The sequence below is a fragment of the Mycobacterium sp. genome (genome assembly GCF_036273375.1).
Classification (GTDB): Bacteria; Actinomycetota; Actinomycetes; order Mycobacteriales; family Mycobacteriaceae; genus Mycobacterium.
Genome location: NZ_DASUHS010000011.1, coordinates 1 through 88,517 on the forward strand (window position 1 = coordinate 1; position 88,517 = coordinate 88,517).

Sequence of the window (88,517 nt, forward strand, 5' to 3'; positions counted from 1 at the left end):
GGCTGGGAGCGCGCCGACGGCGCCCTGCGCCGCTCGATCAAATTTCCGAGCTTTCTCGCCGGCATCGATGCCGTGCGCCGGGTGGGCGAGCACGCGGAGAGCAAGGACCATCACCCGGACATTGATATTCGTTGGCGGACAGTAACATTCGCTCTCGTCACGCACTCCGAGGGCGGCATCACCAAAAACGATATCGACATGGCCCGCGACATCAACGGCATCGTCGACAACTAGACCGCGGCCGCGCCCTTCTCCTCGGTCTCTCGGGTGCCGCTCGCGGCGATCCAGATCAACGTCGCCACCGCCGCCACGATGTAGATCAACCCGGCCCAGGCCAGGTACCACGGCCGGCCGATCTGCCAGATGGTTGGTTGGGCGAAGCTCAGCAACCACGGCACGCCGATCAGGGTGAGGGCCAGCCAGCCCCAGCCGACGATCCGCGCTCCACGCAGCTCGCGCACCGGGCCGTGGATCGCCCAGATCATCAGCGGTACCAGCCACACCCAGTGATGGGTCCAGGAAATCGGTGAGAGCAACAGCCCGAACAACTCCACCACCACCAGCCTGCCCAGCCGATCCGAGGAGTCCAGGGCGCGCCAGGCCAGCACGGCCAGCACCGCGCTGACGGCGACGGCGGCCACCAGCGGCGGACCGAATCCGACGTCGTGGCCCAGGATCCGCGAAATGCCACCGCGCCAAGACTGATTGAACGAGGTGGCGATGGGTCCCACCCGGTGGGCGTCGCCCAGCAGGTCGGTGAAGTAGTAGCGCGTCTGATCGCCGACGACCAACACCGAAATCCCAATCGTGGCAACGAATACGACCGCCGAAGACACCGCCGCGCCCCACCGGCGGGCGCCGAGCAGATAGACGCCGGCGATCGCGGGGGTCAACTTGATTCCCGCCGCCACACCGACCAGCAGCCCCGCCAGCCACCACCGCGTGGTGTACACCGCCCACAGCACCGCGGTCATCAGCAACACGTTGACCTGGCCGTAGTCGAATGTGCTGCGCAGCGGCTCGATCCAGATGGCGACCGCCGTCCACAACATCGCGGCGCGCCGGCCGGCCGGGCCGGCTGCGACGTCCATCAGGCGCTGGCTGATGCGGATCGCGCCGTACAGCGCCGCCATCGTCGCGACCTGCCAGAGGAAGGCGACGAGGCCGAAGGGCAGTAGGTGCAGTGGGTAGAAGACGACGGCCGCGAACGGCGGGTAGGTGAACGGCAGCGGGAAGTCCGGCGTCTGGTCGGCGTAGACGTAGCTGTACAACGTGCCGGGGTGGTCGATCGCGGCGGATCCGCCGAGGTACACGTGCAAGTCGACGAAGTTCGCGCCGTTGGGAGCCAGATACGTCCAGGCCAACCGCGCGGCGATGCTCGCGATGAGCAGCATCGGCGCGGCCACCTGAAGGACGCTCGCCAACCGCTGGGGCGTGGATGCCGCCGGAGCGGCCGAGGTGGTATCTATCCGCCCGACTTTAGCGAGCGAGGTACGCGCCGCAGCGCGGTCCTCACATCACGTCTTGGTGCCTCTTTTCACGCGTTCGGTCACCGATCTCACTCGTATCAGTAACGAGTTTATAAATGCCACACGTGTCACTTGAGTCCCATCAGCATCAAAGTAACTTCAGCGCCGAACCTGTAATCGATCAATCAGGGAGAGTCATGCCAACCATCTGGACTTACATGCGTGCAGCCGCCGTCGTGGTCGGTTCGTCCGCAGCGCTATTGACGGGCGGGATCGCCCATGCCGACCCCGTGCCGGCCCCGGCCGTGCCGAACATTCCGCAGCAGCTGATCAGTTCGGCGGCCAACGCGCCGCAAATCCTGCAGAACCTCGCGACCGCACTCGGCGCCACGCCGCCGGCGGCTCCGGCCACTCCGGGCATCAGCTTCCCGGGTGTTCCGGCGGCCACCTCCCCGGCAACCGCGGCGGCTCCGGCGGCGGGTCTTCCGTCGATTCCCGGACTGACCGCGCCGACAAGCCCCGCCGCCCCGGCGTCGTCTCCGGCAACCAGCTCCCTCCTTCCCGGGCTGGCGCAGTCGGCGACGCCCGCCGCGCCGTCGACGGCGACCGGCGGCATTCCGGGGATGATCCAAGGCCTGACGGGTGCGCAGCCGGCGGCTGCGGGTCCCGCCGCTCCGGCCGCTCCGTCGATCCCGGGCCTCCCGACGATCCCGGGGTTGTCGGCACCCGCGGCGCCGGCCACTCCGCCTGCTCCGCAGCTTCCGCAGGCGCAGGTCAACATGCCGGCGATGCCGGCCGGCCTGCCGGTCAGTGTGCCTCCGAAAGTGACGCTCCCGCAGGATCTGCCGGCGCTCGCTTCGGGTCAGGCTCCGGCCGCGCCCGCGGCACCCGCGGCACCCGCGCCGGCGGTCAGCCCCGCCGGACCGGCAGCGCCGCTGCTGGCGGCCCTGCCCTGATCAGTTCGTAAACGGCTAATCACTACTGACAACCGGAGGACACCGTGGCAACCACTTGGAATCTGTCCAAAGGTTTGGCCGCTGTCGTCACGGCATCGGCTGTCGCGTTCGGGCTCTGCCCGAGCGCGGCAGCCGATCCGGCGGCGCCGCAGCCGATACCGCAACCGAATGCGGCCCAAGGGCTGCCGGGTCTGCCTGCCTTATCGCAGCTGAGCCCGCTCATCCAGCAGGCGGCCACCGACCCCCAGCAAGCGACACAGCTGCTGATGGCCGCAGCGCAAGCCTTCGCCCACAACCCGAGCACGCCCAATGAATCTAAAAACGTTGCGGCGGCGGTCAATCAATTCGTCGCCGAGCCCGGCGTGCCGACGCAGCACGTGCCCGCGACAGGGGTAGAACCCGGTTTGCAGGCCCACCTGCCGGCCGGCATCGACCCGGCCCACGCAGCCGGTCCCGCACCCGCTGCGGCACCCGCCGTACCGGGTCCCGCTGCCGCTCCGGCGCCCGCTGCCGCTCCAGCACCTGCTGCGGCTCCGGCGCCTGCTGCGACTCCGGCGCCCGAGGCACACCTGCCGGCCGGCATCGACCCGGCCCACGCAGCCGGTCCCGCACCCGCTGCGGCACCCGCCGTACCGGGTCCCGCCCAACCGGCCAACGCGCCAGTCCCGGGCCCCCCGGCACCGGCCGCAGCAGCACCAGTGGCCCCTCCCGCACCGGAAGCCGCACCGGCGCCGGCTCCCGCACCTGCGCCGGACGCCGTTCCCGCGGCGGCGGCTCCGGGGTTCGGCGCTGACACGCCGCCCACCCAGGACTTCATGTACCCCTCGATCGGCACCAACTGCCTGGCGGACGGCACCAACGCCATCGCCACAGCGCTGTCGGTCGCGGGGCCGGCCAAGATTCCGCTCCCCGGCCCGGGCCCCGGCCAGACCGCCTACGTGTTCACGGCGGTTGGCACGCCCGGACCTGCCGAGGTGCAGAAGCTGCCGCTGAATGTCACCTGGGTGAACCTGACCACCGGCAAGTCCGGGACCGTCGCGCTCAAGCCCCGCGCGGACATCAACCCGGAGGGGCCGACGACACTGAGCGCGATCGCCGACACCGGCTCGGGCAGTGTCATGTCGACGATCTTCGGTCAGGTCACCACCAAGGAAAAGCAGTGCCAATTCCTGCCCACCATTGGCTCGACGGTGGTGCCGTAGCGAGCCGGCGCCGCCATCGCCGGCGAATGCGCGTGTCCCCGAGCGGGGGGCACGCGCATTCACGTCGGGCAGTACAGCTAGTACGCCATGAACAGGATGGCGTCGCGGTCGTACTCGAGGCCAGGATGGACGCTGGCGAGGTGAGCTTGGGTCAACTCGACCAGTTCGTCCTCATCCTTGCCGACGATGGCTTCGCCGCACGGACACGTTATGTGTGTCTTCACGTTGTCGCCCTTCCCTTCTGTGGACCTTCTACTTCGCCGCTTTGGCTGCCGCTTTCATCTGCTTCTTGAAGGCGCGCACCTTCCCCATCGATTGGGCGTCGACGATGTCGGCGACGGATATGTGCGCACCGGCCTTGCCGAAGTCCCCCGCAGCCGCGCGCCAGCCTTTCGGCGTCACGCCGTACTGCTTGCCCAGCAGTGCCAAAAAGATCCGCGCCTTCACGTCCCCGAATCCAGGCAATCCCTTGATCCGCCGCAGCAGCTCGGTTCCGTCGGGGTCACCGGCAGTCCACAATCCGGCCGCGTCGCCGTCGTAGCGGTCCACGATGATCTGCGCCAGCGTTTGGATGCGCTTGGCCATTGACCCCGGAAAGCGGTGTATCGCAGGCCTTTGCGAGCACAATGCGGCGAACTTGTCCGGGTCGTAGTCCGCAATTTCGGCGGCATCGAAGCTGCCCATCCGGTCCGCGATCTTCTTCGGTCCAGCGAACGCCGTCTCGAAGGGGACCTGCTGATCCAGAACCATCCCGATGAGCAACGCCAACGGACTCTGGTCCAGCAGCTTGTCGGCCTCAGGATCTTGAGCGAGGCAAAGTTTCACCGTCAACGATCTTCCTTCCGCTGCACACCCTGGGACCGGGGACCCATTGGTCGCAAGACTACTCACCAGCAATGACCGCGTTATCGTGGCGTGGTGGTGGATGAGAGCAAGCTGGCGCTGATGCTGGCTCGCGACGAGTTGCATCAGCTCGTCACCGCCTATTGCCGGGCCGTCGACCGCGCCGACTACGACACGCTGCGCAGCCTGTACCACCCCGAGGCGACCGATTCGCACGGCTCGTTCTCGACCGGCGGCGTCGAACAGTTCATCGCGCAACTAGTGGCCGCGGAACCGTATGTGCGTGTCTCCCAACACAACATCACCACAACGAACTTCGCGGTCGAAGGCGACACGGCCCGCGGAGAAATCTACTGCCTGGTGTTCCACACCTTCGCCGGCCCCGAGCACGACATCGACGTCATCATCGGCGGGCGATATTTGGACACATACAGCAGACACGACGGCCGCTGGAAGTTCCGCCAACGCACCATCGTGGCGGACTGGGCATACCAAAACGACCCGTCCCGAGTGAACTTCGAACATCCCAGCACCCGGGGGAGTTTGCGCGGCAAACCCGGCCAAGCGGACCCTTCGATCGGCCTATTCACAGCGCCGGAAGGCTGAGGTCGCCACCCCGCAAACGGTTAGAACTTCGCTTCAAGCGCTGCGCAGCCGGTGTACGTCGCCCCTTACGGCACAGCCACGAAAACATTGAGAATCAACATGATTCGCTCCCGACGACACGCGACTGTCAGCCGCTCTTGCGGCGGAATTCGCGGCGGTTCCCTACCGCGCCGTGCGCCCGCGATTGCTTGCCGGCGCCGTCCTTGTGGTCGGATCCGCTCGATGATTTCGCCATCTTGCGGTCCAGGGCTTCGCGGAATTTGCGCTTGGTGTCGTCGTCCGACCCGGGCGATCCAGCGCCCGAAGACTCCGACGACTTGGAAACCTGCGGGGCATTAGATTCAGCCATAGGGGGCAGCCTAGCCCGGGTTTTTCGAAACGGTTCGGTAGGCCGCGCGGCTACCGCTTGCCCGGCGGCATGCCGTACAGGTGCGAGATCGGCAGCGTCAGCAGCACCCGCCGGTCGGTGACCATGGCCTGCCGGTATTCGTCCCAGTCCGGGTGTTCACCGGCGATGTTGCGATACAACGCAATCAGCGCCTCCACGGTGTCGTCGTTGGGCGCGGCCGCGGGGGGCGTCAGCTCGGCGGTGCCCTCCGCGACGGCGTAGGACCAGCCGTCGTCGGCGTCGACCAGGATCGAGGCTCGCGGGTCTCGTCGCAGGTTGCGGGTCTTGGCGCGCGGCTCGGTGATCGACACCTGGATCACCACGCTGCGCGGGTCGAAGTGGTAGCTCACGTTCGAGAGCTGCGGCCGCCCGTCGCGCTTGATGGTGGCCAGCACCCCGAGGGAATGTCCACTGATCAAGGCCAGCAATTTGTCGTCGAAGACTTGGCGTCCCATGACGAAAGCCTACGTCGCGGGTGGCCGGGGTGGCCCGGCAAATTTGTTGCGTGGCCGACCTGGTGGAATCGGGGCATGACCAAGTACGCGGCCTTCCTGCGTGGCGTCAACGTCGGGGGTGTCAATCTGAAGATGGCCGAGGTGGCGGCCGCGCTCACCGCGGCGGGGTTCACCGAGGTCCGGACCATCCTGGCGACCGGGAACGTGCTGCTGGAGTCGACCGCCGGCGTGGCGTCGGTGCGCAAAAAGGCCGAAGCCGCGTTGCGGGACCGGTTCGGCTACGACGCGTGGGTGCTGGCCTACGACATCGACACGGTGCGCGGCGTGGTCGATGCCTACCCGTTCGAGCGTGAGCGCGACGGCCATCAGTCCTATGTCACGTTCGTCGCTGACCCGGCCGTCCTGGACGAGCTCGCCGCGCTGGGCAAGGATGCGGGTCCCGACGAGAAGATCCGCCGCGGTGACGGCGTGGTCTATTGGCAGGTCCCCAAGGGCGGCACGCTGGACAGCAGCATCGGCAAGACGATGGGCAAGCCGCGGTACAAGTCGTCTACCACGACCCGCAACCTCCGCACGCTGGACAAGGTGCTGCGCTGAGCCGCGGCTACCAAACAGCCTGTGCACCAAGGATTTTCGATGCCGATCGGGCACCCGTCACTCGTCGGGCACCGCTTCGACGTAGCGCACCGCGTCGTCCTTGTCCAACCCGAGTCCGCGCGCAACCCGCACGTACTCGCGGGCCGCGGCAGCCATGGCCGCGTCGGTCGGGTCGTAGCGGGCGATGAAAGTGCCGAAACGCCCGCGGGTTTCGATGATGGCGGAGGTCTCCAGCTCGCGGTAGGCGCGTGCGACGGTGTTGACGGCGACGCCGAGCTGGCCGGCCAGATCCCGAACGGTAGGCAGGCGGGTGCCGGGCGGCAACGCGCCCTCCCGGACTCCGTCGATGACCTGCGTCCTGAGCTGGTCGAACAACGGCTTTCCCGCCTTCATGTCGACCTTCAACCAGTCACCCAGCTCCACCCGTCCAGTATCCCCCACCCCCGGCTATCTTGGTGGGATGCGAGTAGCGGTGCTCAGCGGCGCGGGGATCTCCGCGGAAAGCGGGGTGCCGACCTTCCGCGATGACAAGAACGGATTGTGGGCACGCTTCGACCCTTACGAGCTGTCCAGCACCCAGGGCTGGCGCGACAACCCGCAGCGGGTTTGGGGCTGGTATCTGTGGCGCCACTATCTGGTCGCCGACGTCCAACCGAATGCGGGCCATCGCGCCATCGCCGCCTGGCAGGACGACGCTCAGGTCAGCGTCATCACCCAGAACGTCGACGACCTGCACGAGCGCGCGGGCAGCCGTTCGGTTCATCACCTGCACGGCAGCCTGTTCGAATTCCGTTGTGCGCGTTGCGATAAGCACTACTCCGGCGCGCTGCCCACGATGCCCGAACCGGCGCTGGAGGTGGAGCCCCCGGTGTGTCGCTGCGGGGGCCTCATCCGGCCCGACATCGTGTGGTTCGGTGAACAGCTGCCCGACGAACCGTGGCAGCGCGCCGTCGAGGCGACCGAGGCCGCCGACGTCATGGTGGTGGTCGGGACCTCTGCGATCGTCTATCCGGCGGCCGGTCTGGCCGAGCTGGCGCTGTCCCGCGGCACCGCAGTCATCGAGGTCAATCCCGAGGTGACGCCGTTGTCGGGCAGCGTGACGATCAGCATGCGTGAGACGGCCGGCCAGGCGCTGCCCGGCCTGCTGCAGCGGCTACCGGCCCTGCTGAACTGACGGGACGGCCGGTCAGGGCCGGCGCGCGCGGCCGAGTAGTAGCTCCGAGACCGGCATCGGCGCCCAGGCCGGCAATGTGAACTCCCGCCGAGACGTCTCGACTTCGAATCCCGCCTCGACGATCGAGCGCTCGGTATCCCGATGGGTGTGGCAATTGCCAAAGAGCCGCGGCCACAACGTCGTCGCATCGACAAAACGCTGAAAGCGGCCTCGCGCACCGGCACTGGCGATGTGCTCGAGATAACGCAGCTCCCCGCCCGGCCGCAGCAACGAGTACAGGCGCCGCAACACATCGCCCGGGTCGCGCACCGAGCACAACACCAGCGAGCACACCACCGCGTCGAAGGGCTCCGCGCCGCTGAACCCTTCGGCCGTCTCGCCGGTCACGACAACGCGGGTGGGCACCGCCTCGGCGGTGGCACGGGCCCGGGCCGCCAGCCGCGGTTCAGGCTCCACCGCCATCACCTCGTCCACGGAGTCCGGGTAGTGGGCAAAGTTCGTGCCGATTCCGGCGCCGACTTCCAGCACCCGGCCGTACAGGCCGGCCAGATTCTCCCGGCGCATGGCCCGGATCGCCTCGACTTCATGGCTGGCGACGACTGGCCAGACCCGCGCGAAGAAGGGGTTGTCAACCGCCGTTGTCATATGAACCTTCCGACTCGGATGAGCCCCACACTATGGTCTCGGCAACGAGTCGATCGGCGTTAACCGATATTGGGCACCGGCTCGGCGACCACCGGCTCGGGGAGCTCGACGGGTCCTCCAGTCGACTCAAGGTGTTCGACGGTGTCTTCGGCTGCAATCTCGCTGATGCCGAACCGGTCGTGCAGCCACGCCAGGGGTTTGGGCGCCCACCAATTCCATCGGCCCATCACATGCATGAAGGCCGGGACGACCACCATCCGCACCAGGGTGGCGTCGGCGAACACGGCCAGCGTCAGCCCGAGGCCGAACATTCTCATAAACGAGACGTGCGCCGCGATCAGCGCGGCGAACGACATCGACATCACCAATGCGGCCGCGGTGATCACCCGGCCGGTGCGGGCGACGCCGAGCGCCACGCTCTCGTCGTTGGCGGTGTTGGCCTGCTTCGCCGTCGGCCTCGCCGGTCGGGCGGCGCCGGACGCCAGCCAATACTCGCGAATCCGGGAGAGTAGGAACACCTCATAGTCCATGGACAGCCCGAAGGCGATGCAGAACAGCAGCACCGGCATGTTCGCCACCAGCGTTCCGCTCGGCGTCGTTCCGAGCGCACCCAGATGGCGGTCCTGGAAGATCCACACCAACGCGCCGAACGCCGCCGTCAACGACAAGACGTTGCAGGCCAGCGCCTTGACCGGGAGCAGCACGCTGCCGGTGAGCAGAAACAGCAACACGAAGGTGATCGCCGCCATCAACCCGAGGACCAGCGGAAGCCGGTCCGTCACGGCATCGACGCTGTCGCGGTTGACCTGCGCCAGCCCGCCCATCTCGACGGATCGGCCCGCCGGTCCGGGCACCTCGTGCAACCGCGTGAGCTGGGTGTCGTTCACCGTCGAAAACAGCGGCGCCGTGCTGCTGACGGTCAGAAACGCGCTGCCGTCGGCCAGCCCGGCGGCCCCGGCCGGCGGTCCCACCCGGTTGCCGGCCGTGAAGGTGCCGCCAGGGCCTGACACCGCCGAGACGTCGGCGACCCGCGACAGACCGGCGGCGTAGTTGTCGACGTCCGACGGGGTCAGCCCGATGGCGTCGGGGATGACGACGGGCACCGACGTCGCCGAGTCGTGCGCGAAATCGTTGCGCAGCCGGTCGCCGACCTGATGCGCCGACGCCGACCGCGGCAGCACCCGATCGTCGGGGAAGCCCCACGTCACGCTGAGGAACGGATACCCGAGCAGCAACAGCAAGGCGACGACGGTCAGGCCGATCGGCGCCCAGCGGCGCATCACGAACTTGGTGGACCGATACCAGAACAACTGCTCGACGCGTTTGTGCCCCGGTTCGGGGCGCCGCAATATCCGCCGCGCCAGGCGGCGCACGTCCAGGGCGTCCAGCCGGGGGCCCAGCAGGACGATCGCGGCCGGGGTGATCACGATCGAGGCGGCCGCAACGAAGGCAACGGTGGCCACGCCGGCGTAGGCGAAGGACTTGAGGAAATACATCGGGAACGCCACGGTCGCCGACATCGACAAGGCCACGGTGACCGCGGAGAACAGCACGGTGCGACCGGAGGTGGCCATGGTCCGGATGAGCGCTTCGTCGCGGTCGTGGCCCTCGGCCAATTCGTCGCGATAGCGGCTGACGATCAACAGGGTGTAGTCGATGGCCAGGGCCAGGCCGAGAGCGGTGCTCAGGTTCAGGGCGAAGATCGAGACTTCGGTGGTGAAGGTGATGAGGCGCAACACCGACATCGAACCGACGACGGCCAGCGCACCCAACGCCATCGGCAACGCCGCTGCCAGCAGCCCGCCGAACACCCAGATCAGCACCAGGAAGCTCAGCGGCAGAGCGATCAACTCCATCATCAGCAGGTCGGCCTGGTTCTGCGTGTTGATCTGCGCGTACTGCATCGCCGGGCCGCCGGCCCGCACGGTGACGCCGTCACGGTCGTGGATGAACTGGTCCGCCAACGTCTGGGCGTTGCTCTGCGCGTGGTCCTCGCCGCCTTTGAGGTTGACCACGATGAGTCCGGACTTGCCGTCGCGGCTCACGAGGTCGGCCGAAGCTTGTGAAGCAGCGGTCCACGGCGAGGAGACGTTGTAGACGAGCGGGGACTTTTGCAGCCCGTCTATCAGATCGGTGCCCACCTTGCGGGCCGGTTCACTGTTGGTGCCACCCGGCGCGGTCACCAGAATCAGCACCTGCTGGCCGCTCTGGCCGAACTTGTCGCTCAACACGCTGATGGCGCGGCCCGACTCGGAGTTCGGGTCTTGAAAACCGCCCGGCGACAGGCTCTTGGCGACGGGGACCCCGAAGACGGCGGCGGCGATGAAAACCAGGACACCGATCGCGATGAGGCGGCGGGGCGCCCTGATCGCGATGCGGGCGGTTTTCTGCAGCATTTCGAGCCCTTCCGCTGCCGGTGCCCCATTGCGCTTGCCGCTCGCTTCTCCGCGACAACGTCACAAACGCTAATTTGCACACGTCAAACAGTGCACTCCCTCTAACACGCAGAGGCCGCCTAAACCGTTCAACGCCGCTTTTTAAACCGCATGGACATTAAGAGTCCGGCCAGAAAATGTGTCACAAGTAGCAGCTCACGGCCCAAATCCGCGCGGTGGACGACGGTCAACCTACTCGCCGGTAAATTGCCAACGTTTTCCGAATCGTGACTCAAAGAATCCTTAATGGCGGCCCATACGCTCAGTGTCATGTGGATCGACGACACAAGTGCCGACGTCATCAAAGTTGACTTCGATGCCCTCTACCACGGCGACGTGCTGGTGGAAGGCGAGACCTCGGAGCAGTTCGACGAACTGCAAGCGGCGAGCTGAGGCTGGCCATGAGCATGCTCGCCCGGCTGTTGATGGCCGAACCCAACGTGAGTCGATGGTTCCGCAAGTAATCATTGAGCCTGATCACGAAAGCCCCCCGCCGGTGCGGGGGGCTTTCGTTTGTCCGGCGGCGGTGCGGCTCAGCGAGGCGCCATGCGAATGGCGCCGTCTAGGCGGATGACCTCGCCGTTGAGCATCGGGTTCTCGACGATGTGGACGGCCAGGGCGCCGTACTCGTCGGGATCACCCAGCCGGGCCGGGTGCGGCACCTGCTTGCCCAGCGACGCCTGCGCCTCCTCGGGCAGCGATCCCAGCAGCGGGGTCTTGAAAAGGCCCGGCGCGATGGTCACCACACGGATGAGCTCGCGCGACAGGTCGCGCGCGATCGGCAGGGTCATGCCGACGACGCCGCCCTTGGACGCCGAGTAGGCGGCCTGGCCGATCTGACCCTCGAACGCGGCGACCGATGCCGTGTTGATGATGACGCCCCGCTCCTCACCGACCGGCTCGGTCTTGGCGATGCGCTCGGCAGCCAGTCGCAGCACGTTGAAGGTGCCGATCAGGTTGACCCCGACCACCTTCTTGAAGCCGTCGAGCGGAAACGGGCCGTCCTTGGACAGCGTCTTGATGGCGTTGCCGATGCCCGCGCAATTGACGTTGATGCGCAGCGTGCCCATCGACTCCGCGGCATCCAGCGCCTTGCCGACGGCGGCCTCGTCGGTGACGTCGGCCTCGACGAAGCGAGCGCGATCGCCCAGCTCACTGACCGCTTCTTCGCCACGCAGGTCGATCACCACCACCTGGGCGCCGCGGTCGAGCAGTCGCTTGGTGGTTGCCAGGCCCAGCCCTGACGCTCCCCCGGTGACGACGGCAACAGCGTCTTTGATCTCCATCCGAGTCCTTCCTGATTCGCTCGAGTCCAGCCAACTGGTTGGTTGGGACTATACCCAGTCCTTGAGTACCGCTTCGGCATCAGTCGCCTGCGCCGCGGGACGCGGTGTCTCCGGCGCCGTGCGGGAGAACCGCGGCGCCGGCAGCGGCTGCAGGCCGCCGTTGACTTCGTAGAACGTGTTGCGCTCGGTGATGTGCGGCTCGGTCTGCACCTCGCCGAAGGCCAGCACGGGGGTCACGCATGCGTCGGAGTCGGCGAACACCTTGGCCCAGTGGTCGCGGTCCTGACTACCGAACTTCTCGGTCAGCACGGCCCGCAGTTCGGGCCAGCGGCTGACGTCGTTCTGCCCGGGAATGTCGGCGCCGTCCAAGCCCAGGCCCGTGAGCATCGCGGCATAGAACTGCGGCTCGATGGCACCGACCGCGACGTAGCGGCCGTCGGCGCATTCATAGGTGTCGTAGTAGGGGGCGCCGCCGTCGAGCAGGTTGGTGCCGCGCGCGTCGGTCCACATCCCGGAGGCACGCATCTGCCACATCATCTGGATCAGCACGCTCGAGCCGTCCACCATCGCGGCGTCGACGACCTGCCCCTTGCCGGAGGTCTGCCGCTCCCACAGGGCGGACAGAATGCCGAGCAGCAGGAACATCGAGCCGCCGCCGAAGTCACCGACCAGGTTCAGCGGCGGGACCGGCCGCTCGTTCGCCCGGCCGATGGAGTGCAGGATGCCGTTCAGCGAGATGTAGTTGATGTCGTGGCCCGCCTGCTGGCTGCGTGGGCCGGTCTGGCCCCAGCCGGTCATCCGGGCGTAGACCAGCCCGTCGTTGACCTTGGCGCAGTCCTCGGGGCCCAGGCCGAGCCGCTCGGTGACGCCCGGGCGGTAGCCCTCGATCAGCACGTCGGCTTTCGCGATCAGTCTCAGGACGAGGCCGCGCCCTTCGTCGGACTTCAGATCGGCGGTCACCACCCGCCGGTTGCGCATCATGGCGTCCTTGGCAACTCCCCCAGGACCCGAAGACGGGCGATCGATGCGCACGACGTCGGCGCCCAGATCCCCCAGGATCATCGCGGCGTGTGGCCCGGGGCCGATGCCCGCCAACTCGACAACACGCAGTCCCTGCAACGGTCCAGCCACGATCCACCGACCTTTCGTCTGCTCTGACGCTTTGACCGTTCGCAACCAAACAACCGGTCGTTCGACATCTTCGCAGCCGTGCCGGAAGGCCGCGCACCCCGGTCACTTATGGTGAGCCCATGACTTCATCCGCGCTCGCCACCCTGACACCCGTCGCAGGCCTCGACGTCACGCTGTCGGACGGCGTGCTGTCGGTGACCATCAACCGGCCTGACAGCCTGAATTCGCTGACCGTTCCGGTGATCACCGGCATCGCGGATGCAATGGAGTATGCGGCCACCGACCCCGCGGTCAAGGTGGTGCGGCTGGGCGGCGCCGGACGCGGCTTCAGCTCCGGCGCGGGCATCAGCGCCGACGACGTCTCCGACGGCGGCGGCGTCCCGCCGGACGAGATCATCCTCGAGATCAACCGTCTGGTGCGCGGGATCGCCGCGCTGCCGCGTCCGGTGGTCGCCGTGGTCCAGGGACCCGCGGCCGGCGTCGGCGTCTCCATCGCCCTGGCGTGTGACATCGTATTGGCTTCGGAGAGCGCGTTTTTCATGCTCGCCTTCACCAAGATCGGGTTGATGCCCGACGGCGGCGCGTCGGCGTTGGTGGCGGCCGCGATCGGCCGGATCAGGGCCATGCAGATGGCGCTGCTTCCGGAGCGGCTGACCGCCGCCGAGGCCTTGTCGTGGGGCCTGGTCACCGCGGTCTATCCGGCCGGCGACTTCGATGCCGAGGTGGACAAGGTGATCGCCCGGTTGTTGGGCGGCCCGGCGGTGGCCTTCGCCAAGACCAAGCTGGCGATCAACGCCGCCACGCTGACCGAGTTGGACCCCGCCCTGCAGCGTGAGTTCGACGGACAGTCGGTGCTGCTGAAATCCCCCGACTTCGTCGAGGGTGCAACGGCCTTCCAGCAACGGCGCGCCGCCAACTTCACCGACCGCTGAAAGTTGTTGCGGTGATCGGCCGCAACGCTTAAGCACCGTTCAATGAGGTAATCCTCCTCGTCAGACCCCATTGACTGACCAACGGCGGAGGATCGATGCCCGAACAGGTGCGGTGCCTGGTGACCGGAGCGACCGGCTACATCGGCGGGCGCCTGGTGCCCCGACTGCTGGACGAGGGCCATCACGTTCGAGCTTTGGCGCGCGATCCCGACAAGCTGGCGCAGGTGCCCTGGCGGCAACAGGCCGAGGTGGCATGCGGTGACCTCGGCGACGTCGATTCGCTGATTGCCGCGTTCAAGGGCATCGACGTCGTCTATTACCTCGTCCATTCGATGGGTACTTCGAAGGATTTCGTCGCCGAGGAAACCCGCGCCGCCCGCAACGTCGCGACGGCCGCCCGGCGTGCCGGGGTGCGGCGGGTCGTGTATCTGAGTGGGCTGCATCCCGAAAACAGCGATCTCTCACCGCATCTCACGTCACGCAAGGCCGTCGGGGACGCGCTGATCGATTCCGGCATCGAGACGGTGGTGTTGCAGGCCGGGGTGGTCGTCGGCTCGGGGTCGGCGTCGTTCGAAATGATCAGGCACCTCACCGACCGGTTGCCGGTGATGACCACCCCGAAATGGGTGCACAACAAAATCCAGCCGATCGCGGTGCGCGACGTGCTGTACTACCTGGCCGCGGCGGCAACGGCCCCGGTCCCGAAATCACGCACCTGGGACGTCGGCGGGCCGGACGTGTTGGAATACGGCGACATGATGCGGGTCTACGCGGACGTGGCGGGCCTGGGCAAGCGCTACCTCATCGTGCTGCCGTTTTTGACCCCGACGATCGCCAGCCTCTGGGTCGGGACCGTGACGCCGATTCCGCCCGGCCTGGCGCGGCCGCTGATCGAATCGCTGGAGTGCGACGCTGTGACGCGCGATCACGACATCGACGGCATCATCGCGCCACCGCCCGGCGGCCTGACCGGCTACCGGCGGGCCGTCGAACTCGCGCTTGCCCGCGCCGCGCGGGGCGTCCCCGAACCCACGTGGTCCTCGTTGCGGTCCGAACCGGCCGAGGCGCTGCCCACTGACCCGGCCTGGGCGGGCGAGATCTTCTACACCGATGTGCGCACCGCGACGACCACCGCCGAACCCGCGAACGTGTGGAAGGCGGCCGAGGACATCGTGAACTCACGGGCAGGCGACTGGAAGGTCGATGAGCGCACAGCGGGAACCCTGTTGCGGCTGCGCTCAACCAAGCGAGCACCGGGACGAGAGTGGCTCGAGATCGCGGTGACCCGGCAAGACGGCCGCAGCACCCGGTATACCCAGCGGTCCACCGTTCTGCCGAGAGGCATTCCCGGGCGGGTCTACTGGTTCCTCGTGCGACCAATGCGCGCCGCCGCAATGCGCGCGCTGGCCCGCCAGGTCGTCGATTCGGTCCGATAGCCGGCGTCAGACACCGAACATCGGGGGCAGCGCAAGAACCATGATCAGGCCCCACACCAAGTGGGTGAGCACCGGCGCCAGGATACCGCCGGTGGCCCGGCGCTCGAACGCGCACACCGTCCCCAAAATGATCGCGGCGAAGCCGAGCATCGGGTTGCCGCTGGCCAGCGTCGCGCACGTATAGAGCACGGTCGAGATCACAACAGGGTGATATCGGCCCAGGGCGGTGTAGAGCGCGCCGCGAAAGAAAACTTCCTCGGCGACGCCGTTGATCAGCGTGATCGCCACGATCACCGGATACCACCCGTGGTGGGCGTAGAGCAGCACCCGGGTTATCAACTCCGACACGGGTGTGATCTGCCGGACGATCAGCCCGCCTACCACGAAAGCCCCACCGAGCAGGAGGCCGATCGTCGTCCCGGTGATGACCGGCCGCTGGTTTCGGCCCCGCCAACAGATGCCACCCAGGTGCAGCGGACCGGAGACCAGGGCTCCTGCGGTCCACACCGCCGCCAGCACCAGCGTCAGCCAGTAGAAGCTTGCATCCCCGGGATGGCGCCGCAACGAGAACCCGAGCACCGCGGCCCCGAGGACCACCGTGATGGCCACGATGACCCGCCGGCGCCGCACGACGCCGGGTGATTCATTGTGGGGCACAGCTACATTAGTGACCGCACGGCGTAGCTCCGTGAAGGCGCCGGTGTGATACTGACTCGTCGACTGGGTCATGCGGGACGCACCTTCGGGGTCAGGGCGATCAGGATGTCGAGGCCGGTGCGCACCGCTCCGGCCACCGGACCGGGGACCAAGTTCACCAGCCCCAGGGTCGGCCGCACGACCGACGGGGTGACCCGCCGGGCGAGTCGGCGGATGCGCAGCGCGTCACCGCCGGCCCAGGCGGGATCGGTGTCGGCGAGGTGGTGCGGATCGGCCAGCGCGTTGACGGGACGCGGTCGGTGCGTGGACTGGCCGGCCAGGGCCAGGGCAATGGACTCGTCGACGCCGAGCAGGCCGCCGGGCGGGTCCGGAACGCGATCGCGCAGCCCGCTGGCGGATGCCACCATCGGGTGGTCCAGCGATCCGACCAGATCGCCGGCCAGCCCCGGCGGCACCGGTAGTGCGACGCCCGTGATCAGCGATGCCAGCGTGGTGTCGATCCTGCCGACCGGCAGTCCGGTATGCCAGCGGCCGGAGACGCGCGCGTACGCCTTGAGCAGGTGCCGGTAGGACGTGGTGTCCGGGCCGGCGATGTCGTACGCCCCGGCGGGCACTAGGTCACGATCGGCCGCGGCGACGAGATAGTGCAGGACGTCGCGGATGGATATCGGGTCGATCGGGTTGTCCATCCAGCTCGGGATCGGGATCAGCGGGAAACGGTCGCCGACGTAGCGCATCATTTCGAACGAGGTCGAGCCGGCGCCGATGATGATCGCCGCGCCCAGCCATACCAGCTCCGGGCCGTCCGGGATGGTGAGCGCCTCGGCCACCTCGGCCCGGCTGGTCAAGTGCTCGGATAAGTCTTCATCGGCGGGCACGAAGCCACCCAGGTAGACGATGCGTTGCACCCCGGCCTCGCGAGCCGCCGCCGCGAAGTTCGCCGCCGCGGTCTTGTCGGTGTCGCGAAATCCGGGCTGCCCGATCGCGTGCACCAGGTAATACGCCACGTCAACGGGCCCGCAACCGGCGAACGCGGAGGCCAGTGTCTCGGGGTCGGCGGCGTCCAATTTCACCGTCGCGACGTCGTCGAACCAGCCGAAACGCTTGAGGCGCTCCGGGTTTCGCGTCGCCGCCACCACCTTGTGCTGATCGTCCAGCAGCGCGGTGACCAGGCGCGATCCCACATAACCGGTGGCACCGGTGACCAGAGCACGCATACCCCGACCCTAGCCCGACGACGATGCAGGCCGCTCGCGGCGTGCGAAGGGGTCGGGCAATAGCGCCGAGCGGCCCGGTAGCGCGGCGGGCATTTGAACCGACGGCGCGGCGGCGCCGTCACCCCGACATGGGCCATCGGCGAAGCGATGATTTCGCCGGCTCGCCGGGCGTTGCGCTGAAAAGTCCGTCCATTGCCGGCGTTGCGTTGAAGTTTCCACCCAACCGCTATACCCAAAGTGACGCCATCCGCGCGCCGACCGACATCGCATCCCGCCGACGGGGTCGATCGGCCTATGGGCCGGCGTTCCGAGCTGGTGCTGCCGACCTGGTAGAGCTGGTGAAGACTGTAGCCATGTATTACCTGCTGGTGCTGGTGGTCGGACTCGAGCGCGTCGCAGAGCTGGTGGTCTCCACCCGCAACGCGCGCTGGTCGTTCACCCAGGGCGCCAAGGAGTTTGGCCGATCCCACTATCCGGTCATGGTGATCATCCACACCGGGTTGCTGGTCGGCTGCCTGGTCGAACCGTGGGCGCTGCACCGGCCGTTCATCGCATGGCTGGGCTGGCCGATGCTGGCGGTGGTGGTGGCCAGCCAGGCATTGCGCTGGTGGTGCATCACGACGCTGGGGCGGCGGTGGAACACCCGGGTGATCGTTTTGCCGCGGGCTCCGCTGGTGCGCCAGGGTCCCTACCGCTGGCTGCACCATCCGAACTACGTTGCAGTGGTGGCTGAGGGGTTGGCGTTGCCGTTGGTGCATACGGCGTGGCTGACCGCCGCCGTTTTCACGCTGGCCAACGCCGCGCTGCTCAGGGTGCGCCTGCAGGTGGAGAACTCCGCGTTGGGTTACACGTGACGGATTACGACGCGGACCTGTTGATCGTCGGCGGCGGCCCCGGCGGGCTGGCCACTGCGTTACACGCTCGACGTCTTGGACTTTCGGTGATCGTGGCCGAGCCGCGGGACAGCCCGATCGACAAGGCGTGTGGCGAGGGGTTGATGCCCGGCGGACTGGCCGAACTGACCTCGCTGGGTGTGGATCCTGTCGGCATGCCTTTTCAGGGAATCGCCTACGTGAGTGAACGACGGCGCGCCCAGGCGCGCTTTCACAACGGGCCGGGGCGCGGCGTGCGTCGCACCACATTGCATGCGGCGCTGGCCGCGCGCGCGAAAGAGGAAGACACCGACTGGATCCGCACGCGGGTGACGAGTGTGGCGCAAGACGCCCACGGCGTCTCGGCCGCCGGTGTGCGCGCGAAATGGCTGGTGGCGGCGGACGGGCTGCATTCACAAGTTCGGCGCGCCGCTGGAATCACCGTGACGCCGGGGACGCCGCGGCGCTACGGGGTGCGGTGGCACTACCGGGTGCCGACATGGTCGGAATTCGTCGAGGTCTATTGGTCGCGCTGGGGTGAGGCGTACGTGACCCCGGTCGAGCCCGATCTGGTCGGTGTGGCGATCCTGTCGCGTGGCCGGCCCGACCTGGCTTGGTTCCCGCGGCTGGCCCGCCAGCTGCGCGGCGCCGGCTCGGGACACCCCCGCGGCTGCGGCCCGTTGCGACAGGTGGTCTCCCGCCGGGTCGCGGGGCGGGTACTGCTGGTCGGGGACGCGGCCGGCTACGAGGACGCGCTCACCGGCGAGGGCATCAGCCTGGCGCTCAAGCAGTCCGCCGCGGCCGTCGATGCCATCGTCAACGAGACGCCGGCGTCCTACGAGCGGGCGTGGCACCGGATCACCCGCGATTACCGGCTGCTCACCCGCGGGCTGGTGCTGGCCGGCAGGCAGCGGGCGGTGCGACGCGCCGTCGTGCCGACGTGCACGCTGCTACCCGCGGCGTTCGGCCGCGGCGTCAACATCCTGGCGGGCTAGCGGATCGTCACTAGTCCTGATGGTGGGCGACCCGCTGCGCCCGGCTGCGCCGCGCTTGCGATCGTCACCGCTAGCGCGCCTTCCAGGCCGGCTCCCGCTTCTCGGCGAACGCCAGCGGTCCCTCTTTGGCGTCTTCGGACTTGAGCAGGGCCTTCATCTCGCGGATGGTGCGCTCCCACCCCGGTTCGTCACCCACCACGACCCCGTCATCGACGCCGTAGGCGACCCGCTTGCTGGCCTGCACCGACAGCGGCGCGTTGACCGTGATCCGCTCGGCCAGCACCAGCGCGGCATCCAGCACGGTGCCCTGCGCGACGACCTCGTTGATCAGGCCCCATTCGCAGGCGGCGGCCGCGGTGAGCGGTTCGCCGGTCAGCAGCAGCCGCATCGCCACCTTGCGCGGCAGCTGCTCGGCGATGCGAAACATGCCACCGGCGGCGGCGATCAATCCCCGCTTGACCTCGGGGAGGCCGAACTGCGCTCGTTCGTCGGCCACCACCAGGTCGCTGGCCAGCGCCAGCTCGGTGCCACCGCCCAGTGCGGTCCCGTTCACCGCCGCGATCGTGGGCTTGTCGATGAAGTGGTGCACGTATCCGGCGAAGCCCCACTCGGGATGATCCGGGTGATAGAGGTTCTCCCGCCGGGCGATCGCCTTGAGATCGGCCCCGGCACAGAACGACTTGTCGCCCGCGCCGGTGACCACCACCGCCCGCACCTCGGGGTCGTGCTGCGCCTCTTCGAGCGCATCCCCGAGGCCGATGCTGACGGCGGCGTTCACCGCGTTGCGGGCTTCCGGCCGGTTGATGGTTATCACCATCACGTTGCCCCGGCGCTCGGCCAGGGCCCCCGGCGCCTGGATCACAACAGTTCCACAAGGGTGGCGTTGGCTTGGCCGCCACCCTCGCACATGGTCTGCAGACCGTACTGAATTCCCTTGTCCCGCATGTGGTACAGCAGGGTGGTCATGATCCGGGCACCGGATCCGCCGAGCGGGTGGCCCAGTGCGATGGCGCCGCCGTTGGGGTTGAGCTTCTTCTCGTCGGCGCCGATGTCCTTGAGCCAGGCCAGCGGAACCGGCGCGAACGCCTCGTTGACCTCGTAGGCGCCGATGTCGCCGATGGACAGCCCGGAGCGCTTGAGCAATTTCTGCGTCGCCGGGATGGGCGCCGTCAGCATGATCACCGGGTCCGCGCCGGCCAGGGCCGCGGTGTGCACTTTGGCGATCGGCTTGAGCCCCAATTCCTTGGCCTTCTCGGCGGACATGAACAGGATCGCCGCCGAGCCGTCGGAGATCTGCGACGAGTTGCCGGCGTGAATCACGCCGTCTTCCTTGAAAGCCGGCTTCAGCGAGGCCATCTTCTCCATCGGCGTGCCGCGGCGGATGCCTTCGTCCTTGAGCACCACGTTGCCGTCCTGATCCTTGATACCGACGATCTGGTCATCGAAGACGCCGGCATCCTGTGCGGCAGCGGCCTTTTCGTGGGAATCGAGGGAGAACTGGTCGAGCGCGGTGCGGTCGAGCCCCCACTGCTCGGCGATCATCTCCGCGCCGATGCCCTGGTTGGGGATCTGGCCTTCGTAGCGATCCAGGAAGGCCTGGGGATACGGCCGCCCACCGTTGGCCAGCGATGCGCCCATCGGGGTACGCGACATCGACTCGACACCACCGGCGACGACGACGTCGTAGTGCCCGGCGATGACGCCGGCGGCCGCGAAGTGGATGGACTGCTGGCTGGAGCCGCACTGGCGGTCCACGGTCACGCCGGGGACGGTCTCGGGCCAGCCGGCGGTCAGCAGTGCGGTGCGGCCGATGTCGAGGGCCTGCTCACCGGCCTGCATGACGCAACCCCAGATGACGTCGTCGACCAGGCCCGGGTCGACGCCGGCCTTGTCGACCAGGCCGTTGAGCACCTGTGCGGACAAGTCCGCCGGGTGCACCCCGGACAATCCGCCGTTGCGCTTGCCGATCGGTGAACGCACTGCCTCGACGATGACGGCTTCAGCCATGGTCTTGTCTCCTTTGACACGTGGACTTGGAAAAGAGTGGAGTCTTGCGTTGATTGTCAACCAAGGGGTTGGGCGGGTGAAGCCCGGGGTGCTTCTCGCCCGCTAGCCGGAGGTCGCCAAGGTCGCGTCCCAGCGGTCACAATGGCCGCATGAGTATCGAGTCGAGGTAGCCAAATGCTTCGTCGAGTGCGCTATCGCATGTGCTAGCGGATTCGAAAGCCACGTAATGGTCGCTGACACAGCCGCTTTGGGCGGTGCGCCTAAGTCGCGCCCATCTCAGCCGGCGGGGTACGCTACCGACTTGATCTCGGTGTACTGGTCGAATCCGGCAATACCGTTCTGGCGTCCCACACCGCTTTCCTTATAGCCACCGAACGGTGTGTCGGCACCGTACGGAGCTCCGCCGTTGACGCCCATGAAGCCGGCCTTGATCCGGCGGGTCACCGACAGCGCACGCTCGAGAGAACCGGCAAACACGTTGCCGGCCAACCCGTATACGCTGTCGTTGGCGATCCGGATCGCGTCTTCCTCGTCGTCGAACGGAATGACCGACAGCACCGGCCCGAAGATCTCCTCCTGCGCGATGGTCATCTTGTTGTCGACGTTGGTGAAAAGCGTTGGGCGGACGTAATATCCCTTGTCGAAACCGGTCGGGGCGTCGGGACCGCCGACCAGCGCGGTGGCACCTTCCTCGACGCCCTTCTTGATGTAGCCCGTCACCCGCTCGTACTGCCGTTGCGAGATCACCGGGCCGCACAGCGTTCCGGGATCCTGCGGGTCGCCACACGTGACGTTCTCGTAGATGTTCTTGAGGATCTCCACGCCTTCGTCATAACGGGACCGCGGCAGCAGCAACCGGGTCGGGTTGGCGCAACCCTGCCCGGCGTGCATGCACGGCGCGATGCCGACCATGCACGCCGTCCCGAAGTCGGCGTCCTCCAGCACGATGGTGGCCGATTTGCCGCCGAGTTCGAGGAACAGCCGCTTCATGGTGGCGGCGCCCTTTTCCATGATCCGCTTGCCGACCACCGTGGAGCCGGTGAACGAAATCAGGTCGACCTTGGGCGACAGCGTGAGCTCCTCGCCCACGAAGTGATCCGACGCGGTGACGACGTTGACGACGCCGGCGGGGATGTCGGTCTTTTCGGCGATCAGTCGCCCGAGCCGGTTCGCATTGAACGGCGTGTTGGGCGCCGGCTTGAGTACAACGGTGTTGCCGGTGCCCAGCGCCTGGCCGAGCTTGTTGAGAGTGACCTCGAACGGGAAGTTCCACGGCACGATCGCGCCGACCACGCCCACCGGTTCGCGCCAGACCTTGCGGGTCGTGAGCGTGCCGGTGAGGCTGATGACCTTGTCGCCGAGGTCGGTCTCCCAGGCGTACTCGTCGATCAGGCGCGCGGGGTACTTCAGCCCGTCTTCCAGTGGCGCGTCGAGCTGGGGGCCGAACGTGATGGCCCGGGGCGAGCCGACCTCGAGGATGAGCTCCTCGCGCAGCTCGTCGATCTCGGACTCGATCGCCTCGTGCAGCTGCAGCAGGCAACGCTTGCGCAGCGCCTTGTCGGTCGACCAGTCGGTCTCGTCGAAGGCGCGCCGGGCGGCGTCGATGGCCCGGTGCATATCCTCCTTCGAGGCGTCGGCGACCTCGCCGAGCGGCTCCTCGGTCGCCGGGTTGATGTTGGTGAAGGTGCCGGCTTGCCCGTCGACGAGCTTGCCGTCGATCATCATCTTCGGCTCGAAGCGGACCTTTACAGCCTCAGTCATATCTGTCACTCTCTTCTGACTCGGTAGAGGGGCGGCTCGCAGAGCGGTGGTTACCCTACGGGGAGCCTTACTGGAAACTAGCCGATTGGCAAGTGGAGCCTCGGCCGGGGCCGGTTATTGGGGGTCGAACAGCACCGGAACCGACGTCGGTGACCGGAAGACCTGGCCGCGGATATGGGGGTCGCCCGCGTCGGGGTCCAGCCGTAGGTTCGGCAGCCGGTCGAGCAGAAGGTTGATGGCGGTGCGCATCTCGAGCCGTGCCAGGTGCATGCCGAGGCACACGTGCACGCCGTGTCCCCAGCCCAGATGCGCCCGGGCCTCTCGGTGGATGTCGAACGTATTCGGATCGGGATAGCGATCCTCTTGCCGGTTCGCCGAACCGAGCATCGGCATCACCGTCGCCCCGGCCGGGATCGCCACGCCGCCGAGTTCGGTGTCGCGAGTCGCCACCCGGGTGATGGTCAACAGCGGTGATTCCCAGCGCACACCCTCCTCGATCGCCTGTGGCAGCAATGACCGATCCGCGCGGATGGCATCCAGCTGCGCCGGATCCGACAGCAGCGCCAAAAGCAGGCTGCCGAGTGATCGGTAGGTCGTCTCGACGCCGGCTGGGAGTAGCAGCCGAAGGAACGAGAAGATCTCCTCGTCGGCGAGCTTCTCCCCGTCGATCTCGGCCGCACCGAGGGCGCTGATCAGGTCGTCCTTCGGCTCGGCCCGGCGCGCCTCGAGTATCGGCGCGAAGTAGTCGCACAGGGCGGCTGAGGCCGCAAGCCCGCGTTCGGGGTTCATCAGCCAGCTCAGCAGCGAAATCGACCACCGCTGGAACTGTGGGTAATCCTTTTCCGGCAAGCCCAGCAATCCCGCGATGATCTGGCTCGGGTAGTCGAAGGTGAATTCCTTGACCAGATCGGCCTTGCCATTGGGCGCGAACTTGTCGATCAGGCCGTTCGCCACGCGGCCGACCAACTCGTCCTGCCAGCGCGCCAATGACTTCTGCGAGAACGCTTTCGATACCAATGAACGCAACCGGCCGTGGATCGGCTCGTCCATGCCGAGCATCACGCCGTCACCCAGCACGGGGCCGAATGCGGCGATGACCGCGGCCGAGGAGAACGTCTCGTTGTCGCGCAGCATCTGCTGGATGTCCTCGTGGCGATACACGATGAACATCGGCAGCGATTCCTCGTGCGGAAGCGCTCCCGACGTGTCGAGCCGCTGCACCGGTTCCTCGTGGCGCAGCCGCGCCAATTCGGTGTACGGGTCACGCACGTCACCGGATATCGCGTCGTCGAAGGCGCCGAAATCCGCTAGGTCGTCGAATAGTTGTTCCATGATTGCCCCTTTAATCCCCTTGCGGTGCCGCATTCTTTTGCGACGAGAACCGCCCCGCTACCGCGGCCAAGCGCTGCAGTACCGGCTGCGGAAGAACACGGGCGACGAAGACCATCGCCCTTTGACTTGTCGTCAACGGCCACGCCCCGCCCCGCATCGAGCCCTGCTTGGGTATGCCCAGCACGAGCCGCGACATATGGTGCATGCCCGACGCCGGCAGGATCCTGTTGGCCACCAACAGCATCGAGGCGTCCGGGCCAATACCTCGGCGGCGGAATGCACCCCGATCGTCGATCGCCTTGAGGAGACCGTCGGTGAACCGCTCCGGTGGCCGTGCCATTTTCATCGCGAAGCGCCCGCGGCTGTTCATGGTGTTGTGCAGGCGGGCGTACGGGCCGTTGAAGTTTCGGTCATCGGTGGTGCCGGCGTCGGTGATGATCTCGGTGTCATAAGTGCCGGCCACCAGGACGGTGACGCCGAGACCGAACGGCGCGATCTCGCACGCCATCGATTCCCCCCACCGCTCCAGCGCCCCCTTGGCCGCCGAGTACGGTGCGGTGGCGGGCTGGCCCCGCACCCCGGCCGCGCTGGAAACCAGGACGATGCGCCCTTGGCCCGCCGCCCGCATCAACGGCAGCAGAGCCTGGGTGAGCGTGACCGGGCCCAGGACGCTGGTGGCGAGCATTCGCTGCCACAGCGCCATGTCGGTCTCCTCCACCATTCCGGCGGCCGAGATTCCCGCGTTGTGCACCAGTGCGTACGGCGCACCCACGGCTTCTTCGATTGTTTTGGCCGCCGCGGCGATGGACGCGCTGTCGGTCAGGTCGAGCTGGACGCCGATCAACCGGTCGTCGTCAGGAGCGGCCGGCCCCTGTTCCCCAATTGCCTCGCGCAGCAGAGGCATTCCTTGGTCGGGAGTGCGCATGGCCGCTACCACGCGCCACCCCTCCCGGTACATCCGCACCGCCGAGGCGAAGCCCAGCCCGCGTGACGCGCCGGTGATGACGACCGTGCGCGGCTCAGCCATTCTTGCCCTGGGTTGCACAGGCGCCTTGACCGGGCGGCGGGGGTTGGACTTGCGGCCGGCCATTGGGCTCCCCACTCGCCCAGGTCGACCAGATGCCTACCGAGTACGGGCCCTGCGCGCCCGCCTTCTCGTAATAGCCTTGCGGATCATAGACTTTGGCTTCGGGATAGGGCCAGGGGCAGGCGACCGAAGTGGCGGCATGACTGACCTTGATCGCCCAGAACCAGCCACCGTAGGCGAAGTAGGACACGTTGATGATGACGAACATCACCAGGAAGGTGCCCAGCACCGGGCGCGTCGGGAACAGCTTCGCTTTCGCGGCAAGCTTTTCGGCCACCGACTTGCCGGTGTCGTCGCGGTAGCAGAGGATTGCGGCCGGCACCATCACGAAGCACACCGAGAACGATTCCCAGATCAGCGGGAACTGGAATGTGGTGCCGGTGAACACCGATCCCCACGGGATCACCTGCGAGTAGATGTACATGCCCCAGTGGATCAGGATGTTTTCCAGGAAGGCATCGAAAACGAAACCGATTACGAGGGTGATCAGACCCAGGCTGACCAAGGGATGCCGCGACAGGTAGCTCGTGGGCCCGTACTTTGCCTGCAGTCTGCGCAGGAGCCAGACCGCTGGGAAGTAGGGCCCGAAGTAGAACATCACGTAACCGAAGACCACGAACGGTTCGACCGTCGGTGACAACGACACCAGCGGCCAGGATTCCGGCCAGTGAACGAGATCGGGGTTGTAGACCGCGAACGGTGACCAGTTCATGATCGGGTCCTGCCACACGATCAGCGTGGTGCACAAGAACATCAACATCACCGGGCCGCCGGGATTGCGGCGCCAGCCCCTGATGAAGACGATCAATAGCACGATCAGCGCCACGACCGTGGCCCAGTCCAAGAAGGCGATGTAGTCCAGCCCAAACGTGAACTTCACCGGCCGCGGCCGGCCCTGCACATTGGGGTTCGCGACCCGAGGGTCAAGGGCCACACGGCAATTGGCGATGAAGAACAGCGCGAAGGCGGCCAGTGCTGCGCCGGCGATCCAACCGCCCCAGCTGCGCTTGCCGTTTCGCTGCGGGCCGGCCGGTTCCTCCTGCGCGGCAGGCGGGGTGGTTTGTTCGGTGGACGGGTTCGTGCTCAAGAGTCAGCCTTCCTCTCCGAAGCGATCGACCAGATGCGAGTTGACACCGTCGGCATCGAGGGTGCGTGCCACCAGATACCCGGCACCCATCCAGGCGCGGCGGGTCCATTTGCCGAACGACACCCGAGTCCCCGGTGCCCCCGACGCGGCGGGCATCATCTTGACCCGCTCCAGGGCCTCCTTGACGCCGCGCGGGCTGAGCGGATGAGCGTCGGTAAACGCGCGCGCAAGTGTCGCGGCGACGTCGCGGTTCACCACGGTCACGCAGAACTCGGGGCGACTGCCGTTGTACTTCTTCGCATAGGTGTCGAGGAAGTCCTGGCCGATCCGGTTCGCCTCGTCGTACTGGTCGACACCGGTCCAGCCCATGAACGCGTTCCACATGATCGGGTTGACCCAGGCGTTCTGCCACGCGGTGGTGGTGAAGCGGGGTGGGTCCCAACCGAGGGCCTCGAGCGCCGGGTTGATGAACACGATGCCGAATCCGAATCCCAGGTGCACGATCGCCTCGGCCTTTGCCTCATGAAGCGTCTGGACCGCGGCGTTGATGTCCTGAGCAGTCTGGGCGATTGCAACTTCCGCCACGATGCGAATGCCTTTGCGCCGACAGGCACTTCGAAGATTCTTCAGGTAGCTCTCACCAATGAGGCTCTGCTCTACCAGTACTCCGATCTCGGCGAGTCCGCGTTTGGCGATGAGGTCGGCCAAAAAGATCGGCTCGTCGGTCATCGATCCCTGGGGGAAGGCGAATGTCCACTCGCCCAACCAGTCGTCGGTGCCGGTCACGCTGATCGCGGGCACCTTGAACCGTTCCTCGATCGCTTCTCGCAACGGCACACAGTTATCGGTGATGTTCGGCCCGTAGACAACTAGGCAGCCCTCGTCGACCAGTTCGCCATATGCATCGATCACCGCCTTGACCGACCCCTTGGGCAGGCCCTCCACCTCGCGGTAGATCATCTGCACGGGACGGTCCATCAGGCCGTCGGCGACCGCCTCTTCGAAGATGAGGTCGAAAGTCTGGGTGAAGGAGGCAAACAGCTCCTCGGGAAAGCCCGGCGGGAGCGTGAAGTCCATCAGATAGCCGACCTTGATCGGTTCTGCGCTGCTCTCGTAGGACATCCGACCTCCCAGGTGACTGGTTTTGCGCGCGCCGATCCGAAAAAACCTAATATTTGTTCAGACCCTAGCGGGCGCGTTATGCAGCGTCAATCATCGGACCCGCCGAACTCGTCGGTCGCCAGGTAAATCTGGATCATTTCGCCCAGCGCCTTGCCCACCGCCACGTCGTCGGTGAGCGGGCCCGCGATCGCGGCCCGGGCCGCCTCTTGCATGCTCAGTCCTTCGGCGACCAGCCTGCCCGCGGCAATCAGCACCCGCGTCGAGGCGACCTCACGCAGCCCGCCAGTCTCCAGTCGGCGGATGGCCTGCCCGAAACGGACCAGCTCCGCCGCGGTGGACCCGTCCACGCCAGCCTCGTGTGCGACGATGCCCTCTTCGATATCGGGGGTGGGGAAATGGAATTCGATGGCCACCATCCGCTGCCGTGTCGAATCCTTGAGATCCTTCAGCACGCTCTGATAGCCGGGGTTGTAGGACACCACGAGGCCGAATCCGGGCGCCGCGTCCAGCGTGACACCGAGTCTCTCGATCGGCAGCTGTCGCCGGTGGTCGGCGAGCGGGTGCAGCACCACGGTGGTGTCCTGCCGGGCTTCCACCACTTCGTCGAGGTAGCAGATCGCCCCTTCACGCACCGCATGGGTCAGCGGGCCGTCCACCCACACGGTCTCGTCGCCGCGCAGCAGGTAGCGGCCGACCAGGTCGGCGGTGGTGAGGTCGTCGTGGCAGGCGACGGTGATCAGCGGGCGCCCGAGGTCGTGGGCCATTGCCTCGACGAATCGAGTCTTGCCGCACCCCGTCGGACCCTTCAGGACCAGCGCGAGGCCCTGCCGGTAGGCGGCCTTGAAAACGGCCTCTTCGCTGCCGACCGCTTGGTAGTAGGGCCGCACGGGCTCCCCTTCGGGGGTCCCTCGGTTGAAGTAAGCAAGCCCGGACTCGTTGGCCATAGCTTCCCTTCTGCTGCTTCCGGCGATTGGAGCCTAGCCGGAACAGATGTTTGTTTCAAGTGGCGGGACCGGTGGCGACGGCGCTCCGGCGCGCCAATGGCGTTCTGGGACTTGGCATCACCGACGCCCTGCGGCGAACCTCCGCCGAGCGCAGCGCGGAGCGGAACAGCGGTCCGATGACGCCGGCGAGCTGATCGGGTCGCGCGATCGTCGCGTGCGCGGTGCTGCCGAACACCCGGCGCAGCGATTGCACGTCGGTTCCGGCGCCGATCGTCAGGCATACGCAGCCGGTCCCCCGGCGGCGGGCCTCGGTCAGCGCGCGGCGCGCGTCCGCGGCACCGTAAGCCCGCTCGTATCCGTGGTCGTAGGCCAGTCCGTCGGAGAGCACCACTAACAGCCGCCGTGACGTACCGCCGCGCGCCTCCAAGATCGCCGAACCGTGGCGGATCGCGGCGCCGAGGCGCGAATACGCGCCGGGTTCCAGGCTGTTGAGCCGCCTGATGACCTGGGCGTTCAGCTGGTCGTGGAACCGCTTGACCGGCACCATGCTCACCGCGCGCCGGCCCTGCGAGTAATAGGCGTACAGGGCGACGCGGTCACCGAGATCGTGCAAGGCCACGGTCAGGTTGGCGACCGCCGCACGCTGTAGTTCGTGCACCGTGCGCCCGACCGTGCCGGGTTCGGCCGCCGAGCCCGACACGTCGAGCAGGAGCAGCACCGACAGGTCGCGCCGGCGCCGGAGGCTGTCCAGGTACACCGCCTCGTCGGGCACCGATCCGGCCCGCACTTCGACCCGGGCTTCCACGGCGGCGTCGATGTCGATGTCGTCGCCCTGCGCCTGCCGGTGGCGACGGTGCAGACCCATGCCGAGCCGCGACAGCGGCCGCCGGACCCCGATGGCGTCGTCGATGGCTTGGGTGGCCGACGCGTTGATCTGCGGCTCGACCTCGCGCACCGTGCACCAGGCCGGCCGGTAGCTCTTGCGCGCGACATCCCATTCCGGATACCGCACGCCGTCCGCGGCGGTATGTCCGTCGGGATCGGCGTCCCCGTCGTCGCCGGAGGTCGAGGCCAGCGACGTGACGGCGTATGCGCCGGGCTTGCCGGAGTTGGTGCGGTGGGTCGGGTTGTCCGCGCCGGGCGGGCCGCCGCCACTTCCGGTCTTGCGCGCGGACGAGAGCATCTTCTTCAACCACTTGCCGATGAATCCGCCCCCGCCAACCGGGCTGGTGAACAGGTCGGGATCGTCGGAGTCGTCCACTTCGCCGTCGTCGAGTTCCTCGAGTTCCGTTGCGCCACTGTGCCGCGGGACGTGCCCGGGCTTCGCTTCTTCGTCTTGTTTCGCCACCCGCGCGCACGCGGCAATCACCTTTGTCGCACGGATGACGCCGAACTCCGGTGCCGGGTCCTCGAGCGCCACCGGTGAGGCGGCAATGGCGAGCGACGCATGGGGTGAATCGCTGCGACCCGCGATGTCGCGGTCACCCAGCGACGCCAAAACACTTGGCAGCAAAGGCGCATTCGCGACCAGTGCGCGGTGGCCTTCGATCCTCAGGTAACGCTTGGCCAGCTTGCGGTGCCGAACCAAGGCGCCCACCACATCGGGCTCCAGGCTGCCGGCCGCGATCAGCGAGGCCTGCACGGCTACGGCTTTCAGTTGCGCGTTCGGGGCCGCGGCGGCATCGACGCAAATGGTCTGGCCGTCGGTCCACGCCGGTTCACCCGCTGACAGCCCGGCGACCGCGACGGCTCGGCCCGCCAGCGCGGAGGCGAGCATGCCCAGGGCCTGCAATCGGTCGGCACCGGCGTCGTCCCCCACGTTCAACCTCCGGATTGTTGACCAAATATCTGTTCCACCGTAAAGTCCGGCTGCACAGCAGTCAATGAATCAGGAGCGCACGATGATTGACTTCACCGGCCAGGTGGCGGTGGTGACCGGGGCCGGTCGGGGACTCGGTCGGCTGTACGCCCTGGACCTGGCCCGCCGCGGGGCCGTCGTGGTCGTCAACGACCTCGGCGGCTCGATGCGCGGCGACGGTTCCGACTCCGGCGTGGCCGACGATGTGGTGGAGGAGATCAAGAAGGCCGGTGGCACCGCGATCGCCTCGTACGACTCCGTGGACAACCCGGCGGGCGGTCAGGCGATCGTCGATGCGGCGGTGGACTCATTCGGGCGCCTTGACGCCGTCGTCAGCAACGCCGGCATTTTCGGCAGCGTGCCCTTCGAGGACCTCTCGCACGACGACTGGACGCGGATGCTGCGCGTGCATCTCGACGGTGGCTTTCACCTGTCCCAGCCCGCGTATCGGGTGATGAAGAACAACGGGGGCGGACGATTCGTGTTCATCTCGTCCTCCGCCGGAATCTTCGGCCAGCCGATGGAGGCTCACTATGCGGCGGCCAAGGCCGGATTGGTCGGATTGACGAACGTCATCGCCATCGAAGGCGAGGCGCACGGGATACTCGCCAATTCCGTTATGCCCACCGGTTTCTCTCGGATGGTCACCGAGACGGTCGGCGACGAGAAGTTTCTCGCCGAATCCGGCTTTATGCAAGCCATCCGGCCCGAGCTTGTCGTGCCACTGGTGACCTTCCTGGCCAGCACCGCATGCACATTCACTCACCGCAACTATTCCGCGGCCGCCGGCCGCTATGCACGTGTGTTCGTCGGCCTCACCGAAGGCTGGCTCGCCGACGCCGAGAGCCGGCCAACGGCCGAGGACATCGAGGCGCATCTCGAGCAGATGTCATCGACGGAGAAGTTCATCGTGCCCGCATCGATCGTCGATGAGGTGCTGGAAGTGTGTGAGCGACGGGGTGTCAGCCCGATGCCGGACAATGCCGAGGTCGCATTCCCCGAACCCCGAGGGAGTGATAGTGGATGACGAGTTGCGCGATCAGGTCAAGCGGCGGACCGACGAGGCCATAGCCATGATGCCCGGGACCCGCACGCCCCGCCATGACAGGACGGACACCTCATACGATCGACCACTCGCGGCGTCGCGCATGGCCGCCAACATCATTGACCAGATATCCGCTCAACCGTAAAGTCCGGCTTGGTCAGGGCTTTACGACGCTGAAGACAGAGGAACGTGGACTTTTCATACCCGGCGGAAGTGGAACAGTTCCGCAGCGAGCTGCGGGACTGGCTCGAGGAGAACCTGACCGACGAGCTGGTGGCGGCCCGCCGGCCCACCGGCCGCGACGACGCCGCGTTCGAGATGCTGCGCGCATGGAACGCGACGATGGCCGACGCGGGATGGGCCGCCGTGTCCTGGCCCCCCGAGTACGGTGGGCGCGGGGCAACGGTGCTCGAGCAGCTGGTCTACACCGAAGAGACCACCCGCGCTCGAGCTCCTATGCCGCTCAACGTGATTGGGCTGAACAACATCGCCCCGGCCATCATGCAGTACGGCAGCGAGTCCCAGAAGCTCACCCTGCTCCCCCGCATGATGCGCGCCGACGACATCTGGTGTCAGGGAATGTCGGAGCCCGAGGCGGGGTCCGATCTCGCGGCGCTGCGTACCCGCGCCGTGCGAGACGGTGACGACTTCGTCGTCAACGGCCAGAAGATCTGGACCTCGCTGGGGCATCGGGCCGACTGGTGCCAGCTCTACGTTCGCACCGATCCCGACGCGCCCAAGCACAAGGGGATCTCCTGCCTGATCGTCGACATGACGCTGCCCGGCATCGAAGTCCGCCCGCTGGTCACACTCAACGGTGACGCCGACTTCGCCGAGGTGTTCTTTCACGACGTGCGGGTGCCGGCCGACGCGTTGCTGGGTCCGCTCAATGCGGGCTGGCAGGTGGCCACCACGACGCTCAGCCACGAGCGCGCCGGGGCCGCCAGGCTGTACGCGGAGATGCAGGCCCGGCTCGAAGAGCTGGTCAACGACCTCGCCGCCGCCGACACCGGCGCGCTGGACGATCCAGTGACGCTGCGGCGCCTAGGCGAAATCGCGGTCCGCATCAAGTATCTCGAGGTCCTGTGCCAGCGGTCGATCTCGGCGACGCTGCACGGCGGTGATGCGCTCGGGTCGGCCAGCCTCGCGAAGACCGTGTGGGGCGAGATCGGCCAGGACCTGGCGGCACTGGCCTTCGACCTTCTCGGCAGCCAGGCCGCGGGCGCGCCGTGGGCGAACTACCGTCTGACGTCGCGGTCGCTGACCATCGCGGGCGGTACCACGCAGATCAACAAGAACATCACCGCGCAGCGAGTGCTTGGGCTGCCGCGAAAATGAACCTTGAACTCACCGACGAGCAGGTGGCGCTGCGCGACACCACCCGGCGCTTCCTCGCTGAGAAGGCACCGATTTCGCAACATGTCCGGGCGTTGCTCGACGATCCGACCGGAACGGACGAGACGGTTTGGCGCGGCCTCGCCGAGCTTGGAACCACCGGCCTGTTGGTGCCGGAGGAGTACGGCGGCGCCGGCATGACGATGGTCGAGGCAGGCATCGTCGCCGAAGAGCTGGGTGCCGCGCTGCATCCGGGGCCGTGGTTGTCGACCGCGGTGGCCGCCACGCGGGCGCTGACCCGGCTGGGAGACAATGACATCGCACCGAAGTTGTTGGGCGGCATCGCGGACGGCACCACGGTGGCCGCCGTCTGCTTCCCGGATTCAGCGCACGCCTCGGTCACCGCGAACCGCAACGATGACGCGATCACGGTGCACGGCGAGATCGCCGCGGTGCCCGACGCCGCGGCCGCCGATGTTCTGGTGGTGGCCGCTGAAGATACCGACGACACTGCGCTTTTCGCGGTGCGGGCCGGCTCGTCGGGGGTTTCGGTCGCGGCCGAGCACGGCATCGATCCAACCCGCAAGCACTTCCGCGTCACGTTCGACGCGGCACCCGCGCAACGACTCGCACCGGCATCCGCAGGCGACCTGGCGGCGGTGATCGACGACGTGCTGATCGCCACCGCGGCCGACGCGCTCGGCGCCGCGCGCGCCATCATGGACCTCGCGGTCGAATACGCAAAAAGCAGAACACAAATCGGTCAGCCGATCGGCTCCTTCCAGGCCGTCCAGCATTTGTGTGTGGACATGTTCGAGACGGTCGAGCTGGCCCGCAGCGGTGTGATCCACGCGTTGTGGGTCAGCGACGCATTCCCGGGAGCCGATGGTCAATCCGGCGAAGAGCGCCATCTTGCCGCGCTGCGGGCCAAGGCGTTCGCCGGACGACTGGCCACCGTTGCCGACACCGCCATCCAGGTGTTCGGTGGGATCGGCTACACCTGGGAGCACGATGCTCACCTGTATCTCAAGCGCCTGCTGAGCTGGAGCGCGTTTCTCGGCAGTCCGGATGGCTACCTCACCGAACTCGGTGCGCGCCTTGCCAAGAGAGGCCGTCAGTGATGGAGACCGAGTACCTGCTCACCGCCACCCCTTCGGCACGCAAATCGCTCGACCTCAATGCGCCGATCGACCTCGACGACATCCGCGACTGCCTGTCGCCGGCCGGCGGCCGCTCGAGGAAGTGGTTGCGCGTGACCGCTGGGACGGCCCGGCGCTCTAGAATGGGGCTTTCACCGCTTTGTGCAGCGCATTCATCGCGCCCAGTCTGATAGCCTCTAACAAAGATTTGGTTCGGCAAGAGAGGACGAATGCGAATGTTCGCCAGCGCGCAGTCGTCCAGATTTGCACCCCGCTAACCATGGCGAAGGCCGAGTCACTGCGGGCCAGCAGCACAGCTGATTCTCCGACGCGCCGCGTCGAGATCCTGGCCACCGCCGCGTCGTTGATCGCATCGTCGGGATTGCGGACGTCGCTGCAGGAGATCGCCGATGCCGCAGGCATTCTTCCCGGCAGCCTGTATCACCATTTCGAGTCCAAAGAGGCCATCCTCGTCGAGTTGATCCGCCGCTACCAGGACGACCTGGAGCGCATCGGGCTCTCCGCCCAGGCGAGATTGGACGAACCCGACTCCCGCCCGGTCGCCGAACAGATCATCGAACTCGGGTCGGCAATCGCCGACTGCGCCGTCGAACATCGCGCCGCTTTGCAGATGTCGTTCTATGAGGGACCGAGTACGGATCCGGAGCTGATCAAGCTGACACAGCAACGGCCCGTGGCGATTCAGGAGGCGATGCTGCAGACGCTGCGCGCCGCCCGCTGGAGTGGTTACGTCAAACCCGACATCGACCTTCCCACGTTGGCCGACCGGATCTGCCAAACCATGCTGCAGGTCGGGCTCGATGTCATGCGCCACAAGTCCGCCGCCGACCAGGTGGCCCGACTGCTGTGCCGAATCATCCTGGAAGGCTTAGCAACTCGATCCCCAAGCGACTTGACACTGGACCGGTCGAAGGCCTTCACCGCCGCCAACGACGTCATCGCGACCTGGTCCGACGACAGCGATGCGGACCCGAGCGACAAGGCGGCAGCGGTGCGTGCGGTGGCACGAGCCGAATTCGGCCGCAAAGGATACGAAGTAACCACCATCAGGGACATCGCCTCGGCGGCCGGTCTCGGCACCGGAACGGTGTATCGCGTGATCGGGTCCAAGGACGAACTCCTCGCATCGATCATGGAATCGTTCGGCAGGAAGGTCGAGGCGGGCTGGGTCAGCGTCCTGCGCTCGGATGCCACACCGATCGAAAAGCTGGACGCGTTGAGCTGGGTCAACGTCAATGCGCTCGACCGGTTTTCCGACGAGTTCAGGATTCAGCTGGCCTGGATGCGCCAATCGCCCCCCGACACGCCCAACCCCGGCTGGCTCTATGCCACGCGGCTGCGGCAGATGAAAACGCTTCTTTCCGAGGGCATCCGGTCGGGCGAGATAAATGTCGACGCACCGTCCACCGCGATGTTGTCCCGCTGTGTCGTCGGCCTGCAGTGGATCCCGGAGAACATCCTTCAAGACATCGGCACCCGCGCGGGTCTGGTACACGCTCGCGACACCGTTCTGCGGGGCGTCGCGGTCCGCGGCGAGTAGATCTCATTTAACCGGCCCCGGTATTGAACCAAATAACTGTTACCCATACAGTTGAGCAGTTAGAACCGCATTGGCATTATCCGAGAAGGGGATTTCCATGACCATTGTCGATCGGTTGCGCTACGACGGCAAGCGCGCTCTCATCGTCGGTGGCGCGACTGGCATGGGCGCCGCGGCGGCCAAGTCAGCGGCCGAGCTGGGCGCCGAAGTCATCGTGATGGACTATGCGCCGGTGACGTACGACGTCGCCAAGTCCATCCAGGTCGACCTGCGCGACACCGCGTCGATCGACGCCGCCATCGAACAGCTGGACGGCCCGATCCACGCCGTGTTCTCCGCCGCCGGTATCGCCGACGGAACCACCGATCTGATGGCGATCAACTTCCTCGGCCACCGGCACCTCATCGAGCGCCTGCTGGAGCGCAACCAGCTTCCGTCGGGCTCGGCGATCTGCTTCATCTCCTCGGTCGCCGGTATGGGCTGGGAGAACGACCTGGACTTGCTGAACGAGTTCCTGGCCACGCCGGACTTCGCGTCGGCCCAAGAGTGGGTCAAGGCGCACGAAGCCGAGGGCATCATTCACTACGGCTTCTCCAAGAAGGTCGTCAACGCCTACGTCGCGACCCAGGGCTACCCTCTGCTGAAGAAGGGGATTCGGATCAACGCGATCTGCCCGGGTCCCACCGATACCCCGCTGGCCCAGTCCAACGCCGACCTGTGGCTGACCTTCGCCCAGGATTACCGCGACGAGACCGGCTCCAAGGTGCACACCCCGGAGCAAATGGGCGACGTGATGGCGTTCCTGAACAGCGCCGCCGCCTTCGGCGTCAGCGGCATCACGCTGTTGGTCGACTACGGACACACGATGGCCTCGCTCACCAACGCCTACCCGCCGGGCAAGCCCATCATCGACATCATCATGGGACGGGTAAAGCTCTAGCGAGCGCTACCGTCTTCAGACATGGCACGCATCATCGTCTTCGGCGGACACGGCAAGGTCGCACTGCGGCTGGCTCGCGACCTAACCCAGGGCAGCGACCAGGTGAGCTCCGTCTTCCGCAATCCCGATCAATCCGACGATGTCGCCGCCACCGGCGCCACGCCGGTGGTGGCCGACATCGAACGGCTCGACACGAACGCCCTGGCGGATTTAGTGACCGGACACGACGCGATCGTCTTCTCGGCCGGGGCGGGCGGCGGCAATCCTGAGCGGACCTATGCGGTCGACCGGGACGCCGCAATACGCGTGATCGACGCCGCCGCACAAGCGGGCGTCAAGCGGTTCGTGATGGTGTCCTACTTCGGCGCCGGCCCGGATCATGGTGTACCGCAGGACGATCCGTTCTTCGCCTACGCCGAGGCCAAGGCCGCGGCCGATGCCCACCTGCGCGACAGCGACCTGGACTGGACGGTGCTGGGCCCCGGCCGGCTCACGCTGGAACCGGCGACCGGCCGGATTGTCGTCGGCCGCGGCAAAGGTGAGGTGTCCCGCGCGGACGTCGCCCTCGTCGCGGCCGCCGTACTGGCCGACGATTCGACCATCAGGCGGACCATCGAATTCAACAACGGCGACATCCCGATCGCAGAGGCGTTGGCGCACTGACTAAGCTGCTTCTTGCAGCTGGTCTGCTTGCGCCGCGACCGCGGCGCGGGCATCGAGCGAGGCAACGTTAGTAACGCTTCGTAAGAGGGAACCCGGTGAGAATCCGGGACTGTCCCGCAACGGTATGCAGGAACGACCGCCGTCAGAGTTTTTGGCAAGCACTGGTCGCGAGACTGGGAAGCGACGGCCATTAGGAGCACCGCCCGGTGCACGCCTGCGAGTCCGGAGACCTGCCGGCTGTGCCGGGCGCGCCGCGCCCGGCGGCTCATCGCCTCGTGGAATGGGCGTTAGGCTGCAGCCGTTGCGGTTGGTACCTGGGTACGCACCGCTATCGGATCGGCTGCACGTCCGCCGGCGGTGACCACCACGCCGATTGAAGGACGAATATCGTGACCCCTCAAGCATTCACCGCAACGGTTGTCGGCTCGCCACGCATCGGTCCGAAGCGCGAACTCAAGCGCGCCACCGAGGGCTACTGGGCCGGGCGCACCAGCCGCGCCGATCTGGAGAAGGTTGCCGCCACCCTGCGCCGCGCTACCTGGAAGGGTCTGGCCGACGCCGGCCTGGACTCGGTCCCGGTGAACACCTTCTCCTATTACGACCAGGTGCTCGATACCGCGGTCATGCTGGGTGCGCTGCCGGTCGGCGCCGCGCAGGTTCCCGACGACCTGGACCGCTACTTCGCCGCGGCGCGCGGCAACAAAGACGTCGCACCGTTGGAGATGACCAAGTGGTTCGACACCAACTACCACTACATCGTTCCCGAGATCGAGCCCGCGACGGAATTCGCGCTGAACCCGGACAAGGTGCTATCGGAACTGAAAGAGGCTCTCGGGCAAGGTATTCCGGCGCGCCCGGTGATCATCGGGCCGATCACGTTCCTGCTGCTGAGCAAGGCCGTCAATGGCGGCGGCGCGCCGATCGAGCGCCTGGAGGAACTGGTGCCGATTTATTCCCAGCTGCTGTCACTGCTCGCCGACAACGGCGCGCAGTGGGTGCAGATCGACGAGCCCGCTCTGGTGACCGACATCTCCCCCGACGCGCCGGCACTGGCCGAAGCGGTCTACAACGCGCTGGGCAAAGTGAGCAACCGACCCGCCATCTACGTCGCCACCTACTTCGGCGACCCCGGCGCCTCCCTGGCCGGGCTGGCCCGCACCCCCGTCGAGGCGATCGGTGTCGATCTGGTCTATGGGGCGGACACGGCGGTGGCGGCGGTGCCAGAGCTGGCCGGCAAGACCGTGGTGGCCGGTGTCGTGGACGGGCGCAACATCTGGCGCACCGACCTGGAATCTGCGCTGGGCAAGCTGGCCGCGCTATCGGGTTCGGCGGCCCATGTGGCGGTCTCGACGTCCTGCTCGACGCTGCATGTGCCGTACTCGCTGGAGCCCGAGACCGGCTTGGATGACGCGCTGCGCAGCTGGCTGGCGTTCGGACGGGAGAAGGTCGTCGAGGTGGTGACGCTCGCCCGCGCACTGAACGAGGGCCGCGACGCGGTCGCCGACGAGATCGCTGCGTCGAACGCCGCGGTGGCGTCCCGCAAGAGCGACCCGCGCCTGCACAACGACCGCATCCGGGCCCGCATCGACTCGATCGTCGCGTCGGGTACGCACCGGGGTGACCCGGCCCAGCGCCGCACCAGCCAGGAGGCGCGGCTGCAGCTGCCGCCGCTGCCGACCACCACCATCGGGTCGTTTCCGCAGACTGTCGAGATTCGCAAGGCGCGCGCCGCGCTGGTCGCCGGAGAGATCGACGAGGCCGAGTACCAGAGGCGGATGAAGCAGGAGATCGCCGACGTCATCAAGTTGCAGGAGAGCCTCGGGATTGACGTGCTGGTGCACGGCGAGCCGGAGCGCAATGACATGGTGCAGTACTTCGCCGAGCAGCTGGACGGATTCTTCGCGACCAAGAACGGCTGGGTGCAGTCCTACGGCAGCCGCTGCGTGCGCCCGCCGGTGCTCTTCGGCGACGTGATCCGCCAGCACCCGATGACGGTGGGGTGGGCGAAGTACGCGCAGTCGCTGACCGACAAGCCGGTCAAGGGCATGCTGACGGGGCCGGTGACAATCCTGGCGTGGTCGTTCGTCCGGGACGATCAACCGCTGGCCGACACCGCCAACCAGGTGGCGCTGGCGATCCGCGACGAGACCGTGGATCTGCAGGGCGCCGGAATTGCCGTCATCCAGGTCGACGAGCCCGCGCTGCGCGAGCTGCTACCGCTGCGACGTGCCGATCAGGAGGACTACTTACTTTGGGCCGTAGGGTCTTTCCGCTTGGCCACCTCGGGCGTTGCGGACTCCACCCAGATCCACACCCACCTGTGCTACTCGGAATTCGGTGAGGTGATCGGAGCCATCGCCGATCTGGACGCCGACGTGACGTCCATCGAGGCGGCGCGCTCACACATGGAGGTGCTGGACGACCTGAACTCGATCGGCTTCTCCAACAGCGTGGGCCCGGGCGTCTACGACATCCATTCGCCGCGGGTGCCGAGCACGGGCGAAATGGCCGAGTCTCTGCGCGCGGCGTTGCGGGCGGTGCCCGCCGAGCGGCTGTGGGTCAACCCCGATTGCGGGTTGAAGACCCGCAACTCCGATGAGGTGAGCGCGTCGCTGAAGAACATGGTTGCCGCCGCCCAGGAGGTCCGGGCGGGGGTCTAGCCCTTGCAGTGGGGCGCGAGCGTCACCCCAGCGTTGCACTCGGGCTCCACGTCACTCTGGCGTGACTTTCGGTGTGGGGTCCGAAACCAGTTCGATCGGAACGTCATCGGCCCACGGTTGGCGGACAACCATGTCGGCTACCTTGACGACGCCGCGCTCGAATTCACCGGTCGCCGCGTCGACCAACCGGTACTCCTGGGTCTGCTTGTGAATCGGTTGCGCGTCAAGCAGAACCACTCGGACCTCGCCCGGCTCGAAGTGGCAGCGCTCCTGCAGGGCGGCGATCAGTTGCTCGTTGTGCATGTGGCCGTCGCCGAAGTTCCAGCCGATGGCGGTGCTGCAGATCCGCTCGCCGTCGGTGATGACGTAGTCGTCCTCGTTCTGCCCGGCCATGGCGCGGTGCGCCAGCGTGAACAGCGCACGGCCGTGAGTGTTGAAGCCGCGGAACGCATATCCCATGTAGATGGGTATCTGGGCCGCCTCGGGGCTGCCGTAGAACCGCTCCAGCTGGGCCTGCGGCATGCTGGCGATCGCCACGATGCCCCTGCCGATCTTGTCGTTGGCCGATGCTTTGATGCACCACAGGGTGGTATCCCAATTGCCGGCGTAGTAACGCATCCCCGGTAGGAATGAGATCTTGCGCGGAAACATGTTGCCCAACACGACGATTCCCGCGATGATGACGAACAGGACGGCCACCACCACCGGGTGCATCAGGTCGCGCAGCCCGATGTGGGTGTGCGCGACGAACAACGACAACACACCGAAGATCATGAAAACGTTCCACTCCAGCGGCACGCCCATCGGGATCGAGACCAGGATCCCCAGGTGGAAACAGACCATCGCGATGGCGGCGATGGTGACGGGCCAGCCGCCGTGACAGAAGAACAGCGGTAGCGGCACCAACATCTCGATGGCGGTGCTCAGGTGCGCCAGCCACCGCGACAGCCGTCCGGGCCGCAGATCATCCGGGAAGTTCTCGAAGAAGCGCCGTTTCAGCCAGCGGGGCCGCACCAATGGGTTGTTGGACATCATCGTGGAGATGACGAACGGAAAGTGTTTGTTGAGCTTGGATGTGGCGGCGCCCGTCCAGATCACCAGGAACACCACCTTGGACCCGACGATCATGTCCGGCGCGGCGAACAGGAACGTCACCGCCATGGTCGCGTAGACCTCGCCACGGGCGGCCAGGAAGATCACCTTGTCGCGCAAGCCGACCACCGCCAAGAGCAGCAGGATCAACACGATCTTCCACGCGGGCAGCAGCCCGATCGTGGTGCCCACTTCTGGTATCGGTCCGGTGCCGTCGGCGAACAGCGCCGCCAGGGTCACCAAAAGGAAGAGCCCGTACAGCGCGACGTCGACCGGCTTGCGCTTGGTGCCCTTGGTGAGCGGGACCCGATCCGGCCACGGTGGCAGCCGGATGGTGCCGAAGCGCATCCAGTACAAAATCGAGCCCATCGGCGGGAAGAACCGGTTGTTCAACGGCCCGAAGCCGCAACCCAGCCCGATCACCTCGAAGAGCATCGTGAAAAGCACGACCTTCTCGAAGACGATCGGCTCCGACCACCACGACGCGACGCGCGTGAACCCGCCGAGGCCGCTGGTGGCGGACGCGAACAGCCACGCGCCGAGGATGTAGAGCAAGATTTTCACCACATAGAACAGATGCAGCACGACCGGCGTGCCGAAGCCCACCTCGGCCCAGTGCTTGGCCATCGGCCGGATCTTGTCGCTACGGGTGCCCTTGTTCCATTCGGCCATGTCGAGCTGCGGCAGCTCGGGCTTCAGAAATCCCATGGTTTCACAGACTAGAACGTGTTCTAGGGATGCGTACTGCAACCTTGGACAAGAAATCTCTGCCTGCGCCTTTTGCGCCGATACCGCTCGGCGCGCGCGTGCGGGGATATTTGTTGCGAGCAGGCCTCGGTCCCTCGTACTGGCAATGGTTGCCGCCGTCGCCGCGATCGCGTTGGCCGCCGAAGGTCGTGCCGCTCCACCTATGCCCGATTAGCCTGTGCGCCAGATCCTTTCAGGTGCTCGCCGCGCACACGCCAGCACACGCCGGGTCGCGGGCTCGCGAACGCCCCCGGAAATCTGCGTTAACCGGCCACTGCCGGCATCCGGTCGGTGTAGTTTGCTGCTGGGGTGGGCGAGGTTGAGGAGCCAGGCGTGTCTGAGGTCGATTTCTGCGTGGTCGGAGCGGGATTCGCGGGGTTGACGGCCGCTTTGCGGCTCAAACAGGCGGGGCATTCGGTGGCCTTGCTGGAGGCGCGGGATCGGGTCGGTGGCCGGACCTTCACCGCGACCCGAGCGGACGGTACGTGGATCGATCGCGGCGGCGCCTGGATCGGGCCGGGCCAGGACCGCATCTACGCGCTGATGAACGAGTTCGGCGTGCCGGAGTACAAGCAGCACAACGACGGCGATGCCTTGATGATCGTCGGTGGCAAAAAACACCGCTACGGCGGCACCATCCCATGGACGGTGAGCCCGTGGGCTGTTGCCAACCTTGGGTTCGGTTTGGCCGCCATCGAGAAGATGTGCAAAGAGATTCCGCGCGAAGCCCCTTGGGACGCAAAGAAGGCCCAGGAGTGGGACCGCATCAGCATTGGGGAATGGATCCACAAGAAGTCCATGTCCAAGGACGCCGCCGAGATGCTGGAGATGGCCTTCGCCGGCCTCTACACCTCGGCGGGGTCGGAGACGTCGTTGCTATGGGGGCTGCTGCAGACGGCCTCCGCGGGCGGACTCACCTTCGCGATCTCGGGCAAGGGCGGCTCCCAGGATGCCCGCCCGGTTGGTGGGATGGGCGCACTCCACCGCCCGATTGTGGCCGAACTGGGTGAGGCGCTGCACCTTTCGCAGCCGGTCCGGCAGATCACTCAGGATGCCGACGGTGTGACAATCGACGCGGCCGATGTGACGGTGCGGGCGCGTCGAGTCATTGTCGCGATCCCGCTGGCGATCGCCACCTCGATCGTCTATGAGCCGATGCTCCCGGTAGACCGAGCATTCCTGCACCAGCGCATGCCAAGCGGCGCGGTTGTCAAAATCTCGATCATCTACGACGAGCCCTTCTGGCGCGCCGACGGACTGTCCGGCCAATCCGCCGCGCCGAACTCCCCGGCCACCCTGACCATCGACGCCTGCACGGATACCGGGGATCCGGGCATCATGTGCGTCATCACCGAGGGATCCGCGGCGCGGCGGCTGACAAAACTCGACGAGGCCGAGCGCAAAGCGGTGATCGTCGGCGAACTCGTCGACCGATTCGGCAGCAAAGCCAAAGCGCCCTTGGAATTCCACGAACAGAACTGGACCGTGGACCGCTATTCCGGCGGTGGAATGATCGGCCACGCCCCTACCGGCGTACTGACCGAATTCGGCTATACCCTGCGCGAGCCCTGTGGCCGCATCCATTGGGCCGGTACCGAAAGCTCGGCCGTCATGTGCGGGTGGATCGACGGCGCGATTCGCTCCGGAGAGCGCGCCGCGGCCGAGGTGGCCGCAGCCGAGACGACAGCGGTCGCGTAGCCAAACGGCTTGCGCCACTTTTGCATGGGTTCGATCAGCACGCCACAGGGGGCGAGATCGGCGGCAAGCCGGCCCACACCAACAGAGCCGATGCAAAAGCTATCTACCCGGCGGTGTGAGTCGCACTTGCAAAAATAAAGAAAACATTCCAAATAAGTTGCGAAGGAAAGAGAATCGGCGACCCAGCGATAATGTCCCTACAGTTTAGGGTCATGAATGCAGAATACATTGTCTACGCATTCGTAGGTGAGGTCATCTTCGCTGCGATGGCTGCTGGGGCGCTGTTGACGCTTGCGACGCTGCTCAAGGTTGTGCCGGCGAAGGTGTTGCGAGGCAAGCTTGCTGGCTCACGACGTCACACGCAAATCTCGGCAATTGAATGTACTGACCGTCGGCTCGAGCACAAAGAACCCGTGATGGCGGGTATGCAGACCTCAGCAATGGAGCATCCGGACGAGGCCGTCGCGTATCCAACTTGCGGATGACCCCGAGGCGTCCTTTGCCCCGAAATCGACGCCAGCGTGACGCTCACTCGCACAAGTTCGCGCCAATGTCGATCTCGCGGAGACCCGACCCGCCCCGTAATTAACCGGCCTGCTTGGCCGGCGGGCGGTAGAAGATCACCAGCTGGCCGATGGCCCCGGCCAAGCCGAGCACCAGCGAGATCAGGAGCCCGTGCCAGCCGTCCATCCAGTTCTTCCCGAATACCAGGTAGTCCAGGCTGAACTTGCCCGCGCCCAGCGTGGCCACGCCCACGGCGCTGACCGCCAGCACCAGGTTGTATTCCCAGCCCTCCTTGACGATGAAGAAGCCGTTGGCGCGGTGCACCGTCCAGGCCGCGACCAGCATCAGCGAGACGAAGCCCGCCGCCGGGATCGGGGTCAGAAACCCGGCGGCCAGGCCGAGGCCAGCGGCCATTTCCGTGGTCGCCGCCACGGTGGCGTGGAACTTGCCGGGCCTCATGCCGATGCTCTCGAACCAGCGGGCGGTGCCCGGGATGCGGCCACCGCCGAAGAACTTGTTGTAGCCATGCGCGGCCAAAGTCACGCCCAACACCAGCCGCAGGATCAGTACTCCGACGTCATGGAACGTGTCATATGAAGTCATAACTGTAAACCTAGATCATGGGGGCGGGTGGTCAAGACAAGAGCCGCCGAGCAGCTACGTCGCTTTATCCGCTGGTACGTGTGGGAATATAGCGGGCGTTCCGACGTCGGCCCGATCAGTAGCAACACCACCAAGGGGGTGCACCACGGCTGGCACCGCACGCGGCGGCGCCCACCGCAATGCGTCAAGCCGCCGTGGGTCTGCGCCTATCGAGCACTCCGTGGTGTTGCTGGATGGCACATCGAGCCACCCACGGGAGCTGCTGGGCAATAAGGGCCACGGCATCGAGGCGATGCGCCGGCACAACCTGCCGGTGCCGCCGGCGTTCTGCATCACCACCGCGGTGGGCCTGCGGTATCTCGCCGACCCCGCGGCGACCATGGACGCCGTCTGGGACGACGTGCTCGACCGGACGCGCTGGCTGGAGGAACAGACCTCGCGCACGTTCGGGCGAGGCCCGCGCCCCCTATTGATCAGCGTGCGCTCCGGAGCCACCCAATCCATGCCGGGCATGATGGACACCATCCTGGACCTCGGCATCAACGATGCCGTCGAGCAGGCGCTCGCGGCGGCCGGCAGCCCGGATTTTGCTCATGACACCCGCCGGCGGTTCTCCGAAATGTATCGGCGCATCGTGGGCGTCGGCGAACAAGAGTCGGTGCCGTCGGACCCGTACGCGCAGTTACGCGCCGGCATCGAGGCGGTGTTCGCCTCGTGGAATTCGCCGCGTGCGGTCGCCTATCGCGCCCACTACGGAATTGACGATCAGCACGGCACCGCCGTGGTCGTGCAGGCGATGGTATTCGGCAACCGCGGCCCCAATTCGGGTGCCGGGGCGTTCTTTTCACGCAATCCGATCACCGGCGACAACGAGCCGTTCGGCGAATGGCTACCCGGCGGCCAGGGCGACGACGTGGCGTCGGGCTCGGTCGACGTCGAACCGATCGTTGCCTTGCGCGAGGAGCAGCCGGCCGTCTACGACGAGCTGATCGATGCCGCCCGCGGCTTGGAGCGGCTGAACTCCGACATACAGGAGATCGAGTTCACCGTCGAGGACGGCAAGCTGTGGTTGTTGCAGACCCGGGCGGCGGAGCGCTCGGCGCAGGCGGCGGTGCGCTCGGCGCTGCAGCTGCGACACGAGGGACTCATCGATGATGCGGAGACGCTGCGGCGGGTGACCCCGGCGCATGTGCAGACCCTGCTGCAACCCGCGCTGCAACCCGAAATACGTTTAGCGGCACCGCTTTTAGCCAAAGGATTACCGGCATGCCCGGGGGTGGCCTCAGGCAAGGCGTACATCGATGTCGACGAGGCGCTACGCGCCGTCGACCGCGGCGAGCGGGTGATCCTGGTGCGCGACCACACGCGGCCCGAAGACGTGTCGGGCATGCTGGCCGCGCGGGGCATCGTCACCGAGGTGGGCGGCGCCTCCAGCCATGCGGCGGTGGTGAGCCGCGAGCTGGGCCGGGTGGCCGTGGTGGGCTGCGGCCACGGAGTCGCGGCAGCGCTGGCGGGCAAGCACATCACCGTCGACGGCGCCGAAGGCGAAGTGCGCGAAGGCAACCTGAGCCTGTCGGCGTGGTCCGAAGACGATACGCCGGAACTGCGCGAGCTGGCCGACATCGCACGGCGGATCAGCCCGCTGCGTGCGCACTCCGCGGGCGAGCACCTGCGATTGGACGACAGCTCCGAGGCCGCGGTGCGCGCCATGCTGGACAGCGGGCATGCCGACGTGGTTTCGGCGACGCCCTTGATCGTGATGCTGACCGCGCTGCGCCTGGCACCGGGGTCCGTCTCATGACTGAATTGGCCGTGCTGCAAGGGGTTCGGCTCAAGGGCCGGGTGAATCCTGCCGACCTGGCCGCGACGCTGAGTGCGGACCTTGGCGACATCGCCCCCATCGTCGAGCGGTTGACCGCTGCGGGGCTGCTGACCGAAGGCGCGACGTTGCGGATCACCGGTAGCGGCAGCGACCGGCTCGCGGCGTTGCTCGCCGAGGAGCGCGAGGGCATCGATCCGGCCGCGATGGCCGCCGCCTACGGCGACTTCCGCGCCGTCAACGCCGATTTCAAACGCCTCGTGACCGATTGGCAGCTCAAGGGCGGACCGGAGGGCGTTCCCAACGCCCACGACGACGCCGACTACGACGCCGCGGTGTTGGCCCGCCTCGACGACCTGCACGCCGGCACGATGCCGATCATCGCGGCGGCCGCCGCACAACTGCCGCGGCTCAGCGCCTACGCGGCGAAACTGGCTGCGGCACTGGACAAAGTGAGGGCGGGCGAGACCACCTGGCTGACGCGGCCGTTGATCGACTCCTACCACACGGTGTGGTTCGAGCTACACGAAGAGCTGATTGTCGCCGTCGGTCTGACGCGCGAAGAAGCGGCCAGATCCGGCGATGCGCAATAGCTACAACGCAGCGTCGAGCAGCGCCAGGTAGGCATCGATATCGGGCAGGGCCGACGCCGCCGCGTGCACGCTGATCGCGATTGTGTCACCGATCCCGTGCACCCCGTGCGTCAGGCCCATCATCGGCGACAGCGCAGGGTATCCCGACGTCAGCACCACCCGGGGACCGCCGAAGTTCAGATCGGCCGCCCCACGGTTGACGCTGGACACCACGGTGTTGCCGGACACCTGCGTCGCGCGCTCCTGCACATCGAATTGCCCGATGCCCCACCGCAGCAGTCCGGCGGGCACCGCCGCGAACGCGCGGTCGGCGGCCCGGGTGGCCGGGTGCTGGAAGCGGCGCCGGCCGTTAGCCAAATCGGCCGCGATCCGCTCGGCGCGCGCGTCCGGCGCGAGCTTGGGGTAGAGCCCCACCACGACGTTGCCGAAGTGGTTGTACGCCCGCGGATTACCGGGCTTGGCCATCGGCACCTCGACCCCCAACGAATCGCATTGCTCACCAAGCAGATCGGCGAGGGCCTGCGATACGGCGCTCAGCACGCCGACGGTGACTGTGGGACCGGGCAGCTGCGAACGGTGTCGCACCAACGTGCGTACCGCGCGGACGCCGTCGGGTCGCGCATTCGTCGGCAGCAGCGGACGCGGCCCGGCGCCGGAGGCCAGGAGGCCCGCGCGGATGTCGCGCTCCAGCCGGCGATGGGTGCGAGCCGCCTGGGCGGCACGCCAGGGCAGAAAACCCGGCCGCGGGCTGGGCACCTCGGGCAGGGCCTCGGGCCGGCCGAACAGCCACGCCGCCATCGCCGCCGAGCGGGCGCCGTCGGCCAGTGCGTGCGCGACCTGCAGCACCGCGACGGTTCCCGGCCCGCTGACGCCCGGAATGCCTCGCACCCGGGTGAATACGTGCAGCCGCCAGGCCATCCCGCGAACGTCCAGTTGATCGTCGGCAAGGCCGGCGACGGTCGCCAGGACGCCGTCCCAGCTGTGCTCGGCGCGCTCGTGGCGCACCACCTGCTCAGGCGTGACGCCCATCGGTACCCACTGCGGGTAGCGCAACGGGCCCCGGTCTAGCACTCGCATCGTCAGCGCCGGTTCGGCGTTGGCCCGCCGACAGAGTTGGACGACGGTATGCGCGTAATCCGCTGGCACACCATCGAATGCATAGAGCAAGAACTCGTCGCTGGGAATCTTGGCCGACATCCAGTAGAACTGCGCATCGACGGCAGCCATCCGGTGCGTTGACCCGGCCCGAGCCACGGTGTCAGCCGGGTGAGCCGATGAACCCGAGCATCAGGTCGGCGACCTTGTCGGGTTGTTCGAGCTGCAGGAAGTGGCCGGCGTGTTCGACGATGCCGACCTCGCTGCCCGCGGGCAGCACCTTTTCGGCCCAGCGCGCGAAAGCCGGTGTCATGCAACCGTCGTCGCGGCCATGCAGGTACAGGCACGGCAGCACGGGTTCTTCCGTCCACAACTGGTTCAGTTGGGCATACTGCGCCGACGGCAGGGTGTTGCGAATGGTGGCGCGGTACGGTCCCAGCGCTGCGCGCCAGCCCGCCGGCGCCCCAATCGCGGCGTCGACGTGACGCAAGTCCTCATCGGCGCGATAGCCTGGCGACCACCGCCGCCACAGCAGCGGCAACAACCAGGACGCGGAACGCTCAGGCAGCCAAGGCAATTGGAAGTACATGATGTACCAGCTGCGAAACACCTGCCGCGCCAGGTGGGCGGCCAGCCGGCCGCGCTCGACCGCGCCACCGCCGCGCCGCCGGAACGCCGCCGACGGCGGAACCGACATGATCACCGCCTTGGTGAACGGGCTGTCGGGCATGGCGGCCAGGCCGGTGCCGGCGATCGCGCCCCAGTCGTGGCCGATGATCACGTCGTTCTCGGTGCCGCCCGCGGCCGAGCGCACGCGCAGGGCGTCGTCCATCAGCGCGCCCACCTGATAGCTGCCGTCGACCGGGATCGACGACGGCGCGTATCCGCGCATGAACGGCGCGACCACCCGCCACCCCGCCTCGGCGAGCCGGGGGGCGATTTTGCGCCAGCCGTAGGGCGTGTCGGGAAAGCCGTGCAGACACAGCGCGATGGGGCCGTCTTTCGGCCCCCAAGTGAGGGCCTTGAGGCCCCCCGCAGAGCCGGTCACATCGATCCAGCCTGGTTCAGCCATGTCCACTCCCTGCTCGACGTCTCCGCAGGGATCAACCTAACCTGTGCGGCCTCACGACGCACCGACCCTGGTGGATACGGGGTCAAACCGGCGCTGTGAGAGCGGTTTTCACCGTTGCAGCGCGGCGGCTCGCTCCAACTCGGCGACGATGATCTTGCGCATGCCATACATCGCGTTGGTAGCCGCCGCCGCCCGCGTGCGATCGGGATCGCTGATCAGTTCGTAAAGCCGGTCTGGGACGATTTGCCAGCTCATCCCGAAGCGGTCTTTGAGCCAGCCGCATTGCGATTCCTCGCCGCCGTCGGTCAGCCGGTCCCAGTAGTAGTCGACCTCATCCTGGTCCTTGCAGTGGATCGTGAACGACACCGCTTCGGTGAACTGGAAGTGCGGACCGCCGTTGATCCCGATGAACCGGGCGCCGTCCAGAACGAAGCTGCCGGACAGGACCCGGCCAGGTTCGCCCGGTCCGGCGTCGGTGGTCTGGTTGAAGCCCTCGATGTGGGAGTTGGGGAACACCGAGGTGTAGAACCTGGCGGCCTCCTCCAGGTTGTCGTCGAACCACAACGACGGGGTGATCGATGGCATGTTCTGGGCCTCCTTGACGGCTCGTTGGTCTCTGCCCTTGATAGACCCCGCCACTGACGAAAATTCACCGCGTCGTCCACCCGCGGAACAGTGCTTAACCGGCCTATGTAACGTCAGGTCGCATGAGCACCGTCAGCAGCAGTCCCGAGACGGTTGAGTTTGCCGGCGTGGACGGGATCACCCTAGTCGCCGACGAATGGAATCGCGGCTCCGACGGCGCCGGGCGACCGAGCATCCTGATGTTGCACGGGGGCGGCCAGAACCGGTTTTCCTGGAAAAACACCGGCCAGACACTCGCCGATGAGGGGCTGCACGTGGTGGCGCTGGACTCGCGGGGACACGGAGACAGCGCGCGCTCTCCCGACGCCGACTACGAGATCGAGACACTGACGGCCGACGTCATGCGGGTGCTGGACGCGATCGGCCGGCCGGTGACGATCATCGGGGCCAGCATGGGCGGGCTGACGGGAATCCTCGCCGCTCACCGGGCGGGTCCCGCGAAGGTGACCCGGTTGGTGCTCGTCGACGTGGTCCCCCGATTCGAAAAGGGCGGCAGCGCCCGCATCCGCGACTTCATGTTCAGTGGCCTTCACGGCTTCGAATCGCTGGAGCAGGCCGCCGACGCCGTCGCCGCCTACCTGCCCTACCGAAGCAAGCCGCGCAGCCCGGAGGGGCTGAAAAAGAACCTGCGCCTGCGCGACGGCCGCTGGTATTGGCACTGGGACCCCGCCTTCATGACCAAGCCCGGCGACGATCCCGAACTGCGCACCGAGAGCTTCGAGCAGGCCGCCAAGAACCTGACGATCCCCGTCTTGCTGATCCGCGGCAAGCTGTCCGACGTGGTGAGCCCCGAGGGCGTTCGGCACTTCCTGGCCACCGTGCCGCGCGCCGAGTTCGTCGAACTGTCCAACGCCGGGCACACCGCGGCCGGCGACGACAACGACGCGTTCAGCGACGCGGTGGTCGCATTCGTCAATCGCCGTTAAGGCTAATTCGCCGGCTTCTCCGCGTGCCCGCCGAATTGCTTGCGCATCGCCGAGAGCGCCTTATTGGCGAAGTCGTCGAGTGAACGCGAGGCGAAGCGGGACTGCAACGCGGTCGTCAGCACCGGCGACGGCACGCCCTCGTCGATCGCCGCGATGGCGGTCCACCGGCCCTCCCCGGAGTCGGAGACCCGGCCGGAGAACTCCTTGAGGTCGGGCGAGTCGTGCAGCGCGATCGCCGTCAGGTCCAGCAACCACGAGCCGATGACGCTGCCGCGCCGCCACACCTCGGCGACCTCCGGAATGTCGAAGTCGTACTCGTAGAACTCGGGGTGCTCCAGCGGCGCGGTTTCGGCGTCACCCTCCTGCACTTGCTTGCCGATGTCGGCATTGCGCAGAATGTTCAGCCCCTCGGCGAGCGAGGCCATCATTCCGTACTCGATGCCGTTGTGCACCATCTTCACGAAGTGCCCGGCGCCGGCGGGTCCGCAGTGGAGATAGCCCTGCTCCGACCGCGCGGCCTCGCCATCGCGACCCGGCGTGCGAGCCGCGGCGTCGACGCCCGGTGCGACGGTGGCGAAGATCGGCTCGGCGTGCAGGAAAGCCTCGTCGTCGCCGCCGATCATCAGGCAGTAGCCGCGTTCCCGGCCCCACACGCCGCCGCTGGTGCCGCAGTCGAGTAGGTGAATGCCGCTCTCCGACAGCGTTTTCGCGTGGCGGATGTCGTCTCGGTAGTAGGAGTTGCCACCGTCGATGACGATGTCATCCGACTCCAGCGTCTTGGCCAGTTCCTCGATGACACCCGTCGTGATGGTGCCGGCCGGCACCATGACCCAGATGACCCGCGGCGCCGTCAGCTTCTCGGCGAGCTCCTGCAGCGAGCCCACTCCGGTGGTCTTGTCCTCCCCCGCCATCGCCTTGACCGCGTCGGGGTTGTGGTCATAGACCACGCATTCGTGTCCGCCCTTGGCGACGCGTCGGACGATGTTCGCGCCCATCCGGCCGAGGCCGATCATCCCAAGCTGCATCGTGGGTGTCTCCTTACTGTTCGGTGGGCTTGCTAGGCGGCAGCCACGGCTCGTGCCAGCTGTGGTGACCCCGCAGCAGCGCCTGTGCGGCCTCGGGTCCCCACGAGCCCTGGTCGTACTGGTGAACACGGCCCGGCTTGTCCAGCACGGGCTGCACAATGCGCCACGTCTCTTCGATGGCATCTTCGCGGGCGAACAACTGGCGGTCTCCGTTGAACGCGGCGTAGAGCAACCGCTCGTAGGGCCGGACCGGTTCGCCAAGATCCTCCGCGAACGACGAATCCAGGTGAACGTCGTGCCACGAATCTCGGGCCTGGGCGGACAACTGCAGCCGCATCCCGGGGTCGGGATCGATGCGCAGCACGATCTCGTTGCACTCGGGCGGCCGGCGGTTGGGCAGGAACGAAAATCCGGGGACGTGATGCAGGAACATCCGGACCTCGGTTACCTTCTCCGGCAACGCCTTTCCGGCCCGCAGGAAGATCGGCACGCCGGCCCAGCGCCAGTTGTCGATCTCGGTCCGCAGCGCGATGTAGGTCTCGGTGGTGGAATCCTCTGCCACACCGGCGACGTCGGTGTAGCCGCGGTACTGCCCGCGGACGCAACGTTGGGGATCCAGCGCGGGCATCGCACGGAAAACCTCGGCCTTCTTGTCGTTCAGGTCGTCAGCCCCCGCACCGACTGGGGGCTCCATGGCGACCAGGGCAAGCACCTGCAGCAGGTGGTTTTGCACGACGTCGCGAAGTGCGCCCACCGCGTCGTAGAACTTGCCGCGGTCCTCGATGCCGAAGTCCTCGGCCATGGTGATGTGGATTTCGGAGATGCTGTCGCGGTCCCACAGCTTGGCGAGCCCTTGGTTGGCGAACCGCAGGTATTGCAATTCTTCGACGGGTTGTTTACCCAAAAAGTGGTCCACGCGCAGGATTTGGTCTTCGTCGAGCACCGCGCGCAGCCGCTCGTTGAGGTCGCGCGCCGAGTCCAGGTCGTGGCCGAACGGCTTCTCCACCGCCACCCGGGCGCGCTCCAGCAGGTCGGCTTTCGCCAGGTTCTCCACGATGGGTGCGAACAAGGCCGGCGGCATTTCCAGGTAGTAGAGCGGATGGGAGTCTGAAGGGATCTTCTTGGCGAGTTGCTTGTAGAGGTTGGCGTCGGTGACGTCGCCGTGCAGGTAGGACAGCCGGTCCGCCAGCCGCTCGAACACGGCGTCGTCGAACGTCTCGCCCGATGCCTTGATGGCGTCGCGCGCCCGATCCAGCAGCTGCTCGATGGTGATGTCGTCACTGGCGACACCCACGATCGGGTGGTTCAGCATGTCGCGGCGCTCGAGCCGGTACAACGCCCGAAACGTCATTTTGCGCGCAAGATCACCGGTGATTCCGAAGATCACCAGCAGGTCGGATGGGTTACTGTCGTCCTCGGCCAAAACCGCTCCTCCCGAAAGTCACCTGATCGGCTCCCTTGAGAGCACTACCCGCGGCTGGCGGAGTCAACACTAGACACTGCCGATAGGGCCGACAACCCGAGTGGATCGCGGCCTTGAAAGGATGGTCGGCATGGCTGATGCGCTGCACATCACGGTCTACATCCTGGCCGGGATTGCAGCGATCGAAGGTGTCGCGCTGATCGTGCTGTGGCGGTTGCTCGTGGGTAGTCAGCAGGAGCTCGACGAGATGCGCCAACGGACCGACACCCGCAATCAGCTGCTGCTGGGTGGTCGCGAGGCCGTCAAAAGGGTATGGAACACCGCCAACCTGATGCGCAAGGAAGGTTTCGGCGCGGCGGTGCGCAGCAGCATCGAGGACCTCGCGGACTGGGCCGAAGTCGAGCGACCCGACCTTGCCCGCGTCACCCCGGACGGCCGGGTGGTGATCTTGTTCTCCGACATCGAGGAATCCACGGCACTCAACGAGCGCATCGGCGACCGGGCGTGGGTCAAGCTGATCAGCTCGCACGACAAGATGGTCTCGGATCTGGTGCAGCGAAGGTCCGGTCACGTTGTCAAGAGTCAGGGCGACGGATTCATGATCGCGTTCGCGCGCGCCGAGGAAGCGGTCTGGTGCGGTATCGACCTGCAGCACGCGTTGCGCAGGGATGCGAAGCGCAAGCGGCGAGAGGAGATTCGGGTGCGGATCGGCATCCACATGGGCCGTTCGGTGCGTCGCGGCGATGATCTGTTCGGCCGCAACGTCGCAATGGCGGCACGGGTCGCCGCCCAAGCGGTCGGTGGCCAGATTCTGGTGAGTCAGCCGGTGCGAGACGCGCTCTCCGATTCCGATGGCATCCGATTCGACGACGGGCGCAATGTGGAGCTGAAGGGCTTTTCGGGCACCTACCGCTTGTTCGCCGTTGAGGCCCCGGCCGATCCAGACTCGGGCTAAGCGCCTTCCCCGTTGTATTCGGCCAACCGCTGATGCAGGCGATCCCGGACCTCGTCAGCGGTGTATGCGCGGCGTTTGCGTTGGTCACGAACCACCAGCACGCCCCCGGCGACGACGCCGGCCGCCCCGGCCAGGCCAAGCCACTTCCACACATTGCGCATGACACCAGGCTATGCGCAGCCAGGTCGTTATGGTCCGGTTGTGATTGACTTGTGTGCCCGCACATACGGTGACGCATTGAGCGTGACGTAACGCCGGGCTCGTGATGGCGACGATATTGGCGAAACCTGCAGCGGCGAACGGGCTTACACGAAGATGCTCACCTTGAACCAAGCGCTCGAAGAGACCCGGACCGGTGATCTGTGGCTGTTTCGCGGGGGTTCGGGACCCGACCGCGCCATCCAGACGTTGACCAACAGCCCGGTGAACCACGTCGGCATGACGGTGGCCATCGACGACTTGCCGCCGTTGATCTGGCACGCCGAACTGGGTGACAAGCTCGTTGACCTGTGGACGGGAACGAATCATCGTGGCGTGCAACTCAACGATCTTGCGCAGTCGGTATTGCAGTGGTCGCAGCGCTACCACCAGCGGTGCTGGCTACGCCAGCTCACTCCACCGGCCAATCGCGAGCAAGAGAACAAGCTGTTGCGCGTGATCGCCCGGATGGACGGCACCGCGTTTCCCACCACCATGCGCTTGACCGGCCGGTGGTTGCGTGGCCGGCTGCCGAACGCCTACGACTGGGTGCGGGGAATCCCGTTGGTGGACGAGAAGGTTCGAGAATCGACGGAGCGACGCAAAGAGCGCCAGCGGCTCGGCCTGGAAGCGGCGTACTGCGCGGAGACGGTGGCAATCACCTACGAAGAAGTGGGTTTGCTCACCACGGAGAAGTACTCGAACTACTTCGACCCGGGCTCGTTCTGGAGCGGTGACAAGCTTCCGCTCGCACCGGGCTACGCCCTGGGCGACGAAATCGAGATTGCGATCGGCTAGTCGAGGACTAGTCGATCGCCAACTCGCCCATCTCCGACCAGCCTGTGGCATCGATGGTCTGGTTGATGATCTTGGGCGTGGACTTCAGCGCCGGCGGCAGCTCTTGGATGAAGCGCTTGAAGTGGTCGCTGTTGACATGGACGCCGCCCGCCTCATCGTCGCGGAACGCCTCCACCAAAACGTACTCAGCGGGGTTATCCAGGCTGCGCGACCACTCGAACCAGAGATTGCCTTCCTCGGCCCGGGTGGCCTCGGTGAACGATGCGACGAGTTCCGGCCAGCGGTCGGTCCACTCGGGTTTGGTCTCGAACTTGACGACGATGAAGATCATTGCGGCCCCGCCTCGGTTCGCTGCTTCCAATAGGCCCGCCCGATCTTGCGGGCAGCGCCAGCCTATCCGGGCCGTGGGTGGCGCCGCGCTGGCGTCCACCGGTCGAACGCCGCACGTAGTTTGCTTGGGTAATGGTTAGAGCAAAGTGTGCTCATGCGTCACATATGACACATGAGCACACTTTTGGCCGAACTATGCTCTCCGCGGTTAGTGGTGTAGCTCACAAATTAGTCGCCTATGGCGGTATTTCACTATTCTGCGGAACGGCCGGACCGCCGGTGCCTACAGCACAGGAAAGCCTCTCCATTATTGCCGACAGTCAGCGTTCTATTTGTTATTGATATGCAATTACCCCGTGGCCAGAATAAAGGTATTTCAGACACCCGGCGGAGGCGGATCCGCCGGCGCCGGAGCGTCGATCAAGACGGCCGGCGGTGGCGGCGGGGCATCCGGCGGGGGCGGGGCGTCCGGCGGGGGCGGGGCGTCCGGCGGGGGCGGCGGAGCGTCCGGCGGCGGCGGCGCGCCGTCGTCCGGCGCCATCGGAAGGAACATGTGGTGGGTGAATCCGGCCTGGTAGGCGCCCGCACCGCCGAGGTGCACGCCGCCACGCTCTCCGCTGGAAACGGACGTTCCATCCGGCAGCGTCACCGCGGTGTGGCCACCGTTCCAGCCGATAACCACGGCGTTGGGGGCGGTTCCATATTGGAAGCCGCGCGCCAGCAATGCACCCTCTTCGTTTCCGGTGTTGAACCGACTCCCAAAAACGGGCCTGTCAGTCGCTGCATTCGCAATCCACGACGCAAGTCCCGAACAATCGGTGCCGGCGGGCGAATCTCCACCCGCAATATAAGGCGTGCCGGAGACCTGACCGATCAACGACATCAATGTTGCAATAACGACCATGGGCAGCGAGGCTAGCAATAACATTTATCGCGAACCAAAATTTGTGGCGCAGGTCATTCGCCGCATGGACGATGACGTGCGCCGCAGTTAGAGGAAACGGATTACAGGTCGGTATATTTCCCGCAGCAAAATATATGCGCTTCCGGGGGCGGCTCTGTAGCGTCCCGCGGACGCTTCCCGGTGGTTACCGATTAAGCGGGGTTGCGCCCTCGTTCGCGTTGCGCCGTCTCACGGTCGACGTCGGCCTGCTCTCGCTTTGCGCGGGCTCGCACACGCTTGCTCCGTTCGTCCACCCGGTGCAGCCGCTCGCGTTCGCGCTCCGCGGCCGCGCCCTCGCGTTCGTCCGCGCGCTGGCAATCAGCGATCTTTGGTCAGATCGGAGTCCATACTCCGCGGTTCCAAATTCCCCAGTTACCGGCGCCGGTCGGGTTCCACATCATTTGCGCTCCAGGCGCCCAGGCCGGTTGAGGTGGTTGGGGCGGGGCCCATGGCGGCGGAGGTCCCCAGGGCCCCCATCCTGCCGGGGCGGACGGGCCGCCCGGACGTTGCCAGTCGTGGCACTGATTCCAGTCCCAGTCCGAGACGTTGCCCCAGGCCGGGTTCCATGAATCACCGGGGCACCAGTGACCGGTGGGTAACGGGGCTGGGGCCGCATGGGCGACGGTCCTGCCGGTCAGACCCAGAGCAGACAGGGCCAACGCGCCGCCCACCATCACGCCCGTCGACCACCGCACCACCCGCTTTACAGTCGCCATCTCCCAAGGATTTCCCTCGGCGAGGATCTCGGCAAGTGGCAATTCGGATTCGTTCGGAAGTCTTCGGGTGAGGTCGGCGGCGGCCGCTCGCCATGTCGCGGCGCAACTCTCGCCGCGCGGTCACACTCCGAACTTGGCCCGCGCCTCTTCGGTCACCGGAGTGAACAGATTGACCAGGTTTCCATCCGGATCTCGGAACAACAACGCCCGGTTCCCCCAGGGCATCGTCGTCGGCGTCGTCACGACCTCGCCCACCTGGTCGCGGAGCCGCTCGTATTCGGAGTCCACGTCCTCGACGATGAACTCCAGGATGGCGCTTCGGTTGGCCGCGGCTTCGGCGGATCCGTTTCCAAATAGCGGGACGGTCTTGTCGCTGCCGATTGCCAGCGTGCCGACCGGGGTCGGGATCTCGGCGAACAGCTCGTTTCCCCAGGTCGCTGAGACCCCGGTGACCATCTCGTAGAAACCGACGAGCCGCCTGATGTCGGCCGTGATGATTCGGGTCGAAATGAACTTCATGCGGTCTCCCTCGAGGTCACAGTGGTGCGTGTCTGAGCACCGAATGCTAAACGCCGCCTCCGACAACCCGTTTGCCAATCGAGTGCGCCGAATCATTCGCCCGGAGGTCTCCGCGCCCTGCCATGCAACGCCAGGCACGGCTCCTGGCGCAAGCGCGAATGGCGCGGTAGCACGACCAAAGTTGGCGGGGCGCTGGCGTCGGCTCCGCCGCGGCGAAGATCTGCGCCGTCACCCGGCATCGAAGCTGTTGGCGGAACTAACTTTTCTCGAGAGTGGCTGCGGCTTTACGGATCACGTCGATGACGACCTCCGGCTGAGAGAGCCTGGGAACGTGGCTGCTGGTCGTCTCGACGGTGGTCGCCCCCGTGCGTTTCGCGAGAAAGCGCTCAAGATCAGGATGCACGGTATGGTCATCCTCCGCCACGATGAACCAGCCCGGCTTCGACTTCCATGCGAATGCATCAGCCTGGCGGTAAGCAACGTAGATTAAGTCCAATCACCTTCGCCTGTCTGAATTCAGGAGTCATCCATGGCCGACACCGATGCCGCAGCGACCCGAGCGGCGCGAGGTAACTGGATCAATGAGCACCTCGACACCTACCTGACTTCCGGTGGCACGCGGGGCCATATCTTCGACGTCAGTGCGGTCGGGGGCCGTGAGATGACGACGCACTGCTTGATCAGGTGCGTGGGCCGAAAGTCGGCGAAGGTTTACATCAGGCCGTTGATCTACGGCAACTTCGGTGGCGAGATCGTGATCGTCGCATCGAAGGGTGGCGCCGATACCCATCCGGGTTGGTACCTGAATATCTTGGCGAGCAACACGATCGGCGTGCAGATCGCGACCCAGGCGTTCGAGGCCACGTGGCGGGAACCCGAAGGCGAGGAACGGCATCAAGTGTGGTCCTACATGGCTCACCTGTACCCGCCGTACATCACTTGTCAGAAGTTGACGACCCGTCAGATCCCCCTGGTGATGTTGACGCCCGTTCGGCCGATCGACGTCTTCACCGCGGAGGACTCGCAATAAACGCCTGACGCGCAGCGGCGTTGTCACTAGACGTTGAAGCGGAATTCGACCACGTCACCGTCGGCCATGACGTAATCCTTGCCCTCCATGCGCACCTTGCCGGCCGCCTTGGCCGCCGCCATCGAGCCCGCGGAGATCAGGTCGTCATAGGAGACGATTTCGGCCTTGATGAAGCCCTTTTCGAAGTCGGTGTGGATCACCCCGGCGGCCTTAGGCGCGGTATCGCCCTGATGAATCACCCACGCCCGCGCCTCTTTTGGGCCCGCCGTCAGGTAGGTCTGCAGCTTGAGGGTGTGAAAACCAGCCCGCGCCAACGCATCTAGCCCACGCTCGGCTTGCCCGATGGACTCCAGCAGCTCGGCAGCCGACTCGTCGTCCAGCTCCTGCAGTTCGGCCTCGATCTTCGCATCGAGGAATACCGCGTCGGCAGGTGCGACCATCGCGGACAGCTCGGCCTTGCGGGCATCGTCGGTCAGCACGGATTCGTCGGCATTGAACACGTACAGAAACGGCTTCGTAGTCATCAGATTCAGTTCGCGCAGCAGTGACACATCGGCACCGGCCGCGAAGAGCGTCTTTCCCGCGTTCAGCACCGCGTCCGCGGCGACGGCCGCCTCGAGCACGGGCTTGCGGTCCTTATTGTTGCGGGCCTCCTTCTCCAGCCGCGGGATGGCCCTCTCCAAGGTCTGCAGGTCGGCGAGGATCAACTCGGTCTCGATCACCTCGATGTCGGAGCCCGGATCGACCTTGCCGTCGACGTGCACGACGTCGTCGTCGGCGAAGACCCGCACCACCTGGCAGATCGCGTCACACTCGCGGATGTTGGCCAGGAACTTATTGCCCAGCCCAGCGCCCTCGGAGGCACCTTTGACGATTCCGGCGATGTCGACGAACGTCACCGGCGCCGGCACGATCTTCTCGGAATCGAACAGCTCCGCCAGCTTGTCCAGCCGAGGATCGGGCAGCGGGACGACGCCCTCATTGGGCTCAATCGTCGCGAACGGATAGTTGGCCGCCACCACGTTGTTCCGGGTCAGCGCGTTGAACAAGGTCGACTTGCCGACGTTGGGCAAACCCACTATTCCCAGGCTCAGGCTCACGGGGAACCAAGTCTAGGGGTCTTGGTGGCGGCTGGTGCCGGGGACCATTGGTCACCGCCGACCTGCACCCCGGCATGGCACGCCCAGGATCCCTACGAGGTATTTACGGGCCTTTCGGCCCATTCCCGGTACGGTCTACATGTGTCAGCACAGCGGGCAAGTTCGACGGTGGAGGGTGCTCACCGTTCGATCCACCCAAATATCCCAGGTGTCCCCTGGTACGCAGCCCTGCTTATCGCCGTCAGCGCGACTGCTATCGGCTACGGAATTGACGCTGGTCACAAGGAACTGACCCACGTCTTCGCCGGCTTCTATATAGCCGGCTGCGTGGCGGCGGTGCTGGCGGTGCGCCAGGATGGCATCTTCACCACGATCATCCAGCCGCCCCTGATCTTGTTCGGCGCGGTCCCGGGCGCCTATTGGCTGTTCCACGACGCCAAAGTGGGCCGCCTCAAAGACCTGCTGATCAACTGCGGCTACCCGCTGATCGAGCGCTTCCCGCTGATGCTGGGCACCGCCGGCGGCGTGCTGGCGATCGGGCTGACCCGCTGGTATTTCGGAAACACTTATAAGAAAAGCACCACGGCGGATACCTCTGAGGATGCTCCGGGGGCCGCCAGTGTCGGCGTCAAGTCCTTCTTCAACGGCATCGTCGCCAAAGCGCAGTCGGCGCTGCAGTCCGATAACGACGCGGACGACGCCGACGACACCGCCGGTTCCCGCCGCGGCCGCACGTCGGGCTCTTCGTCAAGGACCCGCCGCACGACACGCAGCACCCGCTCCGCCACGCGTTCGGCCCGGACCCGCTCCCGGCATTCACGCGAGCTGCTCGGCGATGAGTCCGAAACGATCGAGCAGTCCGAGCGTCCGAGGCGCAGCACCCGGCGCGGCGCCGCGTCGGCCCGCGATTATGACGCCGGCGAGCCGCCCCGACGTCCGCGCCGCCGGCCCCGGCCGGATGCCGACCCCGATCCGCGTGGCCAATCGCCCCGGGAAGCCCGTCGCGAACCGCGCACGCGGCGCAATCCCTACGAACGGCCCACCCCGCGGAGCAGCCGTTTCGACGGTCTTGAGTCCTACGGCGACAGGTACGACCCGCCGAGCGGCACAAATTTCGGGGGCCGGTATGACAGCCGGTACGAAAGCCGCGAGCCGTACGAGCCGTCCTATGAACCGAGGCGCCGGCGGCCCCCGTCAAACGGCTCCAACGGGACGCATCACCCCATCTCGCAGGTCCGCTACCGCGGCGCGGGCTCGCAAGACCCGCCGCGCGAGCCGCACACCGAGCGTCGCAGCCGCTCGCGGACACCCGGACGGTCACCGGCGGAATCTTGGGAGTACGACGTCTGAGGCGCTGCGCGGCTCAGCGAACCGCACGGATCTCGCGCGGCAGCGCGAACACCAGGGTCTCCTGAGCGGTCGTGACCGGCAGCACCACGTCGTAGCCGCACTCGGCTAGCCGCGCCAGCACGCCCTCCACCAGGACCTCGGGGACCGATGCCCCCGAGGTGACGCCCACCGTGGTGACGCCTTCCAGCCACGCCGGGTCGATGTCGTCGGCCCAGTCGACCAGGTGCGCGGCCGCGGCCCCGCCACCCAGCGCCACCTCGACCAGCCGCACCGAATTCGATGAGTTGCGTGACCCGACGACGATCACCAGCTCACATTCCGGTGCCATCGCCTTGACCGCGACCTGCCGGTTCTGGGTCGCGTAGCAAATGTCGTCGCTGGGCGGATCCTGCAGCTTCGGGAACCGTTGCCGCAGCCGCTCGACGATCTCCATGGTCTCGTCGACCGACAGGGTCGTCTGCGAGAGCCACACCACCTTGTTCTCGTCGCGCACCGTCACGTTGTCCACGGCGGCAACCCCGTCGACCAGCTGCACGTGGTCGGGTGCCTCCCCGGCGGTACCCACGACCTCCTCGTGGCCCTCGTGGCCGATCAGCAGGATATCGTAGTCGTTGCGAGCGAATCGCCTGGCCTCGTTGTGCACCTTGGTCACCAGAGGGCAAGTCGCGTCGATGGTGTGCAGGTTCCGGTCGGCGGCCGCCGCGTGCACCGTGGGGGCGACACCATGCGCTGAGAACACCACGATCGCGCCTTCGGGGACCTCGTCGGTCTCCTCGACGAACACCGCACCGGCCTTCTCCAGGGTGGTGACGACGTGGCGGTTGTGCACGATCTCGTGACGCACGTAGACCGGTGGGCCGTGCTTTTCCAATGCGCGTTCCACGGTCTCCACGGCCCTGTCCACGCCCGCGCAGTACCCGCGCGGTTCGGCCAGGAGCACTCGCTTACGGGCTGGGTCGCTGGCTACCGATCGCACCGCGCCGGGAATCCCCATGTCGATAGTCGGCGGCATGTCGTCCAGGGTACTGACTGCCGACACGGGTTTGCCAGCTCGCGCCGGTGGGCTTGGAGTTAGCCGCCGCTTAGGGCAATCTTGGACCCATGGGCACTGCACCGTATGGAGTTCGGCTGCTGGTCGGCGCGGCAACAGTCGCTGTCGAGGAGACCATCAGGCTCCCGAAAACCATCCTGATGTACCCGATGACACTGGCCAGCCAGGCGGCGCACATCGTGATGCGCTTTCAGCAGAACCTCGCCGAGCTGGCGATCAAGGGCGACAGCACCCTCGAATCGATCTTCCCGCCCAGGGATGAGAAGCCGGAATGGGCGACCTTCGACGAGGACCTGAACGACGCGATCGACATTGCCTATAGCCCGGCGCAAGACGGCGGTGAGGGCGAGCGCCGGGCCGAGGGCCGGTTCGCGCTGTACTCGGTGGCCGACGCGCACGAAGACGCCAGCGCCCTGACCAAGCCCGCCCGCCAATCGAAGAAGGCGGCCGCCAACGCCTCGGTTCCGCAACCCGAGGTGGTCACCGACCTGGACTACCCGTCGCTGACGCTGGCGCAGCTGCGGGCCCGTCTGCAATCGCTGAGTGTGGACGAACTCGAAGCCCTGCTGGCCTACGAGCAGGCCACCAAGGGCCGTGCACCGTTCCAGACGCTGCTCGCCAACAGGATCACCCGCGCGAACGCGAAGTGACCCCGGCCGTTACCTCCGAACCAAACTCCGCCGAGAACCCATTTCCGGTGCGCGCGGTGGCCATCCGGGTCGCGGGCTGGATCGACAAGCTCGGCACCGTCTGGGTCGAGGGCCAGCTTGCCCAGATTTCGATGCGACAGGACTCCAAAACCGTATTCATGGTGCTGCGTGACCCGGCCGCCGACATGTCGCTGACCGTGACGTGCCCACGCGATTTGGTGCTTGACGCGCCGGTGAAGCTGGCTGAGGGCACGCAGGTGGTGGTGCGCGGCAAGCCGTCTTTCTACACGGGCCGGGGCACGTTCTCGTTGCGGCTCACCGAGATTCGCGCTGTCGGGGTGGGCGAGCTACTGGCCCGCATCGATCGGCTGCGAAGGCTGCTGGATGCCGAGGGCCTTTTCGATCCTCGACTCAAGCGACCGATCCCCTTCTTGCCCAACAAGATCGGATTGATCACCGGCCGGGCCAGCGCCGCTGAACGCGACGTGACAACCGTGGCGGCCGCGCGCTGGCCCGGGGTGCGCTTCGCGGTGCGCAACACCGCGGTCCAGGGCCCAGGCGCCGTCGCCCAGATCGTCGAGGCGCTGGGCGCACTCGATCGCGACGCCGAGGTCGACGTGATCGTGATCGCCCGCGGCGGCGGCAGCGTGGAGGACCTGCTGCCGTTCTCCGACGAGACGCTGTGCCGCGCCATCGCGGCGTGCCGCACCCCGGTGATCAGCGCGGTCGGCCACGAACCCGACAACCCGTTGTGTGACCTCGTCGCCGATTTACGGGCGGCCACCCCCACCGACGCGGCCAAGAAGGTGGTGCCCGATACCGCCGCCGAGCAGCGGCTGATCGACGACCTGCGCCGGCGCAGCGCGCAAGCGTTGCGCAACTGGGTGTCCCGCGAGCAACGGGCGCTGGCCCAGATACGCAGCCGCCCGGTGCTGGCCGAGCCGCTGGCGGCGTTGACGGCGCGCGCCGACGAGGTTCGCCGCGCCCGATCGGCGATTCGCCGCGACATCACCCGGCTGGCCGCCACCGAGGCCGAACGTGTCGGCCACCTGAGCGCACGGTTGGCGACGTTGGGGCCGGCGGCCACACTGGCCCGCGGTTACGCCGTCGTGCAAGCCATCGGGGCGACGAACCGCGTGCTCCGTTCGGTCGACGACGCGCCGGCGGGCACGCGGCTGCGGGTGCGGGTGGCCGACGGCGCGGTGGCCGCGGTGAGCGAGGGACGGACCAATGGCGCGTAAAACCAACGGCGGGGACGACTCCACCCCAATAGAGGGCGAATCCATTACACCTATTAGTCACCTGGCTTATGAAGCGTGCAGAGACGAACTCATCGAAGTCGTTCGGGTGTTGGAGCAGGGCGGTTTAGACTTAGATGAGTCGCTGAAATTGTGGGAAAGAGGAGAACAGCTGGCTAAACGCTGCGAAGAGCACTTAGCTGGTGCTCGCAAGAGAATCGAAGATGCGCTGGCGGCAGGCGACGCCGAGGACGCCTGAATTCGGGGTACTAGAGCGCTGGGTTGAAAATCTTTCTCCAAACTGGAACACGTTTCAGTTATGCTTTCGGCCATGGGTGATGCATCACTGACGGCCGAACTCGGCCGCGTCCTGGTCACCGGGGGCTCCGGATTCGTCGGCGCCAACCTGGTCTCCACCTTGCTCGACCGCGGACATCAGGTCCGCTCCTTCGACCGTGTGCCCTCGCCGCTGCCACCACATCCGCAGCTTCAGGTGCTGCAGGGCGACATCACCGACACGGCCGTGTGCGCCCAAGCGGTCGACGGCATAGACACCGTCTTCCACACCGCGGCGATCATCGACCTGATGGGCGGTGCGTCGGTGACCGACGAGTACCGGCAGCGCAGCTTCGGGGTCAATGTCGGGGGCACCGAGAACCTGGTCCAGGCCGGGCGGGCCGCCGGGGTGCAGCGCTTCGTCTACACCTCGTCCAACAGCGTCGTCATGGGCGGCCAGAACATCGCCGGCGGTGACGAGACGCTGCCCTACACCAACCGGTTCAACGACCTGTACACCGAGACCAAAGTGCTCGCCGAACGATTCGTCCTGGGCCAGAACGGCGTTGACGGCCTGTTGACGTGTGCGATTCGACCCAGTGGCATCTGGGGCCGCGGCGATCAAACGATGTTCCGCAAGCTGTTCGAAAGCGTGATCGCCGGCCACGTCAAGGTGCTGATCGGGCGCAAATCGGCCCGGTTGGACAACTCGTACGTGCACAACCTGATTCACGGTTTCATCCTGGCGGCGCAACACCTGACCCCCGGCGGCACCGCGCCCGGCCAGGCCTACTTCATCAACGATGCCGAGCCGATCAACATGTTCGAGTTCGCCAGGCCGGTCGTCGAGGCCTGTGGGGAGAAGTGGCCGCGGGTCCGGGTGAACGGCCCCATCGTGCGCGCGGCGATGACGGGTTGGCAGCGGCTGCATTTCCGGTTCGGGATACCAGCGCCGCTGCTCGAGCCGCTCGCCGTCGAGCGGCTGTATCTGGACAATTTCTTCTCGACCGCGAAAGCGTCCCGCGATCTCGGGTATCAGCCCCTGTTCAATACCGAGCAGGCGCTGTCGGAATGCCTGTCGTACTACGTCGAGATGTTCGACGAGATGAAGCGACAAGCCCTGGCGGACAAGGCATCCGCCGCTCCGGCCGGCAGACAGCAGTAGAACCGGCGCCGAGATCGCCTAGCGAAAGCTCACCATCTCGGTGCCCCAGGCCGCGCGGATGTTGGCGTCGACATCGTGCGCGAGGGCATCACTGCGATCGATGATCAGGCAGGAACGGTCGTTCTCCGTATACGACGTCCATTCCGGCTCACCGACGGGGCCCGCGGGCCTGGCGTGCGCGGCGAAGTTGATCCATCGGGTCCGCACCCTCTTGGACACCGCCTTGGCGGCCTTGGTGCCGCCAAGCATCAGCGTGGGATCCTTGGGCGCACCGAGATTGCCCCAAACGTAAGGCAATTCGGTGGCATGCGCGGCCCCGACCATTGTCAGCTTCAGCAATGGGGTGGCGTAATCGAACCGGTACAGATACACCGGCGCCACGTGGGCGTGCCCCTCGGCGAGCCACACCGACGGCATCCGGAAGCCGACGTCGGTCGCAATGCTCAAACTCCGTGCCCTGCGCCGCAATCCGGAATACGTGGAGACGATTTCCTCTTCGGTGGGCAACTGCAGATCGGGTTGTTCGGCGGCAATCTGGTTGAACAACGACGTGATCGCTCTCGGAGTGATCGGCATCAGCGGCGACCTCAGCAACCGGAAGAGCATCGCCTCGTGCTTGTTGGTGCCGATGATCAACGGGACCGGATGTGAGCGGCCCTCTTGCGCAAGCTTGACCGGGTAGTCGGTCAGAACGTCGCCGTCGATGATCGGGACGAACGCCAGCGTTCCCGGGTTGCGCACCGGCACTTCGTCGAACACCCGCTGCGACGCGGCGAGAATCGCCTTCATCGGGATATCTACCAAACGTTGAGATTCCGACGGTGCGATCCCGAGCCGGTCGAGGAAGGCCTGCGCTACCCGTCCCGCACGTTCGCGGTCGTACACCGAAGTGGCCGGCGAGCTTTGCGCGATCGCCCCCGCGAACAGACCTTCGGCCGCAGGGCTGGCCAGCAGCGTGGTGACGATGCCTGCCCCGGCGGACTCGCCGAACAGCGTGACCCGCCGCGGATCGCCACCGAAGGCAGCGATGTTGTCGCGCACCCACTCCAGCGCCGCCAGCACGTCGCGCAGCCCGACATTCGAGTCGGAACGCCGGCCCGCGGTGTCGAACGATGACAGGTCGAGAAAGCCAAGCACCCCGAGCCGATAGTTGACGGTCACCACGATGACGTCGCCGTGGCTGACCAGTCTGCGGCCGTCGTAGAGCGTTTGGCTACTCGACCCCAGGACGTAGGCGCCGCCGTGCACCCACACCATCACCGGTTTGGCGTCACCCGGGTTGGTGTCAGCAGACGCCCAGACGTTGAGCCGCAAGCAATCGTCGCCCTGCGGTGCGCCCAAATCCAATGGCAGGTTGGGAAATACCGGTTGCGGGCAGGCCGGCCCGAAAGCGGTGGCGTCGGTGACCTCGGTGCACCGCGCGGGCGGTTCGGGCGCCCGGAACCGCAGCTCGCCGGCGGGCGCGGCCGCATACCGAAGGCCCTTCCACGCCTTGACGCCCTCCTCTTCGACGCCCCGGACCGGGCCGTAGTTGGTTTCGACCACGAGGTCGTCGATTGCCATGCGTGTGCAAAATCTCCTGAAGAACCTAGAAAAGGCGTTGCGTGAGGAACTCGACCACGCGCTTACGGGCTTCGAAGGCGGGGTGGCCGTCGACTTCGCGGACCTCGTCGGTGAGCACCGAGTGCGCCATCTTGCCGAAGCCGTGCTGATTGCCGGGGCCCGAATCGATGTCGATCACCTCGAAGGCATCACCGAGGCGCTCCTTGAGCGTCACGAACCGCTCGCCGGGCGCCATCTTGTCCTCGCTGAACCGCAGGCCCATGGCGCACAGGCCGTCATTAATGCACCGATCGGCCACGGTGGCCAGCTCTGATTCGCTCAGGCCGGGGTCGCGGCGCCGCGCGGCGCCCAGCGGGAATGGGACCGACGGCTGCGAAAGCACCGGCGCCAGCACGCTGTCGTCGACCGCGGCGGCCAGCGCGAACCCGCCGGTGAAACACTGGCCGATCACGCCGACGCCCTTGCCCGGCGTGGATGCGTTGAGATCACGGGCCAGCGCACGCAGGAACAGCGCCACCGGCCGCTGCTTGTTCAGCGCGAGCGCCGCGAATTCCCTTGCCACACAAGCTCGGCCGATCGCGCCGGTGAGGTATCCGGCCGTCTTGCTCCTGCCCGGCTCGCCGAACAGTGACGGCATGGCGACGGTGAAACCGTTGTCCACCAGGTGGTTACCCAGGGCGAGCACGCCGGGATGGATTCCGGGAATCTCGGGAATCAGCACCACCCCGGGGCCGCTGCCCTTGCGGTACACGTCATGGGTGTATCCGCCGCCGCTGAATGGTGCCACCGACCATCCGGACAGATCAGCCTCTGGTGCAGTCACGTTGACAGGATCCCTTTGCTCGCGCGGGTGAGCTAGCGGCTGGGCAACGGCGGTTGCGATTGCGTCGCCGACGCCAGCGTACGGAACTGATCGGTGTTTCCGGCGCCGGTTATCGCAATTTGGGTGGCACCGCCCGGACCGCTGAGCCGGGTCGTCCATACCGGCTCGGCGTCCGCGCCGCTTTGGCCGGAACCCTCATAGACCACCCAGCTGGTTCCGCCGACATCGACCGCTCCGGTCGGGTAGACCGACGGATGAATCGAGTTGACGAGCTTGTCCTCGTCGGCGTCGCTCTGGGTCAGGCTCAGATACATTCCGGTCGGACTGATGTAGCCGACGACCGAGATGGGCGCGTTCACCCGTTGACCGCTCGCGGGGTCGGTCCGTCCGCCCTGGATGCCACCGCGGTGGCCGGAGTTGGCCTGCCAGCCGGCGGGGAGCCGCGGTTGTCGGACGGGAAAGCCGAGTGCGGATGCGTCGGCACGCAGGGCCGCCCCCGCGTCATAGGACGGGACGGAGCCCTGGTGGCTGCCGAGCTGAAACGAGCACATGCCCAGCATGCCGGCCAGCACAACGCACCCGATGACCAGCGGAATCAGGGACCAGAACATGTCCCGGCCGTCCTGCAGCAGCCGGGGTTTCGCCGGCCTGGGGGCCGGTCCAGCCTGCGGAGACGGCGCGCCGGCTACGTTCCCCTCAAGCTGGGCATTCAGCGGCGGCTCCTCCGTCATGCCCCAAGTATCCCAGTTCCAGCGGACCGATCCGCTTCTGGGACAATCGACAACCATGACAGTTGAGGGCGAGCGCTCGACCGCCACCACCGGGCGGGCCCCAGCGCAGGGTCGACCGCGCGGTGAGGCTCCAGACCGCAACCTGGCTTTGGAACTGGTACGGGTCACCGAGGCCGGCGCCATGGCCGCAGGTCGCTGGGTAGGCCGCGGCGACAAAGAGGGCGGCGACGGGGCGGCCGTCGACGCGATGCGCGAGCTGGTCAACACGGTGTCGATGCGAGGCGTCGTCGTCATCGGCGAGGGCGAGAAGGACCACGCTCCGATGCTCTACAACGGCGAGGAAGTCGGCAACGGCGACGGCGCCGAGTGCGACTTCGCCGTGGACCCGATCGACGGCACCACGCTGATGAGCAAGGGCATGCCCAACGCCATCTCCGTGCTCGCGGTGGCCGACCGCGGCGCGATGTTCGACCCGTCGGCGGTGTTCTACATGAACAAGATCGCCGTCGGGCCAGAGGCCACGCACGTGCTCGACATCACCGCCCCGATCGCCGAGAACATCACGGCCGTCGCCAAGGTCAAGGCGCTGTCGGTGCGCGACATGACCGTGTGCATCCTGGACCGGCCGCGGCACGCCAAGCTGATCGAGGACGTGCGGGCCACCGGTGCCCGGATCCGGCTGATCACCGACGGCGACGTCGCCGGAGCGATCTCGGCCTGCCGGCCGCACTCGGGCACCGACATGCTGGCCGGGATTGGCGGCACGCCCGAAGGCATCATCGCCGCCGCCGCGATCCGTTGCATGGGCGGCGCAATCCAAGCGCAGCTGGCTCCCACGGACGACGAGGAACGCCAGAAGGCCATCGACGCCGGCTACGACCTCGACCAGGTGTTGACCACCGAGGACCTGGTGTCCGGTGACAACGTGTTCTTCTGTGCCACCGGGGTCACCAACGGCGACCTGCTCAAGGGAGTGCAGTACTACCCCGGCGGCTGCACCACGCAGTCGATCGTCATGCGGTCGAAGTCGGGAACCGTCCGGATGATCGAGGCCTACCACCGGCTTTCGAAACTCAACGAGTACTCCGCCATCGACTTCACCGGTGATACCTCCGCCGCCTATCCCCTGCCCTGACCACCGATCGAAGAACGAGGAAGCCACTTTATGGCCTTAGACAGCTCTGAAGACACCGAGTATCGCATCGAGCACGACACCATGGGCGAGGTCCGCGTACCCGTAAAAGCGTTGTGGCGCGCGCAAACTCAGCGTGCGGTCGAGAACTTCCCGATCTCGGGCCGCGGCCTGGAGCGCACCCAGATCCGCGCGTTGGGCTTGCTGAAGGGCGCCTGCGCGCAGGTCAACAAGGACCTTGGGTTGCTGGCGCCCGAGAAGGCCGACGCAATCATCGCCGCGGCGGCTGAGATCGCCGACGGCCAGCACGACGACCAGTTCCCCATCGATGTCTTCCAGACCGGCTCGGGCACCAGCTCCAACATGAACACCAACGAGGTGATCGCCGGCATTGCGGCGGCCAAGGGTGTGACAGTGCACCCCAACGACGACGTCAACATGTCGCAGTCGTCGAATGACACCTTCCCGACCGCAACCCACATCGCGGCCACCGAGGCCGCCGTGCGTCATCTCATCCCGGCGCTCGAGGTGCTGCACGACGCCCTGGCCGGCAAGGCCCGCGAGTGGCACACCGTGGTCAAGTCGGGCCGCACCCACCTCATGGACGCCGTCCCGGTGACGCTCGGTCAGGAATTCAGCGGATACGCCCGGCAGATCGAGGCGGGTATCGAGCGAGTGCGCGCGACGCTGCCCCGGCTGGGCGAGCTGGCTATCGGCGGCACCGCGGTCGGTACCGGTTTGAACGCCCCCGACGGCTTTGGCGCGAAGGTGGTCGAAACGCTGGTCACCTCCACCGGCCTGAGTGAATTGCGCACGGCGGCAAATTCATTCGAAGCGCAGGCGGCGCGCGACGGGCTGGTCGAGGCTTCCGGCGCGCTGCGCACCATCGCGGTATCACTGACCAAGATCGCCAACGACGTTCGCTGGATGGGGTCCGGCCCGCTGACCGGTCTGGCCGAGATCCAGCTGCCCGACTTGCAGCCGGGCAGCTCGATCATGCCGGGCAAGGTGAACCCCGTTCTGCCCGAGGCAGTTACGCAGGTCGCCGCGCAGGTGATCGGCAACGACGCCGCGGTCGCGTGGGGCGGTGGCAACGGCGCGTTCGAGCTCAACGTCTACATCCCGATGATGGCCCGCAACATCCTCGAGTCCTTCAAGCTGCTGACCAATGTGTCGAAACTGTTCGCCGAGCGCTGCATCACCGGCCTGGCCGCCAATGTCGAACACCTGCGCGAGCTGGCCGAGTCGTCGCCGTCCATCGTGACGCCGCTGAACTCGGCGATCGGCTACGAGGAGGCCGCCGCGGTGGCCAAACAAGCGCTCAAGGAGCGCAAGACGATTCGTCAGACCGTGATCGATCGGGGCCTGATCGGCGACAAGTTGTCGATCGACGAACTCGACCGGCGGCTCGACGTGCTGGCGATGGCCAAGGTCAAGCCCGAAGAGTGAACCAGCCGTCAGGGGGTGGCGGCGGTGGTCGACGAGAGTAAGGGTGGTTATCAATGACGGCTCCTCCCGGCGGTCCCTACGGCCAGGGGCCCTACGGAAGCAATCCGTATGGGCAGGACCCGCATTGGGGTGGCCAGCCGCAGGGCGGCCCTGGCCCCTACCCGCAGGGCGGGCCTGGTCCATACCCGCAGGGCGGGCCTGGCCCCTACCCGCAGGGCGGGCCTGGTCCTTATCCGCAGGGTGGGCCATACGCGTACCCACCGGGTGGCCCGTACCCGTACCCGCCCGGTGGTGCCCCCTACCCGAACCAGCAGTATTCCCAACCCGGACAGCAATTTCCGCCGGGTGGCCCGGGCGGGCCCTACCCCCCGGGGCCCCCGCGGGGTGGTCCCGGCTCGAAGCTGCCGTGGCTGATCGTCGCCGGTCTGGTCGTGCTGGCGGTCATCGCGCTGGTGGCGACGCTGCTGGTAATGCGAGGCGGCCATGACAACAAGCCGGCCACCGCTCCCTCAACAACGAGCACCTCGGTCGCACAGCCGAAAAACTCCGCGCAGAACGCGACCGATTGCACCCCGAACGTGTCCGGCGGCGAGATGCCCCGGACCGACTCGATTGCCGCCGGCAAGCTTTCGTTCCCCGCCAGCGCGGCGCCGGGCGGGTGGACGGTGTTCTCCGACGACCAGGGCCCGAACCTGATCGGCGGGCTGGGTGTCGCCCAGGACGTGCCCGGGGCCAATCAGTGGATGATGACTGCCGAGGTCGGCGTCACCAATTTCGTTGCCAGCATGGACGTTACGGCGCAAGCCACGAAGCTGATGCAATGCATCGTCGGGGGCCCCGGCTACGCGAACGCGCAGCCCACGCTCGGACCGACGAAGTCTTCGTCGATCACCGTCGACGGCGCCAAGGCCGCCCGGATCGACGCCGACGTCACGATCGCCGATCCCAGTCGCAACGTCAAGGGCGACTCCGTCACCATCATCGCCGTCGACACCAAGCCGGTCACCGTCTTCATCGGCAGCACACCCATCGGTGATGCCGCTTCGGCGGACCTCGTCGGCAAAATCATTGCCGCGCTGAAGGTCTCCAAGTCCTGACGCAGGTCGGCCCGGCTAGCCGGCCGGGCCCGTCGGCGCCGAGACGTGGGTGGCCTCGGATCGCCCGCGCAGTACCGTGGAATAGCATTCGGCCCACTGCGCGCGCTCGGCCTCGCCCGCGGCATCGATGGCACCCGCCGAGCACAGGATCCGCCGGTTGGAGGTCTTGGCGAGGTCGGCCAGCCGCGCGGCTTCGTTGACGGCGTCACCGATCACGGTGTATTCGTACCGGTTCTCGGCGCCTACGTTGCCGGCGAACACCCGACCCGCTGAGACGCCGACGCCGAAATCGACCGGCAGCCGCCGCAGTTGGGAGCCGAGTGCCCGGGCGGTCGCCAACGCCGACGATGCTGGCTCACTGGCCGGCAGCGGCACCCCGAAGACGGCCAGTGCCGCATCACCGGCGAATTTGTTGACCAGCCCGTGGTGTTCGTCGACGGCGCGCACGACGATCCGGAAGAAGTCGTTGAGCACCTCCGCGACCTCTTGCGGGGGGCGGCTTTCCGCGAGCCGGGTGGATTCCACCAGGTCGATGAAAAGCACGGCCGCTTCGACCACGTCCCCCGACAGCGATGCCCCCTCGTTGAGGGCCCGCTGTGCGACGTCGGCCCCGACGTGGCGTCCGAATAGGTCACGTAGCCGGTCTCGCTCGGCGAGCCCCGTCACCATTCGGTTGAATCCCGTTTGCAGACGCCCGATCTGGGAACGTTCGTAGGCGCCGACGTACGTTTCCATGCGGCCGTGCTCGACCTCGGCCATCGCGTCGACGACCTCGCCGACCGGATCCGAGATGGACCGCGAGGTCAGAATCATCGCGGGCAATCCCAATACCAGCGCCGCCAGCGACACCACCAGAATCGGCACGTCCAGCGAGGTGGACTTCTCGATCAGCCAGCCGTACGAGCGGAGAACGACCAGCGTCGCAATGACGGCGATGGGGAACGCGCTACACAGAAACCACAGCAGAACCAGCCGGGCATACACGCTCGGCACCGCCAGCCGCGGCTCGGCGCCCAATGTGGCGGCGCGCATGATGGGCCGCAGGGTGCGTTGCGCGATCAGCATCCCGGTGCCGGCGGCGGCCGATCCGCCGAGCAGCACGCCGAGCACAATGGGCAGCAGAAGCTGTACCCCGCCGGTCAGATTCAGCAGGATGAAGAGCCCGCCGGTCACCGCCCAGGACGTCACCAGGATTGCCGACTGACGCCCGGCCAGCTTCATCACGGCTTCGCGTTGTTGTGGGGTGGGTTCGTCACCCGCGACATACCAGCGGACCGTGGGAACCAGGCTGACGGCGCCGGCTACCGCGACGCTGACGATGCCCAGCACGACGAGCAGCAGCACGGGCACCGTGTTCTGCCGGGCGAAGTCGGCGTTGGCGCCGACGGAAGTGTGGCCCCGCAACGGAATGAGGATGGCGGCCGCTTCGACCACGGCCAGAGCGTAGGACAGGCTCAGATCGAACCCGTATTGAAACAACCACCGTCGAAAAGACTTTCGTTGCCCCGTGACGTGCTGCCGCACCGGGCTACGCCACGGTGACGGAAGCCGATGCCGAAGCCAGCCCACGGTGATCATATGAAGGTAGCCGCGTGTGATCCGAAATTTGCGCTAGGCACCGTTGTTCGGTCCTCCGGAGTTCTGCCCGGGGATGTCGGTGATCGGAAAATTCGGCATCGGTTTCGGCGACGGCGTGTTGGGCAGCGTGGGGATGTCGCCGGGTGGGATGTCATGCAGGCCGTTGACGGGTGGGCCGTTCTCCCGGCTGCCGTAACTGCTGCCGGGAGCCCGTGACCCCAGCAGGTCGCTGACCGTCACCAGCCGGTAGCCGTTGGCCTTGAGCACCGGGATGAACTGGTACACCAGGTCGACGGTGCTCGAGTAAGTGTTATGGAACAACACCACCGAGCCCGGCTTGATGTAGGTCATCAACATGTAACGCGTCGCCGCCGTGTTCGAGTCGTTCGCCCAATCGAAAGGGATGACATCCCAGAGGATTTCGGCAAGCCCGAATTGGCCGGCGGTCTGGCGCACCACCGGGTCGGACAGTCCCCCCGCGGGGCGATACAGGTTCGGGGTGCGCCCGGTCGCGCCGGTGATCGCGTCGTTGGCCTTGGAGAACTGGGCGGCGATGTCTTCGCGCGGGATCGTGGTCATGTTGGGGTGTTCCCAGGTGTGGCTGCCGATTTCCATCCCCGCGTCGGCAATGCGCTTGGCGCCGGCCGGGTTGGCGGCCACCTTGTTGCCGATCAGGAAGAACGTGGCCTTGGCGTCGTTCTCCTTCAGGATTTGCAGCAGTCGCTCATCGAACGGCCCGGGCCCGTCGTCGAAGGTCAACGCGACGCACTTGGTCACCGAGCAGCTGAGGTCGTCGGCGCGCGTCACATGACCCGTGAGCCCGCCGATCACCAGTACCGCGACGGCCGCCGCCACACCGACAACCGTGCGCCAGTAGCGCCAGGCTTGGGTGTCGGGTCGTTTCGCCACCGTGGAAGTTTATCGAAGAGGTGCTGACCCGGGGTCGAGCGCGCTGGTCAGGCGCCCTCACTGCGGGCCGGCGATCTCCTCCAGCATCTCGGTGACCAGGGCGGCAATCGGCGATCGCTCGCTGCGCAACAGGGTGATGTGCGCAAACAACGGGTGGCCCTTGAGCTTCTCGATCACCGCCGCGACCCCGTCGTGGCGGCCCACCCGCAAGTTGTCGCGCTGCGCGATGTCGTGCGTCAGCACCACCCGCGATCCGGTACCCAACCTGGACAGCACGGTCAGCAGGACGTTGCGCTCCAGCGACTGCGCCTCGTCGACGATGACGAACGAGTCGTGCAGCGACCGGCCCCGGATGTGGGTCAGCGGCAGCACTTCGAGCATGCCGCGGGACAGCACTTCCTCTAGCACCGCAGGGCTGGCCAGACCCTCGAGGGTGTCGAAGACGGCCTGCGCCCATGGGCCCATCTTTTCGCTCTCGCTGCCGGGCAGATAACCCAGCTCTTGGCCGCCGACGGCGTAGAGCGGGCGGAAGACCACCACCTTGCGTTGAGTGCGCCGCTCCAGCACCGCCTCCAGACCGGCGCACAACGCGAGCGCCGACTTGCCGGTGCCGGCCTTGCCGCCCAGCGACACGATGCCCACCGACTCGTCGAGCAGCAGATCGAGCGCCACCCGCTGTTCGGCGGACCGCCCGCGCAGTCCGAACGCCTCGCGGTCGCCGCGCACCAGCTGAACGCGTTTGTCCGCGTTGACCCGGCCCAGCGCATGAGAGCTGCCGCCGAGCAGCCGGACACCGGTGTGGCACGGCAGGTCTCGCGCTTCCACCAGATCGATCTCGCCATCGGTGAACAAGGCGTCGATGTCCTCGGTGGCGGTCTCGATCTCACGCATCCCCGACCATCCGGAGGCGACGACGTCCTGCGCGTGGTATTCGTCGGCGGCCAGCCCCACCGCGGCGGCCTTGACCCTAAGCGGAATGTCCTTGCTGACCAACGTAACTCGCTTGCCCTCGGCCGCGAGGTTGGCGGCGCAGCTCAGGATCCGGGAGTCGTTGCTGTCGCTGCGGAAGCCGGCCGGCAACACCGAGGGGTCCGTGTGGTTGAGCTCGACATGCAGCGAACCGCCCTGCGTCCCAACGGGAATCGGCTGATCCAGCCGTCCGTGCGCAAGCCGAAGGTCGTCGAACAGCCGCAACGACTGGCGGGCGAACCATCCCAGCTCGTGGTGGTGGCGTTTGGCCTCCAGCTCGCTGATCACCACCAACGGAACAACCACCTCGTGTTCGGCGAACCGGCTACAGGCCCAGGGGTCGGACAGCAGCACGGAAGTGTCGATCACGTAGGTCCGGATATCGGTCACGTAGCGCTCCTCGAGCGGGATGAGCCCGCGCGGACCCGCACAGGCATGTCGACGGGAACCGCAGCACCAGGACCGGGGCCGGTCCCTCCGTTGTGGTGACGGGAGGTGCCGCCCTGGCAGCAGAGCATGACGCTGACCATCGAGAACGACGCTACTCCCGTGGCCGCGTGCCCGCTGTGCAGGCGCGCCGACGTGGAGAGCCGCGACCACCTTCAATGGGTGGCCGATGTCGAGAGATGCGCGCGGGCCGGCTTAGCCGACGACGAATTGCCGCAATTGGGGCTCGACCGCGAGCCCCCATGCGGTGATCCGGTCGGAGATCGCCTGACGCAGTTGCTCCGGGCCGAAAACGCCTGCCTTCTCGACGTTCTGCACCTTGTCCCGGTACGCGTCGATGTCTGCGCCGGGCACCTGCAGGTCGGCCGCCCGCGCGGCGATCGCCGCGATCGTCTCGTCGCGGGTGTACTCGATGCAGTGCGCGACGAGGTTCGAGAAGAAGACTTCGTGGCGCCGCTCGTCGCGGGCGATCCGGTCGACGAGGCCGGACAGGATGGGCTCCTCGAGCTGCGCGGCCAGGTTTTCGCCGAACACCGCGTGGGTGCGTTCGACGAGCGCCATGTGCACCAGGGTCTCCACCTGCGAGTAGGTGTCGGCGCGGTAGCCCTTCATCACGTACTGGACGCGGGCCTCTTCGTTGGCGGTCGGGTCGACCTCGCGGGTCACCACCAGATACTCACGCAACGCGATCGCGTGCAGGTGCTCCTCGGCGGTCCACCTGCCCAGCCAGCGGCCCCAGTACTCCTCCAGGATGAAGTGCTCGACCAGCTCGCGGTGGTGCGCGGCGAGGTTGTCTTTGAGCAGCAGCAAGATCTCGCAGGCGTCGGTCAACGGCCTCGGCAGCGTCATCGACGACGGGTCCCAGTCGCGTCCACCCAGGAAGGCGAAGTTCTCGCCCCGTTCGAACGGCACGTAGTCGTGCGCGAACCAGATTTCTTCGGTGGACAGGTGGCGGTCGATGTTCGCTTCGACGACCGGCTCGAGTTCCAGGGTCAGCGCGTTAGCGACAGGTCTCTGTGCCATGAGATAACTGTAACCCGCGTACACAGGTTCATGAAATCGACCGGGCCGTGTCGCGTCGACTGATGACTTTGGTCCTCAGACACGTTTCGCCGCGCCGACCGGCCGCACCGACGCCGAGTCAGCGGCCGACCAGCGCCCAGTCTTCGAGGCCGTCGTACAGCGGAAACTCCTGCGCCAGCCGCGTCACACGCTGCCGCAGGCCCGCCACGTCGGCCGAGCTGCCGGCCGCCAAGGCGGTGGCGATGACGTCGGCAACCTCACTGAACTCGGCGTCGCCGAAGCCGCGGGTGGCCAGAGCGGGCGTCCCTATTCGCAGCCCCGACGTGACCATCGGCGGGCGCGGGTCGTTGGGCACGGCGTTACGGTTGACGGTGATGCCGACCTCGTGCAGCAGATCCTCGGCGGCCTGACCGTCGAGCGGGGAGTTGCGCAGGTCCACCAACACCAGGTGCACGTCGGTGCCGCCGCTGACCACCGACACGCCGGCCTTCGCGACATCGGCGGCCAACAGCCGCTCGGCGAGGATGCGCGCGCCGGAGAGCGTGCGCTGCTGCCGCTCGACGAATTCGGGGGTGCTCGCGATCTTCAGCGCGACGGCCTTGCCGGCGATGACGTGCATGAGGGGGCCGCCCTGCTGGCCCGGGAACACCGCCGAGTTGACGGCCTTGGCGTACTCCTGCTTGCCCAGGATCATGCCCGAGCGGCCGCCGCCGAGCGTCTTGTGAATGGTGGTCGAGACGATGTCGGCGTGCGGCACCGGAGACGGGTGCAGTCCGGCCGCGACGAGGCCGGCGAAGTGCGCCATGTCCACCCAGAGCTTGGCGTCGACCTCGTCGGCGATCGAGGCGAACGCCGCGAAGTCGAGGATCCGCGGGTAGGCCGACCAGCCGGCGATGATCACCTTCGGCCGGAATTCCAGCGCGTGGGCGCGCACCGCGTCCATGTCGACCAGATGCGTCGTCGGGTCGACGCCATAGAAACCGTTCTCGTAGAGCTTGCCGGAGAAGTTCAGCTTCATACCGTGTGTCAGGTGACCCCCGTTGGCCAGGTCCAGACCGAGCAACCGCTCCCCCGGCGACATCAGCGCGTGCAGCACGGCGGCGTTGGCTTGCGCACCCGAATGCGGCTGCACGTTGGCGAAGTCGGCGCCGAAGAGCGCCTTGGCCCGGTCACGGGCGATGTTCTCCACGACGTCGACGAACTCGCAGCCGCCGTAGTAGCGCCGCCCGGGCAACCCCTCGGCGTACTTGTTGGTCAGCACGCTGCCCTGCGCCTGCAGCACCGCGCGCGGCACGAAGTTCTCCGAAGCGATCATCTCGAGGGTGTCGCGTTGCCGGCCGAGCTCTTTGCCGAGCAGCTCGGCGATATCCGGGTCGACCTCGGCCAGCGGGGCGGACATCACAGACGTCGAGGGGCGGGCATCAGGTGCAGCAGTCACGGCCGCCAGTCTATCCAGCGCTGACTTTTCGCCAGCCCAGCCGTGGGGCATTTCGGCGCTCCTGTAACACTTGCACTATGCCGCGGCTTAGCGAGCCGAGCCCTTATGTGGAGTTCGACCGAAAGCAATGGCGTGCGCTTCGTATGTCGACGCCGCTGGCCCTCACCGAGGAAGAGCTCGTCGGCCTGCGTGGCTTGGGTGAACAAATCGACTTGCTCGAAGTCGAAGAGGTCTACCTGCCACTGGCCCGGCTCATTCACCTGCAGGTCGCCGCGCGGCAGCGACTGTTTGCCGCCACCGCCGAATTCCTTGGCGAACCTCAGCAAAACCCGGACCGGCCGGTGCCGTTCATCATCGGGGTGGCCGGCAGCGTGGCGGTCGGCAAGTCGACGACCGCCCGTGTGCTGCAGGCGCTCTTGGCGCGCTGGGACCATCACCCACGGGTGGATCTGGTCACCACCGACGGCTTCCTGTACCCGAATGCCGAGCTGGACCGGCGGAACCTGATGCACCGCAAAGGGTTTCCGGAAAGCTACAACCGTCGGGCGTTGATGCGCTTCGTGACGTCGGTCAAATCCGGTTCGGACTACGCCTGCGCGCCGGTCTATTCGCACCTCAAATACGACATCATCCCCGGGGCCAAGCACGTGGTCCGCCACCCCGACATCCTGATCCTGGAGGGCCTCAACGTTCTGCAGACCGGTCCGACCCTGATGGTGTCGGACCTGTTCGACTTCGGGGTCTACGTCGACGCCCGAATCGAGGACATCGAGCAGTGGTACGTATCGCGATTCTTGGCCATGCGCAGCACCGCGTTCGCGGATCCCGAATCGCATTTTCACCACTACTCGGCGTTGAACGACACGAAGGCGGTCGCCGCCGCTCGCGAGATCTGGCGCTCGATCAACCGCCCCAACCTGGTCGAGAACATCCTTCCGACCCGGCCGCGCGCCACGCTGGTGCTGCGCAAAGATGCCGATCACGCCATCAACCGGCTGCGGCTGCGCAAGCTTTAACGCCGCGCCCACCGCAGGGCAGATCACGCCTCGAGGCGACGCAGTCCCAGGTATTGCAGCCCAGCGAACGCCGCGGTGTACGCAGCGCTGGCCAGCGTCAACGCCACGCCGGTGACGGTCAGCGGCAGCGCTTCCGCGGCCACGATCGATGCCAGCGTGAATGCGACGTTGACCACCACGACGCTGATACCGACACGGCGCAGTTCCGGCAGCGCCCCGAGGCTGAACACCAGCAGGCCGGCGAGCACGAAAACGACGCCGACGCCGTATTCCTGGAAGGACGTCAGGCCGGTCAGCGACGAAATCGGGTCGGCGAGAAAGGCGATGGCCAAACCGAACATCCCCGTCAGGGTCGCGTCGGCCCGCACGGCAAAACGCAACAGCGAGTCCGTCGAGTCGTAGAGGGGCCGGGTTGGGATGGTTGATACGCCGGTAATAGAGCTCATGTGCTTACTCCTCGCGATGGCGGGTTGGGTCGATCAGCTTTGAGGGTGCCGCCAGTGCACTGCCATATCGACTCGTGGCGCTGCCAACTACTGCCACGGATACAACGACGAGGTGGTTCACCCGACTATTCCCATCAGCGGGTAAATATTTGACACGCGCCAGCCCGATGAGCCTCATCGGCCCCACAAGTCCCAGGCGCACGGGAACAGCACTGTGCCGTCCGGCGACCGCGGTGACTGAAGTACCCGTGCTAGTCGCTGGGAACCGGGACCCGGCCACGAAGATCGGCGGCGATCAGCCGGGCCGCGGCGTTTTGCCAATTGTGCAGCGAACGCTGCGGCACCTCGGTGACGAACCAGTGCCAGGCCTGGCGCGCGGTCGGATCCAGGCCCGAGGCGGTGGCGTTCTGCGCGTAGGCGCGCACCCCCACAACGTAGGGGAAATACAGCGAGTTGTAGTACCGCCACTGCTCGGTGGTCCCGAAGTCGCCGCCGTCGCGCGGTTTGAGCCGCGCTATGCCGTCGGCCAGCACGGCCTTGAGTTCGTTGGCCCGCTCGATCGGATGGTCGGGGGCTCCCCGGGCGGCCAGCCGCTCGTCGATCACCGGTAACGCGGTCAGCGGGCTGGCGACCAGCTTGGTCAGGTCGCCGTAGTGGCCCAGCGCCCGCCGGGTGAGCCTGGCGAAGGTGACGTCGTCGACGTCGGCGAGCGGGTGCTCCTGCCGCAGCGGCAGGGCGGCACCGGTATGCCGCAGCGTGGCCCGATCCGCCCGCAGCGCAGGCGATTTCGAGAATGCCAGCCGGTCGAGCACCCCAGCCAGCGGATCCGCGAGCACCTGCACGGTGATCGCGATCGCCAGGCTGGTGAACAGCAGCACGGTCAGCGCGGTCTGCGCGCCGGAATCGTCGCGGGTCACCGCCAACCCGATCAGAGCCTGGCCGCCGAACAGCACGGCAACCGTCACCGAACCGGCGAACGAACGGAGCATGTCAGCGCGCAGCGCGTGGCCCTCATCGAACGCGTCCCATAGCGCGACGGCGACTCCGAGCCCCAGGACGTCGCAACTCGTCGACGCCAACGCAACCCAGCTGGGCACCAGGCCCAGCGGAATGATCAGGATCGCATTGCTCAGCGCGAAGAACAGGGTGGCGGTAATGGCGAGTCCCACCGCAGGCCTCGGGCGCCGCGGGCGGCGCAACGCGACGACCATCGCGCCGAGGGTCGACACCGAGATCACCGCGAACATCAACCAGTGACCCGGCCGCAGCGGCCCGTCGACGCTGCCGGCCAACGCCGCCCCGAACAGGGTCAGCGCGGCAACCCCGGCCACGAGCAACAACTCGCGGGTGCGCGCCCGCGCGCCGTCACTGGGCCGGGACAGCTCGACGAGCACCGCGAACCACGCCAGGCCGGGGATGGTCGCCAGGTAGATCTCGGCTCTGCTCAACACCTGGGCGTACGCGGCACTGGCGGTCCGAACCGCATCCAGCCCCACCACGAGCGCGAATCCACACAGTCCGATCGCCGCCAGTGCGAGGACGGGTTTGCGCGGATCGCGGGCCGCCAGATAGAGACCCAGCCAGGCGCTCAGCGTGAACACCATCGCCGACAGCGCAGCCATGCACTCAGTGTGGCACGCAGGCAAGCGGGCCCTTAAGACCTCCGGTGATTACTTGCCGTGCCGGCGATCCCGCCGGCTGTAGTCGCGCAGCGCGCGCAAGAAGTCGACGCGGCGGAAAGCGGGCCAATGCGTTTCGCAGAACCACATCTCCGAATACGCGCTCTGCCACAGCAGGAATCCGGACAGCCGTTGCTCGCCCGAGGTGCGGATCACCAGGTCGGGGTCGGGTTGCCCAGACGTGTAGAGGTTCTCGGAGATGGCGTCGACGGTCACCGCATCGACGAGTTCTTCGGCGGTGGCGCCGTTGGCGAGTTCTTTGTTGAGCAAGGCACGCACCGCGCCGACGATCTCCTGCCGGCCGCCGTAGCCGACCGCCACGTTGACGTGAAAGGACGCGACGCTGGGCGTGGACTCGACGGCACCGCGCAACCGGCTGGCCGGCTCGTCGCCGAGCAGTTCCAAATCCCCGACCGTGCGCACGCTCCAGCGGTTGGCCGGTGCGCAGATCTCCTCGACGACGTCGGTGATGATTTCGATCAGCCCGGCCAACTCGTCGGGATCGCGTTGCAGATTTTCCGTGGACAGCAGGTAGACCGTCGTCATTTCGACGCCGGCTTCCTGACACCAGCGCAGCATCTCGGCGATCTTGGACGCGCCCATCCGATAGCCGTAGCTGACGTCCTCGTATCCCGCGTCGCGGGCCCACCGTCGGTTCCCGTCGCACAGCACGGCGATATGCCGCGGCAGCTGGGACTTCGAGGCGGCCAGGCCCTGCCGTAGCCGCAGCTCGTAGACGCGATACAGCGGCTCTTTGAGACGCGGCGGGATAATTTCCACGAGCATTTACCCTACTGCCAGCGGTGATCTATTCACCCGTTCTCATTTCGGACCGGTCGTTTGAGAAGTCGAGACTGTGCCGTAACCATCCCTCGCTACTGTGGATCCTGAGCAGCCTTCAACGACCTTCCCACTGGTATCCAAAGTTGCGAGAACAAGACACCGGAGACATGAGCAGCCAGACCAGCACCGTCCCCAACCCGGAGCCCGAACCCGAGTCGATCGTTCCGGGCAACACCGTCGAGCAGCTCGTCGAGGGTGCCGCCCAGTTCTTGGGCAAGCCCCGGATGCGCGGCTGGATCCACTTCGTCTCGGCGTGGCTGGCCATCATCACCGGCGCCACGCTGGTGTCGGTGTCGTGGGCGGTCTCCTCGCCCCGCGCCGGCCACTCGACGCTGGTCTACGCCGCGGCGACGGTGGCAATGTTCGCGGTCAGCGCCACCTATCACCGGGTGCAATGGAAGTCAGACGTCACGCGCAGCCGGATGAAGCGACTCGACCATTCGATGATCTTCGTCTTCATCGCCGGTAGCTACACCCCGTTCGCGCGGCTGGCCATGCCGCAGAACACCGGGGTGCTGGTGCAGTGCATCGTGTGGGGCGGCGCGGCCGCCGGCATCGCGTTGAAGATGTGCTGGCCAACGGCGCCGCGCTGGCTCGGCGTGCCGCTCTATCTGCTCCTGGGGTGGGTGGCCGTCTGGTTCGCCCCCACGATCGTGCACCAGGCCGGCGTGGCCGCGATGGTGCTGCTGGCGGTGGGCGGCGTGTTCTACAGCGTGGGCGGCATCTTCTACGGGCTGCGCTGGCCCGACCCGTGGCCGAAGACGTTCGGCTATCACGAGTTCTTCCACGCCTTCACCGCGATCGCGGCGATTTTGCACTACATCGCCATGTGGTTCGCCGTCTTCTACACGGGCGACCACGCCTGGCTGGCGGGCGGCTAGGGCTGCCTCGTCACTCCGATTAGGCCGGGGTGACGTCGTCCTCCGGCGACCAGTAAGCCTTCATCGAGGCGATCTTGCCCCGGCTGTCGAAGACCATCACGTCGATCGGCTCGATCACCATGCGGTGCTCGCCCGCGGTCACGGTCAGCCGGAATTGAAAGGCCGCCTCGTTGCCGGCAACGCGCAGCGTGACCAGTTCGCATTCGCGCTGCACTTCGTTGACCGCGGAGTAGAAGCCGTGGATCGCCTGCCGGCCGATGTGCACCTCGCCGCCGACCGGATCTTCGACGGTGGCGTCGTCGGCGTACAACTCGACCAGGTCATCGGCGCTGCCCTTGGCGACCAATTCGATGTAGCGGTTGACCGTGTTTCTGATCGCTTCGGTCCTGGCGGCATTCGGCATGGGACGCAGGGTAACCCCGCGCTAGTGGTGATCGCCAGCGCGGCGCAGCCGGGCGCAGCGGGTCGCCACCATCGGCTTCAGTGACCTGCGACACCCAGGGCGGCGGCCAGTTCGGTTGCGCCGGTCACCGGCAGGTCGCAGACCTGGCCGCGGCAGACATAAGCGGCGTCGGCGCCTCCCACCCGTGGCCGGCCGGCCAGCAGCGCCGACGAATCCACCTCCCCGCCCACGACGATGGCCCCGCCCGGCGCCAGCCGGCGCGCGTCGGCCAGCAGCGTCGAGGCCGACGGGTCGCAGGCAACCGCGATCTGCAGCGGTCCGCGCACCGCCGCTTCCGCGACGGCCAGCCAGTGCCCGGCCGACCGCGGCGCGCGTTCCAGCAGCACCGAGTGCGCGCCGAGCGATTCGGTGACCGCGCGCAGATACCGCTCGGCACGGTCACCGTCGACCAGGTGCGCGGCGGTCAGCAGCGCCTCGGTGATCGACGACGCACCCGACGGAGTCGCGCCGTCCAGCGGGTCGGCGGGCCGGAGCACCAATTGCTCGGCATCGTCGGCGGTGTCGAACCAGCGGCCGGGTTGCGCCCGATCGGCGAAGTGCGCCAACGCGGTGTCCAGCAGATCGGTTGCCGAAGTCAGCCAGATCGCCTCGGCGGTCAGCTGATACAGCGCAAGAAGCCCGGTCGCCAGCATCGCGTGGTCCTCAAGGATGGCAACGCTGTCGCCGACCACGCCGCCCAGGCTGGCGCGTCGCAACCGGCCGTCGACCACATGCAGATCCAGCAACGCCCGCGCGCAGCGCCGCGCGGCTTCGGCGAGTTCGGGCTCGTCGAGGGCCACGCTGGCCTCGGCCAACGCGGTGATCGCCAGGCCATTCCACGACGTGACGACCTTATCGTCACGCCCGGGCTGGATTCGAGTGAGGCGTGCCGCCAGCAGCGCGGCCCGCACGCGTTCCAACCGCTGCGGATCGTCGGCATCGGCGGATAGCTGTAGCACCGAGGTGCCGTGCTCGAACGTGCCGTTCTGGGTAACCGCGAAAATGCTTGCCGCCCAAGGGCCGTCGTCGGGGCCGAGCACTTCGTTCAGCTGCGCCGGCGTCCAGACATAGGTCGAACCCTCGCGGCCGTCGGCGTCGGCGTCCAGCGACGAGGTGAACATGGCACCGTCGGCCAGATCGTCGAGCAGAAACCGGGCGGTCTGGGCGCTGATCCGGCGCGCCAGCGGGTCACCGGTGCGCCGCGCCCATTGCGCGTACGCGCGCAGGAGCAGCGCGTTGTCGTAGAGCATCTTCTCGAAATGCGGTACCACCCAAGCGTTGTCGACGCTGTACCGGGCGAAGCCGCCGCCGAGTTGGTCGTAGATGCCACCGCGCGCCATCGCGTTGCCGGTGTGCGATACCGCCGCAAGCGCCGCCGGTGAGCCGGTGCGCTCGAAGTGACGCAACAGCGCCTCGAGCAACGCTGACGGCGGGAATTTGGGCGCGCCGCCGAACCCGCCGTGCACCGCGTCGCGCTCCTGCAGCAGCGTGGCGACGGCGTGGTCGCACAAGTCCGGCGCCACCGACGGGCCGCCGTAGCCCGGCAGTCCCGGAAGAGCCGAAGCCATCTTGCGTAGCTCGCCGGCGATATGGTCGGAGGCCTCCTCCACCTCGCCGCGGCGCTCCCGCCAGGTAGCGGATACAGCCGAGAGGAGTTGCAGGAAGCCTTCTTTCGGATAGTAGGTCCCACAGAAGAAGGGGCGGGCGTCCGGCGTGAGGAAACACGTCATCGGCCAGCCGCCATGCCCGGTGAGGGCGACCGTGGCGTTCATGTACACCGCGTCGATGTCCGGGCGTTCCTCACGGTCGACCTTGATGCAGACGAATCCCGCGTTCATCGCGGCGGCTACTTCGTCGTCTTCAAATGATTCGTGGGCCATGACGTGGCACCAATGGCAGGCGGCGTAGCCGACCGACAGCAGGATGGGCACGTCGCGCGCGGCGGCGCCGGCCAGCGCCTCGGGGGTCCACTGCTGCCAATGCACCGGATTGTCGGCGTGCTGGCGCAGATACGGGCTGGTCGCCAGCCCAAGGGTATTCGTCGAAGCGGGGTCAGCCGGGCTCATCGCCGGGCCCCGGCGCTCGCGGCGAGCCGTTCGCCTCATCCCGGGCGCTGCCACCATCGACCGCGTCGGTGCCCTCGTCGGCGGCCTGGTCCGGTTCGGGGTGCTTGGGATCAAACGTTTCCGGCACCTTCTTCAACTGCCGGTTCATCGAACGCAGCAGAAACAGCGTGCTGATCAACAGCAATACGACGATCAGCAGCCCGATCGGGCTGGCCTTGCCGAAATCGGGGCCGGTGTGGTGCGGCGGGCCGTCGGCTTGCCAGCCGGCGGCGGCGAGATACAGGTGATTCACAAGTCGCCCTCGATTCCGGCGAACAGGTCGTCCTCGGGCAGCCGAGCCGGAACCCGCGAACGCGCCAACTCGAATTCCTCAGTGGGCCAAAGCCGTTGCTGCCATTCGATGGGAGCGGCAAAGAAGTCGTGGTCGGGGTCGATCTGCGTGGTGTGCGCCCGCAGCGCGTCGTCGCGCTGGCTGAAGTACGCCGAGCACTCGACGCGTGTGGTCACCCGGGATTCGAACGGATCGTGCTTGGCGTCCCAATGTTCGAGCCACTTCTTGAACGGGGGTTCTTGACCGTGCTTGATGGCTTCGTCGTGCAGCAACTGCATCCGGGCACGCAGGAAGCCGTGGTTGTAGTACAGCTTGGATACCGTCCACGGCTCGCCGGCGTCGCCGAACCGGCGATAATCACCGGCCGCCTCGAACGCGCCGACCGAAACCTGATGGCAGCGAATGTGATCGGGATGGGGATAGCCGCCGTTTTCGTCGTACGTGGTCATGACGTGCGGGCGGAACTCGCGGACCACGCGGACCAGCGCCTCGACCGACTCTTCCAGCGGCACCAGCGCGAAACAGCCCTCGGGCAACGGCGGTAGCGGGTCACCCTGGGGTAATCCGGAGTCGACGAACCCCAGCCAGGTGTGCTCGACGCCGAGTATCTCGGCGGCCTTGGCCATCTCGTCACGGCGGATTTCGGCGATGTGTCCGTGCACCTCGGGCAGGTCCATCGCCGGGTTGAGGATGTCGCCGCGCTCACCACCGGTCAACGTCACCACCAGCACTCGATGGCCTTCGTCCGCGTAGCGGGCCAGCGTGGCCGCGCCCTTGCTGGACTCGTCGTCGGGGTGGGCGTGCACCGCCATTAACCGCAATTCGCTCACGTGCCCCCTTGTCTCACCTGGTGGTCGCCCGGTCTGACCCTATAATTCCAGTTTCGAGTTCGTTGCATGCTGTCGGCCGGTGCCGAGCAGCCGACAATCAGGCATAACCAGGCATGACCGAAACCCCGATTGAGCGTCGGGAGGCCCGCTACGGGCGCTCCCGGCTGTCGCGTATCCCCCGGCGGTGGTTGATCGTCACGTTGGGCGCGCTGGTAATCGTGGCCGGGCTCGTCGTTGCCCTCATCGGCTATCACCGATTCGGCACCAGCGATGTCAAGGGGACGATGGCCGGCTATCGGGTGATCGACGACCACACGGCCTCGATAACGATCAGCGTGACGCGATCGGATCCGTCGCGGCCGGTGGACTGCATCGTGCGGGTCCGCTCGCAGGACGGCAGCGAGACGGGCCGGCGAGAGCTGCTGGTTCCGCCGTCGGACGCCGCCACCGTGCAGGTGACCACGACGGTGAAATCCTCCGAACCGCCGGTGGTGGCCGACATCTATGGCTGCGGCACCGATGTGCCCGCCTACCTGCGCCCGGCGTGACCTCCTAATCCGCGACGAACTGCGAATATGGGGTCATCAACTGTTTGCGCGGTGGTAACATGGATGAATACACGGTTCCGGTTGGGACCGTGTTGCTGCATTAGCGGCCGTGAGCAAACGGAGCGGCAGCACACGGGGCGGGACCCGCACATGTCGGGAGCGGCGGAGCTAACAGGACTCAAACGCGAACTCGCGGAACAACATACGAGGAGCACGACGAGATGACGGACACTTCCGTGACCTGGCTTACCCAGGAGTCACACGACCGACTCAAGGCCGAGCTCGATCACTTGATTGCGAATCGTCCGGTCATCGCCGCGGAGATCAACGACCGCCGCGAGGAAGGCGACCTGCGCGAGAACGGTGGCTACCACGCCGCCCGCGAAGAGCAGGGTCAGCAGGAGGCGCGCATCCGTCAGTTGCAAGACCTGCTCAACAACGCGAAGGTCGGCGAGGCGCCCAAGCAGTCCGGCGTCGCGCTGCCGGGCTCGGTGGTGAAGGTCTGCTACAACGGCGACGAGTCCGACACGGAGACCTTCCTGATCGCCACCCGCCAGGAGGGCGTCAGCGACGGCAAGCTCGAGGTGTACTCGCCGAAGTCCCCGCTGGGCGAGGCCCTGATCGATGCCAAGGTGGGCGACACCCGCACTTACACCGTGCCCAACGGCAACACCGTCAAGGTCACGCTGGTCAGCGCGGAGCCCTACCACTCCTAAGTCGCGGCTGCGCCGCGGACTCCTAATTCGCGGCCCCGCCGCGGGGCGGTTTACAGTCCGCCTATGGCGCAGATCGCCGAGGACTTGTTTCTGCTGCTGCTGGACAACGCGTCCGCTCAGCCCAGCCTCGATCGTGTCCGCCGCGAGCGGGTGTTGTCCGCC

At 66.8% G+C, this 88,517-nt stretch carries 89 protein-coding genes, 2 pseudogenes and 1 riboswitch; of the genes and pseudogenes, 40 read left to right on the forward strand and 51 right to left on the reverse strand.

From position 1 onward, the window contains the following. Positions 1-234: 4a-hydroxytetrahydrobiopterin dehydratase (locus VFW69_RS01160; RefSeq protein WP_526497306.1), on the forward strand; the 234-nt coding region annotated here is incomplete at its 5' end. Here VFW69_RS01160 and VFW69_RS01165 read toward each other — a convergent pair. Next, a pseudogene (locus VFW69_RS01165) lies at positions 231-1,496 on the reverse strand (mannosyltransferase); the annotation flags it as partial. The gene VFW69_RS01160 and the pseudogene VFW69_RS01165 sit on opposite strands and share 4 nt — an antisense overlap. 170 nt (positions 1,497-1,666) lie before the next feature. Between VFW69_RS01165 and VFW69_RS01170 the strand changes: the two are divergent. Then, positions 1,667-2,425, forward strand: a complete 759-nt coding sequence (locus tag VFW69_RS01170) for a hypothetical protein (RefSeq protein ID WP_526497308.1) — start codon at positions 1,667-1,669, stop codon at positions 2,423-2,425. 44 nt (positions 2,426-2,469) lie between these two features. Continuing rightward, positions 2,470-3,627 carry an Rv1157c family protein gene (locus VFW69_RS01175; RefSeq protein WP_526497310.1) on the forward strand — a complete coding sequence of 386 codons (1,158 nt, stop codon included), beginning with the start codon at positions 2,470-2,472 and terminating at the stop codon, positions 3,625-3,627. A 77-nt stretch (positions 3,628-3,704) separates the two neighbouring features. Here VFW69_RS01175 and VFW69_RS01180 read toward each other — a convergent pair whose 3' ends face one another. Both VFW69_RS01180 and VFW69_RS01185 read right to left on the reverse strand, forming a co-directional pair. Then, positions 3,705-3,851 carry a hypothetical protein gene (locus VFW69_RS01180; protein WP_003875447.1) on the reverse strand — a complete coding sequence of 49 codons (147 nt, stop codon included), beginning with the start codon at positions 3,849-3,851 and terminating at the stop codon, positions 3,705-3,707. 28 nt (positions 3,852-3,879) lie between these two features. Beyond that, positions 3,880-4,452 carry an HhH-GPD-type base excision DNA repair protein gene (locus VFW69_RS01185; RefSeq protein WP_526497469.1) on the reverse strand — a complete coding sequence of 191 codons (573 nt, stop codon included), beginning with the start codon at positions 4,450-4,452 and terminating at the stop codon, positions 3,880-3,882. Between the two features lie 90 nt (positions 4,453-4,542). On the opposite strand from VFW69_RS01185, the gene VFW69_RS01190 reads away from it, so the two are divergent. Then, the gene (locus tag VFW69_RS01190) at positions 4,543-5,076 is read left to right on the forward strand and encodes a nuclear transport factor 2 family protein (protein ID WP_526497320.1); all 534 of its coding nucleotides are present in this window, start codon (positions 4,543-4,545) and stop codon (positions 5,074-5,076) included. Positions 5,077-5,203: 127 nt separating this feature from the next. Here VFW69_RS01190 and VFW69_RS01195 read toward each other — a convergent pair whose 3' ends face one another. After that, entirely contained in the window at positions 5,204-5,425 is a 222-nt protein-coding gene (locus VFW69_RS01195; protein ID WP_526497322.1) for a DUF5302 family protein, read from the reverse strand. A gap of 50 nt (positions 5,426-5,475) precedes the next feature. Further along, positions 5,476-5,919 (reverse strand): PPOX class F420-dependent oxidoreductase, encoded by a 444-nt coding sequence (locus VFW69_RS01200; RefSeq protein ID WP_526497324.1) that lies wholly within the window; start codon positions 5,917-5,919, stop codon positions 5,476-5,478. 75 nt (positions 5,920-5,994) lie between these two features. On the opposite strand from VFW69_RS01200, the gene VFW69_RS01205 reads away from it, so the two are divergent. Continuing rightward, complete coding sequence (locus VFW69_RS01205; RefSeq protein ID WP_526497326.1) at positions 5,995-6,516, forward strand: DUF1697 domain-containing protein; 522 nt, start codon at positions 5,995-5,997, stop codon at positions 6,514-6,516. Positions 6,517-6,573: 57 nt separating this feature from the next. Here the strand turns inward: VFW69_RS01205 and VFW69_RS01210 are convergent, their stop codons facing one another. Further along, positions 6,574-6,939, reverse strand: coding sequence for an Rv1152 family transcriptional regulator (locus VFW69_RS01210; protein ID WP_526497471.1), 366 nt, complete (start codon positions 6,937-6,939; stop codon positions 6,574-6,576). Between the two features lie 37 nt (positions 6,940-6,976). Here VFW69_RS01210 and VFW69_RS01215 point away from each other — a divergent pair, with 37 nt between their 5' ends. Beyond that, positions 6,977-7,690, forward strand: a complete 714-nt coding sequence (locus VFW69_RS01215) for an SIR2 family NAD-dependent protein deacylase (RefSeq protein WP_526497328.1) — start codon at positions 6,977-6,979, stop codon at positions 7,688-7,690. 12 nt (positions 7,691-7,702) lie between these two features. Here the strand turns inward: VFW69_RS01215 and VFW69_RS01220 are convergent, their stop codons facing one another. Continuing rightward, positions 7,703-8,335, reverse strand: coding sequence for a class I SAM-dependent methyltransferase (locus tag VFW69_RS01220; RefSeq protein WP_526497330.1), 633 nt, complete (start codon positions 8,333-8,335; stop codon positions 7,703-7,705). A 59-nt stretch (positions 8,336-8,394) separates the two neighbouring features. Continuing rightward, positions 8,395-10,731, reverse strand: a complete 2,337-nt coding sequence (locus VFW69_RS01225; RefSeq protein WP_526497332.1) for an MMPL family transporter — start codon at positions 10,729-10,731, stop codon at positions 8,395-8,397. 309 nt (positions 10,732-11,040) lie between these two features. On the opposite strand from VFW69_RS01225, the gene VFW69_RS01230 reads away from it, so the two are divergent. Next, complete coding sequence (locus VFW69_RS01230) at positions 11,041-11,163, forward strand: hypothetical protein (RefSeq protein ID WP_156655929.1); 123 nt, start codon at positions 11,041-11,043, stop codon at positions 11,161-11,163. A gap of 140 nt (positions 11,164-11,303) precedes the next feature. Here VFW69_RS01230 and VFW69_RS01235 read toward each other — a convergent pair whose 3' ends face one another. Together VFW69_RS01235 and VFW69_RS01240 are read right to left on the reverse strand one after the other, a co-directional pair. Beyond that, positions 11,304-12,056 (reverse strand): 3-hydroxyacyl-CoA dehydrogenase, encoded by a 753-nt coding sequence (locus tag VFW69_RS01235; protein WP_526497334.1) that lies wholly within the window; start codon positions 12,054-12,056, stop codon positions 11,304-11,306. Between the two features lie 48 nt (positions 12,057-12,104). Beyond that, positions 12,105-13,187: a CaiB/BaiF CoA transferase family protein gene (locus VFW69_RS01240; protein ID WP_526497336.1), complete on the reverse strand. Its 1,083-nt coding sequence runs from the start codon at positions 13,185-13,187 to the stop codon at positions 12,105-12,107. A 119-nt stretch (positions 13,188-13,306) separates the two neighbouring features. On the opposite strand from VFW69_RS01240, the gene VFW69_RS01245 reads away from it, so the two are divergent. After that, positions 13,307-14,119, forward strand: a complete 813-nt coding sequence (locus VFW69_RS01245; RefSeq protein ID WP_526497338.1) for an enoyl-CoA hydratase/isomerase family protein — start codon at positions 13,307-13,309, stop codon at positions 14,117-14,119. Between the two features lie 95 nt (positions 14,120-14,214). Further along, positions 14,215-15,555 carry a DUF2867 domain-containing protein gene (locus VFW69_RS01250; RefSeq protein ID WP_526497340.1) on the forward strand — a complete coding sequence of 447 codons (1,341 nt, stop codon included), beginning with the start codon at positions 14,215-14,217 and terminating at the stop codon, positions 15,553-15,555. Positions 15,556-15,561: 6 nt separating this feature from the next. Here the strand turns inward: VFW69_RS01250 and VFW69_RS01255 are convergent, their stop codons facing one another. Beyond that, positions 15,562-16,284, reverse strand: coding sequence for a CPBP family intramembrane glutamic endopeptidase (locus tag VFW69_RS01255; protein ID WP_526497342.1), 723 nt, complete (start codon positions 16,282-16,284; stop codon positions 15,562-15,564). Further along, positions 16,281-17,429 carry an NAD(P)H-binding protein gene (locus tag VFW69_RS01260; RefSeq protein ID WP_526497344.1) on the reverse strand — a complete coding sequence of 383 codons (1,149 nt, stop codon included), beginning with the start codon at positions 17,427-17,429 and terminating at the stop codon, positions 16,281-16,283. Before VFW69_RS01260 ends, VFW69_RS01255 begins: the two co-directional genes overlap by 4 nt. Positions 17,430-17,782: 353 nt before the next feature. On the opposite strand from VFW69_RS01260, the gene VFW69_RS01265 reads away from it, so the two are divergent. Beyond that, positions 17,783-18,283 carry an isoprenylcysteine carboxyl methyltransferase family protein gene (locus VFW69_RS01265; protein ID WP_526497473.1) on the forward strand — a complete coding sequence of 167 codons (501 nt, stop codon included), beginning with the start codon at positions 17,783-17,785 and terminating at the stop codon, positions 18,281-18,283. Then, positions 18,280-19,296, forward strand: coding sequence for an NAD(P)/FAD-dependent oxidoreductase (locus VFW69_RS01270; protein WP_526497346.1), 1,017 nt, complete (start codon positions 18,280-18,282; stop codon positions 19,294-19,296). Before VFW69_RS01265 ends, VFW69_RS01270 begins: the two co-directional genes overlap by 4 nt. 70 nt (positions 19,297-19,366) lie before the next feature. Here VFW69_RS01270 and VFW69_RS01275 read toward each other — a convergent pair whose 3' ends face one another. From VFW69_RS01275 to VFW69_RS01315, 9 genes are all read right to left on the reverse strand, one after another. Further along, on the reverse strand, positions 19,367-20,158 hold the full coding sequence (locus tag VFW69_RS01275) for an enoyl-CoA hydratase/isomerase family protein (protein WP_526497348.1): 792 nt from the start codon (positions 20,156-20,158) through the stop codon (positions 19,367-19,369). Next, on the reverse strand, positions 20,155-21,303 hold the full coding sequence (locus VFW69_RS01280) for a thiolase family protein (RefSeq protein WP_526497350.1): 1,149 nt from the start codon (positions 21,301-21,303) through the stop codon (positions 20,155-20,157). The genes VFW69_RS01275 and VFW69_RS01280 overlap by 4 nt, the downstream gene beginning before the upstream one ends. Before the next feature lie 276 nt (positions 21,304-21,579). Continuing rightward, positions 21,580-23,064, reverse strand: a complete 1,485-nt coding sequence (locus tag VFW69_RS01285) for an aldehyde dehydrogenase family protein (protein ID WP_526497352.1) — start codon at positions 23,062-23,064, stop codon at positions 21,580-21,582. Between the two features lie 114 nt (positions 23,065-23,178). Next, positions 23,179-24,396 carry a cytochrome P450 gene (locus VFW69_RS01290; protein WP_526497354.1) on the reverse strand — a complete coding sequence of 406 codons (1,218 nt, stop codon included), beginning with the start codon at positions 24,394-24,396 and terminating at the stop codon, positions 23,179-23,181. 10 nt (positions 24,397-24,406) lie between these two features. Next, positions 24,407-25,423 (reverse strand): SDR family oxidoreductase, encoded by a 1,017-nt coding sequence (locus tag VFW69_RS01295; RefSeq protein WP_526497356.1) that lies wholly within the window; start codon positions 25,421-25,423, stop codon positions 24,407-24,409. Continuing rightward, positions 25,416-26,570 (reverse strand): spirocyclase AveC family protein, encoded by a 1,155-nt coding sequence (locus tag VFW69_RS01300; RefSeq protein ID WP_526497358.1) that lies wholly within the window; start codon positions 26,568-26,570, stop codon positions 25,416-25,418. Before VFW69_RS01300 ends, VFW69_RS01295 begins: the two co-directional genes overlap by 8 nt. 3 nt (positions 26,571-26,573) lie before the next feature. Next, a complete protein-coding gene (locus VFW69_RS01305) occupies positions 26,574-27,692 on the reverse strand; it encodes an ABC transporter substrate-binding protein (protein WP_526497360.1) in 1,119 nt (372 codons plus the stop codon). A gap of 86 nt (positions 27,693-27,778) precedes the next feature. After that, positions 27,779-28,636 carry an AAA family ATPase gene (locus VFW69_RS01310; protein WP_526497362.1) on the reverse strand — a complete coding sequence of 286 codons (858 nt, stop codon included), beginning with the start codon at positions 28,634-28,636 and terminating at the stop codon, positions 27,779-27,781. A 55-nt stretch (positions 28,637-28,691) separates the two neighbouring features. Next, complete coding sequence (locus VFW69_RS01315) at positions 28,692-30,455, reverse strand: nitric oxide reductase activation protein NorD (RefSeq protein WP_526497475.1); 1,764 nt, start codon at positions 30,453-30,455, stop codon at positions 28,692-28,694. Positions 30,456-30,537: 82 nt separating this feature from the next. Between VFW69_RS01315 and VFW69_RS01320 the strand changes: the two genes are divergently transcribed. The 8 genes from VFW69_RS01320 to metE all read left to right on the forward strand — a co-directional run bounded on the left by VFW69_RS01320 (position 30,538) and on the right by metE (position 39,837). Next, positions 30,538-31,521, forward strand: coding sequence for an SDR family NAD(P)-dependent oxidoreductase (locus VFW69_RS01320; protein ID WP_526497364.1), 984 nt, complete (start codon positions 30,538-30,540; stop codon positions 31,519-31,521). Beyond that, the gene (locus VFW69_RS01325; RefSeq protein ID WP_526497366.1) at positions 31,514-31,684 is read left to right on the forward strand and encodes a hypothetical protein; all 171 of its coding nucleotides are present in this window, start codon (positions 31,514-31,516) and stop codon (positions 31,682-31,684) included. The genes VFW69_RS01320 and VFW69_RS01325 overlap by 8 nt, the downstream gene beginning before the upstream one ends. Before the next feature lie 44 nt (positions 31,685-31,728). Continuing rightward, positions 31,729-32,877 carry an acyl-CoA dehydrogenase family protein gene (locus VFW69_RS01330; RefSeq protein ID WP_526497368.1) on the forward strand — a complete coding sequence of 383 codons (1,149 nt, stop codon included), beginning with the start codon at positions 31,729-31,731 and terminating at the stop codon, positions 32,875-32,877. Next, entirely contained in the window at positions 32,874-33,995 is a 1,122-nt protein-coding gene (locus VFW69_RS01335) for an acyl-CoA dehydrogenase family protein (RefSeq protein ID WP_526497370.1), read from the forward strand. Before VFW69_RS01330 ends, VFW69_RS01335 begins: the two co-directional genes overlap by 4 nt. Positions 33,996-34,293: 298 nt before the next feature. Continuing rightward, the gene (locus VFW69_RS01340) at positions 34,294-35,574 is read left to right on the forward strand and encodes a TetR/AcrR family transcriptional regulator (protein WP_526497372.1); all 1,281 of its coding nucleotides are present in this window, start codon (positions 34,294-34,296) and stop codon (positions 35,572-35,574) included. 97 nt (positions 35,575-35,671) lie between these two features. Continuing rightward, positions 35,672-36,514: an SDR family oxidoreductase gene (locus tag VFW69_RS01345; protein WP_526497374.1), complete on the forward strand. Its 843-nt coding sequence runs from the start codon at positions 35,672-35,674 to the stop codon at positions 36,512-36,514. A gap of 21 nt (positions 36,515-36,535) precedes the next feature. After that, on the forward strand, positions 36,536-37,177 hold the full coding sequence (locus VFW69_RS01350) for an NAD(P)H-binding protein (protein ID WP_526497376.1): 642 nt from the start codon (positions 36,536-36,538) through the stop codon (positions 37,175-37,177). 51 nt (positions 37,178-37,228) lie between these two features. Beyond that, positions 37,229-37,429, forward strand: a riboswitch (cobalamin riboswitch). A gap of 137 nt (positions 37,430-37,566) precedes the next feature. Further along, positions 37,567-39,837 carry a 5-methyltetrahydropteroyltriglutamate--homocysteine S-methyltransferase gene (gene metE / locus VFW69_RS01355; protein ID WP_526497378.1) on the forward strand — a complete coding sequence of 757 codons (2,271 nt, stop codon included), beginning with the start codon at positions 37,567-37,569 and terminating at the stop codon, positions 39,835-39,837. A 51-nt stretch (positions 39,838-39,888) separates the two neighbouring features. On the opposite strand, the gene VFW69_RS01360 is transcribed toward metE, so the two are convergent. Then, on the reverse strand, positions 39,889-41,637 hold the full coding sequence (locus VFW69_RS01360) for a DUF3556 domain-containing protein (protein WP_526497380.1): 1,749 nt from the start codon (positions 41,635-41,637) through the stop codon (positions 39,889-39,891). 372 nt (positions 41,638-42,009) lie between these two features. On the opposite strand from VFW69_RS01360, the gene VFW69_RS01365 reads away from it, so the two are divergent. Further along, the gene (locus VFW69_RS01365; protein ID WP_526497382.1) at positions 42,010-43,374 is read left to right on the forward strand and encodes a flavin monoamine oxidase family protein; all 1,365 of its coding nucleotides are present in this window, start codon (positions 42,010-42,012) and stop codon (positions 43,372-43,374) included. 212 nt (positions 43,375-43,586) lie between these two features. Further along, complete coding sequence (locus VFW69_RS01370) at positions 43,587-43,859, forward strand: hypothetical protein (protein WP_526497384.1); 273 nt, start codon at positions 43,587-43,589, stop codon at positions 43,857-43,859. A 100-nt stretch (positions 43,860-43,959) separates the two neighbouring features. On the opposite strand, the gene VFW69_RS01375 is transcribed toward VFW69_RS01370, so the two are convergent. Further along, on the reverse strand, positions 43,960-44,481 hold the full coding sequence (locus VFW69_RS01375) for a DoxX family protein (protein ID WP_526497386.1): 522 nt from the start codon (positions 44,479-44,481) through the stop codon (positions 43,960-43,962). Between the two features lie 208 nt (positions 44,482-44,689). On the opposite strand from VFW69_RS01375, the gene VFW69_RS01380 reads away from it, so the two are divergent. Then, entirely contained in the window at positions 44,690-46,282 is a 1,593-nt protein-coding gene (locus VFW69_RS01380) for a pyruvate, phosphate dikinase (RefSeq protein ID WP_526497477.1), read from the forward strand. Beyond that, positions 46,279-46,893: a MarR family transcriptional regulator gene (locus VFW69_RS01385; protein WP_526497388.1), complete on the forward strand. Its 615-nt coding sequence runs from the start codon at positions 46,279-46,281 to the stop codon at positions 46,891-46,893. Before VFW69_RS01380 ends, VFW69_RS01385 begins: the two co-directional genes overlap by 4 nt. Here VFW69_RS01385 and VFW69_RS01390 read toward each other — a convergent pair whose 3' ends face one another. The 3 genes from VFW69_RS01390 to VFW69_RS01400 form a co-directional block, all read right to left on the reverse strand. Then, entirely contained in the window at positions 46,894-48,120 is a 1,227-nt protein-coding gene (locus VFW69_RS01390; RefSeq protein WP_526497390.1) for a WS/DGAT/MGAT family O-acyltransferase, read from the reverse strand. 31 nt (positions 48,121-48,151) lie between these two features. Then, positions 48,152-49,060: an alpha/beta fold hydrolase gene (locus VFW69_RS01395; protein ID WP_526497392.1), complete on the reverse strand. Its 909-nt coding sequence runs from the start codon at positions 49,058-49,060 to the stop codon at positions 48,152-48,154. Positions 49,061-49,168: 108 nt separating this feature from the next. Further along, the gene (locus VFW69_RS01400) at positions 49,169-49,645 is read right to left on the reverse strand and encodes a VOC family protein (protein ID WP_526497394.1); all 477 of its coding nucleotides are present in this window, start codon (positions 49,643-49,645) and stop codon (positions 49,169-49,171) included. Positions 49,646-49,767: 122 nt separating this feature from the next. On the opposite strand from VFW69_RS01400, the gene VFW69_RS01405 reads away from it, so the two are divergent. Next, a complete protein-coding gene (locus VFW69_RS01405) occupies positions 49,768-50,631 on the forward strand; it encodes an alpha/beta fold hydrolase (RefSeq protein WP_526497396.1) in 864 nt (287 codons plus the stop codon). A gap of 2 nt (positions 50,632-50,633) precedes the next feature. On the opposite strand, the gene gnd is transcribed toward VFW69_RS01405, so the two are convergent. Together gnd and VFW69_RS01415 are read right to left on the reverse strand one after the other, a co-directional pair. Next, positions 50,634-51,656: a phosphogluconate dehydrogenase (NAD(+)-dependent, decarboxylating) gene (gene gnd / locus VFW69_RS01410; protein WP_526497398.1), complete on the reverse strand. Its 1,023-nt coding sequence runs from the start codon at positions 51,654-51,656 to the stop codon at positions 50,634-50,636. Positions 51,657-51,669: 13 nt separating this feature from the next. After that, the gene (locus VFW69_RS01415; RefSeq protein ID WP_526497400.1) at positions 51,670-53,079 is read right to left on the reverse strand and encodes a glucose-6-phosphate dehydrogenase; all 1,410 of its coding nucleotides are present in this window, start codon (positions 53,077-53,079) and stop codon (positions 51,670-51,672) included. 121 nt (positions 53,080-53,200) lie between these two features. Here VFW69_RS01415 and VFW69_RS01420 point away from each other — a divergent pair, with 121 nt between their 5' ends. Then, positions 53,201-54,034 carry an adenylate/guanylate cyclase domain-containing protein gene (locus VFW69_RS01420; RefSeq protein WP_526497402.1) on the forward strand — a complete coding sequence of 278 codons (834 nt, stop codon included), beginning with the start codon at positions 53,201-53,203 and terminating at the stop codon, positions 54,032-54,034. Here VFW69_RS01420 and VFW69_RS01425 read toward each other — a convergent pair. After that, positions 54,031-54,195 carry a hypothetical protein gene (locus VFW69_RS01425; protein WP_526497404.1) on the reverse strand — a complete coding sequence of 55 codons (165 nt, stop codon included), beginning with the start codon at positions 54,193-54,195 and terminating at the stop codon, positions 54,031-54,033. The two genes, VFW69_RS01420 and VFW69_RS01425, sit on opposite strands and share 4 nt — an antisense overlap. 154 nt (positions 54,196-54,349) lie before the next feature. On the opposite strand from VFW69_RS01425, the gene VFW69_RS01430 reads away from it, so the two are divergent. Next, on the forward strand, positions 54,350-55,030 hold the full coding sequence (locus VFW69_RS01430; RefSeq protein ID WP_526497406.1) for a guanylate cyclase: 681 nt from the start codon (positions 54,350-54,352) through the stop codon (positions 55,028-55,030). A 7-nt stretch (positions 55,031-55,037) separates the two neighbouring features. Here the strand turns inward: VFW69_RS01430 and VFW69_RS01435 are convergent, their stop codons facing one another. The 5 genes from VFW69_RS01435 to VFW69_RS01455 all read right to left on the reverse strand — a co-directional run bounded on the left by VFW69_RS01435 (position 55,038) and on the right by VFW69_RS01455 (position 58,034). After that, positions 55,038-55,361 carry a putative quinol monooxygenase gene (locus VFW69_RS01435; RefSeq protein WP_526497479.1) on the reverse strand — a complete coding sequence of 108 codons (324 nt, stop codon included), beginning with the start codon at positions 55,359-55,361 and terminating at the stop codon, positions 55,038-55,040. A 375-nt stretch (positions 55,362-55,736) separates the two neighbouring features. Beyond that, a complete protein-coding gene (locus VFW69_RS01440) occupies positions 55,737-56,264 on the reverse strand; it encodes a peptidoglycan endopeptidase (RefSeq protein ID WP_526497408.1) in 528 nt (175 codons plus the stop codon). Between the two features lie 371 nt (positions 56,265-56,635). Then, positions 56,636-57,019, reverse strand: a complete 384-nt coding sequence (locus VFW69_RS01445) for an Mtp family mycobacterial-type pilin (RefSeq protein ID WP_526497410.1) — start codon at positions 57,017-57,019, stop codon at positions 56,636-56,638. Positions 57,020-57,139: 120 nt separating this feature from the next. Next, the gene (locus VFW69_RS01450; protein ID WP_526497412.1) at positions 57,140-57,538 is read right to left on the reverse strand and encodes a VOC family protein; all 399 of its coding nucleotides are present in this window, start codon (positions 57,536-57,538) and stop codon (positions 57,140-57,142) included. A 256-nt stretch (positions 57,539-57,794) separates the two neighbouring features. Next, the gene (locus VFW69_RS01455) at positions 57,795-58,034 is read right to left on the reverse strand and encodes a hypothetical protein (RefSeq protein WP_526497414.1); all 240 of its coding nucleotides are present in this window, start codon (positions 58,032-58,034) and stop codon (positions 57,795-57,797) included. Positions 58,035-58,067: 33 nt separating this feature from the next. Between VFW69_RS01455 and VFW69_RS01460 the strand changes: the two genes are divergently transcribed. Then, positions 58,068-58,568, forward strand: coding sequence for a nitroreductase/quinone reductase family protein (locus VFW69_RS01460; RefSeq protein ID WP_526497416.1), 501 nt, complete (start codon positions 58,068-58,070; stop codon positions 58,566-58,568). A 26-nt stretch (positions 58,569-58,594) separates the two neighbouring features. Here VFW69_RS01460 and ychF read toward each other — a convergent pair whose 3' ends face one another. Next, a complete protein-coding gene (gene ychF, locus VFW69_RS01465; RefSeq protein WP_526497418.1) occupies positions 58,595-59,668 on the reverse strand; it encodes a redox-regulated ATPase YchF in 1,074 nt (357 codons plus the stop codon). A gap of 141 nt (positions 59,669-59,809) precedes the next feature. On the opposite strand from ychF, the gene VFW69_RS01470 reads away from it, so the two are divergent. Beyond that, a complete protein-coding gene (locus tag VFW69_RS01470) occupies positions 59,810-61,018 on the forward strand; it encodes a DUF6542 domain-containing protein (protein ID WP_526497420.1) in 1,209 nt (402 codons plus the stop codon). A gap of 13 nt (positions 61,019-61,031) precedes the next feature. Here the strand turns inward: VFW69_RS01470 and VFW69_RS01475 are convergent, their stop codons facing one another. Beyond that, complete coding sequence (locus tag VFW69_RS01475; protein WP_526497422.1) at positions 61,032-62,030, reverse strand: 4-hydroxy-3-methylbut-2-enyl diphosphate reductase; 999 nt, start codon at positions 62,028-62,030, stop codon at positions 61,032-61,034. Between the two features lie 89 nt (positions 62,031-62,119). On the opposite strand from VFW69_RS01475, the gene VFW69_RS01480 reads away from it, so the two are divergent. Genes VFW69_RS01480 through VFW69_RS01495 form a run of 4 tightly spaced genes read left to right on the forward strand, consistent with a single transcriptional unit; the run spans position 62,120 to position 65,398 of the window. Next, a complete protein-coding gene (locus VFW69_RS01480; protein WP_526497424.1) occupies positions 62,120-62,719 on the forward strand; it encodes a lipid droplet-associated protein in 600 nt (199 codons plus the stop codon). Beyond that, positions 62,716-63,960: an exodeoxyribonuclease VII large subunit gene (gene xseA, locus VFW69_RS01485; RefSeq protein WP_526497426.1), complete on the forward strand. Its 1,245-nt coding sequence runs from the start codon at positions 62,716-62,718 to the stop codon at positions 63,958-63,960. Before VFW69_RS01480 ends, xseA begins: the two co-directional genes overlap by 4 nt. Beyond that, the gene (locus VFW69_RS01490) at positions 63,950-64,216 is read left to right on the forward strand and encodes an exodeoxyribonuclease VII small subunit (protein WP_526497428.1); all 267 of its coding nucleotides are present in this window, start codon (positions 63,950-63,952) and stop codon (positions 64,214-64,216) included. The genes xseA and VFW69_RS01490 overlap by 11 nt, the downstream gene beginning before the upstream one ends. A 60-nt stretch (positions 64,217-64,276) precedes the next feature. Continuing rightward, a complete protein-coding gene (locus VFW69_RS01495; protein WP_526497430.1) occupies positions 64,277-65,398 on the forward strand; it encodes a 3-beta-hydroxysteroid dehydrogenase in 1,122 nt (373 codons plus the stop codon). A gap of 18 nt (positions 65,399-65,416) precedes the next feature. On the opposite strand, the gene VFW69_RS01500 is transcribed toward VFW69_RS01495, so the two are convergent. Genes VFW69_RS01500 through VFW69_RS01510 form a run of 3 tightly spaced genes read right to left on the reverse strand, consistent with a single transcriptional unit; the run spans position 65,417 to position 68,515 of the window. After that, positions 65,417-66,961 (reverse strand): carboxylesterase/lipase family protein, encoded by a 1,545-nt coding sequence (locus VFW69_RS01500; RefSeq protein WP_526497432.1) that lies wholly within the window; start codon positions 66,959-66,961, stop codon positions 65,417-65,419. A gap of 25 nt (positions 66,962-66,986) precedes the next feature. Beyond that, the gene (locus VFW69_RS01505; protein ID WP_526497434.1) at positions 66,987-67,784 is read right to left on the reverse strand and encodes a dienelactone hydrolase family protein; all 798 of its coding nucleotides are present in this window, start codon (positions 67,782-67,784) and stop codon (positions 66,987-66,989) included. Between the two features lie 32 nt (positions 67,785-67,816). Beyond that, the gene (locus tag VFW69_RS01510; protein WP_526497436.1) at positions 67,817-68,515 is read right to left on the reverse strand and encodes a DUF4245 family protein; all 699 of its coding nucleotides are present in this window, start codon (positions 68,513-68,515) and stop codon (positions 67,817-67,819) included. A 55-nt stretch (positions 68,516-68,570) separates the two neighbouring features. Here VFW69_RS01510 and glpX point away from each other — a divergent pair, with 55 nt between their 5' ends. Genes glpX through VFW69_RS01525 form a run of 3 tightly spaced genes read left to right on the forward strand, consistent with a single transcriptional unit; the run spans position 68,571 to position 72,193 of the window. After that, the gene (gene glpX / locus VFW69_RS01515) at positions 68,571-69,650 is read left to right on the forward strand and encodes a class II fructose-bisphosphatase (RefSeq protein WP_526497438.1); all 1,080 of its coding nucleotides are present in this window, start codon (positions 68,571-68,573) and stop codon (positions 69,648-69,650) included. Between the two features lie 30 nt (positions 69,651-69,680). Beyond that, positions 69,681-71,096, forward strand: coding sequence for a class II fumarate hydratase (locus VFW69_RS01520; protein WP_526497440.1), 1,416 nt, complete (start codon positions 69,681-69,683; stop codon positions 71,094-71,096). 53 nt (positions 71,097-71,149) lie between these two features. Then, positions 71,150-72,193 (forward strand): hypothetical protein, encoded by a 1,044-nt coding sequence (locus VFW69_RS01525; protein ID WP_526497442.1) that lies wholly within the window; start codon positions 71,150-71,152, stop codon positions 72,191-72,193. Between the two features lie 15 nt (positions 72,194-72,208). Here VFW69_RS01525 and VFW69_RS01530 read toward each other — a convergent pair whose 3' ends face one another. The 5 genes from VFW69_RS01530 to glyA form a co-directional block, all read right to left on the reverse strand. Next, positions 72,209-73,651, reverse strand: coding sequence for an adenylate/guanylate cyclase domain-containing protein (locus tag VFW69_RS01530; protein ID WP_526497481.1), 1,443 nt, complete (start codon positions 73,649-73,651; stop codon positions 72,209-72,211). Between the two features lie 153 nt (positions 73,652-73,804). Next, a complete protein-coding gene (locus VFW69_RS01535; RefSeq protein WP_526497444.1) occupies positions 73,805-74,680 on the reverse strand; it encodes a polysaccharide deacetylase family protein in 876 nt (291 codons plus the stop codon). A gap of 57 nt (positions 74,681-74,737) precedes the next feature. Further along, complete coding sequence (gene phoH2 / locus VFW69_RS01540; protein ID WP_526497446.1) at positions 74,738-76,039, reverse strand: RNA 5'-3' helicase PhoH2; 1,302 nt, start codon at positions 76,037-76,039, stop codon at positions 74,738-74,740. Between the two features lie 252 nt (positions 76,040-76,291). Beyond that, entirely contained in the window at positions 76,292-77,119 is an 828-nt protein-coding gene (locus VFW69_RS01545; RefSeq protein ID WP_526497448.1) for an acyl-ACP desaturase, read from the reverse strand. Positions 77,120-77,237: 118 nt separating this feature from the next. After that, positions 77,238-78,518, reverse strand: coding sequence for a serine hydroxymethyltransferase (gene glyA / locus VFW69_RS01550; RefSeq protein ID WP_526497483.1), 1,281 nt, complete (start codon positions 78,516-78,518; stop codon positions 77,238-77,240). A gap of 116 nt (positions 78,519-78,634) precedes the next feature. Between glyA and coaA the strand changes: the two genes are divergently transcribed. Continuing rightward, positions 78,635-79,573 (forward strand): type I pantothenate kinase, encoded by a 939-nt coding sequence (gene coaA, locus VFW69_RS01555; protein WP_526497450.1) that lies wholly within the window; start codon positions 78,635-78,637, stop codon positions 79,571-79,573. Positions 79,574-79,596: 23 nt separating this feature from the next. Here the strand turns inward: coaA and VFW69_RS01560 are convergent, their stop codons facing one another. The 3 genes from VFW69_RS01560 to VFW69_RS01570 all read right to left on the reverse strand — a co-directional run bounded on the left by VFW69_RS01560 (position 79,597) and on the right by VFW69_RS01570 (position 82,478). Continuing rightward, positions 79,597-80,019 carry a hypothetical protein gene (locus VFW69_RS01560; protein WP_526497452.1) on the reverse strand — a complete coding sequence of 141 codons (423 nt, stop codon included), beginning with the start codon at positions 80,017-80,019 and terminating at the stop codon, positions 79,597-79,599. Positions 80,020-80,270: 251 nt separating this feature from the next. Continuing rightward, positions 80,271-81,641: a hypothetical protein gene (locus tag VFW69_RS01565; protein WP_526497454.1), complete on the reverse strand. Its 1,371-nt coding sequence runs from the start codon at positions 81,639-81,641 to the stop codon at positions 80,271-80,273. A 48-nt stretch (positions 81,642-81,689) separates the two neighbouring features. Beyond that, positions 81,690-82,478 carry a (2Z,6E)-farnesyl diphosphate synthase gene (locus VFW69_RS01570; protein ID WP_526497485.1) on the reverse strand — a complete coding sequence of 263 codons (789 nt, stop codon included), beginning with the start codon at positions 82,476-82,478 and terminating at the stop codon, positions 81,690-81,692. Positions 82,479-82,648: 170 nt separating this feature from the next. Here VFW69_RS01570 and trhA point away from each other — a divergent pair, with 170 nt between their 5' ends. Further along, positions 82,649-83,422 (forward strand): PAQR family membrane homeostasis protein TrhA, encoded by a 774-nt coding sequence (gene trhA / locus VFW69_RS01575; protein ID WP_526497456.1) that lies wholly within the window; start codon positions 82,649-82,651, stop codon positions 83,420-83,422. A 19-nt stretch (positions 83,423-83,441) separates the two neighbouring features. Here trhA and VFW69_RS01580 read toward each other — a convergent pair whose 3' ends face one another. The 4 genes from VFW69_RS01580 to mca form a co-directional block, all read right to left on the reverse strand. Continuing rightward, complete coding sequence (locus VFW69_RS01580; protein WP_067128652.1) at positions 83,442-83,825, reverse strand: nuclear transport factor 2 family protein; 384 nt, start codon at positions 83,823-83,825, stop codon at positions 83,442-83,444. Positions 83,826-83,902: 77 nt separating this feature from the next. After that, positions 83,903-85,930 (reverse strand): thioredoxin domain-containing protein, encoded by a 2,028-nt coding sequence (locus VFW69_RS01585; protein WP_526497459.1) that lies wholly within the window; start codon positions 85,928-85,930, stop codon positions 83,903-83,905. Continuing rightward, positions 85,917-86,222 carry a hypothetical protein gene (locus VFW69_RS01590; RefSeq protein WP_526497461.1) on the reverse strand — a complete coding sequence of 102 codons (306 nt, stop codon included), beginning with the start codon at positions 86,220-86,222 and terminating at the stop codon, positions 85,917-85,919. Before VFW69_RS01590 ends, VFW69_RS01585 begins: the two co-directional genes overlap by 14 nt. Next, the gene (gene mca / locus VFW69_RS01595) at positions 86,219-87,091 is read right to left on the reverse strand and encodes a mycothiol conjugate amidase Mca (RefSeq protein ID WP_526497463.1); all 873 of its coding nucleotides are present in this window, start codon (positions 87,089-87,091) and stop codon (positions 86,219-86,221) included. The genes VFW69_RS01590 and mca overlap by 4 nt, the downstream gene beginning before the upstream one ends. A gap of 113 nt (positions 87,092-87,204) precedes the next feature. On the opposite strand from mca, the gene VFW69_RS01600 reads away from it, so the two are divergent. The 3 genes and pseudogenes from VFW69_RS01600 to VFW69_RS01610 all read left to right on the forward strand — a co-directional run. Continuing rightward, the gene (locus VFW69_RS01600; protein ID WP_526497465.1) at positions 87,205-87,639 is read left to right on the forward strand and encodes a DUF4307 domain-containing protein; all 435 of its coding nucleotides are present in this window, start codon (positions 87,205-87,207) and stop codon (positions 87,637-87,639) included. 221 nt (positions 87,640-87,860) lie between these two features. Further along, on the forward strand, positions 87,861-88,355 hold the full coding sequence (gene greA / locus VFW69_RS01605; RefSeq protein ID WP_526497467.1) for a transcription elongation factor GreA: 495 nt from the start codon (positions 87,861-87,863) through the stop codon (positions 88,353-88,355). A 63-nt stretch (positions 88,356-88,418) separates the two neighbouring features. Further along, a pseudogene (locus VFW69_RS01610) lies at positions 88,419-88,517 on the forward strand (GOLPH3/VPS74 family protein); the annotation flags it as partial.

Bases quoted from the DNA above. Each gene is read 5' to 3' on its own strand.
- VFW69_RS01565 (WP_526497454.1), bottom strand. From the start codon at position 81,641: ATGGCTGCGCTGTCGGCGATGGTGTTCACGCTGAGCGCCTGGCTGGGT.
- VFW69_RS01375 (WP_526497386.1), bottom strand. From the start codon at position 44,481: ATGACTTCATATGACACGTTCCATGACGTCGGAGTACTGATCCTGCGG.
- VFW69_RS01295 (WP_526497356.1), bottom strand. From the start codon at position 25,423: ATGGCTGAGCCGCGCACGGTCGTCATCACCGGCGCGTCACGCGGGCTG.
- VFW69_RS01370 (WP_526497384.1), top strand. From the start codon at position 43,587: ATGAATGCAGAATACATTGTCTACGCATTCGTAGGTGAGGTCATCTTC.
- VFW69_RS01360 (WP_526497380.1), bottom strand. From the start codon at position 41,637: ATGGGATTTCTGAAGCCCGAGCTGCCGCAGCTCGACATGGCCGAATGG.
- VFW69_RS01445 (WP_526497410.1), bottom strand. From the start codon at position 57,019: ATGGCGACTGTAAAGCGGGTGGTGCGGTGGTCGACGGGCGTGATGGTG.
- VFW69_RS01260 (WP_526497344.1), bottom strand. From the start codon at position 17,429: ATGCGTGCTCTGGTCACCGGTGCCACCGGTTATGTGGGATCGCGCCTG.
- VFW69_RS01510 (WP_526497436.1), bottom strand. From the start codon at position 68,515: ATGACGGAGGAGCCGCCGCTGAATGCCCAGCTTGAGGGGAACGTAGCC.
- gnd (WP_526497398.1), bottom strand. From the start codon at position 51,656: ATGCAGCTTGGGATGATCGGCCTCGGCCGGATGGGCGCGAACATCGTC.
- VFW69_RS01340 (WP_526497372.1), top strand. From the start codon at position 34,294: ATGGCGAAGGCCGAGTCACTGCGGGCCAGCAGCACAGCTGATTCTCCG.
- VFW69_RS01225 (WP_526497332.1), bottom strand. From the start codon at position 10,731: ATGCTGCAGAAAACCGCCCGCATCGCGATCAGGGCGCCCCGCCGCCTC.
- VFW69_RS01525 (WP_526497442.1), top strand. From the start codon at position 71,150: ATGACGGCTCCTCCCGGCGGTCCCTACGGCCAGGGGCCCTACGGAAGC.
- VFW69_RS01405 (WP_526497396.1), top strand. From the start codon at position 49,768: ATGAGCACCGTCAGCAGCAGTCCCGAGACGGTTGAGTTTGCCGGCGTG.
- VFW69_RS01250 (WP_526497340.1), top strand. From the start codon at position 14,215: ATGCCCGAACAGGTGCGGTGCCTGGTGACCGGAGCGACCGGCTACATC.
- VFW69_RS01335 (WP_526497370.1), top strand. From the start codon at position 32,874: ATGAACCTTGAACTCACCGACGAGCAGGTGGCGCTGCGCGACACCACC.
- VFW69_RS01385 (WP_526497388.1), top strand. From the start codon at position 46,279: ATGACTGAATTGGCCGTGCTGCAAGGGGTTCGGCTCAAGGGCCGGGTG.
- VFW69_RS01435 (WP_526497479.1), bottom strand. From the start codon at position 55,361: ATGATCTTCATCGTCGTCAAGTTCGAGACCAAACCCGAGTGGACCGAC.
- VFW69_RS01560 (WP_526497452.1), bottom strand. From the start codon at position 80,019: ATGAGCTCTATTACCGGCGTATCAACCATCCCAACCCGGCCCCTCTAC.
- coaA (WP_526497450.1), top strand. From the start codon at position 78,635: ATGCCGCGGCTTAGCGAGCCGAGCCCTTATGTGGAGTTCGACCGAAAG.
- VFW69_RS01170 (WP_526497308.1), top strand. From the start codon at position 1,667: ATGCCAACCATCTGGACTTACATGCGTGCAGCCGCCGTCGTGGTCGGT.
- VFW69_RS01520 (WP_526497440.1), top strand. From the start codon at position 69,681: ATGGCCTTAGACAGCTCTGAAGACACCGAGTATCGCATCGAGCACGAC.
- glyA (WP_526497483.1), bottom strand. From the start codon at position 78,518: ATGTCCGCCCCGCTGGCCGAGGTCGACCCGGATATCGCCGAGCTGCTC.
- VFW69_RS01200 (WP_526497324.1), bottom strand. From the start codon at position 5,919: ATGGGACGCCAAGTCTTCGACGACAAATTGCTGGCCTTGATCAGTGGA.
- VFW69_RS01395 (WP_526497392.1), bottom strand. From the start codon at position 49,060: ATGGCTGAACCAGGCTGGATCGATGTGACCGGCTCTGCGGGGGGCCTC.
- VFW69_RS01490 (WP_526497428.1), top strand. From the start codon at position 63,950: ATGGCGCGTAAAACCAACGGCGGGGACGACTCCACCCCAATAGAGGGC.
- VFW69_RS01480 (WP_526497424.1), top strand. From the start codon at position 62,120: ATGGGCACTGCACCGTATGGAGTTCGGCTGCTGGTCGGCGCGGCAACA.
- VFW69_RS01585 (WP_526497459.1), bottom strand. From the start codon at position 85,930: ATGAGCCCGGCTGACCCCGCTTCGACGAATACCCTTGGGCTGGCGACC.
- VFW69_RS01215 (WP_526497328.1), top strand. From the start codon at position 6,977: ATGCGAGTAGCGGTGCTCAGCGGCGCGGGGATCTCCGCGGAAAGCGGG.
- VFW69_RS01195 (WP_526497322.1), bottom strand. From the start codon at position 5,425: ATGGCTGAATCTAATGCCCCGCAGGTTTCCAAGTCGTCGGAGTCTTCG.
- VFW69_RS01440 (WP_526497408.1), bottom strand. From the start codon at position 56,264: ATGGTCGTTATTGCAACATTGATGTCGTTGATCGGTCAGGTCTCCGGC.
- VFW69_RS01290 (WP_526497354.1), bottom strand. From the start codon at position 24,396: ATGGAACAACTATTCGACGACCTAGCGGATTTCGGCGCCTTCGACGAC.
- VFW69_RS01460 (WP_526497416.1), top strand. From the start codon at position 58,068: ATGGCCGACACCGATGCCGCAGCGACCCGAGCGGCGCGAGGTAACTGG.
- VFW69_RS01450 (WP_526497412.1), bottom strand. From the start codon at position 57,538: ATGAAGTTCATTTCGACCCGAATCATCACGGCCGACATCAGGCGGCTC.
- VFW69_RS01425 (WP_526497404.1), bottom strand. From the start codon at position 54,195: ATGCGCAATGTGTGGAAGTGGCTTGGCCTGGCCGGGGCGGCCGGCGTC.
- VFW69_RS01580 (WP_067128652.1), bottom strand. From the start codon at position 83,825: ATGCCGAATGCCGCCAGGACCGAAGCGATCAGAAACACGGTCAACCGC.
- VFW69_RS01320 (WP_526497364.1), top strand. From the start codon at position 30,538: ATGATTGACTTCACCGGCCAGGTGGCGGTGGTGACCGGGGCCGGTCGG.
- VFW69_RS01220 (WP_526497330.1), bottom strand. From the start codon at position 8,335: ATGACAACGGCGGTTGACAACCCCTTCTTCGCGCGGGTCTGGCCAGTC.
- VFW69_RS01500 (WP_526497432.1), bottom strand. From the start codon at position 66,961: ATGGCAATCGACGACCTCGTGGTCGAAACCAACTACGGCCCGGTCCGG.
- VFW69_RS01600 (WP_526497465.1), top strand. From the start codon at position 87,205: ATGACCGAAACCCCGATTGAGCGTCGGGAGGCCCGCTACGGGCGCTCC.
- VFW69_RS01350 (WP_526497376.1), top strand. From the start codon at position 36,536: ATGGCACGCATCATCGTCTTCGGCGGACACGGCAAGGTCGCACTGCGG.
- VFW69_RS01245 (WP_526497338.1), top strand. From the start codon at position 13,307: ATGACTTCATCCGCGCTCGCCACCCTGACACCCGTCGCAGGCCTCGAC.
- VFW69_RS01205 (WP_526497326.1), top strand. From the start codon at position 5,995: ATGACCAAGTACGCGGCCTTCCTGCGTGGCGTCAACGTCGGGGGTGTC.
- VFW69_RS01420 (WP_526497402.1), top strand. From the start codon at position 53,201: ATGGTCGGCATGGCTGATGCGCTGCACATCACGGTCTACATCCTGGCC.
- VFW69_RS01280 (WP_526497350.1), bottom strand. From the start codon at position 21,303: ATGGCTGAAGCCGTCATCGTCGAGGCAGTGCGTTCACCGATCGGCAAG.
- VFW69_RS01345 (WP_526497374.1), top strand. From the start codon at position 35,672: ATGACCATTGTCGATCGGTTGCGCTACGACGGCAAGCGCGCTCTCATC.
- VFW69_RS01400 (WP_526497394.1), bottom strand. From the start codon at position 49,645: ATGCCATCGATCACCCCGTCGTTGTGGTTCGACGACAACCTGGAGGAG.
- VFW69_RS01475 (WP_526497422.1), bottom strand. From the start codon at position 62,030: ATGCCGCCGACTATCGACATGGGGATTCCCGGCGCGGTGCGATCGGTA.
- VFW69_RS01495 (WP_526497430.1), top strand. From the start codon at position 64,277: ATGCTTTCGGCCATGGGTGATGCATCACTGACGGCCGAACTCGGCCGC.
- VFW69_RS01430 (WP_526497406.1), top strand. From the start codon at position 54,350: ATGCTCACCTTGAACCAAGCGCTCGAAGAGACCCGGACCGGTGATCTG.
- VFW69_RS01310 (WP_526497362.1), bottom strand. From the start codon at position 28,636: ATGGCCAACGAGTCCGGGCTTGCTTACTTCAACCGAGGGACCCCCGAA.
- VFW69_RS01255 (WP_526497342.1), bottom strand. From the start codon at position 16,284: ATGACCCAGTCGACGAGTCAGTATCACACCGGCGCCTTCACGGAGCTA.
- VFW69_RS01235 (WP_526497334.1), bottom strand. From the start codon at position 12,056: ATGGAGATCAAAGACGCTGTTGCCGTCGTCACCGGGGGAGCGTCAGGG.
- glpX (WP_526497438.1), top strand. From the start codon at position 68,571: ATGACAGTTGAGGGCGAGCGCTCGACCGCCACCACCGGGCGGGCCCCA.
- VFW69_RS01305 (WP_526497360.1), bottom strand. From the start codon at position 27,692: ATGTCCTACGAGAGCAGCGCAGAACCGATCAAGGTCGGCTATCTGATG.
- VFW69_RS01545 (WP_526497448.1), bottom strand. From the start codon at position 77,119: ATGGCACAGAGACCTGTCGCTAACGCGCTGACCCTGGAACTCGAGCCG.
- greA (WP_526497467.1), top strand. From the start codon at position 87,861: ATGACGGACACTTCCGTGACCTGGCTTACCCAGGAGTCACACGACCGA.
- VFW69_RS01230 (WP_156655929.1), top strand. From the start codon at position 11,041: ATGTGGATCGACGACACAAGTGCCGACGTCATCAAAGTTGACTTCGAT.
- VFW69_RS01265 (WP_526497473.1), top strand. From the start codon at position 17,783: ATGTATTACCTGCTGGTGCTGGTGGTCGGACTCGAGCGCGTCGCAGAG.
- VFW69_RS01390 (WP_526497390.1), bottom strand. From the start codon at position 48,120: ATGGCTGCCGTCGATGCGCAGTTCTACTGGATGTCGGCCAAGATTCCC.
- trhA (WP_526497456.1), top strand. From the start codon at position 82,649: ATGAGCAGCCAGACCAGCACCGTCCCCAACCCGGAGCCCGAACCCGAG.
- VFW69_RS01285 (WP_526497352.1), bottom strand. From the start codon at position 23,064: ATGACTGAGGCTGTAAAGGTCCGCTTCGAGCCGAAGATGATGATCGAC.